The sequence below is a fragment of the Actinokineospora enzanensis DSM 44649 genome (genome assembly GCF_000374445.1).
GTDB lineage: Bacteria > Actinomycetota > Actinomycetes > Mycobacteriales > Pseudonocardiaceae > Actinokineospora > Actinokineospora enzanensis.
The window spans coordinates 114316-221851 of sequence record NZ_KB894411.1; the positions used below are offsets into that span (position 1 = coordinate 114316).

The window sequence follows — 107536 nt, forward strand, 5'->3', positions numbered from 1 at the left end:
TGGACCAACGCGACCGCCCCGAACCGCGCCGTCGCCACCCGCAACCGGACGACCCCTCCGACACGGGCGTGTTCTCGGCCAGCTGGATGCGCAACCAGTAGTGCCGCGACCCAGAACGGCCCGACCACCGGATGGTGATCGGGCCGTTCCGGCTCACTCCCACTCGATGGTGCCCGGGGGCTTGCTGGTCACGTCCAGCACCACCCGGTTGACCTCGGCGACCTCGTTGGTGATCCGCGTCGAGATGCGTTCCAGCACGTCATACGGCAGTCGGGTCCAGTCCGCCGTCATCGCGTCCTCACTGGACACCGGCCGGAGAACCACCGGGTGGCCATAGGTGCGGCCGTCGCCCTGGACACCGACGCTGCGGACGTCGCCGAGCAACACCACCGGGCACTGCCAGATGTCGCGGTCGAGACCGGCGGCGGTGAGCTCCTCGCGGGCGATGGCGTCGGCGGCGCGGAGGATCTCCAGGCGGGCCGGGGTGACCTCGCCGATGATGCGGATGCCCAGGCCGGGGCCGGGGAACGGCTGCCGGTAGACGATGGTCTCGGGCAGGCCCAGCTCAAGGCCGACCCGGCGGACCTCGTCCTTGAACAGCGCGCGCAGCGGCTCGACCAGCTCGAAGTCGAGATCGTCCGGCAGGCCGCCGACGTTGTGGTGGCTCTTGATGTTGGCCGCGCCGGTGCCGCCGCCGGACTCGACCACGTCCGGGTAGAGGGTGCCCTGGACCAGGAACCGGTACTTGTCGCCGCCCGCCTCGGTCTGGAGGTCCAGTTCGGCCTGTTCGAAGACGCGGATGAACTCGCGGCCGATGATCTTCCGCTTCTCCTCGGGGTCGGTCACCCCGGCCAACGCGGACATGAACCGCTCCCGTGCGTCCACAGTGACCAGTCGGACACCGGTCGCCCGCACGTAGTCGCGCTCCACCTGGGCGCGTTCGCCTGCGCGCAACAGGCCATGGTCGACGAACACGCAGGTCAGCCGGTCCCCGATGGCCCGCTGGACGAGCGCGGCGGCGACCGCGGAGTCGACCCCGCCGGACAGGCCGCAGATGGCCCGGCCGTCGCCGACCTGGGTGCGGATCCGCTCGACCTGTTCGTCCACGATGGACGCCGTGGTCCACTGTGGACGAACCCCGGCCACGTCGTGCAGGAACCGGCGCAGCACCTCCTGGCCGTGCGGCGAGTGGTGCACCTCCGGGTGGTACTGGACGCCCGCGAAGCGCCGTTCGGTGTCCTCGAACGCGGCCACCGGCGCGCCCGCGCTGGACGCGGTCACGGTGAAACCCTCCGGCGCCTTGGTCACGCAGTCGCCATGGCTCATCCACACCGGGTGCCGAACGGGCAGACCATCGTGCAGGACACCGTCGTCCGGAGCGAGGTCCGTGCGGCCGTACTCGCGGGTACCGGTGTGCTCGACGACGCCGCCGAGCGCGCGCGCCATGGCCTGGAAGCCGTAGCAGATGCCGAACACCGGGACACCCGCCGTGAACAGCGCGGGGTCGACGGCGGGCGCGCCCTCGGCGTAGACGCTGGCCGGGCCGCCGGACAGGATGATCGCCGCCGGGTCGCGGGCCAGCAGGTCGGCCACGGCCGCGGTGTGCGGGACCACCTCGGAGTAGACCTGGGCCTCGCGCACCCGGCGGGCGATGAGCTGGGCGTACTGGGCGCCGTAGTCCACGACCAGGACCGGACGCTTACTGTCGGTCATGCAGAAACCACCTTCGGTCGTCCGCGAACGCCCGGAGCACGAGAGGCAGGGGACACGTCTCGGCACCCGAGCGCGCGCGCTCGCGTGCCGACCGGTCCCACCCTGGGTTTCTCGCCCGGCGGTGCCTGCCCGCGCACCTGGCCGCGCGGGCTTTCCGTGACGCTCGAACCAGACCCGCGCCCACCTGCGGCGCGGCGGAACCCTAGTCACCATCGTCGGTCAGCCGCCGCCATCCTAACCCGGGGCCTTCTTGGCCAAGCCACGCGTCCGATCGCGGCCTACCGTTAGGCCATGACCGACGGACAAGACGCCATCGTGGCCAAGCCGCGCCCGTTCTGGGTGTCCGGCAGGCCGCAGGACAGCGAGGACACGCTCGACGTCCGGCACCCGTACGACGGGACCGACGTCGCCACCGTGTCGGTGCCCACGCGCGAGCAGGTGGAAGAGGCCATCGCGGCAGCGGCGGCCGCCGCCAAGCCGTTCCGATCCACCCCGGCGCACGTGCGGGCGGCGGCACTGGAGCACGTGTCGCACACCCTGGCCGAGCGCACCGAGGAGATCGCCGAGACGATCACCGCGGAGAACGGGAAGCCGCTCAAGTGGTCCACCATCGAGGTGGGTCGGGCGGTGTCGGTGTTCCGGTTCGCCGCCGAGGAGGCCCGCAGGCACGTCGGCGAGCTGCAACGCCTGGACACGGACGTGGCCGGTGAGCGCAGGCTGGGCGTCATCCGGCGGCGGCCGCGCGGGCCGGTGCTGGCCGTGGCGCCGTTCAACTTCCCGCTCAACCTGGTCGCGCACAAGGTCGCCCCGGCGTTGGCGGTCGGTGCCCCGGTGATCGTGAAGCCCGCGTCCGCGACCCCGCTGTCGTCGCTGCTGCTGGGCGAGATCCTGGCCGAGACCGACCTGCCGCCGGGCGCGTTCGCGGTCCTGCCGGTGCGCGGCTCGGCGATGAGCCAGCTGATCGAGGATCCGCGCCTGCCGGTCATCTCGTTCACCGGTTCCACGGGCGTCGGGCACGGCATCAGCGCGGCGGCCCCGCGCAAGCACGTGGTGATGGAGCTGGGCAGCAACAGCGCGGCGATCATCTGCGCGGACTGGACGGACCTGGACTTCGCGGCCAAGAGAGTGGCCACGTTCGGCATGTACCAGGCCGGCCAGTCGTGCATCTCGGTGCAGCGGGTCGTGGTCGACCGCTCCAAGGCGGACGAGTTCATCCCGAAGCTGGTGGCCCAGGTCGAGTCCCTGGTCACCGGCGACCCGCACGACCCGTCGGTGGACGTCGGCCCGCTGATCGACGAGCGCAACGCCGAGCGCGTGGCGGACTGGGTGGAGGAAGCGGTCGCGGCGGGCGCCAAGCTGCTCACCGGCGGTACCCGCAGCGGGGCGACGGTGGCGCCGACCGTGCTGACGGATGTCGCGCAGACGGCGAAGGTGTCATGCGAGGAGGTCTTCGGGCCGGTACTCGTGGTGACGGTGGTCGACAGCCTGGACGAGGCGTTCGAGATCGCCAACGGGACGGACTACGGCCTCCAGGCAGGCGTGTTCACGCATGACCTGCAGGTCGCGTTCAAGGCGTCGGCTGAGCTTGAGGTCGGCGGCGTGGTGATCGGTGACGTGCCGTCCTACCGGGCCGACCAGATGCCGTACGGCGGGGTGAAGGGATCCGGGACGGGGCGGGAGGGCCTCCGCTCGGCGATGAACGACTTCACCGAAGAGCAGATCATGGTGCTGTCGGGCATCGACCTGTGATCAAGACGGGGAGGCGCCATCCGGTTAGATGACCGGATGACGCCTCCCCTCGCACTACCGGATGGAACGTCGGTTCGAGCCCGGGGCCTGCGCGCGAGCGAGCCCGATAGTCCGGAATACGGCCTATACCTGGGCGGGAACAAGCTTCGCGGGCGCTTTGATGTGAGGCTGACCTGGCCACACGAGTGGATTGCGTGGCCGGACTTCTGGCTGCCGAAGGACTCTGTGGAAGCCACCCGCCTGATCCGGGACTTGCTGGAGCGGGCCCAGGCCGGGAGGCCGGTGGAGGTCGCCTGCGGCGGCGGGATCGGCCGGACGGGGACGGTGGTCGCGTGCCTGGCGATCCTGACGGGGATCGACCCGGCCCAGGCGGTCGCCTGGGCCCGCGAACACCACCACCCGCGCGCGGTCGAGACGCCTTGGCAGGCCCGCTGGGTCAGGCAGTTTCCTTACGGCTAAAGGCAAGGAGCCCCTGGAAGGCGGCCGAGCCGACGACCAGTGTCGGCCCAGACCGCTGCTTGCTGTCCCGGATGACACAACCATGGTCCAAGCAAGCCAGCTCGACGCACTGGGCACCGCCTGCGCCGCTCGTGAAGCTGCTCGTGCGCCAACGCATATCTGCCCCGATCGCTAGTGCTCCAGGTCAAGCCTCCCAGCGGCGGCAGTGGACAGGAAGGTCCGGAAGGCCCTCGCATCGACCGTCAGCATCGGACCAGACTGCTGCTTGGTGTCCCTGATCGCGCCGCCGTGGTCCAGGCAGGCCAACTCGACACACTGCGCCCCGTTGCCACCGTTCGTTCGGCTGCTCTTACGCCAACGCAGGCCGCTGTCATACACGGGTCATCACCCTTCAACTGAGATCGGCGATCCTCCTCTCCAGTCTGACACGCGTGTCTTCCTCGCTTTCCGCCTCTTCCCAGGCGAGCGTGAAGGCAGAGCCATACGGCTGGGTGGCCTTCACGTAGTCCGCCCCGGTGAGCGTCTCGACATAGGCAATCGTCCGGGTTGGCGCGGGGATGTGCAGCAGAGTGAAGGGGCAGGTCAATGCCGGGTTTCCACCTGCGGTGAACGGAAAGACGCGAATCGCCACAGTCTCCAGATCGGCGATCTCCCGTAGCCATTCAAGCTGGCGAAGAAGAACATCTCGACCGCCGACCTCGTAGTGCAAGGCCGCTTCCCCCAATACCGCGAACACGCGCGGGCCGGAGGGAGCCAACAGTCGGCTGGAACGTTCGACCCGAGCGCGGGCAAGCCTGGGGAAGTCCGCGGCGCTGAAGTAGGTGGACTTCGCCAGCCCTGCCAGGCCGTATTCCTCGGTCTGCAATAGACCCGGAACCTCGGGATAAATCATCCGAATCTCGGAGGCCGATCGCTCCAGACTGATGTAGCGCAACTCCTCGCCCCTGTTCGAGGGCGCGGTGGTCCGCTTGCGAGCAGCACTCGCCAGACGGCGAAAGTCGTCCTCGGCGGCGCCGCCGAGTTGGTACAGCTCGACGAGGATGTTGACCTCGTCGGGCTTGGGGGCCAGCATGCCCGTTTCGATCTTGCTCAGCTTGCCCCGGTACTTGCCCAGCGCGGCATCGGCGTCGACCAGTTCGACGCCGCGCTTCAGTCGCCACTCCCTGGCCTTCTCACCGCAGATCAGGCGCTGGACGACGGGGTCCGGATCTTCCTCAACCATGGCTCAGCATCCTGCCGAAGATCGGCTCGGGCTACCCGAAGTTGTCCACAGGGCACCCAATTGAGTCTCAGTTTCACCCGTTTGGTTGCCGCATCAGGCTGAGACTCAGTTCTAGCATGGCGACACGTTGATCGAGAGAACAGGGAGTCGTTTCATGACTATCGGTGGCGCTATGTCTACAGACGTCTGGGTCGAGCTCGGCTACACCTCCGACGTCCGGATCGAGGCGACCGGGCCCGGGGAGGTCCGCCTCCTCCTCAGCGACGACCGGACCAACACCATCACCGTGGCCGCCGACCGCGAAGGATTCGAGAAGCTCGCCACCACCGCCGCAGCGGCCGTGGCCAAGCTCGACCAGTTCGAGAACGAGGACTAGCGCGCCCCGGCGGCCGCGTCGCGGAGGGCCTCGATCAGGCTCATCAGGGCCGGTTGGCCGATCGAGGTCTCCCGGACCGCCACGTTGATCACCCGGATCGGCTCCGGGTGGCGGATCCGGCGCACGACCACCCCGGGGTGCTGGTTCACCAGGCCCATCACCGGGATCAGGCTGACCCCCAGGCCTGCCGCGACGAAACCCTGGGCGTTCGTGTAGTCCTCGCTCTCGACCACCACGTTCGGCGTGAACCCAGCCGCCCCGCACGCATCATAGATGATTTGTAGGCACGGGCCCGAGGGCCATTCGTTGCCCACCCACGGCTCGTCCGCCAAGTCCGCCAAGTCGATGACGCGCTTGCTCGCCAGCCGGTGGCCGCGCGGCAACACCGCCCGATACGGGTCGTCCAGCAGGTGCGTGAACTGGATGCCCGGCGGGATGATCTGCCTCGGGTGCACCACGATCGCCAGATCCGCACGGCCCTGGACCACCTCGGGCAGCGGGTCCTCCGGGTCGAACAGCTTGAGGTCGACCTGCACCCCCGGATGATCACGCCGCAACCGCGCCAGCGCGGGTGGCACCAACGCGGCCCCGGCCGTCGCGAAGTAGCGGATCGCCAGTCGGCCCGTACGGCCCGCGCGCAGGTCGGCCAACGCCGTCTCGGCCTCGGACACCTGCTTGCTGATGATCGCCGCGTGCTCGGTCAACAACAGCCCGGCCGCCGTCGGCTGGACGCCGCGCCCCACTCGCTCCATCAGCGCCACGCCCGCCTCCTTCTCCAGGGCGGCGATCTGCTGACTGATCGCCGACGGCGTGTAGCCGAGGTTCGTCGCGGCGGCGGTCACCGATCCGCTGGTGACCACGGCCCGCAACACCTGGAGTCTGCGCAGGTCGAGCATGTAGGACAGCTTAACGATCCATCCAGGACATTTCACTTGTCCTGTCCTAACCCAGGGTTCATCGTTGCCGATGGGATGACCCGACAGGAGGACAGGCACAGTGATCACCGGCGGCCGTGGCACCTTGCTCCGCATGGGCGTGCTCGCCCTGCTCTGGGGATCCAGCTATCTCTGGATCAAGCTGGCGCTCAACGGCCTGTCCCCGGTGCAGATCGCGATCGCGCGCAGCGTGCTGGGCGCCCTGGTCGTCGTCGCCCTCTGCTACTTCGCGCGACTGCGGCTGCCCAACCGACCCCGGATCTGGGGTCACCTGGTCGTGGCCGCCTTCTTCGGCAACACGCTGCCGTTCGTGCTGTTCGGCATCGGCGAACAGACCGTGGACTCCGGCGTGGCGGGCGTGCTGAACGCGACCACACCGCTCTGGGCGCTGCTCATCGGCGTCCTGATCGGCACCGAGCGCGGGATGCGGCCAGTCCGGCTCGTCGGCCTGCTGCTCGGCTTCGCGGGCACACTCCTGATCTTCGCGCCGTGGCAGCGGGCCGGGCTGGCGAGCTGGGGATCGGTTCTCATCCTGGCCGCCGCCGCCAGCTACGCCGTCGCCTACACCTACATCGGCCGCACGCTCGCGGGCCGGGGCACCCCGCCGCTCGCGCTGTGCGCCGCCCAGCTCCTCGTCGCCACCGGGCTGACCTCGCTGACCCTGCCCATGGGCGGCCTCGACCACATCCACCCGGACGGCTGGACGCTGGTCGCCGTCGCGGTCCTCGGCGTGCTCGGCACCGGCGCCGCCTACGCCATCAACTACCGGCTCATCGCGGACGAGGGCCCGACCAACGCCACCACCGTCGGCTACCTGCTCCCGGTCGTGTCCGTGCTGCTCGGCGCCGCCTTCCTGGGCGAGGACCTGAACCCCCGGGTGATCATCGGCATGCTCGTCGTGCTGGTCGGCGTCGGCATGACCCGCTGGCGCAGGAAGCTCCCGTCCCCGGTGCTCGCCGAGGACACCACCGGCGCGCTCGCCGAGTCCCGCTGACGCCGAACGGCCCGGTCGACTGGGGGCGACCGGGCCGTTCGAGGTGTGAGTGGGGTCGGCTATCGCCGCTTGTTCTTCCGCAGCGAGCCGCCGAGCAACAGCAACCCGACCAGGACCGCGACACCCGCGACCAGCCAGCGCAGGTCGAACGAGCTGGGCAGCCAGGCCGAGCCGTCGGTCAGCACATAGGCCGAGGCCAGCAGGGCCAGGATTCCCACGACCAGGGTGACGCCGTCGATCCGGCGAGCGGGCTTGGTCTCGTCAGCCACGGGACACCTCCACACTTCCGGCGCCGTCGGCGCGCGCCTCCAGGTCGATCTTCAGGCCGCCCGGCCCGTCGGTGCCGTAGTCCACCACGGTCATCGACCGGTTTGCCCCGCTCTGGTGCTCGTCCAGGCAGTTCACGTCACCCAGGTGGGCGGTGCAGCGCAAGGTCACGTCCGCGGTCGGCGGCACGATCACGTTCACGTCCCCCACGTTGACCAGTGCCTCCGTCCGCACCACCCCGGAGCTGGGCAGGTCCCGCAGGTCCACCACGACCGAGCCGATGTTGCGCTGGTAGCTCGGCGCGACCTGCTCCAGGCTGGTCGGCGCCGCGTTCAGGTCGCCGATGTTGGTCAGCGTGAACCCCTGCGGCCACACCACCGTCATCCCGACACCCGCGATCGACAGCATGATCGCCAGCCAGGACAGGCCGCGGCCGCCCCCGGCGAACGCGCCGTAGACCATGCCGAAGCCGAGCACCGCCAGCACCACACCGATGATGTGCTGCGGGGTGAACCAGCCCCAGCCCTGCGCGCCGCCCAACACGGCGACACCCACGAACAGGAACGACACCGCCAGCGCGAGCGGACCGACCTTGGACCGGCGGCGCGGGGCCGGTGGCTCCGGGTCCGGCGTCGACGGGTTCGGGTCGGGCAGGTCCCAGGCGAACGGGGCCGCACCGAGCGGGTCCCAGGCGGGCGGCTCGGTCGGGTAGCCGTACGGGTCGGTACCGGCCTGGGCCGTCGCCCGCGCGTCGGCCATCGGCGTGGTCTGCTGCCCGGCGGGCTGCCCGCAGTGACCCATGTTGGTCGCCAACGACTGCACGTGGCTCGCCAGCTTCCCCATCCCGAAGTGCCCGTGCATGGTCGTGGTCGGCCCGGCGGCCGGGTCGGCGGGCGGCGGGGTGGGCACCGTGCCCAGGTGACCACGGCCGCGGTGCAGCAGGAACAGCAGCCCGGCGAGCACCAGCACGCCCAGCCAGCCGCTCATGTCGTGGTCGATCATCACGCCGCCGGAGATCAGCACGCCGATGGCCAGCGCCAGCGTGAACGGGGTCGACGTGGCGCTGCGGCCCTTGCCGACCGCCGACTCGGCGGGCGACACCTCGTCGTCCACCTCGGCGAGGAACAGCCAGCCGAGCAGGTAGGCGATGATGCCCGCGCCGCCGTAGAAGGTGGCGACGGCGAACGCCACCCGGATGATGACGGGATCGATGCCGTAACGCGCACCGATGCCCGCGGCCACGCCCGCGATCTTGCGGCCCTGCCGGGGCCTGCGCGGGCGGGTCGCCCAGAAGTCTTTGAGCGTGTCCTCCACGCTCGCGGCGCCACGCGCCTGGTCGGATGTGCCACTCACAGGGACAAGCATCGCTGCCGACCTGCGGATCCGGCATCCGGGAACGACCCTGACTTCGCCTTCAGGGTCCAACCCCGATGTGGCGGGCGGGGGGCCGTGTGAGCATTCTGATGTGCAGACAGCGGTCCAGGAACACAGGGATCATGAGGTGGTGGACGCGGACCTCGAACGCTCCCGGACGAACGCGGTGGCGGAACCGGAACCGAACCGGATGTACCGCCGCCGGACCGGGCGTGCCGTGGCCGGGGTCGCTGGCGGGCTCGCCGACCACCTCGGCGTGCCCGTGCTCTGGGTGCGGATCGCATTCGCCCTGCTCTCCGCCCTTGGCGGGGCCGGGGTGATGGCCTACGGGCTGCTCTGGATCTTCGCGGCGCAGGCCCCCGCGGACGCGCCGCCGCCGACCGTGGGCAGCCGCGAGCGGCAGCAGGCGTTCGGCCTGATGGCGCTGGGCATCGGCCTGACCATCGGCGCTGGCACGCTGTCCGGCACGGTCAACGGCTGGGTGGCGGCGTCCGTCGGGGTGGCCCTGGTCGGCGCGGCCCTGGTCTGGCGGGAGGCCGACCAGTCCCGGCGGCGCCGGGTGCGCGGCGCGGTGTTCGGCTCGGGCGGCCGGTCGGCCACCTTCCGGGTGCTCGGCGGCGCGCTGCTCGTGGCCACCGGCATCGTCAGCTTCCTGGTCAGCAGCATCGGCCTGGGCCAGGTGCAGTTCGCGCTGCTGGCCGTGGTCGCCGCGCTGGTCGGCGTGGCCGTGCTGACCGTGCCGTGGTGGCTGCGCATGGTCCGCGACCTGGGCGACGAGCGGCGTGCGCGTATTCGCACGGAGGAACGCGCGGAGATCGCGGCCCACCTGCACGACTCGGTCCTCCAGACGCTGGCGTTGATCCAGAAGCAGGCGGACGCGCCGCGGGAGGTGCTGCGGCTGGCCCGGGGGCAGGAGCGCCAGCTGCGGAACTGGCTGTACGGGCCCGCGGGGTACGGACGCGGACAGGTCGACGCGCCTGCCGCGATGGGCGGATCGCTGGCCGAGGTGGTGGCGCGGGCGTCCGGCGAGGTCGAGGACACGTTCGCGATCAAGGTCCAGCAGGTCGTGGTGGGGGACTGCGAGCTGGACGAGAAGCTGACCGCCCTGGTGATGGCCGCCCGCGAGGCGATGGTCAACGCGGCCAAGCACGCCGGGGTCGCCGAGGTGTCGGTGTACGCGGAGGTCGAGGCGGAGAAGGTCACCGTGTTCGTGCGCGACCGCGGCAAGGGCTTCGACCCGGACGCGGTCCCCGAGGACCGGCACGGCCTCGCCGACTCCATCCGCGGCCGAATGGAACGCCACGGCGGCGAGATCAAGCTGCGCACCGCGCCCGGCGAAGGGACCGAGGTACAACTGCACATGCCGCGTGCGAGAGTGGCCACATGAGCGAGCAAGCCGAGACGCCGACCGAGAAGCGCCCGGTCCGGGTCTACCTGGTCGACGACCACAGCATGTTCCGCGCGGGCGTCCGCGCCGAGCTCGACACGCTCACCGACGACATCGAGGTCGTCGGCGAGGCGGGCACGGTCGGCGAGGCGGTCGCGGGGATCGCGCACCTGCGGCCGGACGTGGTGCTGCTGGACGTGCACATGCCGGACGGCGGCGGGGCGGAGGTGCTGCGCCAGTCGCGAAAGCCGCACCCGGAGGTGGTGTTCCTCGCGCTGTCGGTGTCGGACGCGGCCGAGGACGTGATCGCGGTGATCCGGGCAGGCGCGCGGGGTTATGTCACCAAGACGATCTCCAGCCAGGAGCTGGTGACGGCCGTGCTGCGGGTGTCGGAGGGGGACGCGGTGTTCTCGCCGCGGTTGGCCGGGTTCGTGCTGGACGCGTTCGCGGACCGGCCGGGGGCGGCACCGATCAGTGATCCGGAGCTGGACCTGCTGACGCCGCGTGAGCGGGATGTGCTGCGTTTACTGGCTCGGGGGTACGCGTACAAGGAGATCGCCTCGGAGCTGTTCATCTCGGTGAAGACGGTGGAGACGCATGTGTCGAGCGTGCTCCGCAAGACACAGCTGTCCAACCGGTACGAACTCTCCCGCTGGGCCTCCGACCGGCGCCTGGTCTGAGGCCGGGACCGGCTCAGCCGTTCTTGGCCTGGGCGAAGTTGTCGATCTTGAGTTGGCCGTCCTGGTCGACGAAGGCGTACGAGTACGGCTCCAGGCTGGACTTGCCTTCCTTGGTGGTGAACTTGATCTGGGCGTTCACCTTGTCCCCGGTGGCCTTCGCCGACACCAGCTGCACCTCGGACAGCCGGTCGTAGAACCGGGAGAACGACTCGTAGCCCTTGGACTTGGACTGGGCGCGGTCCGTGAGCAGCGTCCACGCCGCCTGTGGGTTGCCCGGGAGCAGGGCGTAGTAGTCCCGCAGGGCCGACTCGTAGTCGCCTGCCGAGTGGCCGGTGTCCGAGGTCGTCGTGGCGGACGTGGTCTTGGTCGGGCTCGTGGTCGTCGTGCGGGGTGTCGTGGTCGTCTTCGAGGTCATGGCGACCGTGGTGACCGATGTGGACACCCCGCCCTGGGAGCCCGCCTGGGACGAGTTCTTCGACGACGACATCAGGCTGGCCACCAGGATGCCGACCAGCGCGGCCGCCACGATCGCCAGGACGGTCAGCAGGATCGACCGGGCGTCGTGCTTCTTCTTGGGTTCCGGCGCGGGCGGCACCCGGCGCGCGCCGCCGGGGGGTGTGCGAGGTGGGGCGCTGATGCCGCCGGGCGGGGTCGGCGGGCGGTTGACGCCGCCGGGTGGGGTCGGGGGGCGGCGGGTCGGGTCGGTGAACGGGTTGACGTCCAGCCGGGTGCCCAGCGGGGGTGACTGCGGCGGGCGGGGCGGCATCGGGGCCGGGACCGTGCGCTGGTTGAGCAGGGACGGCAGCGGCTTGCCCGCGGCCACGGCGGCCAGCGCGTCCTTCGCGGCGGTCATCGACGGGCGTTCGAGCGGGTCGGCGCGCAGCAGCTGCATCAGCAGGGCGGTCAGCGGGCCTGCCTGGCGCGGCGGGCTGACCTTGCCCGCGGCCACCGCATAGAGCAGGGCCAGGGTGTTCTCGCTCAGCCCGAACGGCGAGTGACCCTCCACCGCCGTGTACAGCGTGGAGCCCAGCGAGAACACGTCCGCGGCGGGCGTCGGGGTCTCCCCCTTCGCCACCTCCGGCGCCAGGTAGGCGGGGGTGCCCGCGAGCATGCCCGTCGCGGTGACCGTGATGTCGCCCTGCGCCCGGGAGATGCCGAAGTCGGTGATCTTGACCGTGCCGTCCTCGCCGAGCAGCACGTTGGCGGGCTTCACGTCCCGGTGCACGATCCCGGCCGCGTGCGCGGCGACCAGGGCGGCGGCCACCTGGGTGCCGATCCGGGCCGCCTCCACCGGGGGCAGCACCTCGCGCTCGGTGAGCACCGCCGCCAGGCTCTTGGACGGCAGGTACTCCATGATCAGCCAGGGCTCGTTGTCGTGCTCGGCCACGTCGTAGACGGTGATCGCGTTCGGGTGCGCCAGCCGGGCGGCGATCCGGCCCTCGCGCATGGCCCGCAGCCGGGCCTCCTCGGCCAGGTCGGCGCTCAGGCCCGGCTGGGAGAGCAGCTGCTTGACCGCCACCGTCCGGTGCAGCCGCTCGTCGCGGGCCTGCCACACCACGCCCATGGCCCCGCTGCCGATGCGCCTGCCGAGCCGGTAGCGGCCCGCCACCAGGGTCTGCTCGCTGGTCATTGCCGCTCCTGGCTCACTGGGGGGGCGTCGTCACCGAGGCACTCGGACCGCCGGTCGTGGTGGTGGTCACCGGCGCGGTCGTGGTGGTCGTGGTCATCGTCGGCTTCGACGTCGTCGTGGTGGTCGTCGTCGTTTCGGCCGTGGTGGTCGTCGTCTGCGGCGCGGTCGCCTTGGCGGGCGTCGTGGTGGGCGCGACCGTCTTGGTCGTCTCCACCTCGCGGCGGCTCTCCGAGGTGGTCGGCTCGATCGGCGCCGAGGTCGGCACGTTGTTCACCGGGGTGTTCACCGGGTTCTGGGTGCCGTTGTGGTCCCGTCCGATGATCAGGAACGCGCCCACGGTCAGGATCGCGGCCAGGCCGACGCCCGCCACCACCAGCGGCACCCGCGAGCGCGGCGGCAGCGGCGGGGGCGGCACCGGCCGGACCCCCGTGCTCGACCGGCCGGGGTGCGTGCCCTGCCTGCCGACCAGCGCGGTCGTCAGGTCGGCGGCCGGGGCGGCCACCAGCCGGGTGTGCGCCTCGGCGATCGCCGGGGTGACCGCAGGCACGTCCGGGTCCTCGCCGCGGGCGACCGCGCCGAGCATGTCCCTGGCCTTGGCCGCGGACGGCCGCTCGGTGACATCCGCGGCCAGCAGCGCCACCAGCACGTCGGTCAGCGGGCCGGAGCGCGCCGGAGGGTTGATCTTGCCGGAGGCGACCGCGTGCAGCAGGCCCAGGGTGTTCTCGCTGAGCCCGAACGGCGGCTCGCCCTCGGTGGCCGCGTACAGCGTCGACCCAAGCGAGAACACGTCCGAGGCGGCCGACGGGTCGCGACCGACCGCGACCTCCGGCGCCAGGTACGCGGGGGTGCCCGCGATCAGGCCGGTCTTGGTCACGGTCACGTCGTCGGTGGCCCGGGAGATGCCGAAGTCGGTGATCTTCACCGAGCCGTCGTCGCCGAGCAGGATGTTGCCCGGCTTGATGTCCCGGTGCACCACGCCCACCGCGTGCGCGGCGGCCAGGGCCGCGGCCACCTGGGAGCCGATCCTGGCCACCTCGCCCGCACCCAGCGGGCCGCGCTCGGCCAGCGCGATCGCCAGGCTGACCGAGGGCAGGTACTCCATGATCAGACAGGGCACGCCGTCCTCGTCCACCACGTCGAACACCGCGATGGCGTTCGGGTGGTGCAGCCGGGCGGCGATCCGGCCCTCGCGCTTGCAGCGGGCCACCGCCTCCTCGGCCTCGTCCTCCGGCAGGCCGGGCGGCAGCAGCAGCTTCTTGACCGCGACCGGGCGGCCGAGGCGTTCGTCGACGCCCTGCCACACCACGCCCATGGCACCGCTGCCGATGCGTCGCTCCAGCCGGTAGCGCCCGGCGACCAGCCGGTCCTCGTCGCTCATCCCGACCGGAACCTCCCTTGCCCGCGAAGCGCCTCGCGAGCCCTTTCGTCATCGGCGCGGGTGCGCCACCGGTGCCCTCCCCAGGACCGGCGTCGGGACGCCGGGCTCCATCCCCCGGGGTTGGCCGACCGCTCCAGGCTAGGCGTTCACTCAGCGCGCACGAACGCACGTCCCGCTAGCTCGGGGATGGAACGGCAGCCGCTACATACTGTCACAGCCATCCCCCTATCGGGGGCGAACCGGACCAGGGTCGGGTCTCAGTCCAGCTGCGCGGAGACCAACTGGGCGCCAACGATGCGTTGCGGCACGGTATTGCTCACCTTGAGCAACTGTTGCGCCCGTAGGTGTGATCCGTCCCGCAGGTGCAGCCGGATCACCGCGAGCACCCCGTCGGAGCGCTCCGTCACCGAGAGCACCTCCACGCCGGTCACCACGCGCCACGAGCCGACGAACTCGCCCAGGCTGGTGCCCAGCAGGTCGCCTGCCACCAGGTCGAAGGCGGACCGCGGCTCGGTCCCGGCCAGCCGGTAGTAGTCCAGCACCAGGTCCCGGCTTGAGGTGAGGCCGCGCTCGCTGACGTGCCCGGAGTGCGCCGGGCTGGTGTCGCTGTCGGCCCGGTCGCGGCCGTCGCGGCGGGTGCCGGAGGTGGCCCTGGCCTGCTGGTCGGGGACCAGCGTGCCGGAGGCGGCGCCGGTCGACTGGACCAGGATGTCGGCGGAGGCCGGGCCGTCCAGGGCGGCGGTGGTGACCGCGCGGTCCAGCTCGTGCGGCAGCAGCGCGCGGCCGCCGGTGATCTCCACGCTCGGCCGGTCGGCCGCCTGGCCGCCGCTCCGGTCCCGGGCGATGATGCCTGCCGCGGCGACGGCGGCACAGAGCGTGACGGCGGCCACGCCCAGACCGGTGAGCTTGGCCAGCTGAGCCGTGCGCGAGGGCGGCTCGTGGTCGTGCGCGAACCCGACCGGCTCGGCCGCGGACCCGGCCTCGGCCTGCTCGGCGTCCAGGTCGGGGTCGGCAATCGGCGCGGAGAGCACGACCGGCAGCGTCCGGGTGACCTCGGTCGGCGGGTGCGCGAGTCTGCGGATCGGCTCGGTGCGGTGGTACATGGTGTCCGCGCGCGGCGCGGGCCCGATCCGCGGAATCGATTCCGTCGGATGGCCGTCGGCGCCGTCGGGATGGGCGGGCGTGACCGGGAGCGTGGGCTGCCGTCTGATCAGCTCGGTGACACGAACCGAGCCGGAACGCACCCGCCGCCTGCCGGTCGAGGGACGATCCACTGCCGCTTTCCTCCGCCTGAGTCGCTCGTCGGGGCAACTCGCATCGTGCTGCCGCGTGCTCACACCACTCTTTCTCGGCTTATCACCCGATCGAGGCGATAGCCGGGTTCGAGATTCACTCGAAAAGAGCAATGTCTCACCCACGGTTCCGACCGAAACCCGCCGGGTCGGGTGCGATCGGTCCAACCACGGGAGCCACGTGGCCTATCACCCGGGCCCCACCTCGCCCATCATTCCGCACCGACGCGACGGAGGGAATCCCGGAATTCAGCTTGCGGTTTTCTCCGCGCTGATCCGCGGGTCGTCGCCGTAGGAGAAGGTCAGCTCACGCACCTCGGAGCTCACCGAACCATCCCGGTGCACCAGCCGGACCATCGACCGGGTGCGCGCCCGGCTCGGGTCGATCACGATCTTCTGCACGTCGATCCGGGTCACGTCGGCGAACCGGCGGCAGAACTGGTCCTGCCCGGCGTACCGCAGCGGGCCGGTGGTCATGTCGAACGCGGCCCCCGGGTCGATCACCACGGCCCGGAAGAACGCCTCGGTGCGGTCGCCCATGGTGGTGGCGTCGTTCGGCGGGACGACCAGCATCGGCGTGACCACGGTGCTGCGCGCGGCGGGGGTCTGCGCGGACGGCCCGGCCACCGCCGGGCGGTCCGGCCTGCTCGCGCCCGAGGTGACGGCGACGGCGTCCCCCTGGCCAGCGGGCGTGTCGCCGGTGTCGGCCGGGTCGGCGTCGGCGGGGGCGGTGCCCGAGTCGCCCGGGGCCGGGACCGCCGCCGTCGGGCTGGCGGTCGGGTCGTCCGGGCTCCCCGGCGCGGGGTCGGTCGGCCGCGGCTCGCCCGGCTTCGGCGCCAGGGACGGCGCGTCGGCCGCGGGCAGGTCGGTCATCGGCAGCGGCTGGATGTTCGACAGGCCGGGCAGTGCCTCGATCATGTCCGGCCTGCGCGGCCCGGACATCAGCGTGACGGCCGCGTAGGCGAGCCCGACCACCACCAGGATCGCCGCGGTGACCGCGAACCAGGCCGCGTGCCGCCAGGACCGCGGCGGGGTCACCGAGGCCGGGATGGTGCCGAGGTCGAACTTGGCCAGGCCGGTCGCCGGACCGTCCACGTGCACCATCGCCCCGATCACCGGCAGCACGTCCGTGTCCTCGTCGGTGAGCGGCCGGGCGTGCGCGCGGGCGCCCCGGCGGCGCACCCGCGGCGGCCGCGGCAGACCGGCCCGGTGCCTGCCCTGTCCCGGGTCGTCCGGTTCGGTGTCGGTGCTGAAGACCATCTTGGTGGGGCTCCTGTCCTGCCCGTGCGTGCTGCTCGTCCGGCCTGGTGCGGCAGGCCGGTCAGCGGGTGTCGACGATCTGGAACTCCTCGGCCAGCCGCCCGCGCGGCAGGCCGTAGCGGGCGGCGGTGTCGGCGAAGTGGCCACGCATCCGCTCGGCCAGGTCGGGGTTCTCCCCCACCTGGGAGACGTGTGCGCCGAGCGCGGCCATCCGCCGGTCGAACTGGTCGGTGATGTCCACCGCGTGCTCGCGCAGATGCTTCGGCGCGTCGGCGATCCACAGCTCGGGCACCGACCACGGCTCCAGGCCCTCGTCACGCAGCAGCTCGGGGTGCGCGTGCGGGTTGCGGGCGTCCGGGTAGACCGCGGCGAAGGTGGCCGCGCCGGTCGCCCGGTGGTCCGGGTGCGCGGTCGGCACATGCGACCAGTTGATCTCCGGGGACCAGGTGAGCACCCGGTCCGGCCGCACCTTCCGGATCACCCGGGTGATGTCCCGGCGTAGCGCCAGGGTGGGCTCGACGGCGCCGTCCGGATAGCCGAGGAAGTAGAGGTCCGCGACCCCGACCGCGGCCGCCGCCGACCACTGCTCGGCCTGCCGGATCGCGGCCACCTCGTCGGCGGTGTGCGACCCGTCGCCACTGGCCTCCCCGGAGGTGACCAGGCAGTAGCTGACCGCTATCCCGGCGGCGGTCCAGGTGGCCACCGTCCCGGCCGCGCCGAAGTCGACATCGTCGGGATGCGCGCAGACCACCAGAGCCGTGCGCACGTCGTCGCTGAGGGTCACTCCGATCACGCGCAGAAGCGTAAGCGAACCGGCCGGGTTCGTACTGCTGAGCGGGTTTGCGCGCGCTAAACCACACCTTCGCGTGAACAGGGCGAGGCCAGATTCCCCACTCGGTTCACGCGTCGCCGTCCGTATGTCGGATTCGCCCGATCAGCGGGGTCGAACTTGGTGATCTTGCCAACGGGCTTGATCACGGCCGGTCAACCTTGCCACGGCTGCTGCGGCGGCCCGGCAGGCGGGTACTGCCCCGGCGGCTGAGTCGGCGGCTGGACGGGCGGTGGGTAGGACTGCGCCCCGGGCTGGGGGTAGGGCCTCGGCCCGGTCGGCGCCTGCGGGTACTGCTGGGGTGGGTACAGCGGCGGGTACTGCTGCTGCGGCCACTGCCCTGGACCGGGTGGGAACGGCGGCTGCTTCGGGTTCTTGCGCCGCCGCACGACCACCACCGTCACCACTGCGGCGATGATCAGCAGCAGGACCAGCAACTCGATCAGTCCGAATTTCATCCGCACGCCCCCTCACTCGGTGTGCCGGTCGCGAGGACCGGCGCGGTCCGGTCACTGCGCGGTGGCGACCACCGCGGCCAGTCGATCCGCCGCCGTCTGCGCGGCCTCCTGGCTCAGTGCCTCCACCATCACGCGAACCAGCTGCTCGGTCCCCGACGGGCGCAGCAGCACCCGCCCGGTCTCGCCCAGTTCCGCCTCCACCGCCGACACAGCCGCGCTGACCAGCGTCGACGCCGCGACCGTCGCCTTGTCCGCGACCCGCACGTTCACCAGCACCTGCGGCATCTTGGTCATCACACCCGCCAGCTCGGCCAACGACCGACCGGTAGCCGCGACCCTGGCCATCAGGCGCATCGCCACCAGCAGGCCGTCCCCGGTGGTCGCGTGGCCCGGCAGCACCACGTGCCCCGACTGCTCGCCGCCCAGGGCCAGCCTGCTCGCGCGGAGCTCGTCCAGGACGTAGCGGTCGCCGACAGCCGTGGTGCGCAGCTTCACACCCGCGTCGCGCATGGCCACGTGCAGGCCCAGGTTGCTCATCACGGTGACCACGAGGCTGTCGTCGGTCAGCTCGCCCGCGTCACGCATGGCCAGCGCCAGCACGGCCATGATCTGGTCGCCGTCGACGACCTCGCCCGCGGCGTCCACGGCCAGGCAGCGGTCGGCGTCGCCGTCGTGCGCGATGCCCAGGTCCGCGCCCTCGGCCAGCACCGCGGCGCGCAGGGCGTCCAGGTGGGTGGAGCCGCAGCCGTCGTTGATGTTCTCGCCGTCCGGCAGCGCGTGGATGGCGATCACCTCGGCGCCCGCCTCGCGGTAGGCGCGCGGCGCGGTCGCCCAGGCGGCGCCGTTCGCGCAGTCCACCACGACCTTCAGGCCGTCCAGCCGGTTCGGGGTGGCGGTCAGCAGGTGCGCCACGTAGCGGTCGGTGGCGTCCGAGACCTCGTAGATCCGGCCCACCCCGGCGCCGGTGGGGCGCTCGGCGGTGCTGTCCAGATCCGCCTCGATCTCGTCCTCGATCTCGTCCGACAGCTTGTGCCCGCCCGCGGCGAACAGCTTCACGCCGTTGTCCGGCATCGGGTTGTGCGAGGCGGAGATCACCACGCCCATGTCCGCACCCAGGTCGCCCACCAGGAACGCGATCCCCGGCGTGGGCAGCACCCCGACCTTGAGCACGTCCGCGCCCGCCGAGGCCAGGCCAGCGCACACGGCGGCCTCCAGCATCTCGCCGCTGGCCCGCGGGTCACGACCGACCACCGCGACCGGGCGGTGCGAGCGGTCGTGCGCGGCCAGCACCCGCGCCGCGGCGGCGGCGATCCGCAGGGCCAGCTCCGGGGTCAGCTCGGAGTTGGCGAGACCGCGCACTCCATCCGTGCCGAACAGACGTGCCATGGGCGAGACCTCCGGTGAGGAGTCGAGCTTGGGGACGGGGTAGGCGCAGGGAGGCAGGGCTGGGTGGGTGGGAGGGAGGGAGGGAGAAATGTAACCGGGATGGGTGGGGCAGGTGGGACAAGACCCGGAAAAAGGACCAGCGAGAGCAGCCTGTTCGTCGTGAACGTGCTGCTCCCGCTGGGGTGGTGCGCTGGCGCTGCCGAGCAGGTCAGCGCTTGCTGTACTGCGGCGCCTTGCGGGCCTTCTTCAGGCCGTACTTCTTGCGTTCCTTCGCCCGCGGGTCGCGGGTCAGGAAGCCTGCCTTCTTCAGGACCGGGCGGTCCTCGCTGTCCAGCTCGATCAGCGCGCGGGCGATCGCCAGGCGCAGCGCACCGGCCTGGCCGGTGATGCCGCCGCCGTGCAGGTTCGCGCGGATGTCGAAGGACTCGGGCTTCTCGACGACCACGAGCGGCTCACGGATGAGCTGCTGGTGGACCTTGTTCGGGAAGTACTCCTCCAGGGAGCGGCCGTTCAGCACGAACTTGCCGCTGCCCGGGGTGATCCGGACGCGCACCACGGCCTCCTTGCGGCGGCCGACGGTCTGCGCGGTCTCTGCGGTCAGGTGCGGCAGCGCGGGCGCGGCGGGCTCCGCCTCGTCCTCGTGCACGGCCTCCGGGTCGGCCGCGGCGTCGAACGCCTCGACGGCCTCGGTCTCCCCGGCCTCGGTCTCGACAGCCGCCTGGTCGGCAGCCTCGGTCTCGACGGCCTCGGTCTCCACCGCGTCAGTCTCCACCGCGTCGACCTCGGCGGTGTCGGGGTTCACAGCGTCCGCACTGTCCTGACTCACTTGGCGACCTTCGCAATCTCGAACGGCTTGGGCTGCTGGGCGGCGTGCGGGTGCTCGGGGCCCGCGTAGACCTTGAGCTTCTTGCCCTGGGCGCGGCCGAGCTTGTTCTTCGGCAGCATGCCCTTGACGACCTTCTCCAGCAGCCGGTCGGGGCGGGTGTCGAGCAGCTCGCCGAACGACTGCTTGCGCAGACCGCCCGGGTAGCCACTGTGCCGGTAGGCGAACGCCTGGTCCCGCTTCTTGCCGGTCAGGACGACCTTCTCGGCGTTGACGATGATGACGAAGTCACCGGTGTCCACGTGGGGGGCGTAGGTGGGCTTGTGCTTGCCGCGCAGCAGTGTGGCGACATGCGTGGCGAGACGGCCGAGCACCACGTCCTCGGCATCGATCACGTGCCAGGCGCGGTCGACCTCGCCGGGCTTAGGGCTGTACGTGGGCACGGGTCTACCTCATCGTCAACTTGCGTCATGGGTGCCTGTGCGGGCCTCACCCCTGACCGACCGGGTCGTCCAGGGGCGCGCAACGCGGCTCGACTCGCGTTCGACCAGCCGAGCTATACGCCCCGCGCCGCACAACAACGTAAGAAGATACCGGGTGGGTGATGGAGGGTCAAAATGGCCCCCGGCCACGACTCACCGACGGTGCTCCCGAGCAGGCGAAGCGTACCCCCAGCGGGCCGCCAACCGGCCCGCGACGACGGTGTGGCCCGCGTGCCCGTCGGCGTCCGGGCGGGCGTCGGCGAGCGCGAGGTGCGCGGCGTACTCCACGTATTTGTGCCGTAGATCACTTGCCAGCCGCAGCGCCTGGGTGGCGTGGACAGCGCCGCGCGGGTCGCCGTGGGCGGTGAGCGCGCGGGCGAGGCCGACGTGGGCGCGGGCGAGCAGGCCCGGCCCGGCCGACGCGCGGGCCACCGCCAGCGCCTCGGCGAGGCAGGCGAGCGCGTCGGCGCCCTGTCGGAGCCGGACCTCCCCCAGCGCGAGCAGGGCGACCACCAGGTCCCGGGGGTGGGTCCGGCGAGCCAGGGCGACGGCCCGCTCGGCATGGTCGGCGGCCTGGACAACCGCTACGGCGCCGGGGTGGACGGCGCTGAGCGCGCGGGCGTGCTCGGCCTCGGCGCCTGGGTGGTCCGGGCGGAGGGCGAGGGCGGCGGCGCTGTCGGCGAGGGCGGCGCGGTGGCTGCCGACGATCCGGTGCGCGGCGGCCCGGACGCTCAGGGCGTCGGCACGGCTGCCTGCCGGGGCGTCCGGTGGTTCGAGGCTGCGGGTGGCGTGTCCGGTGGCCGCGGCGGGTTCGCCCAGGTCGAGCAGGAGCGCGGCGAGGTCGGCTCGCGCGCGGGCGGCGGCGTCGGGGCTCACGTGCGGGGCCAGGCGGACGGCGCGGGTGAGGTAACCGCGGGACCGGCGGGCGTTGCCTTGGTCACTGTGCACGGCGGCGAGCGCGAGCAGGGCCCGGACCTCCTCCGTGTGCTCGGGTTCGGCGCGGGCGGCGCCGGGGACACCGAGGTCGCGGAAGCGTTTGACGGCGCGGGTCCCGTAGCGCAGCGCGGCCGCGGTGTCCCCGGTGCGGGCGTGCGCGGCGCTGAGGCTCAGCAGCATCCGGCCTTCGGCGTGCTGGTCGCCCGCGCGGAACGCGGCTTGCAGACCTGCGGTGCCGAGCGCGATCCACTCGGGGACCCGGGCGCGCGCCTCGACGTGGCCGCGCAGGGCCTCGGCCAGCCGCCAGGCGATGTCGGGGGCGGTGGACTCGACCGCGGCGGTGGCCACCGCGACGGCTCCCGGCAGTTCGGCGTCCACTCGGCCGACCCGGTCGCCGCACAGTTCGAGGTACCAGTCGCGGAGTGCGTGCCAGGTGCCCCCGTCCGGGCCATCCGGTTCGCCGCCGAGATCGTGGGCATACCGGCGGATCTCGTCGGGGCAGCCGTAGCGGTCGCGGGCCGGGCGGGTGAGCAGGCGGGCGCAGACCAGACGGTCGAGCGCGCGGCGGGTCGGGACGAGGCCGATGCCGGCGAGCGCGGCGGCGAGCGGGACACCGAAGTCGGGGCCGGGGATCCGGCCGACCAGGCGGAAGACGCGGGCGGACTCGGCTTCCAGGGCGTGGTAGGCGGCGGACAGGCCGGGCTCTTCGTCCATAAAGGACGAATCGGTGGCGGCGGCAAGGCGCAGGGCGAGCGGGAGGTGGCCGCACCGCGCGGCCACCTTGTCGGCGTCGGGCATGTCCCCGAGCAGGGCGAGCGCGTCGTCCGGCAGCAGCGGGCCGAGTTCCAGGCGGTACGCGGAATCCTTGGTCACCAGGCTGGTCAGCCGGTCCCGGCTGGTGACCACCACGAGGCTGCCGCCGCCCTCCGGCAGCAGCGGCCGGACCCAGGTGGGATCCGCCACACCGTCCACCAGGATCAACACCCGGCGGCCCGCGAGCAGGCCGCGATAGAGCGCGGCGGCCTCGTCGAAGTCCGGGGGCACCCGGTCGCCGGGAACGCCCAGGACGCGCAGGAAACCGGCGAGCGCGGCCGCCGGGGTGACCGGGGGAAACGGGCCGTAGCCGCGGAAGTCGAGGTGGAGCGCGCCATCCGGGTACTGGCCGCGGATCCGGTGCGCCCAGCGCAGGGCGAGCGCGGACTTGCCCGTGCCCGCGGGCCCGGTGATCACCACGACCGGGGCGGGGCCGCGCCGGTCCCCCACCCGTGCGCGGTCCAGTTCGACGAACTCGTCGAGCCGACCGCGGAAATTCCCGTTATTACCGGGTAATAGACGCGGCGCGGCTGGTGGCGTGTCCGGATCGGAGATCAACACGCGGTGGAAGACGGCCCGCAACGCGGAACCCGACTCGACCCCGAGATCGCGGCCGATGCGCGTGAACTGATCTATCGCCTCGTCCCGACGGCCCGATGACCACAGCGCCGTCATCACCTGACCGATGATCCGCTCATGCGCGGGATAACGCACCGCGCGGGCGAACAGGTCCGGCAACAATTCGCGGTGTTCGCCCAACCGCAATCGGACGTCGACCCGATCCGACTCGACCGCGAGCCGTTCCTGGCGGAGTTGTTCGCGCATCCCGTCGAACCACGGCGTGGTCAGGTCACCGAACGCGCGACCGCGCCACAACTCGAATGCCTCCGCGTACAAAACCGCGGCTTCCCGGTCTTCCGATCCGCGTGCCCGCGCCACCAACAGCCGGAATCGGTGCAGGTCGACCTGGCCGGGGTCGACTATCGCGGCATAGCCGTCCTGATCGCGGACTATTCGCGCACCCGCCGCGGCGAAAACGGCGCGCAGTTCCGCGAAGTGGTCGGCGAGCGCGCCGCGCACCCGTTCCGGCGGCCGATCCCCCCAGGCGCGTTCGACCAGCACCGCCACCGATACCGGGCGGTTCGCCTCGGTCAGCAGCACGGCCGCGAGCGCGACCTGTCGAGGATCGCGGGCCCCCGCCGCGGAAACCGCGCCGAGCACCCGGAAAACGACATTCCCACGCATACTCTCCATCGACGTCCCCCACGTCGGTACGAAGTACGCCCAAGATACACGGAAACGAAAAACCGCGGCCCCGGGGGGATTCCCCCGGGGCCGCGGTGGCAGTGCGGGCTCAGGCCCAGCGGCTCGCGTTCGCGTGCTCGGTCTGCTCGTAGTTCTCGCCGGACTGACGCACGGCGGTACCGATCGAGTTGAGGACCTGCTTCAGGTCGTCGTAGGCGGAGTCCCACTCGCGCTGCTTGGCGTCCCACGCCTCGGCGGCCGCACCGGAGTAACCGGCGCGCAGCGGGGCCAGCCGCGACTTGAGGTCGCCGAGCAGGCCGTCGAGCTGCGAGGAGGTGGAGGTGATCGACTGGGCCGCGTTGGCGACCTCGGCGAAATTGACCTTGATGATGTCGCCGTTAGGCATTGCTTACTCCCTGTTCAAGTCTTTGGGGTTGGCGCGAAGACCAGTTGTCCGGAAAGGACTCAGCCGAGGACGTTGGTGATGTTGCTCAGCGAGGAGGAGGCCTCCTCTTCCTGGCGCACGTACGCCTGGTTGCTGGCCTTCAGCTGCTCGGAGATGCCCTGCAGCGCGTCGTGCAGCTTGCGGGCGTCCTCGTCGAAGCGGTTCATCAGGGTCGCGAACGCGGCGGACGCCTGGCCCCTCCAGTTGTCGTGCAGCGGCGCGAGGTTGCCACGCAGCGTGCTCAGCGCGTTCCGGCTCTCCTCGTTGACGTTGTCGACGTCAACCGCGGCCTTCGCCATCTCTTCGGGCGTGATTCCGTAACCGGACATTGGGAGAAACCCCCTGGCTTGTGGGTGGGTCGTACGCCTTCTTCGTTCGTACGCCGCTTACGACGAAGACCCTGCCAGGTTCGGTTCCACTTCGGTGCCGGTTGTCCGCAGGTAGTTGCTCCCGTTAACGGTCTGCCGAGGAACCCGCAGGTCAGCGCACTGTGAACCGGGCGGTCCCGGCGGCTGAGCGGTTCCCGTTGGTGAATGATCGCCGCAGGTCAGCCGCCGTGGAACAGGATCTGGTGCTGCGAGAAGTCCTCATCATCGGGATCCGCCGGGGACGGTCCGGCTGACTCCCGCTCCGCCGCCTGGACCGGCCTGCGCGCCAGCCGCTGCGTCTCCCGGCGGAATGCCGCGCTCGTCTCCCGCCCCTCTGCCGACGCGCGCTGCGCGCGGGTGACGGCCGCCGACAGGTCCGCGCGGAACCGCGCGACCGCGTCGCTGAAGCCCTGGTTCGGTCCGGACACCGTCCACCTCCGCAGATCAACCCGAGACGACCATAGAGCGCACGACCGCGGCACAAGCCTGCCGCACCCGGTCCAGGCCGTCGGGGGTGTACTGGCAACCGATGCTGACCTGGTACCTGCCGCTCAACAGGACGTACCAGTCGACGGTCGCGTTGCTCGCCCGTTCGCGGTAGTGGATGACGTCGCGGCCGGCGAAGCTGGCCTTGTCGTCGAACTCGGAGAAGACGTCGCCGCCCTGGGTGTAGTCGTCGCGAAGGCGGTCGACGGCGCGGGCGCGGTCGGCGGTGCTGTCGAAGCTCAGTTCGCGTTCCTGGACGAGGATCTGGTCGTCGCCGCGTTCCGCGCCGGTCGGCTTGAGGTCGGTACGCATGAGGCCGGGGTTGCCGCCGGTCTGGGTCCAGTCGGCGGGGAGGGTGAAGCGGTACTCGTAGCGGGCGATGGTCTGGGCGGGGTCGTCCCGGCCCAGCACGATGATCAGGACGGCGGCGATGGCCGCGACCAGCGTCACGCCCGCGATACCGAGCCAGCGGCGGCGCCTGTTCGGCTTGGGTGGGATGACCGGGACCGGGACGGCCGGGGTGACGGTGGGGAACGCGGTGCCGACCGGGGGTGGGCCCGATGGTCGAGTGGCCGGGCGGGAGCCGGTGAGCAGGCCGGTGTGGTCGACGCCGGTGGTGGGGCTGACGGCGCGGAGGGCGCCCCTGGCGACGACGGTCTCCGGCTGGTCGAGGGTGACCGGGACGATGCCGGTCCGGTCGGCGACGACCTGGGCGACCAGGGGAATGCGGCTGGAGCCGCCGACCAGGAAGACGCCCGCGAGCTGCCGGGGTGCCAGGCCCGCCGCGGAGATCGCGGCGAGGGTGAGGTCGGCGGCGGTGGCGATCGGGCCGGTGATGATCCGTTCCAGGTCCGGGCGGGTGACGTGGGCGTCCGGGAACGGGGACGGCAGCGGGATGTCGGCGTAGTTGTGGCGGGAGAGGGTTTCCTTGGCGCTGCGGACATCCTGGTGCAGGACACGCCTGCGGCGGCGGTCGGTGATGTCGCGGCCTTCGAGGAGTGCGCGCCAGGCCTCCGGGTCTTTCCCGCCCACCGTGGCGCCCAGGTGGTCCAACAGCAGCTGGTCGACGTCCGCGCCGCCGAAGGACGGGTTTCCCTTGGTGGACAGGATGGTGAACATGCCGGTGGCCTCGGTGCGGACGACGCTGACGTCGGTCGTCCCGCCGCCAAGGTCGAGGATGGCGAGGGTTCTTCCCGGCGGGCCGGGGAAAGTGGCCGCGTGATGGACGGCGGCGGCCACCGGTTCCGGGATCAGGATGACGCGGGGGCTCAGACCGGTTGCCGCCTGGCGCAGGGTTTGGGTGCGGAAGCCGCCCCAGTCGGCGGGGTGGGTGAGGACCAGTTGGTCTATCTGGGAATTGCCGGTTACCCGTCTTGCTTCGTCAGTTGCTCGTTGTAGGACTGCTCGGAAGATCGCGCTCACCGGGATGACGGTGTTGCCGAGCAGCAGTTCGGACTCGTCGATGCGGCGTTTGGGGTGGGGTTCGTAGCGGGAGGGGTCCAGGGCCGCTTGTCGGTCTGCCTCCTGGCCTACGAAGAGGGTGCCGTCCAGGGCGGCGTAGATGGCGGACGAGAGGAGGGGGTTGCCGTCCACCACTACGACCTGGGGGTCGTGCAGGTCACGCGAGATGGCTATGCAGGTGCTGGAGGTGCCGAAGTCGATGGCTGCTCGTAGGGACATGGCACCTCCTGGTGGGGTTGGCCTGGTCAGGGTAGTTGGTGCGCAAGGGAAGAGCCCCGCTCGATGGGGTTCGGGCGGGGCTCTTCCGGGTTGCGTTCCCGGTCAGTCCGGCTGGATCCAGGCGATGTGCATGAGGGACTGGCCGACCTTGCGGCTGACCAGGGTGCCGCGGCCGGGGGGCAGGGCGGAGGGTTTGACGGTGCCCAGCAGGGCGCCCTCGTCCTTGCTGCCGCTGCCGACCAGGCCGGGGCTGGCGATCTCGCGGAGCTTGCCGAGGATGGGGTCGAACAGGGCCCGGCTCGCGCCGCCGGTGCGGCGGACGGTGATGACGTGCAGGCCGACGTCCTTGGCCTGGGGGAGGAACTCGGCGATCGGCTGGAGGGGGTTGTTGCCCTGGGTGGCGACCAGGTCGTAGTCGTCGACGATGACGAAGAGCTCCGGGCCCTTCCACCAGGAGCGGTTCCGCAGCTCCTCCTGGGTGACGTCGGGGCCGGGGAGCCGCTTGAGCATGGAGCCGCGGACGTCCTTGATCATGTCGCCGAGCTGGTTGGACGAGACCGCGTAGCCGAGCAGGTGTTCGGTGTCGATGAAACCGAGCAGGGTGCGGCGGTAGTCGACCAGGATGATGACCGCTTCCTTGGGGGTGTAGCGGTCCATGATGCCGCGGATGATGACGCGCAGCAGGTTCGTCTTGCCGGACTCGCCGTCGGCGAAGGCGACGAAGTGCGGCTCGGCCTCCAGGTCCAGGTACATCGGGGCCAGGTCGTTCTCGTCGACGCCGATCGGGACCAGTTTGGTGTCCCGGCGGGTGTCCTGGGCCAGCAGCTCCTCATAGGGCAGGACCTCGGGCAGCAGCCGGACCTTGGGGGCGCCGCGGCCGCGCCAGGAGGACTTGATCTTGGCGACCGCGTCCTGGACGCCGCCCGCGACGTCCTCGGGATTGCTTGAGCCGTCGACACGGGGCAGGCCGGTGAGGAAGTGCAGCTTGTCGCGGGAGAGGCCGCGGCCGGGGCGGCCTGCGGGCACGTTGACCGCGACTCGACGGTCCACATCGGACTCGCTCGGGTCGCCGAGGCGGAGCTCGAAGCGGGTGCCGAGCAGGTCCTTGAGCGCCGGGCGGATCTCCGCCCAGCGGTTCGCGGCGACGATCACGTGGATGCCGAAGGACAGGCCCTGCGCGGCGAGGTTGACGACCTGCATCTCCAGCGCCTCGAACTCCTGGCGGAAGTTCAGCCAGCCGTCCACGATCAGGAAGACGTCGCCGAACGGGTCCTCCCGGAGCTCACCGCGCCGCTTGCGGTTGCGGAAGTCGGTCATCGAGTCGATGCCCCAGTCGCGGAAGCGCTGTTCGCGCTCGGTGACCAGGCCGGAGACCTCGGCCACCATGCGGCGGGCCTTGTCCGGGTCGATACGGCCCGCGACGCCGCCCACGTGCGGGAGGCCGTCGAGTGTGCCGAGCGTGCCGCCGCCCAGGTCGAGGCAGTAGAACTGGACTTCCTCCGCGGTGTGCGTCAGCGCCATCGACATGACCAGGGTGCGCAGCATCATCGACTTGCCCGACTGCGGGCCGCCCGCGATGGCCGCGTGGCCCGCGGCGCCGGAGAAGTCGGCCCACAGCAGGTCGCGGCGCTGTTCGTAGGGCTTGTCGATGATGCCGAGCGGGACCTGGAGCCTGCCGTTGCCGTAGAAGCCGACCGGCGACAGGCCGCGGTCCTCGGTGGGCTGCAACGGCGGGAACAGCGTGTCCAACGAGTTGGGCTCGTTCAGCGGCGGCAGCCAGACCTCGTGCGCGGGCGGGCCCTGGCCGACCAACCGGCTGACGACCACGTCCAGCTCGCTGGTCTCCTGGCCGCCCTCCGGCTTGGCCTCCTCCTTGGGCTTCTCCTTCGGCGTCTCCGGTTCCTTCGGGATCTCCACGTAGTCCGGCACGAAGAGCCTGGCCCGCCGGTCACCCGAGACCGCCGCGACCGGGCCCGCCGCCTGCAGGCCCGCCGGGCGGTACGGACCGGAGACGTAGGACGCCTTGAAGCGCACCATGGTGCTGGTGTCGTACTTGAGGTAGCCCGAACCCGGGATCGACGGCAGCTCGAACGCGTCCGACACACCGATGGCCGCGCGGGACTCCGCGGCGGAGAAGGTCTTCAGGCCGATCCGGTAGGACAGGTGCGAGTCGAGACCGCGCAGCTTGCCCTCCTCCAGGCGCTGCGAGGCGAGCAGCATGTGCATCTGCAGCGACCGGCCCAGTCGGCCGATGGCGACGAACAGGTCGATGAAGTCCGGCTTGGCGGACAACAGCTCCGAGAACTCGTCGACCACGATGAACAACGCGGGCAACGGGTCCAGGTCGGCGCCGTTCTCCCTGGCCTTCTCGTACTCCCAGACGTTCTTGAAGTTGCCGCCGTTCTTCAGCGCCTCCTGGCGCCGGTTCATCTCACCGGCGAGCGCGTCCTTCATCCGGTCGACCAACGTCAGGTCGCCCTGCAGGTTGGTGATGACCGCGGCGACGTGCGGCGCGCCGTCCAGACCGAGGAAGGTCGCGCCACCCTTGAAGTCGACCAGCACGAAGTTCAGCGTGGACGACGAGTGCGTGGCCAGCATGCCCAGCACCAGCGTGCGCAGGAACTCGGACTTGCCGGAACCGGTGGCGCCGATGCACAGGCCGTGCGGGCCCATGCCCTCCATGGCCGCTTCCTTGATGTCCAGCTCGACGGCCTGGCCGAACTCGCCGACGCCGAACGGCACCCGGTAGCGGTCGCGCACCGGCCGCGGCCGCCACGCCTGCTGCACGTCGAAGGTCATCGGGTCGCCGGGGATGCCCAGCAGCTCCAGCAGCGTCGGGTTGGACAGCAGCGGCTCCTCGTCGCCGGTGTCCGCGGCCGCGCCGCCCACCCGGTACGGGGCCAGCTTGCGGGCCAACGCCTCCGCCTCGGCCACGCTCAGCGTGTCCGGCTGGGCGAACCACTCCACCCCGCTGGCGCTGCGCGCGCCCAGCCGGTCCGCCTCCACCACCAGCCGCAGGCCGCGGCGGGCGGTCAGGTTGCCGAGGCAGTCGGACAGGTCCAGCAGTGTGCAGCCGACCAGGCCCTCCTCCAGGATGATCTGTTCCTCGCGGGTGACCTCGCCGTCGTCGATGACGATCACCACGTGCGGCTGGTCGGGCTGCGGCGGGGCGTTGCGGGTGAACCGCTGCCGGTCGCGCAGCTCCTCGTCCAGCCACTGCTCCACCTGGGACAGCGAGCCGCTCATCATGCGCAGCTGGCCGATGCCGTCGACCATCGTCGGGTGCTGGGTGTGCGGCAGCCATTTCGCCCACTCCCACTCGGCCTTCGCCTTGCCGGAGGTGACCACGGCGACCAGCACGTCGTCGTGCGAGTGGAAGGTGACCAGCTGGGCCAGCAGGGCGCGGGCCAGGCCACGGGCCAGGTCCTTGTCGCCCGCCACGCCGACCGCGGCGAACCCGCGGATGGCCACCTGGATGGGCAGGTCCGGCACGATCGAGTGGGCGCGCACGAACCGGCGCAGCGCCAGCGTGGCGATCGGCTCCAGCTCGTCCACCGGGCCGGTCTGCGGCGGCACCAGCCGGGTGGCCAGCCGCTGCGAGCCGCGGCCCACCCGCAGGTGGCAGAAGTCCGAGTCGGCCTGGCGGCGCTCCCACATGCGCCTGCTGGTGGCGATCGACCACAGTGCCTGCGGGTCCGGGTGGGTCCACTCCAGCGACCCGCGCTGGTCCAGCGCCGCCTCCCGGGCGCGGTCGCGCATCTGGCCGAGGTAGCGCAGGTAGTCCTTGCGGTCCTCGTTCATCTCGGCCTTCTTCTGGCCGCCGCCCCGACCGCCCATGCCGCCCGCCATCATGCCGACGGTCGACATCAGGAACATGCCGCCGAAGAGCAGGGACGTGGGGTTCTTGCCGCCCACGACGAACATGAAGGCCATCATCCCGACCGAGGCCACGATCATGACCGCGGGCAGGATCTTCATGACGATGTTGCCCGGGATGACCCGCGGCACCTCGGGCGGCGGTTCGAGGTGGACCTCGCCGCCGGGCTGCCGCGGCGCGGCGAGCCGGGGCGAACGCTTGAACTGCAGCGTGCTCACCGGGTGGACACCTCTTCGACTCGGGTGGTGCGGGTTAGTCCGTGGGGGAAACTACCGAACTACTGACAGCGACCTGACGCGTTTGGCGGGAACCGATGACCACCCGCGTGCCGATCGCCGCCAGCCAGGCGAGGTGGGCCAAGCCCAGCCCACAGGCGATCAGACCGGTCGGCACGAGCAGGACGGTCAGCAGCAGCCACAGTTGCGCGCACACCGCGGCGCCGAGGACCGCGAGATAGAGGGTAAACCTGGCCACGCGCGTCGAGTGCTGCCCGGCCAGGGCAGCGACCGTGGCCGCCAGCGCCAGCCCGCTGGGGAAGATCCACCAGCGGTGGGTGATCCCCCAGGACAGCGCGGTGATCGCGACGGCCAGCGCGGCGGCGATCACGAACGGGTCGGAGATCACCGGCGCGGTGCGGGCCGGGGCCGGGCAGACGACCAGCAGCCCGGCCAGTCCCGCGGCCATCAGCACCGGGATCCACGGGCCCTGGTGCACGCGGTCCAGTTGGGCCTCGGCGGCCAGCACGGCCGTCAACGCGATCGTGCCGAACACGATCCGCCCCGCCAGTTCCCGGCTCGCGCGCGAGTACGCCAGGGACGCCGTCGCGCCCGCGTAGACCAGGCCGGACAGCACCGATGGATAGAAGTGCTCGTACAGGTAGTACATCCGTGCGCCGACCGCGAGGCCCGCGAGCACGGTGAACGACGCGAGGACGGCGCGCGCCGCCGTCCGCGATCCCCCAGAAATGACCACTGCTTACCGCCCCCAGTCGCGCGGATGCCACCGAAACCGCCCAAACCCGCGTGTTCGGTGCGGACATCCTAAATCGACATCCGCGCTGGTGGGGAGAGGGCCGCGCGGCCCTGTGGACAACTCGGGACCGGGACTACTCCGCGCGGTCCGGCGCGTTCGCGAGGACCGGGCGACCGCCCAGCACGAGCGCGCCAAGCAGCCCGGCCACGAAGACCGCGCCAAGCAGGATCGGCACCGCGCCCGCGCTGGAGATGGCCAGGAAGTACAGCACGCCCGCGGACACCGCGACGACCAGCGCGCACAGCGCGAACCGGCCGGGCCCCTGGATCCGTTGGCCGATCATGAAAACGGCCGCGGCGACCAGGAACAGGGAGCCGTGCACCAGCGAGCCCGGGTCGTCGGTGTCCGTGAAGAAGCGCACGACGAGCACGCCCACCGCGGCGGCGACCGCGACCAGCGTGGCGTATTCGGCGCGGCCTGCGGGAACGAGGTCGTCGATATACCCGGCTACCCGGCCGAGGGTGCCGACCACCAGCAGGAACGTCAACAACAGCGCCTGCGGGTTGTGGCCGCCCAGGTAGTACAGCTGCAACGCCATGCCCGCGATCCCGGCCAGGCTCACCACGCCAAGACCGATCAGGCCCGCCAGGTCGCGGCCCGCGGGCGTGTACGCCTGGGCCAGCGTGGCGACGACGTAGACCACGCCCGGCAGCACCGACGCCGGGTGCCTGCCGGTCACGTAATAGATCAACACGCTCAGGCCGATACCCGCCACCACGGTGACGATCGGGAGCACTTTCCGGATCCGCTTCATGTCCGGCCCCGCGCCCGCCCCGGATGTCGCCCGCATTCCATTTCCCCCCACCGCGACGGCGCTTTCTGCCGAACCGCCTCATCCCGAGATATCGGTGCGGCCATACTAGGACCGGCTCCGGCCCGGCGACGTCCGGACCGGGCAGACCTGTGGACAACTCCGAGGGGGCGCGCGGTGGCAACCGGTACGACCGTGTTCAGCAGGGTGACAGTGGTCGCACCGAGGACACGCATCGACGTGGCCCTGCCGGTGGACGTCTCGGTGGCGGACCTGCTGCCGATGCTGTTGACGATGGCCGACGAGGCCACCCCGGACGGCGGCGCCCGGCACGGCGGCTGGTGCCTGGCCAAGCTGGGCGACAACCCGCTGGACCCGAGCCGCACGCTCGGCTCGCTCGGCGTGGTCGACGGCGACATGCTGCAGTTGCGCAAGCGCGCGGAGAACCCGCCGCCGCCGCTGTTCGACGACGTGGTGGACGCCATCGCCGAGTCCACCCCGGACAGCTACCGGCCGTGGACCAAGGAGACCGCCAACCGGATCGGGCACATCGCAGGCGCGCTGGCGCTGCTGCTCGGCGCGTTCGCGGTGCTGATGGCCGGACCGCTGTGGGGCGGCGGCAACATCGGCCCGGCGGTCGCCGCTGGGACCGGCGCGGTGGTGGCGGTGGCGCTCGGCGCGGTCATCGCGCGCGGCTACCAGGCCCGCACCACCGGCGTGTTGATCGCCGCGGCGGGCGGGCTGCCACTGGCGTTCGTGGCCGGGCTGTCCATCGTGCCCGGCGAGCCGGGCCGGGCGAGCCTGCTGCTGGCCTCGGCGCTGGTGCTGATCGTGGCCTCGGCGTCGATCATGCTGATCGGCGCGGGGATCACCACGTTCGTCGCCGCGGGCACCGCCGCCACGCTCGGCGTGCTCGCGTTCGCGGTGGCCACGCTGGTCGCGCACCCGGCCGCCGGGATCGCGGCGGGCACCGTCGCGGTGGCGCTCGGCGCGCTGTCCGTGCTGCCCCGGGTGACCATCCAGCTGGCCCGGCTGCCGCTGCCGAACGTGCCGGGCAGCGCGGAGGACCTCAAGGAAGACAGCGGTTTCCCGGACTACCGGTCGATCGAGCGGCGCGCGGGCCTGGCGCACGAGTACATGACCGGCATGATCATCGGCTGTGGTTCGGCCACGGCCATCGGCGCCGTGGTGGCCGCCGCCGCGCCCGGCCTGTGGGGCGTGCTGCTCGGCGTGGTGGCCACGCTGGTGCTGCTGCTGCGCGCCCGCACCTACGCCAACGGCAGCCAGGCGATCGCGCTGCTGGCCACCGGCATGCTGGCCGCGGCGGGCATCGTGCTCGGCTGGCTGGTCACCGCCGACACCTTCGACCGGCTGCTCTGGGTGTTCGGCGCGCTGGTGCTGATCGGCGCGGCCGCGCTGGTGCTCGGCGTGGTGTTCCCGGAGCAACGGTTCTCCCCGCCGCTGCGGCGCACGGTGGAGATCGTCGAGGCGCTGTGCGTGGCGATCGTGCTGCCGCTGGCGCTCGCGGTGATGGACCTCTATGCCACGCTGCGGCACGTGACGTTCAAGTGACCCGGACCGCCACCCGCGTGGCCGCGGCCCTCGCCGTCGCCACCTTCGCGATCGCCCTGCCATTACCCGCGTCCGCGCAGAAGCAGCCCGTGACGACCACCACCGCGCAGGCCCCGGACTCGATGGCCACCCCGCCGCCGCTCGCGCCGGACTTCCCGGTGCCCAGCGGCACCGACCCGGACACCGCCTACGCGCTCAGCACCAACTGCATCGGCTCGCTCAACCAGGGCGTCGACCTGAAGAACAAGCCCTGGGGCCAGCTCCAGCTGCGCTTCGACGAGCTGCACCACTTCGCCACCGGCAAGGGCCAGCTGGTCGCGGTGATCGACACCGGGGTGAAGGACCACCCGTACTTCGGCGGCCGGGTCACCCCGGGCGGCGACTTCGTCGTCCCGGACAAGCGCGGCCTGGAGGACTGCGACGGCCACGGCACCGAGGTGGCGGGCATCATCGCGGCCAACCCGCCCGCGGGCAGCGACATCGGGTTCAAGGGCATCGCGCCGGACGCGAAGATCCTGTCCATCCGGCAGTCCAGCGCCAACTACAAGGGCAAGCGGCCCACCGCCGCCAAGCCCGAGGGCGAGGACGTCACCGCGGGCACCCTGGAGACGCTGGCGAAGGCCGTCGTGTCGGCGGCGAACCAAGGCGCGCGGGTCATCAACATGTCGGTGGACAACTGCCGCCCGGTCTCGGCCGGGCCGATCACGCCTGCGGAACAGCAGCTGCAGGCGGCGCTGCGGTACGCGTTCGAGCAGAAGAACGTGGTGCTGGTGGCCTCGGCGGGCAACACCGGCGAGCACGGGTGCCCCGACCAGCGCAACGGCTCCGACCCGAACCGCCCGACCTACATCGTCACGCCGCCGTGGTTCTCCGAGTACGTGATCTCGGTGGCCGCGATGTCGCGGAACGGGGACCCGGCGGACTTCTCGGTGCAGGGACCGTGGGTGACCGTGGCCGCGCCGGGCACCGACATCATCTCGCTCGACCCGGCCACCAACGGCCTGGCCAACCTCCAGGTCCTGCCGGACGGCAAGCAGGTCCCGATCCAGGGCACCAGCTTCGCGGCCCCGTACGTCTCCGGGCTGGCCGCGCTGATCCGGGAACGGTTCCCCAGCCTGACCGCCCGGCAGGTGACCGAGCGGATCAAGCTGTCCGCTTCGCACCCGGCCGCGCCCGGCGGGCGGGACAACTCGGTCGGCTTCGGCATGGTGAACCCGATCGGCGCGCTGACCACGCTGATCCCCAGCGAGCAGGGCGTGGAACCGGACCAGCCGCTGGAGCTGAGGGCCGTGCTGCCCGCGACGGAGGTCCGGGACTGGACGCCGATGCGGGTGGCGTTGATCGGGACCGGTGGCGCGGTTCTCCTGCTGCTGTTGACGTTGTTCATCGTGCACACGGTTCGGCGGAACCGGGGCGGATCGCGGGAGAGCCGGGGATCCGCCTAGTCGCTCGTCTCGTTGTCGGCTCGGTGATGTGCGGTTTCGACAAGGCGTTGCCCGCGAAAGCATGGGGCCCCGGTGGATTTCTCCACCGGGGCCCCGCTTGTCGCACTGGGTGTTCAGTTGTCGCCGGGCCGGATCAGACGTCCAGGGTCCAGCCGTTGATGTAGCCGATGTCGGCCTTGTAGCCGTCCCGGACCTGGAGCTTCCACACACCGGCGGCGTTCTTGGCGGACAGGTTGACGGTGAAGGTCTGCTTCACGTTGTCGGCCGAGTCCGTGGTGGAGGAGTTCTTCAGGCGGTAGGCGGTGCCGTCGGGGGCGATCAGGTCGACGGTCAGGTCGCCACGGTAGGTGTGGATGATGTCCACGGCCACGGTCGAGGCCGTCGCGGCCTTGCCGGTGCAGTTGATGGTGATGGGGCTGAAGACCGCGTCACCCATGTCCGGGATGTTGACCTTGGTGGTGCTGCTGACCGCGGCGCAGCCGACCGGGGTCGGGGTGGGCGTCGGGGTCGGCGTCGGCGTGGGGGTCGGCGTCGGGGTCGGGGTGGCCACCGGGACCAGCTGCAACAGCTTGTTCGGCGAGCCGGTGCCCTCGTTGGTGACCTTGCCGGAGACCGAGGCGTTCACCACGGCGGTGGCGACCTGGGCCGGGGTGGCCGTCGGGTTGGCCGACAGGTACAGCGCCATGACGCCCGCGACGTGCGGGGAGGCCATGGAGGTACCGCTGATGGTGTTCTTCGCGGTGGTGTTGCCGATCCACGCCGAGGTGATGCCGTCGCCGGGGGCGAAGACGTCCACGCAGGTGCCGTAGTTCGAGTAGCTGGCGCGCGCGTCGGTCTTGGTGGTGGCGCCGACGGTCACGGCCTCCGGCACGCGGGCCGGGGAGGCGTTGCAGGCGACCGCGTTCGAGTTGCCCGCGGCGACCGCGTAGCTGACGCCCGCGGCGATGGAGCGCTGCACGGCCTGGTCCAGCGCGGTGGAGGTGGCGCCGCCGAGGCTCATGTTGGCGACGGCGGGCTTCACGCGGTTCGCGGTCACCCAGTCCACACCGGCGATGACGCCGGAGGTGGTGCCGGAGCCGTTGCAGTCCAGCACCCGGACGCCGACCAGCTTGACGCCCTTGGCGACACCGTAGGTGCTGCCGCCGATGGTGCCCGCCACGTGCGTGCCGTGGCCGTTGCAGTCGGTGGCGTCGTTGTCGTTGTCGACCTTGTCGGTGCCGCTGACCGCACGGCCACCGAACTCGGAGTGCGTCAGGTTGATGCCGGTGTCGATGACGTACACGTTCACGTTCGACGCGGTGGTCGGGTAGGTGTACTTGGTGTTCAGCGGCAGCGCCGCCTGGTCGATCCGGTCCAGGCCCCACGACGGCGGGTTCGCCTGGTCGATCTTGGCGGTGACCTTCTGGTCCGCCTCGACGAAGGCCACCGACGGGTCGGCGGCGGTCCACTTGGCCTCCTGCAGCGTCATCGACGCCGAGTAGCCCTTGACGGTGGTGGCGTAGCGCTGCTTGACCTGGCCACCGTGCTTCTTCGCGATGGCGTCGGCGGTGCTGGACTGCGTCGAGACGCCGTCCTTGTACACCACGATGAAGCTGCCCGGGATCGCGGTCGGCGCGTCGGCACCGAGCACCGGACCTTCGGCCGCGCTGGCCGAGTTGGACAGGGCCAGGCCCAGTCCGGCGGCGGCGACGGCCGCCACGGCGACACTGACGCCGCCTACTCGCCGCATCCGTGCGGCGCGAGACATACCCATTCCATGGTCTCCTTCGCACCAGGCACCCGGCCTCGCCACGGGTGGCGGTCGCGATCGCTGGAGACCCGGGAGGAAACCTCCCGCCTGACCAACTGCCGCGGCTGCCCTCAGGGGTCCGACCGGTTTGTGTGCCTGACTGGTGAACTGTCGCGGTGCTCTGCGTGACGCCTAGAACCGCTTGGGTCCGCCAATTCGGCCGATCGGGCGAAGTCCTGAGGGCTTGTGGTGACTGTGTGGTGTGGAGAACTCCGGCCGGGCGAGTCCGCCCCGGGCCAGGCGCGCAAATGGCCGGGACGCGGACCGCGCGTCCCGGCCATCTACTTCTTTCCTGACCCAGTTAACGGCCGCCACCAGTGAGAATCGGTGGCCGAACCAGTGCGAACCGGTAGCGAACGGCTCAGTCGCCGCGGCGCACCGGACCGAGGATCTGCTGTTCCTTCTGCGTGGTCACCAGCCGCAGCGGCCGCCACAGGTTCCGGCCAAGGGCCACCACCTGGTCATCCGCCAGGGTGGTCAGCTGCTGCACCATCGGGGGTGGCAGCCGCCACACCCGGGCGGCGAGCTGGGCTTGGCCGACCGGCAGCCGCTGCAACAACACCAGGTCGGCCGCGTTGGCCGTGGCCCCGGCCTGCGGATGCATGTACGGCAGCACGTACACCGTGGTCTGCCAGGGCGAACGCGGCGGGAACAGCTCCTGCGGCGTCGGGCCGCCGTCGTGCACGACCAGCAGCGGGCCGTCCTCCGACGGGCGCGGCAGCTCCACCGGGCTCAGCCTGCGGATCTGCACCAGCGGCGCGGGCCGACCGTCCGGGCCGGTGCCCGCGGCCTTCTGCAGCACCTGCCACGCGGCAGGCCTGCCGGTGGCCACGACCACCCACGCGCCCACCGCCATCGCCCGCAGCGCCACCTGCCTGGCCAGGTAGAGACCACCCACCAGCACGATCCGGGTCGGCGCCGGGCGCAGCGCGGAGATCGTCAGCGGCTCGCCCTGCAAACCGGAGCCCAGCACCATCCCGCCGCGGTCGCCGGACGGGCTGACCGCGTCCAGCATCTCCGGGCTGACCAGGAACTCCGGCGCGATGCCCGCCGACCCGCCCTGGGTGTCCAGCAGCCTGCTCGACCCGCTCACGCCCGGCCCCCCAACGGCAGCGTCGCGGCCAGCCCGGCCACCTGCAGCCCGCGCAGCGGGGTCAGCGTGACGCCGATCCGGTCGGAGATCGAGTTCAGCCGGTCGTCGGCGTGCGCCAGCTCGTCCGGGGTGCGCGCGCTCACCCGGACCAGCCCGCGCAGCCCCACCTGGCCCTCGTCACTGCCCGGGGACAGCGACATGGCGACCGTGGCGGACAGCGCGCGCACGCCGGTGAGCGCGTTGAGGCTGGCCGCCGCCTTGCCCTGGGGCCAGCCGGTGATCGCGTAGCTGGCGTGGCCGACGCCCGCCGCGGTGACGCCGGTCCAGCGCTCGCGCAGGCTCGCCCGCTCCGGCGTGCCCGCCACCCCGGTCAGCTCCGCCGCGGCGATACCCGCCTTGAGCAGCTCGTCCGGGTCCAGCGGCCGGGTCGGCACGCCGCGCGACTCCAGCGCGTTGCGCACCCGGGACAGCGCGCCGATCAGCGCCCGGTGCGCGCCCATGACGCCGCCGCCGCGCTCGCGTACCGCGGCCGGGCAGCGGCGCGGGTCCAGCCGCACGGCTACCCAGGTGGTGCGCCGGGCGGCCGCCGACAGCGGGCCGAGCACCTCCAGGTAGGAGGCCAGTGCCGGGGAGTTCGCGGGCAGCGCGGCACTGCCCGGGTAGCAGTGCCAGATCACCTGGATCGCGTCCAGCACCACGCCGCGGTCCTCCAGGCACGGCGCCAGCGCGCCGAGCGGCAGGCCCGCCGTCGCACCGACCTGGCTGACCAGCGCGGGCGCCGGGTCCACCAGCAGCACCGCGGTCCAGGTGCCCTCGTGCCAGGCCAGGCCGAGCGGCCTGCGCTCGTGGTCGGTGCCGTGCGCGACCACCAGGTCCGGCACGGCCAGCCGGAGCAGGCTGACCCGCGGGTCGTCCGGTCCGGTGACCGCGGCGCCCTCGGCGGCGGCCAGGTTGTCGACGCTCACCGGGTCCGCAGGCTTGCTCACCCGCGCGTGTGAACGGAACGTGTAGCGGATTGTCAGCCCGACCCACTGGGTGAACCAGCGGCCCCGCCAGCGCAGGAACGCCACCACCAGCGCCACCGCGGCGATGCCGATGGCCACGTACTTGAGGCCGAGGTCGATCGCCAGCAGCACCAGGCCGATCGCGACGCCGACCTCCAGCACCACCAGGTTCGCCACCGGCAGCGCGCCCAGGCTCGCGCCCCGGTTGCGCCTGCGCGCGGAGACCCGGGTGGGCGGCGGGGACGGCGGCTGCGCGTCCGCGGGCGGGCGCCCGCGCGACGGTCCCGAGGGCGGCCCACCCGGCCTGCCGGGGCCACCGGGTCCGCCCGGTCCGCCGGGTCCACCCGGGCCACCGGGACCCCCCGGTCCGCCGGGTCGGGGCGGCTGGCCGGGAGGAGGCGTGCGGCCCTGTCGTGGAGGTGTGGTCACCGACATCCGCTCGTTCTCTTCCCCTCAAGATCCTGACGCGTGGCGTTCGTGCACGGGATTGGTGGAGAACCCACATCCGGCCGTCACGGTACGGCTATCCTGCGGAACCGTACCGCGACGGGGAGAGCTGCAGGCCGAGAATGCCATCAACACCGACTACCAAGTCACAGGTCCAGGCGTATCGCTTCGTGCTGCGCAGGATGCAGTCCGCGCTCGTCCGCAAGGACGCGGTCATGCTGCACGACCCGATGCGCACCCACTCCAGGGCCACCGTGGTCGGCGTCTGCGTCGCCGCCGTCGGCATGATCGGGTTCCTGGTGTACGGGCTGCTCAGCCCGGCGCCGACGCTGCCGGACAAGTCGGGGATCATCATCGCCGAGCCGTCCGGCTCGGTGTACGTGCTGCTGACCGACACCGAGCGGGGCAAGGTGCTGGTCCCCACCTTCAACCTGGCCTCGGCGCGGCTGCTGATGGTGGCCCGCAGCAACCCGCAGGGCCAGCAGGCGGGCAGCCAGACCAACGGCGGCGGCGGCACCGCCGCGCCTGCCGAGGCGCAGATCATCCCGGACTCGAAGCTGGTGGACATCCCGCGCGACCGGCTCACCGGCATCCAGGACGGTCCGCAGCTGCTGCCCGACGGCAGCCAGCGGATCAGCAACGACTGGGCGGTGTGCGACGAGTACCAGCTGGACACCAGCCTGATCAACTCGGCCAGCCAGAACAAGATCGAGACCACCGTGCTCGGCGGCGTCAAGGACCTCGGCCCCGAGCTGGCCGACACCGAGGCACTGCTGGTGCAGGCGCCGACCAAGAAGACGTACCTGGTCTACCGCACGCCCGCCACCGCCAACATCAAGAACGCCAACACGGTGCGCGCCGAGGTCAAGATGTCCAACAGCAACATGCGCTCCGCGCTGAACCTGAAGGACGACGCGATCCGGCAGATCACCGTCGGCCTGCTCAACGCCATCCCGGAGGCACCGGAGCTGGCCCCGCCCGCCATCGACGGGCAGGGCGGCCCCAGCCAGGTGGACATCAACGGGCTGCCGGTCGGCTCGGTCATGCGGGTCGAGCGCGCGGGCGGCGTCGACTACTACGTGCTGCTGCGCGACGGTGTGCAGCAGATCAAGAAGACCACCGCGGACCTGATCCGGTTCACCGCGACCGCGGGCGGCGCGGACATCACCAAGGTGTCGCCGGACAAGATCCCGGCGGCGCTGGTGCGCGGGCGGATCGACGACAGCAGCTTCCCCGAGGTGGTGCCGGAGGCGCTGAGCCCGGTCAACTACCCGGTCGCCTGCCTCGGCTGGAGCGTGGTCGGCGAGGGCCGCGACGCCGACCAGCACACCGAGGTGCACGTCGGCAAGCAGCTGCGGGTGCCGCTCACCAGCTCGGGCAGGCCCGCCTCCATCCCGATCAGCAGCCCGAGCGCGGACGGCGAGCGGCTGGACCACTTCTACCTGCCGCCCGGCCGCGCGGCCGTGGTCCGCGGCGCCACCTCCAAACAGGACTTCGCCACCGGCCCGATCTACCTGATCTCCGACCGGGGCGTGAAGTTCGGCGTCCCCGACCAGCGCACCGCGCAGGCCCTCGGGCTGGCCCAGCAGGTCCCGGCCCCGGACGCGATCGTGCGGCTGCTGCCCAACGGCGCCTCGCTGAACACTCGGGACGTGCTGCAGACCTACGACGTGGTGCCGGTCGCGCCGGGCGCGTTCTCGACCACCACGGCGCAGCCAGGCGGCTGATCCCCGACACCCGATACCGCCGAGCGGGTGGTCGCGGGAACCACCCGGCACGGCCTAACGTCAAACGGGCACGTTCCGCGTCCCGCTGGGAGGTCACCATGGCGATCGAGGTCGATCCGAGGTGGGTGTCCGACTACGCGAAGAAGGTCGCCTCCGCCGCCGACGAGCTGGGCAAGGGCGTGGACATCCTGCGCACCGCCCCGCTCACCCCGGAGGCGTTCGGCTCGCTCGGCCGCACGGCCAAGGTCACCGACTCCTACACCCGCGCCGCCGACCTGCTGCGCACCCAGCTGACCCGGGGTGTGGCGGCGCTGGAGTCGGCCGCGCACGCGCTTGGCGAGGTCGCGGACAAGTATCGGGGCTCCGACGACGACGGCGCCCACACCATCACGCGCAGCGGCCAGGCCTGAGGGGAGACCCCACATGCGCACCCGACGCGACGACTGGCAGACCGGGGACGGCTCGACGACCTGGTCCCCGGACACCGGCCTGTCCGCCCCCGAGGTGTGGGACACCTCCGGCTGGGACACCCCCGCGCCCGCCCCGCACGGCGAGCCCGCGCTCGCCAGGGTCGATGCGCCGGAGAGCGACGCCGACTCCGGTGAGCCTGCGCTGGCCACCGCCGACGAGCCGCCGGTGGTGAGCGCGCAGGGTGGCCTGGACGGGTCGGACATCGAGGCCAACATCGGCTCCTACCTGGACTTCCTCAGCAGGCTCTGCCGCGAGCTGGGCATCCCCGACCCGGTCGAGGAGTACTTCGCCCCGGTCGTCGGCCGGTGGAGCGACCTGCACGGCGAGGCCGAGCGCTGGCGTGCCGTCGGCGCGAAGGCCGAACACGTGATGGGCGAGCTGACCACCCCGCTCGGCGGTCTGGACGCGGCCTGGCAGGGCGCGGACGCGGACTCGTTCATCGACTACATGAACCGGGTCGGCCTGGCTGGCAACGACATGTCCGACGCCATGACCGGCATGGGCGAGGTCCTGGACGCCACCGCAGACGGCCTGCGCGAGATCGTGACCGAGATGGCGGGCCTGCTCGCGGAGGTCGCGCAGAACGGCAAGCAGGCCATGTCCGGGGCGGGGCGCAACGAGGACCGCACGCGGCAGTACCTGGACGCGATGAACCGGCCGACGCGGGAGCTGTTCGAGGCCGTGCGGCAGATGCTGGAAGCGTTGGTGCGCCTGTGCGACGGCATCGACGGCGCCAAGGTCTTCGACACGATCACGATGGCGCACACGTTCCCGGAACAGGACTTCGCGTTCGCCGTGCCGACCGTGCCCGGGGTGACGGTGCCGCCGCCCTCGTCGGAGTCCGTGCCCGCGGCGGCTGCCGCGGGGATCCCGGCCGACGCAAGCGCTTTCGACGGCGGCGGCGCCGGTGGGGGCGGTTTCGGCGGTGGCGGTGGTGGGGGCACGAGTGGCGGCGGTGGCGCGTCGACCGGTCAGCCGCCGCAGGCCGGTGGTTACGTGTCCGCCGGGGAGGCGGCGCCGAGCAAGCCTGGCGGTCTCGCCCCGGCCGCGGCGGCGGCCGCTGATGCCGGTGGCCGACCGGCGGGCGGCGGCATGATGGGCGGCGGCATGCCGATGGGGATGATGGGTGGCATGGGCGGCCAGGGCGGGGGGAACGGCGAGCACAAGCCGCGCACCCGGGTCGCGGGCAACCCACAGGACATCTTCGGCAAGCCGGCCAAGTCCTCTCCCCCAGTGATCGGCGACAACTGAGCCGGACGACGGCTCAGAGCGTGCGGACCCGGCGGGTCTGGGCGGCGCGGGTGGCCAGTTCGTCGTCCGGTGGGTAGTCGACGGCGATGAGAGACAGGCCATGGGCCGGGGCCACCGTGATGGCGCTGGGACGTTCGGTGGCGGTGAGCATGGACGCGGGCCACTGCGGGGGCTTGCGGCCCTCGCCGACCGCCAGCAGGGCGCCGACGAGGCTGCGGACCATGGAGTGGCAGAAGGCGTCCGCGGAAACCCAAGCGGTCAGGACGTCCTTGTCGCGGGTCCACTCCAGGCGCTGAAGCTCGCGGATCGTGGTGGCGCCCACGCGGCGCTTGCAGAAGGCCACGAAGTCGTGTTCACCCAACAGGAAAGCCGATGCGGCGTTGAGGGCGGACAGGTCCAACGGGCGCGGCCAGACCACGGTGTGGTTGCGCCGCAACGGATCCGCGCGCCACTGGGCGTCACACACACGGTAGGCATAGTGCCTGCGCAGGGCCGCGAAACGCGCATCGAACTCCGCGGGCACGTGACGCAGGTCAGTGATCCGCACGTCGGCGGGAAGAGCGCGGGCGACGCGCGGAAGCAGGGCGACGAGGTCTTCGTCGGCGGGCAGGTCCATGTGCGCGACCTGCCCCGTGGCGTGCACACCGGCGTCCGTACGCCCGGCCACGGTCAGCCTTACCTTGCGCCGCAACACCTGCGTGAGCGTCTCCTCCAACACCCCGCACACCGTGCGACGGGCGGGCTGCACCGCCCAGCCGGAGAAGTCCGTGCCGTCGTAGGAGATATCCAACCGAACGCGGACGAGCCCGCCGTCCCCAAGGGGTTCGGCGGGCTCGTCCGGGTGCTGCGCGGGCGTCAGGACTTGTCCTCAGCCTTGTCGTCGGCCTTGTCCTCGGCCGGAGCCTCGGAAACCTCAGCGGCCTCAGCGGCCGGGGCGTCCTCGACCGCGGTCTCGTCGGCCACGGTCTCGTCGGCCACGGGCGCCTCGTCCTTCTTGGCGTCCTTGGCGAACTTGGTCTTGCGCGCGGCCTCGGCCTCGGCGGTGACCGTCTTCTCCTGGATCAGCTCGATGATCGCCATCGGGGCGTTGTCGCCCTTGCGCGGCATCGTCTTGATGATCCGGGTGTAGCCACCGTTGCGGTCGCTGAAGAACGGGCCGATCTCGGTGCACAGCCGCTGCACGACGTCCTTGTCGCGGATCACCTTCATGATCTCGCGACGGTTGTGCAGGTCGCCGACCTTGGCCTTGGTGATCAGCCGCTCGGCGTACGGGCGCAGCCGCTTCGCCTTGGCCTCAGTGGTGGTGATGCGACCGTGCTCGAACAGCGCGGTGGCCAGGTTGGCCAGCAGCAGCCGCTCGTGGGCCGGACCGCCGCCGAGACGGGCGCCCTTGGTTGGCGTGGGCATTCTTGCTCCTTGAGGAATTCAGCACAGGTCAGGCCGGCCCAGAGACCAGCACAGCACTAGAGCTGCTCGGTCTCTGCGTAGTCCTGGCCGTCGTCGGTACCGGCGTCCGGGCTGTCGGTCCAGCTGTCCGTGGCGTAGTCGGTCGCCGCGGCGGTCGGGTCGAACCCGGGCGGGCTGTCCTTGAGGGCCAGGCCGAGCCCGACGAGCTTCATCTTGACCTCGTCGATGGACTTCGCGCCGAAGTTGCGGATGTCCAGCAGGTCCGCCTCGCTGCGCGAGACCAGTTCGCCCACGGTGTGGATGCCCTCGCGCTTGAGGCAGTTGTACGAGCGCACGGTGAGGTCCAGGTCCTCGATCGGCATCGCGTAGGCGGCGATGGTGTCCGCCTCCTGCGGCGAGGGGCCGATCTCGATGCCCTCGGCGTCCACGTTGAGCTCGCGCGCCAGCCCGAACAGCTCGACCAGCGTCTTGCCTGCGGACGCCACCGCGTCCCGGGGCGTGATCGACGGCTTGGTCTCCACGTCCAGGATGAGCTTGTCGAAGTCGGTGCGCTGCTCGACGCGGGTGGCCTCGACCTTGTAGGTCACCTTCAGCACCGGCGAGTAGATCGAGTCGACCGGGATACGGCCGATCTCGGCACCCGCCTGCTTGTTCTGCACCGCCGGGACGTAGCCGCGACCGCGCTCGACCACGAGCTCGATCTCCAGCTTGCCCTTGCCGTTCAGCGTGGCGATGTGCAGGTCCGGGTTGTGCACCGTGACGCCCGCGGGCGGCACGATGTCACCCGCGGTGACCTCGCCGGGACCCTGCTTGCGCAGGTACATCGTCACCGGCTCGTCCTCCTCCGAGGAGACCACGAGCTCCTTGAGGTTGAGGATGATGTCGGTGACGTCTTCCTTGACGCCCGGCACGGTGGTGAACTCGTGCAGCACGCCGTCGATGCGGATGCTGGTCACCGAGGCGCCGGGGATCGACGACAGCAGGGTCCGCCGCAGCGAGTTGCCCAGCGTGTAGCCGAAGCCGGGCTCCAGCGGCTCGATGACGAAGCGGGAGCGGGTCTCGTTGACCGGCTCCTCGGCAAGTCCAGGACGCTGTGAGATGAGCACTTCTTGGTTCTTCCTTCCCGTTGGCGCCCGCTATTTGACGCCGGTCGTGACTGGGAAGCGGGCGGCGGTGGCCGCCGCCCGCCGACGTCGTTTACTTCGAGTAGAACTCGACGATGAGCTGCTCCTGCACCGGCACGTCGATCTGGGCGCGCTCGGGCAGCTGGTGCACCAGCACGCGCAGGTTCGACGGGACGACCTGGAGCCAGCCGGGGATCGGCCGGTCGCCGAAGGACTCCTTGGCGGCCACGAACGGCAGCGTCGGCAGCGACTTGGGTCGCACGTCGATGATGTCGAACTTGGACACCTGGAAGCTCGGGATGTTGACCTTCCGGCCGTTCACGATGAAGTGACCGTGGCTGACCAGCTGGCGGGCCTGGCGGCGCGTGCGGGCGAGCCCGGCGCGGTAGACCACGTTGTCCAGCCGGGACTCCAGCAGCTGCAGCAGGACCTCGCCGGTCTTGCCGGTGCGGCGCGCGGCCTCCTCGTAGTAGCGGCGGAACTGCCGCTCCAGGACGCCGTAGGTGTAGCGGGCCTTCTGCTTCTCCTGAAGCTGGTTCAGGTACTCGCTCTCCTTGACCCGACCGCGGCCGTGCTGGCCGGGCGGGTAGGGACGGCGCTCGAAGGCCTGGTCGCCGCCGACCAGGTCGACCTTGAGGCGACGCGAGATACGGGTCGCGGGCCCGGTGTAACGTGCCATGACTTAGCTGTCCTCCCCGTTCCTCAGACCCGGCGCCGCTTGGGCGGGCGGCAACCGTTGTGCGGCTGCGGGGTCACGTCCTGGATGGAACCGACCTCAAGACCCGCCGCCTGCAGCGAGCGGATCGCGGTCTCCCGACCGGAACCCGGGCCCTTGACGAACACGTCGACCTTCTTCATGCCGTGTTCGGCGGCCTTGCGGGCGGCGTTCTCGGCCGCCATCTGCGCGGCGAACGGGGTGGACTTGCGCGACCCCTTGAAGCCGACGTGGCCGGAGGAGGCCCACGCGATCACGGCGCCGGTCGGGTCGGTGATCGAGACGATGGTGTTGTTGAACGTGCTCTTGATGTGAGCATGTCCGTGCGAGATGTTCTTCTTTTCCTTGCGCCGGACCTTCTTGACTCCGGCGCCGGTACGGGACTTCGGTGGCATGTCTGCGGGTTTCTCCTAGCTGGAGCGCGAGGTGGTGATCTCAGGAGCTGCGTTGCGGATGACTGATCCGGCGTCCGTGTAGAGCTCGCGCAGTGCGGCCGGGCGGGCGCACTTGGGCGCGACGGTGAGGGCCATGAAGGCCCGGTTCCGACGCCGTTGGGGAACGACGGCGACCACGGTCTCGCAGCTCTTGGTCACTTCTTTCCGGCCTTCTTCTTGCCTGCGACCGTCTTCTTCGGGCCCTTGCGGGTACGGGCGTTGGTCTTGGTCCGCTGACCGCGGACGGGCAGACCGCGGCGCCACCGCAGGCCCTCGTAGCAGCCGATCTCGATCTTCCGGCGAATGTCGGCCTGCACCTCGCGGCGGAGGTCACCCTCGACCTTGAAGTTGTTCTCGATGTAGTCCCGGAGCCGGACCACGTCGTCATCGGACAGGTCCTTGGCCCGCAGGTCCGGGCTGATCCCGGTGGCGGCCAGCAGCTCCTTGGAGCGGGTCCGGCCGATACCGAAGATGTACGTCAGCGCGATCTCCATCCGCTTCTCGCGGGGGAGGTCTACGCCTGCGACACGTGCCATTGCGGCGGTATCTCCTCTTGGTTTCGCCCAGGTCTGCTCCCGCGCCACCCCGGGCGGATACCCGGGCCCCGGCCTGGTCCGGGGGTGTGGTCGGGCCCAGATGGCCCGACAGGCTGCGGGAGGTCCTCTTGCCTTGCTGTCGCGTAGCTCGGCGAACGGCTAGGTGGTGCGGCTGCTCAGCCCTGGCGCTGCTTGTGGCGCAGGTTCTCGCAGATCACCATGACCCGCCCGTGACGGCGGATCACCTTGCACTTGTCGCAGATCTTCTTGACGCTCGGGTTGACCTTCACGTCTGTCTTCTCCTGCTATTCGGCCGCGTGCCGCCACCGGGGGGCGGCGACACCAGTAGTGGCGCCCGGCGGGTGAACCCGCCGGGTGGGTCACTTGTAGCGGTAGACGATGCGGCCGCGGGACAGGTCGTAGGGCGACAGCTCTACGACGACCCGGTCCTCGGGCAGGATGCGGATGTAGTGCTGCCGCATCTTGCCGCTGATGTGTGCCAGGACCTTGTGGCCGTTCTCCAACTCGACGCTGAACATCGCGTTGGGAAGTGGCTCGACCACGCGGCCTTCGACCTCGATGGCCCCGTCCTTCTTGCCCATGTCCTCCGCGTTTCGTGACGTATGTGGGTGTGGCTTCGGCTTGTCCTGCACGCCCGCCGGGCACGCGGCACGGCGACAGGTTCGCTTACCGAGCGACACACCCAGACTTGATCAGGCGGAAATTGGCGCTGCTGACAGCACCAGCCATCGAGTGTACGCTCCCGCGCGAGGTGCACCCAAATCGGGGTCGCCCTGGGCGCAAGTCCCTCGGTCGGGTGAGATTCTCGACCGCGCCGGTTCACCCGGACAGCGGACCTACCGGATCATTCCGGGGCGGTGAGCACCCACGGACCGTCATCGGTGACCGCGACGGTGTGTTCCCAGTGCGCGGCGCGCGAGCCGTCGGCGGTGACGACCGTCCAGCCGTCCTCCAGCTCCACGGTCTCCTCGGTGCCCAGCGTCAGCATGGGCTCGATGGCGATGGCCATCCCGGTGCGCAGCCGCGGGCCCTTGCCCGGCTTGCCGTAGTTCGGCAGGAACGGGTCCATGTGCATCGAGCTGCCGATGCCGTGGCCGCCGTACTCGCGGACGATGCCGTAGGCGCGCCCGTGCGCGCGCTCGGAGGTGTGCACCGAGGTCTCGATGGCGTGCGAGATGTCGGTGAGCCGGGCCCCCGGCGCGACCGCCTTGATACCCGCCTCCATGGCCGCCCTGGTGGCGTCGGACAGCGCCTGCTCGGCGTCGGTCACCGAGCCGACGTACAGCGTGACCGCGGAGTCGCCGTGCCAGTCGTCCAGGATGGCGCCGCAGTCGACCGAGATCAGGTCGCCGTCGGCCAGCACCTGGGTGCGCGCCGGGATGCCGTGCACGATCTGCTCGTTCACCGAGGCGCAGATGCTGGCCGGGAAGCCGTGGTAGCCCTTGAACGAGGGCACCGCGCCCGCGTCCCGGATGGTCTGCTCGGCGATCTCGTCCAGCTCCGCCGTGCTGATGCCCGCGCGGGCCGCCGCGGCGACGTTGCCGAGCGCGCGGGCCACCACCAGGCCTGCGGCACGCATGGCCGCCAGCTGGGCGGGCGTCTTGATCTCGATCATGCGCGCGCGCCAAGAGGCCAGGGCGAGCCGGAGTCCGCCGAGCAGACCACCGCTCACGACCGGTCGCGCAGCGCGGCGAGCACCCGTGCGGTGATGTCGTCGACCCCGCCGACCGCGTCCACGGTGATCAGCAGGTCGGCGTAGTAGTCCAGCAGCGGGGCGGTCTCCGTGCGGTAGACCTCCTGGCGGTGCCGGATGACCGACTCGTTGTCGTCGTCCCGGCCGCGGGCCAGCAGCCGCTCGACCACCACGTCCTCGTCGATCTTGAACTCGACCACCGCGTCCAGCTTGGTCTCGGCGGTGCTGAGCAGCTTGCCCAGCACCTCCGCCTGGCCCACGTTGCGCGGGAAGCCGTCGAGCAGGAAGCCGCCGCGGGCGTCCGCCTCCTCCAGCCGGGTGCGCACCATCTCGTTGGTGACCTCGTCCGGCACCAGCTTGCCCTCGTCGAGGTAGCGCTTGACGTCCTGACCGAGCTCCGTGCTGTTCGCGATGTGCGCCCGGAAAAGGTCACCGGTGGAGATGTGCGGGACGCCGAGCTCCCGGCTCAGCGCCGTCGCCTGGGTGCCCTTACCCGCTCCGGGCGGTCCGACGAGAACAACACGCGTCACTTCAGGAACCCTTCGTAGTTGCGCTGCATCAACTGGCTCTCGATCTGCTTCACGGTGTCGAGGCCCACGCCGACCATGATGAGGACGGCGGTGCCGCCGAACGGGAAGTTCTGGTTCTGTCCCTGGCCGGTGAGCTCCAGGAAGAAGTTCGGCAGGACCGCGATGATGCCCAGGTAGAGCGAGCCGGGCAGGGTGATGCGGCCCAGGACGAAGCTCAGGTACTCCGAGGTCGGCCGCCCCGGGCGGATACCCGGGATGAAGCCGCCGAACTTCCGCATCTCGTCAGCACGCTCGTTCACGTTGAACGTGATGGTGATGTAGAAGTACGTGAAGAAGATGATCAGAGCGAAGTAGATCGCGATGTGGATCGGGCTCGACTGGTTGACGATGTGGTCGGAGATGAAGCGCTGCCACCCGGAGGTGCCGGTGCCGACCAGCCGGGAGATCAGGTCCGGCAGGTAGAGCAGCGACGAGGCGAAGATGACCGGGATGACGCCCGCCTGGTTGACCTTCAGCGGCAGGTAGGTCGAGGTGCCGCCGTACATCCGGCGGCCGATCATGCGCTTGGCGTACTGCACCGGGATGCGGCGCTGGCCCTGCTCGATGAACACCACGCTGGCGATGATCAGCAGGCCGAACACGCAGACCACGGTGAAGACCATCGCGCCGTTGCCGGAGAAGATGGCCGCGCCCTCGCCCGGGATGCGGGCGGCGATGTTGACGAACATCAGCAGCGACATGCCGTTGCCGATCCCGCGCTCGGTGATCAGCTCACCGAACCACATGATCAGCGCGGTGCCCGCGGTCATCGTGATCACCACGACGGCCAGCTTGAACACGTTGCTGTCCGGGATGATGTCGTCCTGGCAGCCGCCGAAGAGCTGGCCGCGGTCGGCCATCGCCACGATGCCGGTGGCCTGCAGGACGGCCAGCGCGATCGTCAGGTAGCGCGTGTACTGGGTGAGCTTGCCCTGACCCGCCTGGCCTTCCTTCTTCAGCTGCTCGAACCGCGGGATGACCACCGTCAGCAGCTGGATGATGATGCTCGCGGTGATGTAGGGCATGATCCCCAGCGCGAACACCGACAGCTGCAGCAACGCACCGCCGCTGAACAGGTTGAGCAGGCCGTAGACGCCACCTTCGTCGACGTCGGCCAGGCATTTCTGCACGTTCGGGTAGGACACACCGGGCGAGGGCAGCAACGCGCCGACCCGGTAGACCACGATGATCCCGAGGGTGAACAGGATCTTGCGGCGCAAGTCCGGCGTCGCGAGAGCCGAGCGGAAGGCGCTGAGCACGCAAGAACCTCCTCGGCGTCACCGGCAGCTCGTTACCGGTGAACGGCTTGACCCGGCTTGTCGCCGGCGGGTACAGGGCCCGACCCGCCGAGTACCGGCAGGCCAGGAGCGCTCCGGGGCCCAACCCCGCAGCGTGCGACCGACTCTAACAGCACGCGGGACCGGTTCAGCACCCCGAGGGGCGCACAAGAGCCGAGGCCACCCCGTGGTTGGCCGTGATGTCGCTTACAAAACGTGTATTCCGGGAAATCACCAGATCTACCAGGCGGTAAGTTCACCGGTTTCTCACACGCTCGACCGGTTCGGACCCGACTCGCACCAACAGACGATCGCCACTTACGAGTTGGGAAACCGGCAAAGCACCATCGGTCGGTTCGTCGCCATCCGCGAAAGCAGCGGGGCCGGGCACGCAATGCGTGTCCGGCCCCGTCGCGCACAACGACTCAGACGGTGGAGGCAGTGCCCCCGGCCGCGGTGAGCTTCTCCGTCGCGGAGGCGGAGAACTTGTCCGCGGTGACGTCCAGCTTGACGCCGTTCAGGTCGCCGTCGCCGAGGACCTTGACCAGCGAGCCCTTGCGGACCAGCCCGGCCGCGACCAGGTCGGCGATGCCGACCTTGCCGCCGTCCGGGAACGCGGTGGCCACGTCGCCGACGTTGACGACCTGGTACTCGACCCGGAAGCGGTTCTTGAAGCCCTTGAGCTTCGGCAGCCGCATCTGGATGGGCATCTGGCCACCCTCGAAGCGCGCGGGGACGTTCTTGCGCGCCTTGGTGCCCTTGGTGCCCCGGCCTGCGGTCTTGCCCTTGGAGCCCTCACCGCGACCCACACGGGTCTTCTCGGTCTTGGCACCCGGGGCTGGCCGCAGGTGGTGGATCTTGATAGCCATCAGTCCTCGACCTCCTCGACGGTCACGAGGTGGCGAACGGTGTGGATCAGGCCGCGCACCTCGGGCGTGTCGTCGCGCACCGTGGTCTGGCGGATCTTGCGCAGGCCGAGGGTGCGCAGCGACTCGCGGTGGTTGCGCTTGGTGCCGATCTCACTGCGGACCTGGGTGACCTTGAGCTTGGCCATGGTCACACCCCCGTCCCGGCGGTGGCCGCGGCGGCACGGGCCCGCAGCATGCCCGCGGGAGCCACGTCCTCCAGCGGCAGGCCGCGGCGGGCCGCGACCTCCTCCGGACGCTGCAGGCCACGCAGGGCCGCCATGGTCGCGTGCACGATGTTGATGGCGTTGTCGCTACCCAGCGACTTCGACAGCACGTCGTGCACGCCCGCGCACTCCAGCACGGCGCGGACCGGGCCACCGGCGATGACGCCGGTACCGGCGCTGGCCGGGCGCAGGAGCACCACACCGGCCGCCTTCTCGCCCTGGATCGGGTGCGGGATGGTGCCGCCGATGCGCGGGACGCGGAAGAAGTTCTTCTTCGCCTCCTCGACGCCCTTCGCGATCGCGGCGGGCACCTCCTTGGCCTTGCCGTAGCCGACGCCGACCATGCCGTCGCCGTCGCCGACCACGACCAGGGCGGTGAAGCTGAAGCGACGACCGCCCTTCACGACCTTGGCGACGCGGTTGATCGCCACGACCTTCTCGATGTGCGGCGTCTTCTCAGCCGCAGCGCCGCCACGACCGCCGCCATCGCGCCGGTCCCGACGGTCGCGGCGCTCGCCGCGCTCGTTCCCGCCCTGACCGCCTCCGGGGCCGCCCTGGCCGCCGAACTGCCGCGTACGTCCCGGCATCAGGCGTTCCTTCCCTTGGTGTAGCTCGACATCAGAACTCCAGCCCGGCTTCGCGGGCCGAGTCGGCCAGCGACGCGATCCGGCCGGTGTACTTGTTGCCGCCGCGGTCGAACACGACCTTGGCGATCCCGGCGTCCTTGGCGCGGGCGGCGAGCAGCGCGCCCACCTTGGCCGCGCGGGCCTTCTTGTCGCCCTCGACCGCGCGGACGTCGGCCTCCAGGCTCGACGCGCTGGTCAGGGTGTGACCGGCGAGGTCGTCGACGATCTGCGCGGTGATGTGCCGCGCGGACCGGTGCACGACCAGACGGGGCCGCTCGACGGTCCCGGCGACCTTCTTGCGGAGCCGGAAGTGCCTGCGGGCCTTGGCGACGCGGCGGCGGGTGGAGATGTCCTCGCCCACCGGCTTGCGCTTGGTGACAGTGCTCTCGCTCATGATCACTTACCCGTCTTTCCGACCTTGCGGCGGATCTTCTCGCCCGCGTACCGCACACCCTTGCCCTTGTACGGGTCGGGCTTGCGCAGCTTGCGGATGTTGGCCGCGACCTCGCCGACCCGCTGCTTGTCGATGCCCGCGACGGAGAACTTGGTCGGGCTCTCCACCGCGAAGGTGATGCCCTCCGGGGCGGCCACCTTCACCGGGTGGCTGTAGCCGAGCGCGAACTCCAGGTCCGAGCCCTTGGCCACGACGCGGTAACCGACGCCGTGGATCTCCATCTTCTTCTCGTAGCCAGCGGTGACGCCGACCACGATGTTGTTGACCAGCGACCGGGTGAGCCCGTGCAGGGCCCGGTTCTGGCGCTCGTCGTTCGGCCGGGTCACCTGCAGCGTGCCGTCCTCGGCCCGCTCGACGGTGATCGGCTCGGACACCTTCAGCGCCAGCGTGCCCTTGGGCCCCTTGACGCTGATGTCCTGGCCTTCGATGGTGACGTCCACCCCGGACGGAACGGGGATCGGAAGCCTTCCGATGCGCGACATGCTCGTTCCCCCTTACCAGACGTACGCGAGGACTTCGCCGCCCACGCCCTGCTTGCCCGCCTGGCGGTCGGTCAGCAGGCCGCCGGACGTGGAGATGATGGCCACGCCCAGGCCGCCGAGAACCTTCGGCAGGTTGGTCGACTTCGCGTACACCCGCAGACCGGGCTTGGACACCCGGCGCAGACCGGCGATGCTGCGCTCGCGGTTGGGGCCGTACTTGAGCTCGACGACGAGGTTCTTGCCCTTCTCGCCGTCCTCATCGCGGTAGCCCGCGATGTAGCCCTCACGCTTGAGGATCTCGGCGATGCTCGCCTTGAGCTTGCTGTGCGGCAGCACAACGGCGTCGTGGTACGCCGAGTTGGCGTTGCGCAGACGAGTCAGGAAGTCTGCGATCGGGTCGGTCATCGTCATGGTGACCTGTCAACCTTTCTCACCGCGGTTCCCGTACCGGGCCTTCGGTGAACTGGGGGATACAAGCGGGTGGGCGGCCGATGGGCCACTCCCGATCAGGAGTGGCCCGGTCAACCACCTACCAGCTGGACTTGCTCACGCCGGGCAGCTCGCCCCGGTGCGCCATCTGCCGCAGGCAGATCCGGCACAGGCCGAACTTGCGGAACACCGAGTGCGGGCGACCGCACCGGCTGCACCGGGTGTAGGCGCGCACCGCGAACTTGGGCTTGCGGGCGGCCTTGGAGACCAGAGCCTTCTTAGCCATGGATCACAGCTCCTTGTTTCGATCCTCAGCGGCGGCCACGCCGATCACTGCTCCTTGAAGGGGAAGCCCAGGTGCTTGAGCAGCGCCCGGCCCTCCTCGTCGTTGGTCGCGGTGGTCACGATGGTGATGTCCATGCCGCGCTGCCGGTCGATGGAGTCGGGGTCGATCTCGTGGAACATCGACTGCTCGTTGAGACCGAAGGTGTAGTTGCCGTTGCCGTCGAACTGCTTGCCAGACAGGCCACGGAAGTCGCGGATACGGGGCAGCGCGATGGTCAGCAGGCGGTCGAGGAACTCCCACATGCGGTCGCCGCGCAGCGTGACGCGCGCGCCGATCGGCATGCCCTCGCGCAGCTTGAACTGCGCGATGGACTTGCGGGCCTTGCGCACCTCGGGCTTCTGGCCGGTGATGGTGGCCAGGTCGCGGATGGCGCCCTCGATCATCTTGCCGTCGCGGGCCGCCTCGCCGACGCCCATGTTGACGACGACCTTGACGACACCCGGGATCTGCATGACGTTCGCGTAGGAGAACTCGCCCTGCAGGGCGGTGGTGATCTCCTCGCGGTAGCGGGTCTTGAGCCGCGGGATGATCTTTTCAGCGGTGGTCATGATCAGATCTCCTTCCCGTTGCCCTTGCCGCGGGCCACGCGGACCTTGCGGCCGTCCTCGTCAACCTTGTAGCCCACCCGGACCGCCTTGCCGTCCACCACCAGCATGACGTTGCTGACGTGGATCGGGGCCTCCTGGGTCACGATGCCGCCGGACTGGGCACCGCGCTGGGTCTGCGTGACCCGGGTGTGCTTCTTGATCCGGTTGACGCCCTCGACCAGGACCTTGTTCGTCTCCGGGTAGGCCTGGATGACCTTGCCCTTGGCGCCCTTGTCCTTGCCCGAGATGACGACGACCGTGTCGCCCTTCTTGACCTTCATGTCAGAGCACCTCCGGCGCCAGCGAGATGATCTTCATGAACTTCTTGTCGCGCAGCTCGCGGCCGACCGGGCCGAAGATGCGGGTGCCCCGCGGCTCGCCCTCGTTCTTGATGAGGACGGCGGCGTTCTCGTCGAAGCGGATGTACGAGCCGTCCGGACGGCGGCGCTCCTTGACGGTGCGGACGATGACGGCCTTGACCACATCGCCCTTCTTCACACCGGCACCGGGGATCGCGTCCTTCACGGTGGCGACGATGATGTCGCCGATGCCCGCGTAGCGGCGGCCGGAGCCACCGAGAACACGGATGCAAAGGATCTCCTTCGCACCGGTGTTGTCGGCGACACGCAGCCGCGACTCCTGCTGGATCACTGGGTTACTCCCTGACCATTCTTGGCCCGCCAGATTGCCGACCTGTCGGGCTCGGTCCTGCTAGGTGGAACTGCTTACTTGGCCTTCTCAAGGATCTCCACGAGCCGCCAGCGCTTGGTCGCGGACAGCGGGCGGGTCTCCATCAGCAGCACGCGGTCGCCGACGCCAGCGGAGTTCTCCTCGTCGTGCGCCTTCACCTTGGTGGTGGAGCGCAGGACCTTGGCGTAGCGCGGGTGCTTCTTGCGGTCTTCCAGCGCCACCACGATGGTCTTGTCCATCTTGTCGGACACGACCAGGCCCTCGCGGACCTTGCGGGCGTTGCGCGCCGTCACCTCGGCGGTGTTCTCGGTGGTCACGTTCTCGCTCATGCGGCACCTTCATTGCTCGTCGCGTCCGGCGAGGCCGACAGGCCAAGCTCGCGCTCGCGCATCACGGTGTAGACCCGGGCGATCTCGTGCCGGACCGTGCGCAGCCGCCGGTTGTTGTCCAGCTGTCCGGTGGCCATCTGGAAGCGGAGGTTGAACAGCTCCTCCTTCGCCTCCCGCAGGCGCAGCACCAGCTCCTCGTCGGTCAGCTCGCGCAGGTCCGACGCGGTGGTCCCAGCCGCCATCAGAAGTCACCACCCTCACGCGTGACGATCCGGCACTTCATCGGGAGCTTGTGGATCGCGCGGCGCAGCGCCTCGCGGGCCACCTGCTCGTTCGGGAACGACATCTCGAACATCACGCGTCCCGGCTTGACGTTGGCCACCCAGTACTCCGGCGAGCCCTTACCGGAACCCATCCGGGTCTCGGCGGGCTTCTTGGTCAGCGGGCGGTCCGGGAAGATGTTGATCCACACCTTGCCACCGCGGCGGATGTGCCGGTTGATGGCGATACGGGCGGACTCGATCTGCCGGTTGGTCACGTAGGCGGGCTCCAGCGCCTGGATGCCGAACTCGCCGAAGGTGACCTTCGTGCCGCCCTTGGCCGCACCGGCCCGCTTCGGGTGGTGCTGCTTGCGGTGCTTGACCCTGCGCGGGATGAGCACTACTCAGCCCTCCCCATTGCCGGAGGTGTTCTCGGCACCGGCACCGGCCGGGGCGGAGTCACCCTTCGTCTGAGCCTCGGCGGCCGCGCGGCCCGCCTCGGTGCTGGTGGCGGTGGTGCCGGAGGCACCGGAGCGACGGGCGCGGTTCGGGCGCTCGCGCCGCGGCTCGCGCCGGGCGTCCGGCGCGGCCGAGCGGGCTTCCTGCTCGCGGCGACCGCCGACGACCTCACCCTTGTAGATCCACACCTTCACGCCGATCCGGCCGAAGGTGGTGCGGGCCTCGAAGAAGCCGTAGTCGATGTCCGCGCGCAGCGTGTGCAGCGGGACCCGGCCCTCGCGGTAGTGCTCGGAGCGGGACATCTCGGCGCCGCCGAGACGGCCACCGCACTGCACCCGGATGCCCTTGACCTGCGGGGAGCGCATGGCCGACTGGATGGCCTTGCGCATCGCGCGGCGGAAGGACACGCGGTTGGACAGCTGCTCGGCGGTCACCTGGGCGACCAGCTGGGCGTCCGCCTCGGGGTTCTTGACCTCAAGGATGTTCAGCTGGACCTGCTTCTTGGTGAGCTTCTCCAGCTCACCGCGGATGCGGTCGGCCTCGGCACCGCGGCGGCCGATGACGATGCCAGGACGCGCGGTGTGGATGTCCACCCGCACGCGGTCCCGGGTCCGCTCGATCTCCACGCGGGAGATACCGGCGCGCTCCATGCCCTTGGACAGCAGGCGACGGATCTTCACGTCCTCGGCGACGTACTCCGCGTACTGCTTGTCGGCGTACCAGCGGGACCGCCAGTCGGTGGTGATCCCGAGCCGGAAGCCGTGGGGGTTGATCTTCTGCCCCATTTAGCGGGCACCACCCTTCGTGCTGGTGCGGCGCTTGGGCGCCGCCTTGGCCACCGGACGGGACTCGACCTCGATGGTGATGTGGCTGGTCCGCTTGCGGATCCGGTAGGCGCGGCCCTGGGCGCGCGGGCGGAACCGCTTCAACGTCGGGCCCTCGTCCACGTAGGCCACCGCGACCCAGAGGGTCTCGGGGTCCAGCTGGAGGTTGTTCTCGGCGTTGGCGACGGCACTGGCGAGCACCTTCGCGACCGGCTCACTGGCTGCCTGCGGCGCGAACCGGAGCACGGCCAGGGCCTCGCCTGCGCTACGTCCCCGGATGAGCTCGACGACGCGGCGCACCTTCATCGGCGTGGCGCGAACGTAGCGAGCCCGAGCCACGGCGCGCGGGTACTCCGCCACCTCGGCTTCGTTGCGGGCGTTCATACGCTGCTTCCCCTTGCTCTTTCTGCTTGCTCTGGAATCGAGCCGCGACTAGCGGCGGCGGGCCTTGCGGTCGTCCTTGATGTGGCCCTTGAACGTGCGGGTCGGGGCGAACTCGCCCAGCTTGTGACCCACCATGGCCTCGGAGACGAACACCGGGACGTGCTTGCGGCCGTCGTGCACCGCGATGGTGTGGCCCAGCATGTCCGGGATGATCGTGGACCGGCGGGACCAGGTCTTGATGACGGTCTTCTTGCCCGACTCGTTCAGCGCGTCCACCTTCTTGAGCAGGTGGTCGTCCACGAACGGGCCCTTCTTCAGGCTGCGTGGCATTGTCTTCTACCTCCCTGCTCAGCGCTTCTTGCCGGTACGGCGGCGGCGGACGATCATGCGGTCGGAGGCCTTGCGGCGGCGGGTGCGGCCCTCCGGCTTACCGGCCGGGTTCACCGGGTGGCGACCACCGGAGGTCTTGCCCTCACCACCACCGTGCGGGTGGTCGACCGGGTTCATCGCGACACCGCGGACGGTCGGGCGCTTGCCCTTCCAGCGCATCCGGCCCGCCTTGCCCCAGTTGATGTTGGCGTGCTCGGAGTTGCCGACCGCGCCGACCGTGGCGCGGCAGCGCACGTCCACGTTGCGGATCTCGCCCGAGGGCATCCGCAGCTGGGCGTACGGGCCGTCCTTGGCCACCAGCTGCACGCTGGTGCCCGCCGAGCGGGCGATCTTGGCGCCACCGCCGGGGCGCAGCTCGATGGCGTGCACCACGGTGCCGACCGGGATGTTGCGCAGCGGCAGGTTGTTGCCCGGCTTGATGTCGGCCCGGGGGCCGTTCTCGATCGGGTCACCCTGCTGCAGCTTGTCCGGGGCGATGATGTAGCGCTTCTCGCCGTCGGCGTAGTGCAGCAGCGCGATGCGCGCGGTGCGGTTCGGGTCGTACTCGATGTGCGCGACCTTGGCGGGCACGCCGTCCTTGTCGTTGCGCCGGAAGTCGATCAGCCGGTAGGCGCGCTTGTGACCGCCGCCCTTGTGCCGGGTGGTGATCTTGCCGTGCGCGTTCCGGCCGCCGCGCCCGTGCAACGGGCGGACCAGCGACTTCTCCGGCGTGGACCGCGTGATCTCCTTGAAGTCGGAGACGCTGGCGCCGCGACGACCCGGGGTCGTCGGCTTGTACTTGCGGATACCCATGTGTCTCAGTCCCTTACGCGGCCGGGCCGCCGAAGATCTCGATCGGCTTGCTCTCGGCGGACAGCGTCACGATCGCTCGCTTGGTGTCCTTGCGCTTGCCGTACCCGGTGCGGGTGCGCTTGCGCTTGCCGTTGCGGTTCAACGTGTTGACGCTGACGACCTTCACGCCGAAGACCTTCTCCACCGCGATCTTGATGGCGGTCTTGTTGGCGTCCGGGTGCACGACGAAGGTGTACTTGTTCTCTTCGAGCAGCCCGTAGGACTTCTCGGAGATCACCGGCGCGAGCAGGATGTCGCGGGGGTCGGGGATCACTTGCCCTCCTCCTCGGAAGCCCCAGCGGCCTCGGCCGAGGTGGCCCTGGCCTTGGCGGTCCGGACCGGGCGGGACAGGAAGTCGTCCAGCGCGGCCTTGCTGAACACCACGTCGTCGTTGACCAGCACGTCGTAGGTGTTGAGCTGGTCGGGCGTGATCACGTGCACGTGCGGCAGGTTGCGCACCGACACCCAGGCGACGTCCTCGTCCCTGGTCAGCACGACCAGCAGCCGCTTCGCCTCGGACACCGACTCCAGCAGCTGCCGGGCGGTCTTGGTGGACGGCTTGTCACCCTCGATGAGGGCGGTCACCACGTGCACCTGACCCGCGCGGGCGCGGTCGGAGAGCGCGCCGCGCAGCGCGGCGGCCTTCATCTTCTTGGGCGTCCGCTGCGTGTAGTCGCGCGGCTGCGGGCCGTGCACGACGCCACCACCGACGAACTGCGGCGCGCGGGTCGAGCCCTGGCGCGCGCGGCCGGTGCCCTTCTGCCGATAGGGCTTCCTGCCACCACCGGAGACCTCGCCGCGGGTCTTGGTCGAGTGCGTGCCCTGGCGGGCGGCCGCGAGCTGGGCCACCACCACCTGGTGCATCAGCGGCACGTTGGCCTGCACGTCGAAGACCTCGGCGGGGAGGTCGACCGAACCCTCGGTCTTGCCACCGGGGGCCTTGATGTCAACGCTGGTCAACTCAGGCACCGCCCTTCGCAGCGGTCTTGAGGAACACCAGGCCGCCCTTGGGGCCGGGGACCGCGCCCTTGATCAGGATCAGGCCGGACTCGGCGTCGACCTGGTGCACCTTGAGGTTCTGGGTGGTAACCCGGACGTTACCCATGCGGCCCGCCATGCGCAGACCCTTGAAAACCCGGCCCGGGGTGGCGCAGCCGCCGATCGAACCCGGGGAGCGGTGCTTGCGCTGGGTGCCGTGCGAGGCGCTCAGACCCTTGAAGCCGTGCCGCTTCATGACACCGGCGGTGCCCTTGCCCTTGGTGGTGCCGGTCGCGTCGACGACCTGCCCGGCCTCGAACACCTCGGCGGTGATCTCCTGGCCCACCTCGTAGGCGGCGGCGTCGTTCGTGCGCAGCTCGGCGAGGAAGCGACGCGGGGACACCCCCGCCTTGCCGAAGTGCCCGGCCTCGGGCTTGTTGACCTTGCGCGGGTCGATCGCGCCGAAGGCGAGCTGGACCGCGACGTAGCCGTCGGTCTCCTGGCTGCGTACCTGCGTGACGACGTTCGGGCCCGCCTTGACGACGGTGACCGGGACGATCCGGTTGTTCTCGTCGAAGACCTGGGTCATCCCGAGCTTGGTGCCCAGGATTCCCTTCATCTGCCTGTCAGACATGACTGTGTTTCTCTCCGCCGCTCAGCGCCGCACGCTTACTGGATGTTGACGTCGACGCTCGCCGGCAGGTCGATGCGCATGAGCGCGTCCACCGTCTTCGGCGTCGGGTCGAGGATGTCGATCAACCGCTTGTGCGTGCGCATCTCGAAGTGCTCGCGCGAGTCCTTGTACTTGTGCGGCGAGCGGATGACGCAGTAGACGTTCTTCTCCGTGGGCAGCGGCACCGGCCCCACGACCCGCGCACCAGTGCGCGTCACGGTCTCCACGATCTTGCGCGCGGACGCGTCGATCGCCTCGTGGTCGTAGGCCTTGAGCCGGATGCGGATCTTCTGTCCCGCCATGGTGGCTTGCCGTTCCTCTGTCTCGTTGCGATGTCGGCAGACCTGTCAGGCCGAACCGCGCCGCTTCCCTGTTCACATGCTGCGATCCCGCGGCTCCCGGTCCACGCGGTCGGGCGTGTCGCGCCCGCTTCGCATGGCGGTCCCTTGGATGAATCCCAGGACAAGCCGAGCATCTGTGGTCTGTACGGGTCAGAACTGCTGACCCCGGGCCCGCACGCGAGGGCGGCCGGGAAACGTATTTCACCGGCCGCCCGCGACGAGCAACCCATAAAGGATGCCACACACGTGTGCGGCGATCCAAACCGGGGGGTCGGACCACTGGTCCGACCCCCCGGGAGGCACTACTTCAGGATCTTGACGACCCGACCGGCGCCGACGGTGCGGCCACCCTCGCGGATCGCGAACCGCAGACCCTCGTCCATCGCGATGGGCTGGATGAGCGACACGGTCATGCCCGTGCTGTCACCCGGCATGACCATCTCGGTGCCCTCGGGGAGGGTCACCACGCCGGTCACGTCCGTCGTGCGGAAGTAGAACTGCGGGCGGTAGTTGTTGAAGAACGGGGTGTGCCGACCGCCCTCGTCCTTGCTCAGGATGACGACCTGGGCCTCGAACTCGGTGTGCGGGGTGGTGGTGCCCGGCTTCACGATGACCTGGCCGCGCTCGATGTCCTCACGCTTGATGCCGCGCAGCAGCAGGCCGACGTTGTCGCCTGCCTGGCCCTGGTCGAGCAGCTTGCGGAACATCTCGACACCGGTGACGGTGGTCTTCTGCGCCTTCTCGCGGATGCCGACGATCTCGACTTCCTCGTTGACGTTGATGATGCCGCGCTCGATGCGACCGGTCGCGACGGTGCCGCGGCCGGTGATCGTGAAGACGTCCTCGACGGGCATGAGGAAGGGCTTCACCACGTCGCGCTCGGGCTCCGGGATCGACTCGTCGACCGCGTCCATCAGCTCGATCAGGCGGGCGCCCCACTCGGCGTCGCCCTCCAGCGCCTTGAGCGCGGAGACACGCACGACCGGCAGGTCGTCGCCGGGGAAGTCCTGCGCGGACAGCAGCTCGCGGACCTCAAGCTCGACGAGCTCCAGGATCTCCTCGTCGTCCACCATGTCGGCCTTGTTCAGGGCCACCACGATGTAGGGCACGCCGACCTGGCGGGCGAGCAGCACGTGCTCACGCGTCTGCGGCATCGGGCCGTCGGTCGCGGCGACCACCAGGATGGCGCCGTCCATCTGCGCCGCACCGGTGATCATGTTCTTGACGTAGTCCGCGTGACCCGGGCAGTCGACGTGCGCGTAGTGGCGCTTCTCCGTCTGGTACTCGATGTGCGCGATGGAGATGGTGATACCGCGCTGCTTCTCCTCCGGCGCCTTGTCGATCTCGTCGAACGGCGTGAAGGGGTTCAGGTCGGGGTACTTGTCGTGCAGGACCTTCGAGATCGCCGCGGTCAGCGTGGTCTTTCCGTGGTCGATGTGACCGATGGTCCCGATGTTGACGTGCGGCTTGGTCCGCTCGAACTTCGCCTTCGCCACTTGATGTCCTCCTGGACTCGTACTTTCCGCCTGACCGAAGGTGTTTTCGGATGGCGGGCTTCAGGGTCAAATGTGCGGACCCCGGGGAGTTGACTCCCCCGGAGAGCCCGCACGTAATGTGCGGCGCTTCCGGTTAGGGGTTTACTCCCCCGTAGCCTTTGCGATGATCTCCTTCGAGACGTTCGCGGGAACCTCTGCGTAGGAGTCGAACACCATCGAGTAGTTGGCCCGACCCTGGGTCTTGGACCGCAGGTCGCCCACGTACCCGAACATCTCCGACAACGGGACCAACGCCTTGACGACGCGGGCACCGCTGCGCTCCTCCATGGCCTGGATCTGGCCGCGGCGGGAGTTCAGGTCGCCGATGACGTCGCCCATGTAGTCCTCGGGCGTGGTCACCTCGACCGCCATCAGCGGCTCCAGGATCACGGGGCCCGCCTTGCGGGCGGCCTCCTTGAGTGCCATGGAACCGGCGACCTTGAACGCCATCTCAGAGGAGTCGACCTCGTGGTAGGCGCCGTCGAGCAGGGTGAGCTTGAGGCCCACCAGCGGGTATCCGGCGATCACACCGTACTGCATGGCGTCCTGCGCACCCGCGTCGACCGACGGGATGTACTCCCGCGGGACGCGACCGCCGGTGACCGCGTTCTCGAACTCGTAGAGCGCGCCGTCCGTGTTGGCCAGCGGCTCCAGCTTGATGACGACCTTCGCGAACTGGCCGGAGCCACCCGTCTGCTTCTTGTGGGTGTAGTCCAGCTTCTCGACCGTCTTCTTGATGGTCTCGCGGTAGGCCACCTGCGGCTTGCCGATGTTGGCCTCGACCTTGAACTCGCGGCGCATGCGGTCCACCAGGATGTCCAGGTGCAGCTCGCCCATGCCTGCGATGATGGTCTGGCCGGTCTCCTGGTCCAGGTTGACCTTGAAGGTGGGGTCCTCCTCGGCCAGCTTCTGGATCGCGGTGCCCAGCTTCTCCTGGTCGGCCTTCGTCTTGGGCTCGATGGCGACCTGGATGACCGGGTCCGGGAAGGACATCGACTCAAGCACGATCGGGTTCGCCGGGTCGCACAGGGTCTCGCCGGTCGTGGTGTCCTTCAGCCCGATCACCGCGTAGATGTGACCGGCGATGGCCTCGTCGACCGGGTTCTCCTTGTTGGCGTGCATCTGGAAGAGCTTCCCGATGCGCTCCTTGCGGTCCTTGGTCGAGTTGATGACCTGGGCACCGGAGGCGACCCGTCCGGAGTAGACCCGGACGTAGGTCAGCTTGCCGAAGAACGGGTGCACCGCGATCTTGAACGCCAGGCCGGAGAACGGCTCCTGGGTGCTCGGCGCGCGGGTCACCTTGGTCTCGCCGTCCTGCAGGGTGCCCTCGACCGGCGGCACGTCCAACGGGGCGGGCAGGTAGTCGATCACGGCGTCGAGCATGGGCTGCACGCCCTTGTTCTTGAACGCCGAGCCGCACAGGACCGGGTAGGCCGAGCGGTCGTTCACGATCTTGCGGATGCCCGTCTTGATCTGCTCGACGGACAGCTCCTCGCCACCGAGGTAGAGCTCCATGAGCTCGTCGTCGGTCTCGGCGACGGCCTCGATGAGCGCCTCGCGGTACTCCTGGGCCTTGTCGGCCAGGTCGGCGGGGATCTCCTCGACGGCGTAGTCCTCGCCCTTCTTGACCTCGCCGCGCCAGGTCAGCGCCCGCATCTCCACCAGGTCGACGACACCGATGAAGTCGGACTCGCTGCCGATGGGCAGCTGCAGCGGCAGCGGCTTGGCCCCGAGGCGCTCGGAGATGGTGCGCACGGTGAAGTAGAAGTCGGCGCCCAGCTTGTCCATCTTGTTGACGAAGCAGATGCGCGGCACGTCGTACTTGGTGGCCTGCCGCCACACCTGCTCGGACTGGGGCTCGACACCCTCCTTGCCGTCGAAGACGGCGACGGCGCCATCGAGCACGCGCAGCGAGCGCTCGACCTCGACGGTGAAGTCGACGTGGCCGGGGGTGTCGATGATGTTGATCTGGTGGTCTTTCCAGAAGCAGGTGGTGGCGGCGGAGGTGATGGTGATCCCCCGCTCCTGCTCCTGCTCCATCCAGTCCATGACCGCGGCGCCGTCGTGCACCTCGCCGATCTTGTAGCTGATCCCCGTGTAGAAGAGGATCCGCTCGGTCGTCGTGGTCTTGCCCGCGTCGATGTGGGCCATGATCCCGATGTTGCGGACCTTGGCCAGGTCGGTCAGCACGTCGAGTGCCACGGGTTCTTCCCCTGTCCTTGAGCTGCGGCGCCGCTGGGGATCCGGCCGGTCGGCCGGATCCCGTCAATCACCAGCGGTAGTGGGCGAAGGCCTTGTTGGACTCGGCCATCTTGTGGGTGTCCTCGCGGCGCTTGACGCTGGCGCCGAGGCCGTTGGAGGCGTCGAGGAGTTCGTTCATCAGCCGCTCGATCATGGTCTTCTCGCGGCGGGCCTGAGAGAAGGACACCAGCCAGCGCAGCGCCAGCGTGGTGGAGCGGCCCGGCTTGACCTCGATCGGCACCTGGTAGGTGGCGCCACCGACGCGGCGGCTCTTCACCTCGATGGTGGGCTTCACGTTGTCGAGCGCGCGCTTGAGCGTCACGACCGGGTCGGTGCCGGTCTTGTCGCGGGCACCCTCCAGGGCGCCGTACACGATGCGCTCGGCGACGGACCGCTTGCCGTCCTTGAGCACCTTGTTGATCAGCTGGGTGACCAGCGGCGAGCTGTACACCGGGTCGGAGATCAGCGGCCGCTTCGGGGCCGGTCCCTTGCGGGGCATATCAGCTCTTCTCCTTCTTCGCGCCGTAGTGGCTGCGGGCCTGCTTGCGGTTCTTCACGCCCTGGGTGTCCAGCGAGCCGCGGATGATCTTGTAGCGAACACCCGGAAGGTCCTTCACACGGCCACCGCGCACCAGCACCATGGAGTGCTCCTGCAGGTTGTGGCCCTCGCCAGGGATGTACGCCGTGACCTCGATGCCGCTGGTCAGCTTGACGCGAGCGACCTTGCGGAGCGCGGAGTTCGGCTTCTTCGGGGTGGTGGTGTACACCCGGGTGCACACGCCACGCCGCTGCGGGCTCCCCTTGAGAGCCGCAGTCTTCTGCTTGGCGACCTTGTCCTGGCGGCCCTTGCGGACCAGCTGCTGGATCGTGGGCATAGACCGGCTTTCTCTTTGTCTCTCGACGCCCGCGCGGGGCGCCGAAGGCACTGTGTACTTGCGTTCCTGCTCTTCCGCCCGCCCCCCGAGGTCGGGCGTGTCGCCCGCACTCGCGGCACCCGTGCGGGAAGAGAATCATCCCAACGGGGTTCGGGAGGAACTCCGGCGTGACTGGCAGGAGTCCACTTCGCGACGAACGACTGAACGAACGCCGATAAGCGGACCGCGCGGCACAGGCACACGGACCGACCCGACATGGGTCGGGCACGAGTAGCAAAGATACCGTGGCCGTGCGGGCAGGGTCAAAACGGGGGTATCGGTCCGGCCGTCGGAAGACCACCCGAAGGGGGCCGGGTAGCTCACCTGTTCGAGTGAGCACCCGACCGCCTCGTCCGGATTCACCGACGATCTACCCCGGCCGCTCCGCCGATCCGGCGAGCGTGGCCAGCCGCGCCCTGATCGCGTCGGCGGATTCCGCCGCCGACATGGCTACCGCGCGTAGCTGCTCGGTGTCCCTGGCGTACTGGGCCACCTGGCGCTCGTTGTGGATGTACACGCCGTCGTCGGCGATCTCGATGTAGACCACCGGCCGCGCCAGCACCCCGCCACCGGGATCGGCGAACCGCAGCATCGTGAACTGCCCCTCCAGGCTGTCGTGCCTGCCGAGCGCGGTCGGCAGCACCAGGATCTCGACCCCGTCCCGCGCGCCGAGGTCGAGCAGCAGCGCCAGCTGGCCGCGCATGACCTCCTCGGCGTCCTCCCCGCCGATCGGCCGGTCGAGCACCGACTCCTCGACGAGCATGGTCAGCCGCAGCGGCTCCGGGCCGAGCAACCGCCGTTGCCGCTCCATCCGCAGCCGCACCAACCGCCCGGCCTGGTCGGGCCGCACCCGCGCGCTGTTCGCGATCACCCCGGCCGCGTAGGCCTCGGTCTGCGCCAGCCCGTGCACCACCAGCGGCGCGTAAGCGACCACATGCGACGCCAGCCCCTCCAGCCCGAGATAGGTGCGTTGCCAGTCCGGGATCACATCGACCCACCTGGCCAGCCACCCGGACCGGTCGGCCCGCCGCGCCAGCGCCGCCAGCCGCTCGGTCTCCTCTTCGGACGCTCCATAGCAACGCAGCAGGCTCGCGATCTGTTCCGGGGAGGGGAAATACCGCCCCACCTCGAAGTGGGCCACCATCGCCGCGGACAGCCGGACCGCGCGCCCCGCCTCCGCCTGCGAGATCCCCACCCGCTTCCGCTGATTGGCCAGCTCGACCCCGATGAGCCACCGCAATGCCTGCGGATCAACTCGTTCCATGGCGCCTGAGTGTGCACTATTCGCATACGGATAACCATCTGCTGATCGCGCTATCGGTTTATGGTCAATTAAAGCGAGCATCCCACTGCGACACTCGCCGGAAATGACGCGCGCAACGGGTTTCCGGCTCGCCGTGCGCAGGTACGACACGGCCCGAACCGCCCCCCGTTGGGAGGATGGCAGCACGGTCAGCTCGACCGTCCACTATGGAACAATCCGGTCCAGGGAAAGCGCGGAGCCGGATTCCCACGACAACGCAGGAACATCCGGACGCGCCTCTGTCGAATCCACGGACCGTCAGCAGGAACCAGGATGACAATCCCCACATCGCTGATGTGCAGCATTCTTCCCGCGCCGATCCCGGGCAGCTCGGGCTTTTCCCGCCCGGCTCCCGCACCCGGTTCAGCCGCGAAGGCTCCACACCGGACCGCGTGGGGCGCCCGGTCGATCCATGCCTGCCAGGCGGCCCACGGCGCAAAGCCGGCAATTCACCAATGGGACCAACGACCGCAGCATGACCCGGCAGGGTCCCGATACGTTGGCGTGCAACGGTTTCCCGCTCACAAACCCGGAGGTCCCGTGCTGCGAAGACTCCTGCCCCTGGTCGCCGCGTTGCTGCTGCTCCCGCTGATGCCGGGAAGTGCGAGCGCGTCTCGTTGGCCGTATCTCATCATCGACAGCCAGTGGTATCAACGCGTGTTGACGGTCGGCGAGCCCATCACCCTCACCGGCAGCTCCTACATCGGCGAGTCCGGCGACACCACCCAGTCGATGATCTCCGTGGACGACGGCCGGACCTGGACCCACTTCGACCACGGCGGCCGCTGGTCGCTGGAGTTCACGCCGGACGCCGTCGGCGCCTTCAAGGTCCTCACCCAGGCGGCCATGCGGTCCGACTGGGCCGATGTCCGAACCGACTACCTACGTGTCGGCCCGGCGACCCCACCCGGCCCGGTCGACTGCCCATGCACCTTCACATCCCCGCCCAAGGCGGGCAGTCCGGTGATCACCTCGTCGGACCAGCAGCTGACGGAGCTCGGCCTGCGCTTCTACGTCGACCGCGAGGGCACCCTCCCGTACTACACGGCAGGCAACCTGTCCGAGACATCACGGGGCGCTCTCTACGACTGGAACGGCGAGATAGTCGCGCGCTCCGTATACAACCGGGCCACCGCACGCTTCGAGTTCGCCACGCCGGTACATCTGGAGTCGTACCACGCGTACACCCTGGCCTACCAGGCCGACTTCGATGAGTACCTGGTCGCCGAGAACTACTTCACCGAGACCGTCACCCAGGGCCCCATCACCGCTATGCACGACGCCACCGGCGGCGCGGGCGTCTACGCCTACCGGAACATGGGCGAGACGGTCATGCCCGCGAACGTCTATCTCGACAGCGACTACCTGATCTCGCCCACGTTCATCCCGGCCTGATCCCAGCCTGGTTCCCGGCCGAGCAGGGCGGGCCCCCTCCCGCCCTGCTCGCGCGCTCAGCCTGTTGTGAAAACCGGTGACACCCAATAGTTGGTGCCGTTGTAGGTGTCGGTGGGGAAGCGGCCGCCGTCGCCGAAGACACCCGGGGCGCCGTAAGGGAAACCATCCCAGGTGTGGTAGTCCGCTGTGAACGGTGGGATTGTCATGCGGGCCTGGAACATTCCCGGTGTTGCCAGATAAGGCGTCTGCACCGGCGACGTGTACGAGACCACGTAAGGCGTGTACGCCCGCACCGCGACCGGACTGGCGAAGGTGAAGGTGGGGAACGTGCCCTGGTCCTCGCTGGTGGCCAGGAGCTTGCCGTCCGCGTTCCACAGGTGCGCCACCACGCCGGGGGCGGGCTTCAGACTGTCGGACAGGCGCAGGCCGGTGACGCTGCCCGGCCGGTCCACGAAGAACCGCAGCCCGAGCTCCCGGCTCACGTGCTCGCTGTACAGCCCCGTGGACCCCGTCGGCTGCGGCTCGAAGCGACACGGGCAGGTGACCGCGGGCGTGTCCGGGTTCGACACCTGGAGCTTCACCACGGTCGACGGCGACATCGTGCCGTCGTCCAGGTACACCCGGGTGGCGACCGAGACCGTACCCGCCAGCCAGTCGGCCAAGTCGAGCCGATAGGTCCAGTCCACCTGGCCCGCACTCGCGACCACGATGTAGTGGTTGTAATCCAGGAAAGACAGCTGCGTGTACTTCACCCCGGACGCCGCCGAACCACGCGAATGGCCGTGCAGGATCACGGACTTGCCGACCACCAGCTCCGCCGCCGCGGGCGTGTCCACCCAGGCCCCGGCCGGATCATCCGCGGCCCACGCCGTGGCAGGCACCAACAGCGGCAGGAAAATCACTGCCAGCACAAGCGAAACCCGTCTTCGCATGCGAGACCCCTCACTCCCGGAAACGATCGGGCGCCCAAGCTAGCGGTTACCCCACCGGGCCCGAACCTTCCAGACGGGTGACAGCAAACCGGACAGAAACCCCCAGACGTAGAACTTCCCGACCCCGGCCCCCACCCCCCACCCGTCAAGACGGTTCTTCCCCCTTCGCCCACCAGTCCCCCCACGCGAGATCGCGCCGCCTCGGCGAAGCCGGGCCACAACAAGAAGAGCCCCCCAGCCGGAGGCCGAGGGGCTCTTCTTGTTGTGCAACTACCTGTAATCGCGACCGAAGTCGTAGTCGTCCAGCGGAACCGCGGCACCGGTGCCGGTCCCGAACACATCCGGCGTGTAGTACCCGTCGTCGTAGGACGGGATCGCGTACGCCGCCACCCGTGCCTCCTCGGTCGGCTGCACCTGGATGTTCCGGTACTTGTTGATCCCGGTACCGGCCGGGATCAACTTACCGATGATCACGTTCTCCTTGAGCCCCACGAGCTTGTCGGACCGCCCGTTGATGGCCGCGTCCGTCAACACTCGGGTGGTCTCCTGGAAGGAGGCCGCGGACAGCCACGAGTCCGTGGCCAGCGACGCCTTCGTGATACCCATCAGCACCGGACGGCCGGAGGCTGGCTCGCCGCCCGCGGCCACCACGCGCCGGTTCTCCGCCTCGAACTCGGCCCGCTCGATGAGCGCGCCGGGCAGGAACTCCGCCGCGCCGCTGTCCAGGATCGTCACCCGGCGCAGCATCTGCCGGACGATGACCTCGATGTGCTTGTCGTGGATCGACACACCCTGCGCCCGGTAGACCTTCTGGACCTCGTCCACCAGGTGCAGCTGGGCCTCGCGGGGGCCCATCACGCGCAGCACCTCGTGCGGGTCCCGGGTGCCTTCCAGCAGCTGCTGGCCGACCGCCACGTGGTCACCGTCGGACAGCGGGCCGTCCGGGGTGGCCGCGAGCCGCTGACGCTTGGACAGCTTCTCGAAGATGATCTCCTCGCTGCCGTCGTCCGGGATCAGCGTGATCTTCCAGAAGCGGTCGCCGTCCTCGATCCGGACCCGGCCGTCGACGTCCGCGATGGGCGCCTTGCCCTTCGGGACCCGGGCCTCGAACAGCTCCTGCACACGCGGCAGACCGGTGGTGATGTCGTCGTTGACGACGCCGCCCTGCTGGAACGTACGCATGGTCAGCTGGGTGCCCGGCTCACCGATGGACTGCGCGGCCACGATGCCGACCGCCTCGCCGATGTCGACCAGCTGGCCGGTCGCCATCGAGCGGCCGTAGCAGGTCGCGCACACGCCGACCTGGGCCTCGCAGGTGAGCACCGAGCGCACCTTGACCTTGGTGACGCCGTAGGACAGCAGCTTCTCGATCGCCGGGTCGCCCAGGTCGTCGGCCCGGTTCAGCAGGACCTCGCCGTTGGGCGCCTTGACCTCCTCGGAGACGCAACGCGCGTACACGCCGGTCTCCACGTACTGGGCGCGCTCGACCTTCTCGCCGATCGGCTCGCCGAGCTTCATCACGATGCCGCGGGTGGTGCCGCAGTCGACCTCGCGCACGATGACGTCCTGCGAGACGTCCACCAGACGCCGGGTCAGGTAGCCGGAGTCGGCGGTGCGCAGCGCGGTGTCGGCCAGACCCTTGCGGGCACCGTGCGTGGCGATGAAGTACTCCAGCACCGACAGGCCCTCGCGGAAGTTGGCCTTGATCGGCCGCGGGATGAACTCGCCGCGAGGGTTGGTCACCAGACCGTTCATGCCCGCCAGCTGGCGGATCTGGGTCATGTTGCCCGCCGCGCCCGACTTCACGATGGTCGGGATCGGGTTCTCGTCGGGGAAGTTCTCCTCCATCGCCCGCGCGACGTCCTCAGTCGCGTTGGACCACACCTTGACCAGCTCGTTGTTCCGCTCGGATGCGGAGAGCTGACCGCGCTGGTAGCGCTTCTCGACGGTGTCGGCCTTCTTCTCGTACTCGTCGAGGATGCCCTTCTTGGCGGGCGGCACGATGACGTCCGAGATCGCGATGGTGACACCCGAGCGGGTGGCCCAGTAGAAGCCCGCGTCCTTCAGCTTGTCCAGCGTCCGCGCCACGGTGACCATCGGGTACCGCTCGGCGAGGTCGTTGACGATGGCCGCCTGCCGCTTCTTCGGCGCGGGCTCGTTGATGAACGGGTAGTCCGGCGGCAGCAGCTCGTTGAACAGCACCCGGCCCAGGGTGGTCTCGGCCAGCCACGGCTGGCCGGGGGTCCAGCCCTCCGGCTGCATGCCAGGACCCGGGTAGCGGTCCGAGATGCGGATCTTGACCGCGGACTGCAGGCCGATCACCTTGCGGTCGAAGGCCATGATGGCCTCGGCGGGCGAGGAGAACGCCAGGCCCTCGCCGACGCCGCCCGGCTTCGGCCGGGTCAGGTGGTAGATGCCGGTGACCATGTCCAGTCGCGGCATCGCCAGCGGGCGACCGGAGGCCGGGGACAGGATGTTGTTCGAGGACAGCATCAGGATGCGGGCCTCGGCCTGCGCCTCGGCCGACAGCGGCAGGTGCACCGCCATCTGGTCGCCGTCGAAGTCCGCGTTGAACGCCTCGCAGACCAGCGGGTGCAGCTGGATCGCCTTGCCCTCGACCAGCTGCGGCTCGAACGCCTGGATGCCGAGCCGGTGCAGGGTGGGCGCGCGGTTGAGCATCACCGGGTGCTCGGTGATGACCTCTTCCAGCACGTCCCACACGGCGGGCCGGGCGCGCTCCACCATCCGCTTGGCGGACTTGATGTTCTGCGCGTGGTTGAGGTCCACCAGTCGCTTCATCACGAACGGCTTGAACAGCTCAAGCGCCATCGCCTTGGGCAGGCCGCACTGGTGCAGCTTCAGCTGCGGGCCGACCACGATGACCGAACGGCCGGAGTAGTCGACGCGCTTGCCGAGCAGGTTCTGCCGGAACCGGCCCTGCTTGCCCTTGAGCAGGTCGGACAGCGACTTCAGCGGCCGGTTGCCCGGACCGGTGACCGGACGGCCGCGGCGGCCGTTGTCGAACAGCGCGTCGACGGCCTCCTGCAGCATCCGCTTCTCGTTGTTGACGATGATCTCGGGCGCGCCGAGGTCGATCAGCCGCTTCAACCGGTTGTTGCGGTTGATGACGCGGCGGTACAGGTCGTTCAGGTCGGAGGTCGCGAAGCGGCCGCCGTCGAGCTGGACCATCGGGCGCAGGTCCGGCGGGATCACCGGGACGCAGTCGAGCACCATGCCCATCGGCGAGTTGCGGGTCGCCTGGAAGGCGGCCACCACCTTGAGCCGCTTGAGCGCGCGCAGCTTCTTCTGGCCCTTGCCGCTGCGGATGGTCTCGCGCAGGTTGTCCGCCTCGGCGTCGACGTCGAAGTCGCGCGCCAGGGTCTGGATCGCCTCGGCGCCCATCGAGCCGGTGAAGTAGTCGCCGTAGCGGTCGATCAGCTCGCGGTAGAGCAGCTCGTCCGCGATCAGCTGCTTGGAGTCCAGCTTGGTGAAGGTGGACCAGATCTCGTCGAGGCGGTCCAGCTCGCGCTGCGCGCGGTCGCGCAGCTGGCGCATCTCGCGCTCGCCGCCCTCCTTGACCTTGCGGCGCACGTCGCTCTTGGCGCCCTCGGCCTCCAGCTGGGCGAGGTCGGCCTCCAGCTTCTGCGCGCGACCCTCGATGTCGGCGTCGCGCTTGTTCTCGACCTGCTTGCGCTCGACGCCCATCTCGGACTCCAGCGTGGGCAGGTCGTTGTGCCGCAGCTCGGTGTTCACCGAGGTGATCACGTACGCGGCGAAGTAGATGATCTTTTCCAGATCCTTCGGCGCCAGGTCGAGCAGGTAGCCGAGGCGGCTCGGGACGCCCTTGAAGTACCAGATGTGGGTGACCGGGGCGGCCAGCTCGATGTGGCCCATCCGCTCGCGGCGCACCTTGGCGCGGGTCACCTCGACGCCGCAGCGCTCACAGATGATGCCCTTGAACCGGACCCGCTTGTACTTGCCGCAGTAGCACTCCCAGTCCCGGGTGGGACCGAAGATCTTCTCGCAGAACAGACCATCCTTCTCCGGCTTCAGCGTCCGGTAGTTGATGGTTTCTGGCTTCTTGACCTCGCCGAACGACCACTGACGGATGTCATCGGCAGTAGCAAGACCGATGCGGAGCTCATCAAAGAAGTTAACGTCCAACACGTGGAGTTCCTTCTCCCCTTTTTGTTACAGCCATGGTGATTGGGGGATAGGGCCCGCGTGGCGACCGGGAACGGTCGCGCACGCGGGCTGCGAGATCAATTGACGACGTCGTCCACCGAAGGCGACTCGTTGCGCGAGAGGTTGATGCCCAGGTTGGCGGCGGCGCGTTCCAGGTCCTCGTCGTCGCCGTCGCGCATCTCGATGGCGGCGCCGTCGCTGGAGAGCACCTCCACGTTCAGGCACAGCGACTGGAGCTCCTTGAGCAGCACCTTGAACGACTCCGGGATGCCCGGCTCCGGGATGTTCTCGCCCTTGACGATCGCCTCGTAGACCTTCACCCGGCCCACCACGTCGTCGGACTTGATGGTGAGCAGCTCCTGCAGCGTGTAGGCCGCGCCGTAGGCCTGCATGGCCCAGCACTCCATCTCACCGAAGCGCTGGCCACCGAACTGCGCCTTACCGCCGAGCGGCTGCTGGGTGATCATCGAGTACGGGCCGGTCGACCGGGCGTGGATCTTGTCGTCGACCAGGTGCAGCAGCTTCAGGATGTACATGTAGCCGACCGAGACCGGGTACGGGTACGGCTCGCCGCTACGGCCGTCGAACAGCTGCGCCTTGCCGTCCTCCTTGACCATCCGCTCGCCGTCGCGGTTCGGGCGGGTGGAGGCCAGCAGGCCCTGCAGCTCGTTCTCCTTGACGCCGTCGAACACCGGGGTCGCGGTGTTCGTGCCCGGCTCAACGTCGTAGAGCTCCTCGGGGAGCTTGGCCGCCCACTCCGGGGTCCCGTCGATCTGCCAGCCCTGTTTGGCGACCCACCCGAGGTGGGACTCCAGGATCTGGCCGATGTTCATTCGACGGGGCACACCGTGGGTGTTCAGCACGACGTCGACCGGGGTGCCGTCGGCCAGGAACGGCATGTCCTCCACCGGGAGGATCTTGCCGATGACGCCCTTGTTGCCGTGCCGACCGGCCAGCTTGTCGCCGTCCTGGATCTTGCGCTTCTGCGCCACGTACACCCGGACCAGCTCGTTCACACCGGGGGGCAGCTCGTCCTCGTCCTCCCGGGAGAACACCCGGATGCCGATGACCTTGCCGGTCTCGCCGTGCGGCACCTTCAGCGAGGTGTCGCGCACCTCGCGGGCCTTCTCGCCGAAGATCGCGCGCAGCAGCCGCTCCTCCGGGGTCAGCTCGGTCTCGCCCTTCGGGGTGACCTTGCCGACCAGGATGTCGCCTGCGCCGACCTCGGCGCCGATCCGGATGATGCCGCGCTCGTCCAGGTCGGCCAGCACCTCCTCGGAGACGTTCGGGATGTCCCGGGTGATCTCCTCGGCGCCGAGCTTGGTGTCCCGGGCGTCGATCTCGTGCTCGTCGATGTGGATCGAGGTGAGCACGTCGTCCTGCACCAGGCGCTGGGACAGGATGATCGCGTCCTCGTAGTTGTGGCCCTCCCACGGCATGATCGCCACGAGCAGGTTCTTGCCCAGCGCCATCTCGCCGTTCTGGATGCACGGCCCGTCCGCGATGACCTGGCCAGCCTCCACCCGGTCGCCCTCGGAGACGATCGGCTTCTGGTTGATGCAGGTGCCCTGGTTGGAGCGGCGGAACTTGTGCAGGCCGTAGGTCTGCCGGGTGCCGTCGTCGGCCATCACCGTGATGAAGTCCGCGGACAGCTCCTCGATCACGCCCGGCTTGGCCGCGACCACCAGGTCGCCGCCGTCGACCGCGGCGCGCAGCTCCATGCCGGTGCCCACCAGCGGGGACTCGCTGCGCAGCAGCGGCACCGCCTGGCGCTGCATGTTGGCGCCCATCAGCGCGCGGTTGGCCGCGTCGTGCTCAAGGAACGGGATCATCGCGGTGGCCACCGAGACCATCTGCCGCGGCGAGACGTCCATGTAGTCCACGTCGAACGGCTCGATCAGCTCGACCTCGCCGCCCTTCTTGCGGACCAGGACGCGCTCCTCGGCGAAGTGGCCCTCGTCGTCGAGCGGGGCGTTGGCCTGCGCGATGACGTGCCGGTCCTCCTCGTCCGCGGTCAGGTAGTCGATCTGGTCGGTGACCTGGCCCTCGATGACCTTGCGGTACGGGGTCTCGATGAAGCCGAACGGGTTGACCCGCGCGTAGCTCGACAGCGACCCGATCAGGCCGATGTTCGGGCCTTCCGGGGTCTCGATCGGGCACATCCGGCCGTAGTGGCTGTGGTGGACGTCGCGGACCTCCATGCCTGCGCGCTCGCGGGACAGACCACCCGGGCCCAGCGCGGACAGGCGGCGCTTGTGCGTGAGCCCGTCGACCGGGTTGGTCTGCTGCATGAACTGCGAGAGCTGGGAAGTACCGAAGAACTCCTTGATCGCGGCCACCACCGGGCGGATGTTGATCAGGGTCTGCGGAGTGATCGCCTCGACGTCCTGGGTGGTCATCCGCTCGCGCACGACGCGCTCCATGCGGGACAGGCCGACCCGGATCTGGTTCTGGATCAGCTCGCCGACGGTGCGCAGCCTGCGGTTGCCGAAGTGGTCGATGTCGTCGATCTCGACCGGGATGTCCCGCCCGTTCTTGGCGGGCATCGTGGTCTCACCGGCGTGCAGGCGGACCAGGTACTCGATCGTGGTGACGATGTCGTCCTCGGTCAGCACGCCGACGTGCGGCTGCGCCGTCAGGCCGAGCTTCTTGTTGACCTTGTACCGGCCGACCTTGGCCAGGTCGTAGCGCTTGTCCTTGAAGAACAGGTTCTCCAGCAGCGTCTGCGCCGACTCCTTGGTCGGCGGCTCGCCCGGACGCAGCTTGCGGTAGATGTCCAGCAGCGCCTCGTCGGTGCCCGCGGTGTGGTCCTTCTCCAGCGTGGCCAGCAGCGTCTCGGAGAAGGAGAACCGCTCGCGGATCTGCTCGGTGGTCCAGCCCAGCGCCTTGAGCAGCACGGTGACCGGCTGGCGGCGCTTGCGGTCGATGCGCACGCCGACGGTGTCGCGCTTGTCGACGTCGAACTCCAGCCACGCGCCCCGGCTCGGGATGACCTTGACGCTGAAGACGTCCTTGTCGGTCGTCTTGTCGATGTTGGTGTCGAAGTAGACGCCGGGCGAGCGGACCAGCTGGGAGACCACGACGCGCTCGGTGCCGTTGATGATGAACGTGCCCAGGTTCGTCATCACCGGGAAGTCGCCCATGAACACCGTCTGGCTCTTGATCTCGCCGGTGGTGTTGTTGGTGAACTCGGCGGTGACGAACAGCGGGGCCGCGTACGTCATGTCCTTGTCCTTGCACTCCTCGACGGAGGCCTTGACCTCGTCGAAGCGCGGGTCGGAGAAGGACAGGGACATGGACCCGGAGAAGTCCTCGATCGGCGAGATCTCGTTCAGGACCTCCTCAAGGCCCCCGACGGGGTTTTCCTCCCCGGCGTCGACGCGGCGCTGGAACCACGCCTCGTTGCCGGTGAACCACTCGAACGACTGGATCTGCAGATCCAGCAGGTTGGGCGTGCCCAGCGGCTCGCGGATCTTCGCGAAGGAGACCCGGCGGGGGGCGCCCGGGATGCCGGAGTTCGACGGAGTGGAGTTGGTCGCAGCAGTGGCCTTGGTCGCGCGGGAGACTGCCAAGATGCGTCCTTCCAGGACTATGAGCGGTTGACAGCCGCGTGGTACTGCGAGAACGCGCCTGTCAAGGGTGCCGTGGTGCCCAACATCCTAGCTCTTGGCAAAGGGCGTGCGGAAAGTGGGCAGCGCAAAGGGGCAGTCTAGCCACTAAAAGGGCGACTGTCGAGGCCCGCCGCTCAACTCGGTCCTCCCGCTGCCGTGCGTGCTGGGTAACAGACTGACCCCGCCACCGTCCCGAGTCAAGACGCAACGCCAACCAGGCCACTTTTGCAGCAGTGCGAACGACCTCGGCGATCAAGGCTTGACCTGGGCAAACAACCCTGCTAGCAGACCGGTTGGGCAACCCCGCCGGGCAGTGCCTGGCCCAGGAAGTCGATGTTGGTGAGCTTCCAGACACCGCCCTGGCGCTCGCCCCGGACGGCGAAAAGCGAGGCGCTCGCGGTGGTCTTGTTCTCGTCCGCGTAGGTGGCCGACTGGTCGGTGAACACCAGCGCGTCGACCTTGTCGCCGTCGAGCCGCTGGATGCCCAGGTCCCGCACCTTGGCGGTCACCACGACCTTGCGCTGCTGGGCGATCTTCTTCAGCTCGCCGAGGATGTGCTCGTACTGGCAGGTCGCCTGCCCGGTGAGGTTCTCCCGCACGGCCGTGGCGTTGGCGTCGAGGTCGGCGTAGTCGTAGGAGAGGGTGCGCTCCACGGCCACGGTCAGCTTGCCCGCGGCCTCGCTGGTCGCGGCGACGTCGGTGATCGCGCGGTTGGCGCTGTCGGCGCCCGCGGTGAGCGAGTCGGCCTCGCCCTTGAACCACAGCGCCGCCCCGGCCAGCATCAGCGCCGCCACCACCATCAGGATCGCCCGGTTGATCGCGCGCGAACCCGCCGCACGCGCCCTGACCTGCGCGGACACGGCCCGCTTCGGCGCCGGTCGGGAGCCGTCAGCCTGCCGCGTCCCGGTCGAGTCCGGGCGGGGTTCGCCGGTTGTCCGGCCCTTGCCGCTGGGACGCGGTCTCGGCTTCCGCGCCTGCCGCGGCTCGGTCTCGGCCGGATCCGACTCCTCGTCCGACTCGTCACCTTGGGTGACTGCGGGCGCGCCGATTAACCTGGTCCCGGCCAACCCGGCCGGTGCGACCGCGTCCTCGCCCGATTCGACCGCCTCGTCCTGACTCGCACGCTCGACGCGGCTGGGCTGTCCGGCAGGCTCGGGCTCGTCGACCGGTCGCTCCGGGGCCTGGTCGACAAGGTCGGCGGGGGCGACAGGACTGTCCTGATCGACGGCGTCGACCGGTGCGGGCTCGGTGGTCGGGCGGTTGTGGCCCGCGACGCGGGGGCGGCGGATGCCCTGGCTCGCCGGGCGGCGGCGGGGCGGCTTCTGGGACGGCATGGGGACCTCGTGGTTCGTCTCGGGTACCGGGCCGTCAGCCCGCGGGGATGGGCAGGACGGACTCGATGGAGTCGATCTTCCAGCCGTCCGGGGCGCGCCGCAGCGAGGCGCGCATCCGGGACTCGGCTGGCGCGGACGGCTTGCCGTCGACCGAGTCGGTCACCGCGAGCGCGACCATGATCTGGGCGGTGCCCGCGTGGTCGTCGAGCTGGGTGACCGCGACCTTGAGCAGCCGGGTGGCCCGGGTCGTCTTGGCCTTCTCGAACAGCGCCTTGGTATCCGCGCGCTTGGCGGTCAGGTCGTCGTGGAAGGCGCCGGTGGTGGCGCCCAGCCAGCGGTCCAGGACCTGGTCCACCTGGCGGTAGTCGAAGCTGCTGACGGTCACCACCTCGGCGCCGCCGACCCTGGCCACCTCGTCCCGGGTCCGGGCCAGGGCAAGGTCGTCGTCGTTCGCGGCGCGCAACCAGGCGATCCCGAACCAGGCGGCGAGCGCGGTGGCGACCACCAGCAGCGCGGTGGCGGCGGCCAGGAACGGGTTGCGCCACCAGTGCGCGGGGGCGGTCGGGGGCGCGTCGGCGGCCGGGTCGAGGTCGCCGTCGGGGACCGGTGTCGGTTCCTCGGTGTCGGTGGCGGTCATGGCGCTCCAAACGTCGAGAACCGGGCGGGGGCTGGAACTTACCCGAAGGTAGGTCAGGTCCCCAGACCCAGCAGCTGGGCGAGGCTGGTGACCGGCGGCAGCCCCGGCCTGCCCAGCCCGCCGGGCAGGCGGGCGAGGTCGGCGAGCTCCTGGGCCGGGCGGTCCTGGTTGGCGGCGACCTGCCCTGGGGTGGGCTGGACCGGCCTGCCGCCGAACGGGGCGTTCTGCGAGCCGCGCACGTTGATCGGGCTGCCGACGGGTTCGGCGCAGTACGCCTGGCTGTTCTCCGCGACCGGCGTGAGGTCGTCACCGTCGCGGTGCCTGGTGCCCTCGTAGCCGCGGGTGCAGCTGGGCGGGTCGAACAGGTTGAGCGCGAGCCCGAGGTGCGCGGTGCCGTCGCCGGGCACGACGGTTTTCGGGCCGACCGCGACCACCGGGTAGGCCACCAGCGCCATCTCCAGGCCGTCCACCCGGGTGACCAGGATGTCGGAGGTGGTGAGCAGGTTGGCGGTGAGCGTGGTCAGGCCCTGGCCGGACTCGCGCAGGGCATTGCTGATCGCCATGGCCGCGCTCGGGGTCGTGGCGATCAGGGTGCGGATATTCGGGTCGGACGACTTCAGCTGGGCGGTCAGGTCGCGCAGGTCGCCTGCGAACGAGCGGATGTTGCCCGCCTGCACGGCCTGGGTGTCCAGCACGACGCCGCCGTCCTGGATGAGCGCGATCGTCTGCGGCAGGTTGTCCTTGGCGGCCGCGGTGAACTCGGCGGAGGTGTCGAGCAGCAGCTGGAGATCCCCGCCGGTGCCCGCGAACGCCTTGTCCAGCTCGTCCACCACGGTCCGCAGCGAGTCGGTGGGCACCGAGGCGGCCAGGCCGTTCAGGTCGGTGAGCACGGTGTCCGTGCCGGTGGGCAGCCTCGTCCGGTCGACCGGGATGACCGAGCCCTCGGCCAGCGCGGTGCCGCCGTCGGCGCGCGGGCGCAGGTCGACGAACTGCTCGCCGACGGCCGAGCGGTTGGCCACCACGGCGTCCAGGTCGGCCGGGATGGCCGGGGCGTCCGGCTCGATGTCGAGGTCGATGTCGATGCCCGCGCCGGTCAGCCGCATCTGCCCGACCCGGCCGACATTGACGCCGCGGTAGGTGACCTCGGCGTTGGTGAAGATCCCGCCGGACTCGGCCAGCTGGAGCGTGACCCGGTAGCCGTCGGCGCCGAAGACCCGGCCGAGGCCGGTGAAGCGGAACCCGGCGTAGGTGACGGTGACGACGGCGATCACGAAGAAGGCGAGCAGCTTGAGCCGCACGGACCTGGTGAGCATCAGACCCCGCCTCCCAGCAGTGGACCCAGCAGACCGCCCAGCCCCGAGCTGTCCCCGGCGGCCCCGCCGGTGATCAACGGCGGCGGGGTCGTGATCACCGGCAGCCGCAGCGGCGGGGGCGCGTTGGCAGGCACGCCCGAGGTGCCGTTGGTGGCCTGGCCGATGATCGGGACGTCCTGCACCGGGTTCTGCCTGGTGCGGCTGAGGTTGTCCAGCACGCTCTGCAGGTTCAGGTCGATCTTGGCGTAGAGGTTGAAGTAGTCGCCGCGCACACCGCGCACCGCCGCGTCGGTGAACGGGAAGGTGAGCAGCAGCTCCAGCGACTTCGGCAGGTTCTCCCCCGCCTCGCCCAGTTTCCGCAGGGTCGGGGTCAACGCCTGGAGATCGGCGACGAGGTCGGCCTGGCTCTTGTGCACGGTGTCGACGGCGACGCCGGACAGCGAGTCGAGGCTCTGCAGCATGGTCACCAGCTGCCCGCGCTGCTCGGCGAGCACGCGCAGGCCCGGCTCGATGCCGTCGATGGCGCCGACAAGCCGGTCCTTCTGCCCGTCGAGCGTGGTCGCGAGCCGGTTCACGCCGTCCAGGGCGCGGGTGATGTCGGCCTTGCCCGCGTCCAGCGTGGTCACCATGGTGTTCACGTTGTCCAGCAGGGACCGGATGTCGGTCTCCCGGCCCTCGGTGGCCGCGTTCAGCTCGTGCGTGATGCTCCGCAGCTGCTCGACACCCCCGCCGTTGAGCAGCATCGACAGCGCGCCGAGCACCTCTTCCACCTCGGTGTTCCGGTTGGTGCGATCCAGCGGGATCACCGCGCCGTCGGCGAGCCTGCCACTCGCCTGCCCGCCGGGCGGCGGGCTCAGCTCCACGTACTTCTCGCCGAGCAGGCTGGACTGCCGCAGCTTGGCGAAGGCGTTCGCAGGCAGCTCGACCCCGCCGTTGACCAGCAGCGTCACCTCGGCGTTCCAGCCGTCCGGGGTCAGGTCGATCCGGTCGACGCGGCCGACGGTGACCTCGTTGACCTTCACCCCGGACTGCGGCACGAGGTCGAGCACGTCGTGGAACTGGGCCTTGACCCGGTACGGGTGGTCGCCGAGATCGGCGCCGCCGGGCAGCGGGAGGTCGTAGATGCCGGTGAACCCGCAGCCGGACACCGCGAGCGCGGCGGCCACCAGCACGGCGAGGAGGCGTTTCATCAGCGACCACCCCCGGAGCTGTAGACGTCGCCGACGATCGGGAGCGGCAGCGCGGGCAGCTTGCCGCTGCGCATGTCCTCGATGACCTGGGCCGGTGACTCCAGCGGCACCGCGCCCTGGACCACCGGGGCGAGCTGGTCGCACAGGTCGGCGAGGGTGGTGGGCAGCGGTTTCGCGGTGCCCTGGCGGACCAGCTTGCAGACGGTCACGATCGGCGGCTGGGCCAGCTCGTTGAGGTTGGCCCGCGCGTCCAGGGTGCCCGAGGAGGCGTTGTAGGAGTTGACCACGTTGCTCAGCGCGAGCGGCGCGATGTCCAGCGTCTCGGCCAGTGCCGCACGCTGCTCCACCAGCACCTGGGTCACCGAGGCCAGTTTGTCCACATTGGACTTCAGGCGGCCGCGGTTGTCGTTGATGAACTGCTGGACGGTGCCCAGTGCGACGCCCAGCTGGTCCACCGCGGCGGCCAGGTTGCCGCGCTCGTCGGCCAGGAACCGGGACGCCTCGGTCAGCTGGTCGCCGAACTCGCGCACCTGCTTGTCGTTCGCGGCCAAGGTGCCGGTGAACTTCTGGAGCTCGGTGATGGTGGCGAACAGGTCGTCGGAGTTGCCCGACAGCGTGCCGCTGAGCTTGCCCAGCTGGGTGACGGTGTCGTGCACGGCCTGGCCGTTGCCGTCGAGGTTCTTCGCCAAGGTGTCGAGCAGGTCCGACAGCGCGCCATCCTTGTTGGCGCCGTTCGGACCGAGCGCCTCGCTGACCCGGACCAGGCTGGCGTAGAGGTCGTCGACCTCCAGCGGGGTGGCGGTGCGGTCGAGCGGGATGACGGCGCCGGTCGCCAGCACCTGGCCAGCGGTGTAGGCGGGGGCGAGCTGCACGTACCGGTCGGACACCAGCGACGGAGCCACGATCACCGCGTGCGCGTCGGCCGGGAGCCGGATGGTCCGATCGACCAGGAGCTGCACCTCGACGTGGTCGCCGCGCGGGATCACCTTGTCCACCGCGCCGACGCGCACGCCGAGCACGCGCACGTCGTTGTCCTCGTAGAGCCCGACCACGCCGGTGAACATCGCCGTGTAGCGCTTCTCGTTCGGCTCCCGCAACGTCCACCACAGGCCCGCGGCGACCACCAGCCCGAGCACGCAGGCGATGGCCAGCATCCGCGCGCCGACCTGGCCGGACTTGGTGTCGAACCGGCTCATGACCCGTCCCCCAGACAGCCCGGCTGGTTGACCGGGCCCAGCGACGGCGGCAGCAGGCCGCAGATGTAGTTGTCGAACCAGCGGCCGGTGCCGATCGCGTTGTTGAACTGCCGCACGAACGGCGCCAGCTTCTGGATGCCCTGGGCGAGCGAGGCCTGGTTGCGCTGCAGCATCGAGGTGAACTGGTCGAGGCTCTGCAGGACCGGCCCCAGCTGGGCGTTGTTGTCGGCGACCAGCCCCTGGAGCTCCCTGGCCAGGTCCTGCGTGCCGGTGAGCAGTGTGGAGATGGCCTGCTGCCGGTTGTTCAGCTCCTGCAACAGCAGCCCGCCGTCGGCGAGCAGCTTGCCGACCTCGGCGTCCCGGTCGGCCAGGGTCGTGCTGATCTGCCGGGTGTTGGCCAGCAGCCTCGCCAGTTCCTCATCGCGGGAGGAGATGGTGCGCGACAGCGACTGCAGGCCGGTGAGGGCGCCGCGTACGTCGTCCGGGGTGTTCGCGAAGGTCTGCGAGATCACCTCGAAGCTCTTGGCCAGCTGGGTGGTGTCCACCTGGTTGACGGTGTCGGCCAGGCCGCGGAAGGCCTCCAGCACGTCATAGGGGGCCATCGTGCGCTCGCGCGGGATGCGCGTGCCGGGATCCAGCACGGTCTCACCCTGCGGGTCCAGCGCCAGGAACTTCTGCCCGAGCAGGGTCTTGATCTTGATCTCGGCCCGAGTGCGGTCGCCGAGCCAGGCATCCCGGACCTTGAACCGGACTACCACCCGGTCGCCGTCGAGGTCCACATCGGACACCCTGCCCACCTTGACGCCCGCGATCCGCACCTCGTCGTCCGGGCCGAGACCGGCCGCCTCGCTGAACTCGGCGCTGTAGCTGGTGCCGCCGCCGATGATCGGCAGGTCGTCGGAGTAGACCGCGGCCAACAGCACCAGGCCGATGGTCAACAGGCCGACCAGGCCGATCGGGACCGGGTTGCGGGAGCGGAACGACCTCATGCCGTGCACCTCGCCTGGGTGGCGGGCAACACCGGGATCTGCAGCGGCGTGCTGGCCACGCCGGGCACGCTCACCTCGCCGGTGGCCGAGCACAGGTAGAAGTTGAACCAGGAGCCGTAGCTGACCGTGCGGGTCAGCGTCGAGGTCTTGGTCGGCAGGAACTGGATGAAGTGCTCGACGATCTGCTCGTTGTCGTTGAGGTTGTCCACGAGTCCGCCCAGCGCGGCGATGTCCTGCTTGAGCGGCTCGCGGGCCTCGGTCAGCAGACCGGACGTCGTGGTGGCCAGGCCGCCGAGCGCGTCCACGGCGTCGCCGATCGGCTTGCGGTCCGCGGCCAGCCCGCTGACCAGCTGCTGCATCTGCGTGATCAGCGTGGACAGCTGCTCGTCGTGCGCGTTCACGGTGGTGAGCACGCTGTTGAGATTGTCGATGACCTGGCCGATCACCTGGTCCTTGTCGGCCAGCGTGCTGGTCAGCGAGGCCGTGTGGCTCAGCAGCGCCTCCACCGTGCCGCCCTCGCCCTGCAGGACCTGGATGATCTCGTAGGAGAGCTTGTTCACCTCGTCCGGCGCGAGCGCCTGGAACAACGGCTTGAACCCGTTGAACAGCGCGGTGAGGTCCAGCGCGGGCCGGGTGTGCTCGACCGGGATGGTGTCGCCGGGTTTCAGCACCGCGTTCGGGTCGTCGCCGGGTGCCTGGGCCAGCGAGACGTAGCGCTGGCCGACGAGGTTGCGGAACTTGATCTGCGCGGTCACCGCGGCGGGCAGCCTGCGGTCGGCCGCGACGGAGAAGGTGACCTCCGCCTGCCTGCGGTCGGCGACCGCCACGTCCTCCACCTGCCCGACCCGCACCCCGGCGATGCGCACGTCGTCACCGGGCAGCAGCAGGGTCGCGTCGGTGAACCTCGCCCGATAGGTGGTGGTGTCGCTGAGGTCGGTGTTGGCGATGCTCAACGCCAGCACGCCGGTGGCGGCGACGGTGATCACCATGAACAGCGCCAACTTGACCAGCGGCGCGGTCAGTCCTCTCACTTGCGCACCACCTCCGAGCCGCGCAGCGCGGGGCCGAGCAGCAACGTGCTCCAACCCGGGACCTGCTCCGGTTCCAGGTCCATGTCCGGCGCGACCAGCTGCGCCACGAACGCCGCCTCCTGCGAGGTGTTCACCAGACCGGACCCACTGTCCGCCGGGACAGCCGCGCTCGGCGAGGTCTGGCCGAGGTCCGCCAGGTTCGCGGGCGGCAGGAGACCGTCCTGCACCGACCGGGCGGGCGGCGGGTTGGACGAGCCGTCACGCAGCGGGCCGTCCGGCGGGGACTGCGGGAACGGCGATGGGAACTTGGTGAAGTCGTAGCAGCGCGGACCGCGGTCGTCCGCGTAACGGGGCTCGTCCTTGCCCGGCCGGTAGGGACCGCGGTTGACCGTGATCTCGATCGTGGCGTGCAGGCCCGGCTGGTCGGTGCCCTTGCCGAACGCCTTGTCCAACGCGGTCACGTTCTCGGACATCAGCTTCAGCAGGCACGGGTACTCGGGCGAGTACCGCGCGAGTGCTTCCAGCGTCGGCCGGGAGGTGTCCGCGAGACGGATCAGGTTGTCCTTGTTGAGCCGTACAAACGACTCCAGGTCGCGCGCGCCGGTCGTGACCGTCGCGTACAGCGTGTCCAGGTTTGCGCGCTGGTCGGCGATGGTCTTGGACGTGACAGTGAGATCGTCCAGCGCCTGCACGAGATCCGGGGTCACATCGCTGTAGGCGTCGCTGACGGTCGCGAGCGTGCGCAGGTCCTTCTGCAACTGCGGCAGATGCGGGTTCAGATCCCCGACCAGCTCGTTGAGCTGCGCCAACGTCTCGCCCAGCTTCTCACCGCGACCCTGCAACGCCGTCGAGATCGAGCTGAGCGTGCTCGACAGCTTCTGCGGCTGCACCGCCTGCAACACCGGCAGCAGACTCTCGAACGCCTGCTCCAGCTCCACTGCCTGCACCGAGGTGTCCTGGTGGATGCGATCACCCCCGGCCAGCATCGTCGCCGACGCGTCCTTCGGGATCTGCAACGCGACATAGCGCTCGCCGAACAGGGTCTTCGGCAGGAACCTGGCCGAGACGTTGCCGGGGATGACGTCGATCTTCGCCGGGTCCAGCGCCAGCTCCAGCTCGGCACCGTCCGCGGTCGGGGTGATCCGCCGGACCTCGCCGACCAACAGGCCGCGCACCTTCACATCCGAGTGCACGGTGAGCTGGTTGCCGACCGTGCCGGTGGTCAGCGTGACCGTGGCGACCGGGGTGAACACCTTGTTGTAGGCGGCGATGCTCAACCCGATCAGACCCGCGATCACCGCGAGAAAGGCCAGGCCGTAGAGCCTGCGCCGGATCGTGCGCGCCAGCCGCCCGGTCATCCCGCGATCCTCACCGTCGTCGTGGTGCCCCAGACGGCGAAGCCGATGAAGAAGTTGACCAGCGCCACGGTGACGATCGTGGTCCGCACCGCCCGGCCCACCGCGATGCCGACGCCCGCCGGGCCGCCACTGGCGGTGTAGCCGTAGTAGCAGTGCGACAGGATGATGATCACCGCGAAGACCAGCACCTTGCCGAAGGACCAGAACACGTCCTCCGGGGGCAGGAACAGGTCGAAATAATGGTCATAGGTGCCCGCGGACTGGCCGTAGAAGTAGACGGTGATCGTGCGCGAGGCCAGGTACGAGGTCAGCAGCCCGATGATGTAGAGCGGGATGACCGCGATGAACCCGGCGATGATCCGGGTCGTCACCAGGTAGGGCAGGCTCGGCACGGCCATCACCTCCAGCGCGTCGATCTCCTCGGAGATCCGCATCGCGCCCAGCTGCGCGGTGAACCCGGACCCGACCGTCGCCGACAGCGCCAGCCCGGCGACCAGCGGGGCGATCTCGCGGGTGTTGATGTAGGCGGAGGCGAACCCGGAGAACGCGGCCGTGCCGATCTGGTCGAGCGCGGCATAACCCTGGAGGCCGACGACCACACCGGTGAACACGGTCAGCCCGACCATCACACCGACCGTGCCGCCGATGACGGCGAGCGCGCCGCTGCCGAAACTGACCTCCGCCAACAGCCGCAGCGTCTCGCGCAAGTACCGGCGCAACGCGCGCGGGATCCACGCGAGCGCGCGCACGTAGAACGACAACTGGTCGCCCAGCTGGTCCAGCATCCCCAGCGGACGCCGCACCACTCCGCGCGCGAGGCGGCGGGCGGTGTCGGCGGCGGTTACCCGATCGACCACGTCAGCTCCCCTTCGCCGGGACGACCTGCAGGTACACCGCGGTGAGCACGAAGTTCACGAAGAACAGCAGCAGGAACGTGATCACCACGGACTGGTTCACCGCGTCGCCGACGCCCTTCGGCCCGCCCTTCGGGTTGAGGCCCCGGTAGGCGGCCACCACGCCCGCGATGAACCCGAAGATCAAGGCCTTGATCTCGCTGATCCACAGGTCCGGCAGCTGCGCCAGGGCCGAGAAGCTGGCCAGGTAGGCGCCCGGGGTGCCGCCTTGGAGCACCACGTTGAAGAAGTAGCCGCCCATCACGCCGACCACGCTGACCAGCCCGTTCAGCAGCACCGCGACCAACATCGCGGCCAGCACCCTGGGCACGACCAGCCGCTGCACCGGCGAGACGCCCAGCACCTCCATGGCGTCGATCTCCTCGCGGATCGTCCGCGACCCGATGTCCGCGCAGATCGCCGACCCGCCCGCGCCAGCCACCAGCAGCGCGGTGACCAGCGGCGCGGCCTGCTGGATGATCGCCAGCACACTCGCCGCGCCGGTGAACGACTGCGCGCCCAGCTGCACGATCAGCGTGCCCAGCTGCAACGCCACGATCGCGCCGAACGGGATGGCGACCAGCGCGGTGGGCAGGATCGTGACGCTGGCGATAAACCAGCACTGCTGCACGAACTCCCGGGTCTGGAACGGCCGCCGGAAGATGTTGACCAGCACGTCCAGGCCGAGCGCGAACAGCCGCCCGGTCTCGCGTAACGCGCCTGCCCCGGGAAAGCTCGCGGTGCGCGCGGTCATGGCCGAACACCTGGCCAGGCCGGATCCCCAAGGTCACCGCTGATGCTCTCCACCCGCGGGTAGGGCGTCGGCTGGGCCGTGACCTGGTAGCGCGCCTGCTCGTCCGGGGTCAGCGAGGCGATGATCCCCTCCTGAGCGGCGCTGGGCAGTGACCGCAGGACGCTCATCACCCGGTCCTTGCGCCTGCGCACCGCCTGCCGCTCCGGCAGACCCGGCGTCGGCTCAAGCTGCGGCACCACGCCGCGCACGTCCTCGGCCGACGACCCGTCCGAGTGGCCCGCCGCCGCGTGCGCCTCCTCCTCGGCCATCTGCGCGGCGTCCTTCTCCTCGGACATGCCGATCGGCCCGCGCCTGCGACCGTTGAGGAACTGCTCCACCACCGGTTCGTCGCTGGTCAGCAGCACCTCGCGGGGGCCGAACATGACCAGCTCGCGGCGGAACAGCATGCCAAGGTTGTCCGGGACGGTCCTGGCCAGATTGATGTTGTGGGTGACGATCAGGATGGTGGCGTCGATCTGGGCGTTCAGGTCGATCAGCAGCTGGCTGAGATAGGCGGTGCGCACGGGGTCCAGGCCGGAGTCCGGCTCATCGCACAGGATGATCTCCGGGTTCAGGACCAGCGCGCGGGCCAGGCCTGCTCGCTTGCGCATACCGCCGGAGATCTCGCCGGGGAGCTTCTTCTCGGCTCCCTGGAGGCCGGTGAGGTCCAGCTTCTCCAGGACGATGCGGCGGATCTCGGCCTCGGACTTGCGGGTGTGCTCACGCAGGGGGAAGGCGACGTTGTCGAACAGGTTCATGGAGCCGAAGAGGGCGCCGTCCTGGAAGAGAACGCCGAAGAGCTTGCGGGTCTCGTAGAGCTGGCGCTCGGAGCAGGTGACTATGTCGACACCATTGACCAGGCAGCGGCCGCGGTCGGGCTTGAGGAGACCGATCATGGACTTGAGGAAGACGGACTTGCCGGTGCCGGAGGGGCCCAGCATGACCGAGACCTCGCCAGGGGGGAGAGTGAGCGTGACGTCCCGCCAGATGGCCTGGTTCCCGAAGGACTTCGTCAGGCCCTCGACAACGACCTCGGCGCCCATCGCACCTCCCGACCCGTCGACCCGCGCGTCACCTCGCGCGAACCTCGTTCACCTCCGTGCAACGAGGCAGACTCGAACGGGTTACTCGCGAAGTTACTGTGTTGTTGGCCTCGGCTTCGCCTCGGCGGCGGGATCGCCTTCAGCCGGTCTCTTCCCGCCCGATCCCACTCGGCCCTGGGGGCCTCCTGGGATCGGGCGGGAAGAGACCGGCGCGATCCCGCGTGGTGGTCGAGTTAGGGGTGGCTGAGTTGGGGGGTGGTCGGGTTCTAGAGATGAAAAGACCCGGTACCCCCGTTGCGGGGGTACCGGGTCTTTTGGCTGGTGGGGCTAGATCACTTGACGGTGATCTTGGCGCCAGCGGCTTCGAGCTTGTCCTTGGCTGCGTCCGCAGCCTCCTTGGCGACCTTCTCCAGGACGGCCTTGGGGGCGGCTTCGACGAGCTCCTTGGCTTCCTTGAGGCCAAGGCCGGAGACGACCTCGCGGACGACCTTGATGACCTGGATCTTCTTGTCGCCTGCGGACTCCAGGATGACGTCGAACTCGTCCTGCTCCTCAGCGGCCTCGGCGGGGGCGGCGCCGGGGGCGGCGACGGCGGCGACGGCGACCGGGGCGGCTGCGGTGACCTCGAAGGTCTCCTCGAACTGCTTCACGAACGCGGACAGCTCCAGGAGGGTCATCTCCTTGAAGACGTCGAGCAGCTCGTCGTTGCTGAGCTTCGCCATGGCGGCGGTCCTTTCACTAGCACACCCGGGCTAACGGGCGCGATCTTCTTCCGGGTGGTTTCGATCAGCTCTCGGCGGCGGCGTCCGCGGCGGGAGCGCCTGCCTCGGCGGCCTTCTTCTCCTGCAGCGCGGCGACCAGGCGGGCCACCTGCGAGGCCGGGGCGTTGAACAGCCCGGCGGCCTTGCTCAGGTTGCCCTTCATCGCGCCAGCCATCTTGGACAGCAGGACCTCGCGGCTGTCGAGGTCGGCGATCTGGCCGACCTCCTCGACGCTGAGGGAGCGGCCATCCATGTAGCCGCCCTTGATGACCAGGCCCTTGTTGTCCTTGGCGAAGTCGCGCAGCGCCTTCGCGGCGTCCACCGGCTCGCCCTCGACGAAGGCGATCGCGGTGGGGCCGATGAACAGCTGCTCAAGGCCCTCGACGCCCGCGGCCTCGGCCGCGCGCTTGACCAGGGTGTTCTTCGCGACGCGGTAGGTCGTGCCGGAGCCGAGAGCGCGACGCAGCGTGGTCAGCTGGGCCACGGTGAGACCGGTGTACTCGGTGACGACGGTGGCCGAGCTGGAGCGGAACTTGTCCGCGATCTCGGCGACCGCGTTCACCTTGTCGGGCTTCGCCATGGTGTCGCCTCCTCTCGTGTGCGGTCGCTGGCGACCCCGGAGACGACGAACGCCCCGGCGCGTAGGCGGCACGGGGCGCGGTGGGCCACGGGTGACCCGGATGCGAGACCATGTCCTCCTGCGCGGGCCGCCCACGTCGTGGGTCCTTCGCCTTCCGCCGCACGGGGCGCCGGAGGGAACCAGCGGTCTTCGGTGAACCGACAACCAGCGTACGCGCCAGTGGACACGGTCTCCAAATCGGCCCCCCGGACACGGCATGATGGTCCCCGTGGCCGACCGCGACCCCCACCCCGGCGATCCCTCCGACCCGAACGCGCACCAGCGCGGCGACCACCCCGCGCCACCACCCGCCGTACCTCCCGGCAACCTTCCCGCCCTGCCCCCGGCCGGACAGCCCCCACTGGGCCCGGAAGACACCGAACAATGGCGCAAGTTCCAGGAATTCCAACGCTTCCAGCAGTTCCAGGAGTTCCAGCGCACCCAGGGTGACGAGCTTCCGGGAGAAACATCCCGACCGAAGCGGCGGGGCAAACCGCTGTGGGTCCGGGTGCTGCGTTCGAGGTGGTTCCGCCGCCTGGTCTACGTGATCGTCTTCGTGCTCCTGCTGAACTGGGCCTACGACCACTTCTTCGGCAACCCGGACGAGGACCTCCCCGCCTCGGTCACCGGCGGCAGCAAGGCGAGGCGCACCGTCCTGTTCGCCACCTCGCCCAAGGTCGCCGTGCGCATGGTCTACGACAACATCGCGCAGGAGGTGCTCCCGGACGCGTGCACCCGCTTCGAGTCCGAGGAGGTCGAGATGCAGTTCGCGCGCCACTTCAACGCCCCGGACTGCGCGACCGCGGTGCACCGCCTGCACGCCGACGTCACCGACGTCACCCGATACTCGCTACCGCGCTTCCCACCCCGGATGGACCTCACGCCGGGCCCCGATGGCTCAGTCGTGATCAGCTCGTGCGAGATGGAGGTCCACGATGGCCCCCGCCTCGGCCGGTTCACCGTCAAGGTGATCCCGGGCTCCCGCGCGGACCAGTGGACGATAACCCGGCACGACGCGGAACCGGACCCCTGTCCGGTTCCCAGTCCGCCCACCCGGTAGCCGAGTTCACCGACTTCGCCACTACCTGCAACTTCCGGGGTCGGCCAAAAGACCGACCCCTGTTCAGCCTCGGGACTGATCCCCGCGCGGCCACCCGCGCCCTACCTTGGCCTGCATGGATCAACGAGGCTACGACGGACTGCAGTCGGCGGTGTTCCTCGTCGGCATCTGGGAAGGGCTGGTCCCCTTCGCGTCGAAGGTCTTCGGCTGGGAGCCGAGCCTGGCCCTGCCATTACGCCTGCCCAGCCCGCTGTGGTGGATCGTGTCCGCCGCCGTGGTCGTGCTCAGCATGGCCATGCTGGAAATCCTGGACCGGGCGAAGCGACGCACCGCAACGCCGACCAACACCAAGGTCAACACCAAGGCCAGGGCCGCCGAGTCCCGGGTCTGACCGATGCGAAAGGGCCCCACCGGAGACCGGTGAGGCCCTTCGCACGCGTGCGGCACCGTCAGGCGGTGGCGGCGTCCTCCTCAAGGAGGTTGCGGGTCTTGGCCGGGTCGACCGGGATACCCGGGCCCATGGTGGTGGTGAAGGTGACCTTCTTCAGGTACCGGCCCTTGGCCGCGGACGGCTTGGCGCGGAGCACCTCGTCCAGCGCGGCGGCGTAGTTCTCCACCAGCTTGGCGTGGTCGAAGGAGACCTTGCCGATCACCAGGTGCAGGTTGGACTGCTTGTCCACCCGGAAGTTGATCTTCCCGCCCTTGATCTCGTTGACCGCCTTGGTGACATCCGGGGTCACCGTGCCGGTCTTCGGGTTCGGCATCAGGCCGCGCGGGCCCAGGATGCGGGCGATCCGGCCGACCTTGGCCATCTGGTCCGGGGTCGCGATCGCGGCGTCGAAGTCCAGCCAACCACCCTGGATGCGCTCGATCAGGTCGTCCGAGCCAACCGCGTCGGCACCCGCGGCCTCGGCCTCGGTGGCCTTGTCGCCGGTCGCGAACACGATGACGCGGGCGGTCTTGCCGGTGCCGTGCGGCAGGTTGACCGTGCCGCGGACCATCTGGTCGGCCTTGCGGGGGTCGACACCCAGCCGGATCGCCACCTCGACGGTCGCGTCCAGCTTCACCTTGGAAGTCTCGCGGGCCAGCTGCACGGCCTCAAGCGGCGTGTACAGCCGCTCGCGGTCGATCAGCTCGGCGGCCTGGCGGTAGGCCTTGCTGCGCTTTGCCATTGCTGTTCCTTCTGGCTATCTGTGCGCGGTCCGGGAAGCGAACCGGATGCGCGACGCGGATCAGATGTGGTGCGGGCCAGCGCGTGGCCCTCCCACTGTGTCGTTTGCCTCGGCTTCGCCGAGGCGGCTCGATCGCTTTCAGCCGATCTCTTCCCTATGACTTCCGCTCGGCCCGGGGGGCCAATCGGAAGTCATAGGGAAGAGATCGGCGCGATCTCGCGGGGGGGACTGCCAGGGATAGCTGGAGGCTATCTGGTCTGGGGTTCCCCGGGTAAAGCGCTTACTCGACGGTGATGCCCATGGAGCGGGCGGTGCCTGCGATGATCTTCGCGGCCTGGTCGAGGTCGGTGGCGTTGAGGTCGGTCTTCTTGGTCTCGGCGATCTCGCGGACCTGGTCCCAGGTGACCTTGGCGACCTTGGTCTTGTGCGGCTCGGCGGAGCCCTTCTCGATGCCCGCGGCCTTGAGCAGCAGCTTGGCGGCTGGCGGGGTCTTGAGCTTGAAGTCGAACGAGCGGTCCTCGAACACGGAGATCTCGACCGGCACCACGGTGCCGCGCTGCGACTCGGTCGCGGCGTTGTAGGCCTTGCAGAACTCCATGATGTTGACGCCGTGCTGACCGAGCGCGGGGCCGACCGGCGGGGCCGGGTTGGCCAGGCCCGCCTTGATCTGCAGCTTGATGATCGCTGCGAGCTTCTTCTTCTTGGGTGGCATCTCAGTGCTTCCTTAGTGCTTCGGCAGGGCGGCGCGGAGCACCGCCGTGGACACACCTGGGGCGAATGGCGACGCCCCGGTGCGCCTGTCCGGTCCGATCCCTCGGACCGGTCAGATCTTGGAGACCTGGTTGAACGACAGCTCGACCGGGGTCTCCCGGCCGAAGATCGACACCAGCACCTTCAGCTTCTGCCCGTCGGCGTTGACCTCGCTGATCGTGGCGGGCAGCGTGGCGAACGGGCCGTCCATGACGGTAACCGACTCGCCCACCTCGAAGTCGACCTCGACCGCGGGGCCGCGCGTCGCGGTGGCGGTCGACGCCTTCCCTGCCGCGGGCTTGGCCTCCTCCACCTGCGGAAGGAGGAACTTGAGCACCTCGTCGATGGTCAGCGGGGATGGTTTCGAGGTGGCGCCGACGAACCCGGTGACCCCCGGGGTGTTGCGCACCGCGGACCAGGAGCCGTCGTTGAGCTCCATCCGGACCAGGATGTAGCCGGGCAGCACCTTGCGCTGCACCTGCTTGCGCTGGCCGTTCTTGATCTCGGTGACCTCTTCGGTCGGGACCTCGATCTGGAAGATGTAGTCCTCCATGTCGAGGGTCTGGATGCGCGTCTCCAGGTTGGTCTTGACCTTGTTCTCATACCCGGCGTACGAGTGCACCACGTACCAGTCGCCGGGGGCGGTGCGCAGTGCCTCGCGCATCTCGGCGACCGGGTCGGCGGGGGCGGCGTCGATGCTCGCCGCGGCGCCGTTGGTGGGCAGCTCGGGCTCGTCGACCGCGTCGGCGGGCTCCTCGTCCGCCTTGGCCTCGGTGCCGAAGACCTCGTCGTCGTCGGACAGGCCCGTCAGGTCACTCCCGGCGGCCGCGCCGTTCTCGGAGGTCACAGTTGGTCTCGCTTCCTTTCGTACAGCGTGCGCGGGCGATCCGGCCCGGCCGAGCGTCGGCTCAGCCGAACAGCCAGAACATGCCCTTGCCGAGGCCGAGGTCCAGGCCCGCGACCAGCGCCACCATGAACGCGACGAACACCAGCACGACGGCCGTGTAGCCGATCATCTGCTTGCGCGTCGGCCAGATGACCTTGCGCAGCTCGGAAACCACCTCGCGGAGGAACCGGGCGATCCTGGCGAGGATCGAGCCGCGGTCTTCCTTGCGGTCCCGGGTGGGGGTGGGCCTGCCCTTGCGGTCGACAGCCGCGGAGTCGGCCTTGGCCTTGGCGGCCGGGCGGGCCTTCTCCGGCTTGGCATCCGCGTCGCGGCGCGCGGCCGGACGGGCCGTGCCGCGGCGCTCCCGCCGGGCGGCGGCGGTGGACGGACGGGCCGGGCGCTCCGGCTGTCCCTCTTCCCGCTCCTGGTCCTCGGCCACGCCATCCTCCACTCGGTGGTGCCGGTCCGGGCGGGATCAGCCGGACCGGACGTCAAACGCAGGGGCGACAGGAATCGAACCTGCAACCTGCGGTTTTGGAGACCGCTGCTCTGCCAATTGAGCTACACCCCTTCGCACTTCGCCGGATCACTCTACCGGCGAACCGCGTTCGGACGCACTCGACCATCCCCACTGTAGTGCGGCGGGGACGGTCGGGGCGTTCCAAGCACGAGAGCATACGGTACCGGTGCCGGGGCACCGAAATCGAGTCCCGCGTAACACTGTGACCAGCGGGTTCGCCCCTGCGATGAAGATCACAGGGGCGTTCCCGGCGATCTTGGTCAGGCCAGCGAGCGGACCGCGGCGGCCAGTCGGGAGATGCCCTCCTCGATCTGGTCCACGCGCACGCCCGAGTAGGCCAGTCGCATGGTGGACGCGCCGCCTTCGAGCAGGAAGTCGGTGCCCTTCACGAAGGTCACCCCACGCTCCTCGGCTGCGGGCAGCAGCCGCGCCACGTCCACGGTCTCGGGCAGTTCCACCCACATGAAGTACCCACCCTCGGGGGCAGTGAACTTCGCCTCCGGCAGGTGCTTGGCCAGCGACTCGCACAGCACCCGGACGCGCTCGGCGAGTGCGGCGTTGACCGTGGCCACCGCGTCCTCGAACCGGCCGCTGATGCTGAACTGGTGCACGATGGCCTGGGCCAGCATGTTCGGCGAGATGTAGGTGTTGGTCGCGGCCACCCGCACCTTGTCGATCAGGTCGGCCGGACCGACCAGGTAGCCGACCCGGGTGCCGGGGGCCACGGTCTTGGAGTACGAGCTGGCGTAGACGACCCGGCCGCGGCCCTGGTCCAGGGACAGCATGGTGGGCAGCGGCTCGCCGGCGAACCGGATCTTGACGTACGGGTCGTCCTCGAAGATGACGAAGTCGTACTGCTCGGCCAGCGCCAGCAGGCGCTCGCGCTTGGCCAGGCTGAGCGTGTACCCGGCCGGGTTCTGGAAGTTCGGGATGATGTGCGCGAAGGTCGGCCGCAGCCCGCCTTCGAGCAGGCCAGCGAGCTCCTCGACGTCGATGCCGTCGACCTGCAGCGACACCGGGCGCACGTCGGCCTGGCGGCTGCGCAGGCCGAGCAGGGTGCGGTCGTAGGTGGGCCGCTCCACGACCACCGGCTGCCCGGCGACCACGAGCTGGTCGAACAGGAAGGCGTCGGCCTGCATCGAGCCGTTGGTGACCAGTACCTGGTTCTCGGGGACGCCGTGCTGCTCGGCGAGCAGCCTGCGCAGCGGGAGGTAGCCGACGGCGGTGCCGTAGCCGAGGGCGGCTTCGGGGTCCTTGGACAGTGCGGCGTCCGCGGCGACCTTGAGCCCCTCGACGTCGATGATGTCGACCGAGGGGGCACCGCGGGCGAAAGAGATGAGGTCAGTAGCTGCCACACCTGGAATCTAGATGAACGGGGTGTGGCAGCCGCTACTGGGTTACCAGCTCAGACAGACCCTACGGGCGCACGATCGCGATGGCCTTGCCCAGCACGGAACGACCGTCGAACCGGGCGTCCAGGTTGACCCGGACGGTGCCATCGTCGTTGATCGCGCCCACCTTGCCGGACAGCTCCACCAGCGCACCCTGGTCGTCGTTGGGCACGACCACGGGCCTGGTGAACCGGGCCGAGTAGTCCACCAGCGCGCCCATGCCCCAGTCGGTCACGACCCGGCCCGCCAGCGCCATGGTCAGCATCCCGTGCGCGATCACGTCCGGCAGCCCGACCCCGCGCGCGAAACCCTCGTTCCAGTGGATCGGGTTGAAGTCCATCGCGGCCCCGGCGTACCGCACCAGGGCGGCCCGGCTGATGCGGACCTGCAGCGGCGGCAGGACGTCGCCCACCTGGATCCCGCTCACGCCGCCCCCTCGTCCGCGTCCCGCACGACCAGCTGAGCGCGGGTGGTGATCCGCCGCTCGCCCTCGACCGTGGTGATCTCCGCCCGGAACGAGATGAAGTCGTTGCCCGCGCGGCTCATGATGTTGTCGACCACGGTGTGCACGGACAGCCGGTCACCCGCCACCACCGGGTGGTAGTAGGTGAACCCCTGGTCCCCGTGCACCATCCGGGAGTAGTCCAGGCCGAGGTCCGGGTCATTGACGATCTTGTTGATAGCGTCCAGGTTCACGATCATCGTGAAGGTCGGCGGCGCGATCACGTCCCGGTAGCCCAACGCACGGGCGGCTTCCTGGTCAAGGTACTCCGGTCGGAGGTCGCCGATCGCCTCCGCGAACTCCCGGATCTTCTCCCGTCCGACCTCGTAGATCCGGTCCGCCGGGTACTCCCGCCCCGAGAACGACTCATCCAACGCCACGCCAGAACCCTACCCAACTCACACCAGACGCCTGGGCGCCCGACCGACTCCGTAGACACCACAAAGGGCCGCACCCAGGCATTCCCGGGCAACGGCCCCCGCAGCACACCCAACGCAGGCCCCACCGGCGAACCCGGCGGGCCGATGCGTCAGCGAGTCTCCTTGTGCAGCTTGTGCGACCCGCAGTTCGGGCAGAACTTCTTCATCTCCAGCCGATCCGGGTCATTGCGCCGGTTCTTCTTGGTGATGTAGTTCCGGTGCTTGCAGACCTCACACGCCAGCGTGATCTTCGGCCGCACGTCAGTAGAGGCCACAACAACCACCCTTCCCAAAGTCAAAGTCCCAGCGAACCCCACCCACCCACAGACCCGACCGAGGCCCAAGGGAACCGGCACCTGGCAAGCGAAGCGAGCCAGACCCCGGGGGTCCGGGGGCTTGCCCCCGGCTGGGGGTCTGGGGGGCTCGGCCCCCCAGAACAATGGCGAAGCGACCAGGCCAACACCACCAGGTGTTGGCACAGTTCACCCATCGCGTAGCGGTGGCCGGACTTGAACCGGCGACACAGCGATTATGAGCCGCTTGCTCTACCGACTGAGCTACACCGCTTCGACATGGTTCAAGCCGCGTCACACCGCCGATGTTCCCGGTGTACCGCGGCAGAACCGTCGAGCCCCTTTACGGAATCGAACCGTAGACCTTCTCCTTACCATGGAGACGCTCTGCCGACTGAGCTAAAGGGGCGTCGTCCCTGGGGACGGGCGTAACTTTACACATCCTCCCGGCAGGCTCAAAACCGGGGGTGGGTTCAGGCGATCAAGGTGAGCACCGTCTCGTCGCGCAGGCCCCTGGCCTGCGTCGTCCTTGCCTGCAGCCAGGCTTCAAGGCGGCTCTCGGACAGCGGCCGGGAGATCAGGTAGCCCTGCGCGACATCGCAGCCCATGCCCGCGAGCTGGTCCCGGGCGGCGTCGTCCTCGACACCCTCGGCGACCACGGTCAGCCCGAGCGAGTGACCGAGTTCCACGATGGAGCGAACCACCGCGAGGTCGCCCAGATCGGTGCCCATGCCGAGCACAAAACTCTTGTCGATCTTCACCTCGTCCACCGGCAGCTGCCGCAGGTAGGCCAGCGAGGAGTAGCCGGTGCCGAAGTCGTCCACGGCGAGCACGACGCCGAGGGCGTGCAGCCTGCGCAGCACGGGCAGGGCCCGCTGCGGGTCGGCCATCACACCGGACTCGGTCAGCTCCAGGGTGAGCAGCTCGGGCGGCACGTCGTGGCGTTTGAGGGCGTCGGCGACCCGGTCCGGGAAGGCGGGGTCGTCGAGGCTGCGCACGGACAGGTTGACCGCGGCGGCGATGCGCAGGCCCCGGTCCATCCACTTGCGGACCCGGATCAGCGCCTGGTCCATGACGAACCCGGTGAGCGCGTCGACCAGGCCCGCGGCCTCCACGGCAGGCACGAACTCGTCCGGGTCGAGCCTGCCGAACTCGGGGTGCCGCCAGCGGACCAGCGCCTCCACCCCGAGCACCTGTCTGCTGGGCAGCGCCACCTTGGGCTGGTAGTGCACCTTGACCTGCCCGGTCTCCAGCGCCTGCCGGAACTGGGTGACCAGTTGGAAACGGCGCAGGAAGATCTGCCCCATGGACGGCAGGTACGCGCGCACGGTGTCGCCTGCGGCGCGGGCCGCGCGGAGGGCGACGTCGGCGCGTTGCAGCAACGCGTCCACGTCGAGTTCGAGCGCGGTGCCGTCGCCGCTCTCCAGCGAGCGCGGCGAGGAGTAGCCGACCACGGAGTTGGCCTCCACGGTCAGCCGGTCGACCGGGTACGGCGCGGCGAGGCCGGAACGCAGCCGTTCGGCGACCGCGTGCGCCTCCTCCCGGTCGGTCTCGACCAGCAGCGCGGCGAACTGGCCGCCCTCCAGCCGGGCCAGCGCGACGTCCGGGCCGAGCGCGTCGCGCAGCCTGCGGCCCGCGGCGACGACCATGCGGTCGCTCCAGGCGTAGCCGAGCGCGTCGCTGACCGTGGAGAGCACGTCGAGGTCGATCCGCAGCACGACCGAGTCGTGGTGCCTGCGCAGCGGTTCCCCGGCGGCGCGGCGGAACCCGGGCCGGTTGAGCAGGCCGGTCAGCGGGTCGTGGTAGGCGTCGTGCCGCAGGGTGGCGAGCAGCCTGCGGTTGTCCATGGCGGTGGCCAGGTGGCTGGCCATGGTGCCGATGAGCCGGGTGTCGGCCTGGCCGAACCCGCGCCAGCGGGAAAGCTTGTCGTGCGCCTCGACCACGCCGAGCAGGTGGCTGGCGCTGCGCAGCGGGATCACCAGTGCCTCGTCGGCACCGCGGCGGAGCAGGGCCTGGCGGATCTCCGGGGTGGCGTCGCCGCGGCGGAAGTGCCGCACGGTGGAGCCGGGCAGCCGCAGCAGCGCGTCCGCGCGGGAGCCGGTGGCCTCCACGTCGCGCACCTCGATCGGCAGCTCGTCGCCGGAGACCACGGTGTGTAGCGGCAGCTGCGGGTCGAAGCGCAGCCGGAGCACGACCCGGGCGGCACCCAGCTGGTCCTTGATCCGGTCGGCGATGACCTGCCACTCGTCGGTGTCGGTCACCTCGGCCACGTCGGCCGGGTCGCTGATGCCCAGCGACGGCTTGGCCGCGGCCTGGTGCCCGGAGCGGGCGACGATCAGGCTGACCTCGGAGAGCGCCTCCAGGTCGCGCTGTTCGCGCAGCAGCCCGGAGTACGCGATGTACAGCGCGGAGAGTCCGGCCAGGGCGAGCGCGAGCAGCGGCCAGCCTGCCTCGGCGTGCGCGACGACCTGGTAGCCGATGACGCCCATGGACGCGTTGACCAGGCCGAGGACCAGGGTGCGCAGCACCAGCCGGACGGCGGCGCCGAGCCGCATCCGGCGACCGAGCACCCGGACGCAGACCAGCGCGAGCAGGGTGCTGGACATGGGCGCGGCCAGCGCGCCCGCGAGCGCGCCTGCCCAGGCTGGACCGACGCCGACCAGGGCGTCGTTGACCCAGGTGGAGACGGCGAACGCGGCGGTGATCTCGATGACCATCGCGCCCGCGTTGTAGAGGATGCGGTCCTGGACCTTGCGGACCAGCAAGGTGCCGACGCCCGCCAGCAGGTGCGCGGCGAGGACGACCTCGAACGGGGCCACGAACAGGCCGATGACCAGCGGGATCTCGCAGAAGGTGATCGACCAGGACACGCCGCTGCGCACGTCGATGTTGATCGCCAGCTGCTCGGCCAGCAGGAAGCCGAGGGCCAGCAGCAGCCCGACCCACACCACCTGGGGCGTGACCCGCGGCGGTAACCACCAGGAGACGGCCGCGGCCGAGGTGATCGCCGAGACGAGCACGAAGACGGAGAAGAACAGGAACCGGCGATTCGGGGCGGGTTCCTCCGGCGGCCACTGCTGCCCCTCCGCGGCGGGCGCCTCCGGCGGCAGCGTGCCCTGTCCGGCCGCGCCAGGGTGGTCCGGCATTGCAACCTCCTCGAACGGCCGCGTGGTGGCCCTGCTGGCCTGCCCCGCACCTGGGCGGGCACCCCGACGGCCCGCTGACTGTACCCCGATCAGGCGAAAGAGGCACGTGTGCTAGTTACTCGCGGACACCACCCGGCCGAGCGGGTTCAGCAGCCGAGACGGCCGGACAAGACGGTCACGGCCCGCCCGGTGAGCAGTGCCCTGGCCCCGGACACGGCCACCTCCACGGTCCCGCCCCGAGCCGAGAGTTGCTTGCCGACCAGCAACGACTTGCCAAGCACTGGCGCCCAGTAGGCACCGAGGGCGCAGTGCGCGGAGCCGGTCACCGGGTCCTCATCGATCCCGTAGGCGGGGTAGAAGCACCGGCTGGCGAAGTCGGCCCCCTGGTCACCGGGTGCGGTGACAATCACTCCTCTGGAGGAACCCCGAACAAACGCAGCGAAATCAGGCCGCACCCCCCGTACTTCATCGGCGGAGGCCACCCGCACCAGGAAATCGTCCCGCCCGCGCGCCGCGTCCATGATCGTCACCCCCGGCAGCGCGCCCGCCAGGAACCCGGGCGGCTCGATCGGTTCAAGACTGTCCAACGGGAAGTCGAGCTCGATCCCCCGCGCCGTCCCCTTGGCCGTCAACACGCCACTGCGAGTCGCGAACCGCCGCTCACCCCCGAGGATGTGCGCCGCCGCGAGCGTCGCGTGCCCACAGAGATCGACCTCGGCGACCGGCGTGAACCACCGCAGCGGAATCGGGTCGTCTCCCCGCACATCCACGAAGGCCGTCTCCGACAGGTTCATCTCGGCCGCGACCGACTGCCGCCACCCGTCGGACCGCTCCTCGTCCAGCAGCACCACGGCCGCCGGGTTCCCCCGGAACACCTCATCGGCGAACGCATCGACCACGAAGACCTCGACCATCCCCCGACGGTACCGACGCCCCGCCTCCCCCAAACCCTCCGATCAGCCCATCCCCTCCCACCTCAGCAGATCCTCGATCTCCGCCCGCACATCCACCGCGGGCTCGGTCTCCACCTCCCCTTTCACCCGCCGCCAGGTCGCCACCACCCGCCCATCGACCACCACGACCGGCATCACGAACCCGCCCCCGGTCCACACCCGCCCGCGCATCTCCGCAGGCACGACCTCCCGAGACCGATACCCCAACAGGTACGGATCGAAATGCCCCAACAACCGCACGACCCCTGAACCGGCTACAGGCACGGGCTCCACCTCGCGGAACCCTTTCCGTGCGACCCCCAATGGCAACCCCGACCACGCCGCGAAGTCCTCGGCAGCAGCAGGCGCGTGCCCGGCCACATACCGCTCCGCCAACCGCTCCACCGCGGCATCCGCATCCACCGCGGGCCCCGGATCGAACCGCACATAGGTCGGTTCCGTATCCGACCGATCCGGCCCGCGCCGGATCCGACCGGTCATCGCCGCGTACGCCAACACATGCGCGGGCGCCTGGCTCTTCACGTCGATCTCGATCCCCGCCGAGGCCAGCCGAGCCATCAGCTCGGCCCGGTTCGCGGGTTCGTCCGTCGCGACGATCTCCGCCGCCTCCTCCACCACGTCGTCGGCCAGCCCGAGCCGATGCCGCCGCCCGCGCAGCCCATGCGCGAACCGAGGCCCGAGCAGCGACACGACCCACCCGGCGTCCTCCGCCGCGAGCATGTGCAACGTGCCGCGCATGGCCCAGGTGCGCACCACCTCACCGGAAGCAACCGCACTGTCCACATCGGACCGAGTCAAGCCCTGGGTACGCACCCGGATAGCCAACCGCGCCATCCGGACGTCCTGCGACTGAACGGCGACCACGCGCCGAACCGCATCGACCACGGTCGTCACCCGCGGATCCGCCAACCCCTGGGACACCATGCGCGCGGACACCATGCGCGTGATCACCACGCGAACAGCCGGTCCGGATCGGCCAATGCCTTGAACTCCAGCGCGTTGCCCGCCGGGTCGCGCAGGAACATCGTCCACTGCTCGCCCGGCTCCCCGGCGAACCGCACCCGCGGCTCGGTCTCGAACGCCACGTCCGCCGCGCGCAGCCGGTCCACGAACCGGTGAAACTCGGTGATGTCCAGCACCAGACCGAAGTGCGGCACCGGGACGCCGTGCCCGTCGACCGCGCCCGCGACCGCCTCCCGCCGCTCGGCGAGATGGGTCACGACCTGGTGTCCGGCGAGGTCCCAGTCGATCCAGGTGTCGGCCGCGCGCCCCTGCGGGCAGCCAAGCACCTCCCCGTAGAAGCGCCGCGCGGCGGTGAGATCGTCGACCGGGATGGCGAGGTGGAACGCGGGTCGGCCCATCCCATGACGGTACCGGCGAAAATTCTTCGTCGGCCGCGGCAACCTTTCCCGGTGCCGCCCCGGTCTAGGGGGTGAACTGGGTCGATACAGCCCGGGAGGAGGCGGTGTGCGCGGCGGCGAGGCCCGCTTCGACGACTTCGTGCGGCAGCGGTACGACCAGCTGCTGCGCTACGCCGTCATGCTGACCGGCCGCCGGTGGGACGCCGAGGAGATCGTGCAGGAGGCGCTGCTGCGCTGCCTGCGCCGATGGCGCCGGGTACCCGCCGAGAACGAGGTCGCCTACGCCCGCAAGGCGATCTACCACGAGTTCCTGCGCCAGGCGAAGCGCAGGCCGCAGGTGGCGCTGGACGAGCTCGTCGAGCAGGCCGACCTGGCCGAGCTCGCGGACCTCGCGGGCGAGGTGGTCGGGCGCGACCACGTGCTGGTCCTGCTGCAGCAGCTGCCGCCCCGACAGCGCGCGGCGGTGCTGGCGCGGGTCGTGTGGGACCTGTCCGAGGCGCAGACGGCCATCGAGCTGGACTGCTCGGTCGGCACGGTCAAATCGCTCACCAGTCGCGGGATGGCGCGGGCGCGGCAGGTGTTGGCGGAACAGCAGGCGACGGCACCGGGAGGAGGGGAACATGATGGCCGACGAGCGGGACGACGCGGTGTACCGGATGCGCGGGCAGCTCACCAGCCTGGACGTGCGCACAGCACCTGAGCACGTCGAGCGGGTACTGCGCGAGCTGCACGGGCGCAGGCGGGACCAACGTCAGCAGCGGATGCAGATGCTGGCCGCGGTGGCGGTCGTCGTGGTCGCGGTGGCCGGGGCGTTCGCGGTAGCCGCGCGCACCGAGGGGGTGCCGGGGAAGATGGACACCGCGGTCGGGCCGACCCCGGTGACGGAATGGCCGGTGCGTGGGGAACTGGCCGGGGACAAGACGTTGCTCCGGCACGCCGAGGACATCTGGCAGGCGTCGGCGACACCGCCCGAGGGGCCGGTGCACGCGCTGTTCGCGGGGATGTCGCCGAACCACACCTCCAGCGTGATCGCGGTGGCGTTGGCGGCGGACGTGCCGGACGGACCCGACCAGGTCGCGTTCGTGACCACGCCGGTCGACACCGACGGCAAGCCGGACAAGGACAAACTGCTGCTGCGCGCGTTGACCACGGTCGCGCCGGGACAGCAGGGCGTCGGCTTCCTGGCCGCGCATCCCGCGGGCGTCGACGACCCGATCCCGGACAACGGCAGCTTCGGGCTGGCGCTGGCCGCGCCGCGGACCGCCGACGCCGCGGTGCGCACCAGCATGGTCGACCGCGAGGACGCGATGAGCCCGAGCATCGAGCCCGGCGTGCTGTGGCCGGTGTTCGAGTACGGCGTCGGCGCCTGGAACGCCACCCTGGACGTGCTGGCCGCGGCCGAGGTGCGGCCCAAGTCGTACCCGCTGGCCGCGGGCGTGGACGACCCGGACGTCGGACCGGTCGAGCTGCGCGGGCCGGAGAACGCGCTGCGCGCGGTCGGGCCGGGGATCCGGGTCGGCGACCTGATCGCCATCCCGGACGGGCTGGTCGGGGTGGTGCGCGACGCCGACGGCACCGTCGACACCCGGCTGACCTCGGTCGGCGGCGTCGGCGAGGTCCAGGTCGCGATCACCCGCATCCCGGGCAGCCTGGTGGACGACGAGAGCGGCGGCACCCGGTTCGTGCCGTCCGCGCTGGCGCCCGCGGAGATCAACCCGGGGAACCGGCTGGTGGTGAGCGCCGCCGAGCACCCGGAGGTGTCGTTGAACGTCGCCGTGCTGGACGGCACGGCGGGGAACTGGCTCGCCCGGCGCGCCGCCGACCCCGGTTCCGGGCAGGCCGCGCTGCGGATCAGGGTGCGGTGAGCCGGTGTCGAGGAGGCCCGCGGGCAGGACGGGGACGGGGTGGCCGGTGCCGCCCCGTCCCCGGGCGCCCCGGTCAGGTCGGCGAGACCCAGCCGGAGCCCCACACCGTGATGCCCGGACCCCAGTCCTTGAGCAGGCGGAAGTAGTGCTCGTGGTACGGGTAGGTGCCCGACCAGCAGTAGCCGTAGGCGTTGCCGTTCAACGAGTAGCGCACGGTCGGCCCGATCTTGGTGTCGGTGCCGTACGCGTCCCACATCTCGATCCGGACTTCTTTGCCGAAATAGGTCGGATCGCTGCCACCGGTGCCGCGCAGGCTGACGCATGCCTTGCTGTCACTGCTCGGCCAGAACGAGCGAGAGGCGAGAGAACTTTGGAACGTGAAGTTGTAGTTGAAGGGAATCTTGTCGGTGGGCAGGAACACGCCGCCTGCGGGGCGGTCCTGCCCGGTGTCGACCACCATCGGGAGCGTGGGCGCCCCGGGAACCGGTCCACTCGTCAACAGCCGAGCGGACACCGTCCATTCCTTCTCGGGCGCCGCGCCTGCGTCGGTCGCCAACGCGCCAACCGCGAGTACTGAGAGAACCGCGGCGGCGAATCTCCGTAACGGTGCCATGGGTTCGACCCCCCGTTTGTAGGACCCGGAAGACAGGAAAGGAAAGCTAGCCAGTGCACACCTGGGCCGACGTCCCGCAATCGGGTGACACCGACTCAGCATATAGCGCTGACCAGCCGGAACGTAGCGTATGAGGCAACCGGGACCGGCCACCGGGACCAACCGGGTCCCCCGTTCGGCGCAACGCGGCTATTCTGTGAATTACCGGGCCGCGCCGCCGGACGGACCACGCCTGTCCAACCGCCACCAACCGGACCCGATAAATCGGGCGACTCCCCCAGAATTTCCGCCGGGCTGGCTCCCCCGCGGAAATCGCGTCCGGATCGCGCCGCCCTCGCGCGCGATGCGGACGCCGGGACCGGCCACACTGTGCAGGGGTGTGGCCGGTCCCACCAACCCTCGACTCGCGACTTCCTGACTCGACCGGGCGACATCCCTGGAACCGCCCGCCACCTGGTGGTTAGGTATCCCGACAACCACCGGACCGAGATCCCCGAGGGCCCCATGACAGCCACCAGGACCTGCCCCCTGTGCACATTCCCCACGGCCCGCGTGGTGGCCGAAACGGACCATTTCTACGCCCGCCCGCACGATTTCCCGGCCACCGCGGGCCACGTGGAGATCATCCCCAAACACCACGTCGAGTCGTTCTTCGACCTCACCCCGGCCGACCTGGAGGAGCTGCACAGCCTCATGCACCGGGTCCGCGCCAAGATCGAGGAAGACCACCGCCCCCTCGCCTACACCATCGGCGTCAACGACGGCGCGGCCGCGGGCCGCACCATCGACCACCTCCACATCCACCTGATCCCCCGCTACCTGGGCGACGTCCCCAACCCGCGCGGCGGCATCCGCCAGATCTTCCCGGACCAGACCACATTCCTGGGCTAAGGAAATCGTCATTACCGATTGCCATTGGCACTCTCGCTGGTCCACGCCCACACCCGCCCAGCGCCCGCCGACCAAGCTCGCACCGTGGAGTCCGGGGCTCGGCCCCGGAAACGAGGACGACCGACCAGTCCCACGCTTTTCGTGGGGCATAGGTCGGTCATCGGTCGTGGCGGGTAGAGGATTCGAACCTCTGAAGCTTTCGCGACGGACTTACAGGCAATCCCGCTACCATACCTGACCTGCGAAAACCGTCTTCCACAGCGTAACTTCGGTACGCATTCGGCACAACCTCGGCCGTCCGTCGTCGCCGGACACCCGGTTACGTGCCTCCCGCACGCTTGGGTACCGGGGGTCTGCGGGGAACCACGGGCGTCCACTACTCGGGCCACTGGTCCCGCACGCGGGATGTTCCGTGGACGTGATGTGCGCGGTGAAAGTCGCGGTCGTCGTCCCCGCGCACGCGGGGATGTTCCCGACCGGTGACATAGCCGGCATCTCGTAGGTCGACTGCACGTCGTGACGAGCCCTTTCAACTTGCGCTCAAGCTCCGCTGAACTCGTCATGCTTGGCGGGGTGTTCGCCTTTTCTTGATCAGCGCGCGCAACTCGGCAGGTGTCAACCATTGTGAACCGCGGTGGATCATTCTGTGGCAGTTGGAGCACAGGACGACTAGGTCCGATGTGCGGGTCTTGACCGGGCCCGTGACGTGTAGGGGGACTGCGTGGTGGATCTCGGCGAAGCCTTCCCCGCGCTCGCCGTAGGTGAACGCGAAGTCGAACGTGCAGACCTCGCATTCAAGTCGCCCATGGCGAGCGAGGACTTCCTGGATCTTCCGGCGTCGGAGGGGGCGGTTGCGCTCACGCGCAAGGTGACGACGTTGGAGCAAGCTCCCTTCCGCGGCTCCCTCGTCAACGCCATCGACCACCGGTGGCACGTCGCCCAGCCTCCCAGCCAGCAGCTCCGTTCGGATGGCTGCCGCGACTAGATGGGTAAGTCCAAGGGGTAGACGTCTGGAGACAGGGGGCGAGGGTGTCGATGATCGGGTTGTGACGACCGACATTGACACCCTCGCGACCGCACTCTACGTCAGAACCGACGACCTGCTGAAGGACGCGCCGCATCTGGCGCCGTGGCGGCCGCGGGTCGGTCTCAAGCCGCGGTTGACCGACGCGGAGCTGGTCACCCTGGCGATGGTGCAGGCCCTGCTCGGGTTCACCAGTGAGGCGCGGTTCCTGCGCCACGCCCACGCCCGCCTGCACCATCTGTTCCGCTACCTGCCCGGCCAATCCGGCTACAACAAGCGGCTTCGTAACGCCGCCGGTCT

114 protein-coding genes, 3 tRNA genes and 1 pseudogene (1 of these 118 cut by a window edge) are annotated in these 107536 nt (G+C 70.1%); 20 read left to right on the forward strand and 98 right to left on the reverse strand.

All coding sequences use genetic code 11. The features are described 5' to 3' along the window. Nucleotides 1–101: the end of a hypothetical protein gene (locus C503_RS0113600; protein ID WP_018682766.1), read on the forward strand. Its footprint begins 121 nt before the window's first position; the window shows 101 of its 222 coding nt (coding positions 122–222); its start codon lies beyond the left edge, outside the window; it ends in the stop codon at nt 99–101. Between the two features lie 52 nt (nt 102–153). Here C503_RS0113600 and guaA read toward each other — a convergent pair whose 3' ends face one another. Next, the gene (guaA, locus tag C503_RS0113605) at nt 154–1713 is read right to left on the reverse strand and encodes a glutamine-hydrolyzing GMP synthase (RefSeq protein WP_018682767.1); all 1560 of its coding nucleotides are present in this window, start codon (nt 1711–1713) and stop codon (nt 154–156) included. Nucleotides 1714–2004: 291 nt separating this feature from the next. Here guaA and C503_RS0113610 point away from each other — a divergent pair, with 291 nt between their 5' ends. After that, nucleotides 2005–3462 (forward strand): aldehyde dehydrogenase family protein, encoded by a 1458-nt coding sequence (locus C503_RS0113610; RefSeq protein ID WP_018682768.1) that lies wholly within the window; start codon nt 2005–2007, stop codon nt 3460–3462. Nucleotides 3463–3498: 36 nt separating this feature from the next. After that, nucleotides 3499–3921 carry a protein-tyrosine phosphatase family protein gene (locus tag C503_RS0113615; RefSeq protein ID WP_026316272.1) on the forward strand — a complete coding sequence of 141 codons (423 nt, stop codon included), beginning with the start codon at nt 3499–3501 and terminating at the stop codon, nt 3919–3921. Here the strand turns inward: C503_RS0113615 and C503_RS44525 are convergent. Genes C503_RS44525 through C503_RS43290 form a run of 3 tightly spaced genes read right to left on the reverse strand, consistent with a single transcriptional unit; the run spans nt 3899 to nt 5143 of the window. Next, complete coding sequence (locus tag C503_RS44525) at nt 3899–4078, reverse strand: DUF397 domain-containing protein (RefSeq protein ID WP_084477082.1); 180 nt, start codon at nt 4076–4078, stop codon at nt 3899–3901. The two genes, C503_RS0113615 and C503_RS44525, sit on opposite strands and share 23 nt — an antisense overlap. Before the next feature lie 14 nt (nt 4079–4092). Further along, nucleotides 4093–4299: a DUF397 domain-containing protein gene (locus C503_RS0113620; RefSeq protein ID WP_018682770.1), complete on the reverse strand. Its 207-nt coding sequence runs from the start codon at nt 4297–4299 to the stop codon at nt 4093–4095. A 13-nt stretch (nt 4300–4312) separates the two neighbouring features. Next, a complete protein-coding gene (locus C503_RS43290) occupies nt 4313–5143 on the reverse strand; it encodes a DUF5753 domain-containing protein (protein ID WP_018682771.1) in 831 nt (276 codons plus the stop codon). A 172-nt stretch (nt 5144–5315) separates the two neighbouring features. On the opposite strand from C503_RS43290, the gene C503_RS0113630 reads away from it, so the two are divergent. After that, entirely contained in the window at nt 5316–5519 is a 204-nt protein-coding gene (locus C503_RS0113630) for a hypothetical protein (protein WP_018682772.1), read from the forward strand. Here the strand turns inward: C503_RS0113630 and C503_RS0113635 are convergent. Beyond that, nucleotides 5516–6415, reverse strand: a complete 900-nt coding sequence (locus C503_RS0113635) for a LysR family transcriptional regulator (protein ID WP_018682773.1) — start codon at nt 6413–6415, stop codon at nt 5516–5518. The genes C503_RS0113630 and C503_RS0113635 overlap by 4 nt on opposite strands. Before the next feature lie 133 nt (nt 6416–6548). On the opposite strand from C503_RS0113635, the gene C503_RS0113640 reads away from it, so the two are divergent. After that, nucleotides 6549–7448: a DMT family transporter gene (locus C503_RS0113640; RefSeq protein WP_051114817.1), complete on the forward strand. Its 900-nt coding sequence runs from the start codon at nt 6549–6551 to the stop codon at nt 7446–7448. A gap of 59 nt (nt 7449–7507) precedes the next feature. Here C503_RS0113640 and C503_RS0113645 read toward each other — a convergent pair whose 3' ends face one another. Together C503_RS0113645 and C503_RS0113650 are read right to left on the reverse strand one after the other, a co-directional pair. Next, nucleotides 7508–7717 carry a hypothetical protein gene (locus C503_RS0113645; RefSeq protein WP_018682775.1) on the reverse strand — a complete coding sequence of 70 codons (210 nt, stop codon included), beginning with the start codon at nt 7715–7717 and terminating at the stop codon, nt 7508–7510. Continuing rightward, nucleotides 7710–9068 carry a PspC domain-containing protein gene (locus C503_RS0113650; RefSeq protein WP_018682776.1) on the reverse strand — a complete coding sequence of 453 codons (1359 nt, stop codon included), beginning with the start codon at nt 9066–9068 and terminating at the stop codon, nt 7710–7712. The genes C503_RS0113645 and C503_RS0113650 overlap by 8 nt, the downstream gene beginning before the upstream one ends. Before the next feature lie 148 nt (nt 9069–9216). Here C503_RS0113650 and C503_RS0113655 point away from each other — a divergent pair, with 148 nt between their 5' ends. Further along, nucleotides 9217–10476: a PspC domain-containing protein gene (locus C503_RS0113655; protein WP_018682777.1), complete on the forward strand. Its 1260-nt coding sequence runs from the start codon at nt 9217–9219 to the stop codon at nt 10474–10476. Beyond that, complete coding sequence (locus C503_RS0113660) at nt 10473–11156, forward strand: response regulator (protein ID WP_018682778.1); 684 nt, start codon at nt 10473–10475, stop codon at nt 11154–11156. The genes C503_RS0113655 and C503_RS0113660 overlap by 4 nt, the downstream gene beginning before the upstream one ends. A 13-nt stretch (nt 11157–11169) precedes the next feature. Here C503_RS0113660 and C503_RS0113665 read toward each other — a convergent pair whose 3' ends face one another. From C503_RS0113665 to C503_RS0113745, 17 genes are all read right to left on the reverse strand, one after another. After that, the gene (locus C503_RS0113665; protein WP_018682779.1) at nt 11170–12786 is read right to left on the reverse strand and encodes a serine/threonine-protein kinase; all 1617 of its coding nucleotides are present in this window, start codon (nt 12784–12786) and stop codon (nt 11170–11172) included. Nucleotides 12787–12799: 13 nt separating this feature from the next. After that, nucleotides 12800–14164, reverse strand: a complete 1365-nt coding sequence (locus tag C503_RS0113670) for a serine/threonine-protein kinase (protein WP_026316275.1) — start codon at nt 14162–14164, stop codon at nt 12800–12802. A 257-nt stretch (nt 14165–14421) separates the two neighbouring features. Beyond that, nucleotides 14422–15438 (reverse strand): hypothetical protein, encoded by a 1017-nt coding sequence (locus tag C503_RS0113675; RefSeq protein WP_018682780.1) that lies wholly within the window; start codon nt 15436–15438, stop codon nt 14422–14424. 267 nt (nt 15439–15705) lie between these two features. After that, on the reverse strand, nt 15706–16716 hold the full coding sequence (locus tag C503_RS0113680) for a hypothetical protein (protein ID WP_018682781.1): 1011 nt from the start codon (nt 16714–16716) through the stop codon (nt 15706–15708). Between the two features lie 61 nt (nt 16717–16777). Then, nucleotides 16778–17509 carry a PIG-L deacetylase family protein gene (locus C503_RS0113685; RefSeq protein ID WP_018682782.1) on the reverse strand — a complete coding sequence of 244 codons (732 nt, stop codon included), beginning with the start codon at nt 17507–17509 and terminating at the stop codon, nt 16778–16780. Between the two features lie 191 nt (nt 17510–17700). Further along, a complete protein-coding gene (locus C503_RS0113690) occupies nt 17701–18003 on the reverse strand; it encodes a hypothetical protein (RefSeq protein ID WP_018682783.1) in 303 nt (100 codons plus the stop codon). A 51-nt stretch (nt 18004–18054) separates the two neighbouring features. Continuing rightward, the gene (glmM, locus tag C503_RS0113695) at nt 18055–19389 is read right to left on the reverse strand and encodes a phosphoglucosamine mutase (RefSeq protein WP_018682784.1); all 1335 of its coding nucleotides are present in this window, start codon (nt 19387–19389) and stop codon (nt 18055–18057) included. Between the two features lie 208 nt (nt 19390–19597). Beyond that, nucleotides 19598–20035 carry a 30S ribosomal protein S9 gene (gene rpsI, locus C503_RS0113700; protein ID WP_051114818.1) on the reverse strand — a complete coding sequence of 146 codons (438 nt, stop codon included), beginning with the start codon at nt 20033–20035 and terminating at the stop codon, nt 19598–19600. A 176-nt stretch (nt 20036–20211) separates the two neighbouring features. Beyond that, complete coding sequence (gene rplM / locus C503_RS0113705; RefSeq protein ID WP_018682786.1) at nt 20212–20655, reverse strand: 50S ribosomal protein L13; 444 nt, start codon at nt 20653–20655, stop codon at nt 20212–20214. Nucleotides 20656–20847: 192 nt separating this feature from the next. Next, nucleotides 20848–23697, reverse strand: a complete 2850-nt coding sequence (locus tag C503_RS43295; RefSeq protein ID WP_084477084.1) for an AfsR/SARP family transcriptional regulator — start codon at nt 23695–23697, stop codon at nt 20848–20850. 100 nt (nt 23698–23797) lie between these two features. Continuing rightward, on the reverse strand, nt 23798–24094 hold the full coding sequence (locus tag C503_RS0113715) for a WXG100 family type VII secretion target (protein ID WP_018682788.1): 297 nt from the start codon (nt 24092–24094) through the stop codon (nt 23798–23800). Between the two features lie 59 nt (nt 24095–24153). Then, entirely contained in the window at nt 24154–24462 is a 309-nt protein-coding gene (locus C503_RS0113720) for a WXG100 family type VII secretion target (protein ID WP_018682789.1), read from the reverse strand. Between the two features lie 218 nt (nt 24463–24680). Next, entirely contained in the window at nt 24681–24929 is a 249-nt protein-coding gene (locus C503_RS0113725; protein ID WP_018682790.1) for a hypothetical protein, read from the reverse strand. A 16-nt stretch (nt 24930–24945) separates the two neighbouring features. Next, a complete protein-coding gene (locus C503_RS0113730) occupies nt 24946–26667 on the reverse strand; it encodes a type VII secretion-associated protein (protein ID WP_018682791.1) in 1722 nt (573 codons plus the stop codon). A 102-nt stretch (nt 26668–26769) separates the two neighbouring features. Further along, entirely contained in the window at nt 26770–30762 is a 3993-nt protein-coding gene (locus tag C503_RS0113735; RefSeq protein ID WP_018682792.1) for a type VII secretion protein EccC, read from the reverse strand. A gap of 34 nt (nt 30763–30796) precedes the next feature. Continuing rightward, nucleotides 30797–31516 (reverse strand): hypothetical protein, encoded by a 720-nt coding sequence (locus tag C503_RS0113740; RefSeq protein WP_026316278.1) that lies wholly within the window; start codon nt 31514–31516, stop codon nt 30797–30799. 133 nt (nt 31517–31649) lie between these two features. Beyond that, complete coding sequence (locus C503_RS0113745) at nt 31650–32366, reverse strand: hypothetical protein (protein WP_033400581.1); 717 nt, start codon at nt 32364–32366, stop codon at nt 31650–31652. Between the two features lie 138 nt (nt 32367–32504). On the opposite strand from C503_RS0113745, the gene eccD reads away from it, so the two are divergent. Beyond that, the gene (gene eccD / locus C503_RS0113750; RefSeq protein ID WP_084477086.1) at nt 32505–33899 is read left to right on the forward strand and encodes a type VII secretion integral membrane protein EccD; all 1395 of its coding nucleotides are present in this window, start codon (nt 32505–32507) and stop codon (nt 33897–33899) included. Continuing rightward, the gene (gene mycP / locus C503_RS0113755) at nt 33896–35344 is read left to right on the forward strand and encodes a type VII secretion-associated serine protease mycosin (protein ID WP_018682796.1); all 1449 of its coding nucleotides are present in this window, start codon (nt 33896–33898) and stop codon (nt 35342–35344) included. Before eccD ends, mycP begins: the two co-directional genes overlap by 4 nt. Nucleotides 35345–35477: 133 nt before the next feature. Here the strand turns inward: mycP and C503_RS0113760 are convergent, their stop codons facing one another. From C503_RS0113760 to eccE, 3 genes are all read right to left on the reverse strand, one after another. Further along, on the reverse strand, nt 35478–37097 hold the full coding sequence (locus C503_RS0113760; RefSeq protein WP_026316281.1) for a S8 family serine peptidase: 1620 nt from the start codon (nt 37095–37097) through the stop codon (nt 35478–35480). A 397-nt stretch (nt 37098–37494) separates the two neighbouring features. Then, on the reverse strand, nt 37495–38148 hold the full coding sequence (locus tag C503_RS0113765; RefSeq protein WP_245572477.1) for a hypothetical protein: 654 nt from the start codon (nt 38146–38148) through the stop codon (nt 37495–37497). 74 nt (nt 38149–38222) lie between these two features. Beyond that, the gene (gene eccE, locus C503_RS0113770; protein WP_018682799.1) at nt 38223–39407 is read right to left on the reverse strand and encodes a type VII secretion protein EccE; all 1185 of its coding nucleotides are present in this window, start codon (nt 39405–39407) and stop codon (nt 38223–38225) included. A 392-nt stretch (nt 39408–39799) separates the two neighbouring features. Between eccE and eccB the strand changes: the two genes are divergently transcribed. The 3 genes from eccB to C503_RS0113785 all read left to right on the forward strand — a co-directional run bounded on the left by eccB (nt 39800) and on the right by C503_RS0113785 (nt 43126). Then, nucleotides 39800–41404 (forward strand): type VII secretion protein EccB, encoded by a 1605-nt coding sequence (gene eccB / locus C503_RS0113775; protein WP_026316282.1) that lies wholly within the window; start codon nt 39800–39802, stop codon nt 41402–41404. 98 nt (nt 41405–41502) lie between these two features. Then, nucleotides 41503–41814: a type VII secretion target gene (locus C503_RS0113780; protein ID WP_018682801.1), complete on the forward strand. Its 312-nt coding sequence runs from the start codon at nt 41503–41505 to the stop codon at nt 41812–41814. Nucleotides 41815–41827: 13 nt separating this feature from the next. Beyond that, nucleotides 41828–43126, forward strand: coding sequence for a WXG100 family type VII secretion target (locus C503_RS0113785; RefSeq protein WP_051114813.1), 1299 nt, complete (start codon nt 41828–41830; stop codon nt 43124–43126). Nucleotides 43127–43139: 13 nt separating this feature from the next. On the opposite strand, the gene truA is transcribed toward C503_RS0113785, so the two are convergent. The 38 genes from truA to C503_RS0113975 form a co-directional block, all read right to left on the reverse strand. Further along, nucleotides 43140–43916 carry a tRNA pseudouridine(38-40) synthase TruA gene (gene truA / locus C503_RS0113790; RefSeq protein ID WP_018682802.1) on the reverse strand — a complete coding sequence of 259 codons (777 nt, stop codon included), beginning with the start codon at nt 43914–43916 and terminating at the stop codon, nt 43140–43142. 65 nt (nt 43917–43981) lie between these two features. After that, the gene (rplQ, locus tag C503_RS0113795) at nt 43982–44533 is read right to left on the reverse strand and encodes a 50S ribosomal protein L17 (RefSeq protein ID WP_018682803.1); all 552 of its coding nucleotides are present in this window, start codon (nt 44531–44533) and stop codon (nt 43982–43984) included. Nucleotides 44534–44589: 56 nt separating this feature from the next. Further along, entirely contained in the window at nt 44590–45639 is a 1050-nt protein-coding gene (locus tag C503_RS0113800) for a DNA-directed RNA polymerase subunit alpha (protein ID WP_018682804.1), read from the reverse strand. A gap of 91 nt (nt 45640–45730) precedes the next feature. Next, entirely contained in the window at nt 45731–46336 is a 606-nt protein-coding gene (rpsD, locus tag C503_RS0113805; RefSeq protein WP_018682805.1) for a 30S ribosomal protein S4, read from the reverse strand. Nucleotides 46337–46359: 23 nt separating this feature from the next. Further along, nucleotides 46360–46767 (reverse strand): 30S ribosomal protein S11, encoded by a 408-nt coding sequence (gene rpsK / locus C503_RS0113810; protein WP_018682806.1) that lies wholly within the window; start codon nt 46765–46767, stop codon nt 46360–46362. A 15-nt stretch (nt 46768–46782) separates the two neighbouring features. After that, nucleotides 46783–46965: a hypothetical protein gene (locus tag C503_RS0113815; protein ID WP_018682807.1), complete on the reverse strand. Its 183-nt coding sequence runs from the start codon at nt 46963–46965 to the stop codon at nt 46783–46785. Then, on the reverse strand, nt 46962–47342 hold the full coding sequence (gene rpsM / locus C503_RS0113820) for a 30S ribosomal protein S13 (protein ID WP_026316285.1): 381 nt from the start codon (nt 47340–47342) through the stop codon (nt 46962–46964). Before rpsM ends, C503_RS0113815 begins: the two co-directional genes overlap by 4 nt. A gap of 176 nt (nt 47343–47518) precedes the next feature. Further along, a complete protein-coding gene (gene rpmJ / locus C503_RS0113825) occupies nt 47519–47632 on the reverse strand; it encodes a 50S ribosomal protein L36 (protein WP_018682809.1) in 114 nt (37 codons plus the stop codon). Between the two features lie 90 nt (nt 47633–47722). Continuing rightward, nucleotides 47723–47944 (reverse strand): translation initiation factor IF-1, encoded by a 222-nt coding sequence (infA, locus tag C503_RS0113830; protein WP_018682810.1) that lies wholly within the window; start codon nt 47942–47944, stop codon nt 47723–47725. 263 nt (nt 47945–48207) lie between these two features. Next, complete coding sequence (gene map / locus C503_RS0113835) at nt 48208–48978, reverse strand: type I methionyl aminopeptidase (protein ID WP_018682811.1); 771 nt, start codon at nt 48976–48978, stop codon at nt 48208–48210. 53 nt (nt 48979–49031) lie between these two features. Then, complete coding sequence (locus C503_RS0113840; RefSeq protein WP_018682812.1) at nt 49032–49586, reverse strand: adenylate kinase; 555 nt, start codon at nt 49584–49586, stop codon at nt 49032–49034. After that, a complete protein-coding gene (gene secY / locus C503_RS0113845; RefSeq protein ID WP_018682813.1) occupies nt 49583–50884 on the reverse strand; it encodes a preprotein translocase subunit SecY in 1302 nt (433 codons plus the stop codon). The genes C503_RS0113840 and secY overlap by 4 nt, the downstream gene beginning before the upstream one ends. A gap of 443 nt (nt 50885–51327) precedes the next feature. Then, nucleotides 51328–51774 (reverse strand): 50S ribosomal protein L15, encoded by a 447-nt coding sequence (gene rplO / locus C503_RS0113850; RefSeq protein WP_026316286.1) that lies wholly within the window; start codon nt 51772–51774, stop codon nt 51328–51330. Further along, nucleotides 51771–51956, reverse strand: coding sequence for a 50S ribosomal protein L30 (rpmD, locus tag C503_RS0113855; protein ID WP_026316287.1), 186 nt, complete (start codon nt 51954–51956; stop codon nt 51771–51773). The genes rplO and rpmD overlap by 4 nt, the downstream gene beginning before the upstream one ends. 2 nt (nt 51957–51958) lie before the next feature. Further along, a complete protein-coding gene (gene rpsE / locus C503_RS0113860; protein WP_018682816.1) occupies nt 51959–52621 on the reverse strand; it encodes a 30S ribosomal protein S5 in 663 nt (220 codons plus the stop codon). Between the two features lie 31 nt (nt 52622–52652). Beyond that, a complete protein-coding gene (gene rplR / locus C503_RS0113865; RefSeq protein ID WP_033400605.1) occupies nt 52653–53054 on the reverse strand; it encodes a 50S ribosomal protein L18 in 402 nt (133 codons plus the stop codon). A gap of 2 nt (nt 53055–53056) precedes the next feature. Then, entirely contained in the window at nt 53057–53596 is a 540-nt protein-coding gene (gene rplF, locus C503_RS0113870) for a 50S ribosomal protein L6 (protein ID WP_018682818.1), read from the reverse strand. 12 nt (nt 53597–53608) lie between these two features. Next, complete coding sequence (gene rpsH, locus C503_RS0113875; RefSeq protein ID WP_018682819.1) at nt 53609–54007, reverse strand: 30S ribosomal protein S8; 399 nt, start codon at nt 54005–54007, stop codon at nt 53609–53611. Nucleotides 54008–54125: 118 nt separating this feature from the next. Next, nucleotides 54126–54311, reverse strand: a complete 186-nt coding sequence (locus C503_RS0113880) for a type Z 30S ribosomal protein S14 (protein WP_018682820.1) — start codon at nt 54309–54311, stop codon at nt 54126–54128. A gap of 44 nt (nt 54312–54355) precedes the next feature. After that, nucleotides 54356–54919 (reverse strand): 50S ribosomal protein L5, encoded by a 564-nt coding sequence (rplE, locus tag C503_RS0113885; RefSeq protein WP_018682821.1) that lies wholly within the window; start codon nt 54917–54919, stop codon nt 54356–54358. A gap of 2 nt (nt 54920–54921) precedes the next feature. Next, nucleotides 54922–55239, reverse strand: a complete 318-nt coding sequence (gene rplX / locus C503_RS0113890; protein WP_018682822.1) for a 50S ribosomal protein L24 — start codon at nt 55237–55239, stop codon at nt 54922–54924. 1 nt (nt 55240) lies between these two features. Then, entirely contained in the window at nt 55241–55609 is a 369-nt protein-coding gene (gene rplN / locus C503_RS0113895) for a 50S ribosomal protein L14 (protein WP_018682823.1), read from the reverse strand. Nucleotides 55610–55683: 74 nt separating this feature from the next. Continuing rightward, on the reverse strand, nt 55684–55977 hold the full coding sequence (rpsQ, locus tag C503_RS0113900; RefSeq protein WP_018682824.1) for a 30S ribosomal protein S17: 294 nt from the start codon (nt 55975–55977) through the stop codon (nt 55684–55686). Continuing rightward, entirely contained in the window at nt 55974–56219 is a 246-nt protein-coding gene (gene rpmC / locus C503_RS0113905) for a 50S ribosomal protein L29 (protein WP_018682825.1), read from the reverse strand. The genes rpsQ and rpmC overlap by 4 nt, the downstream gene beginning before the upstream one ends. Continuing rightward, entirely contained in the window at nt 56219–56638 is a 420-nt protein-coding gene (rplP, locus tag C503_RS0113910; RefSeq protein WP_018682826.1) for a 50S ribosomal protein L16, read from the reverse strand. The genes rpmC and rplP overlap by 1 nt, the downstream gene beginning before the upstream one ends. A gap of 3 nt (nt 56639–56641) precedes the next feature. Beyond that, nucleotides 56642–57481, reverse strand: a complete 840-nt coding sequence (gene rpsC / locus C503_RS0113915; protein WP_018682827.1) for a 30S ribosomal protein S3 — start codon at nt 57479–57481, stop codon at nt 56642–56644. Beyond that, nucleotides 57482–57904 (reverse strand): 50S ribosomal protein L22, encoded by a 423-nt coding sequence (rplV, locus tag C503_RS0113920; protein WP_018682828.1) that lies wholly within the window; start codon nt 57902–57904, stop codon nt 57482–57484. A gap of 48 nt (nt 57905–57952) precedes the next feature. Continuing rightward, entirely contained in the window at nt 57953–58234 is a 282-nt protein-coding gene (gene rpsS / locus C503_RS0113925; protein WP_018682829.1) for a 30S ribosomal protein S19, read from the reverse strand. Nucleotides 58235–58252: 18 nt separating this feature from the next. After that, nucleotides 58253–59086: a 50S ribosomal protein L2 gene (gene rplB / locus C503_RS0113930; protein WP_018682830.1), complete on the reverse strand. Its 834-nt coding sequence runs from the start codon at nt 59084–59086 to the stop codon at nt 58253–58255. Between the two features lie 13 nt (nt 59087–59099). Further along, entirely contained in the window at nt 59100–59399 is a 300-nt protein-coding gene (gene rplW, locus C503_RS0113935; protein ID WP_018682831.1) for a 50S ribosomal protein L23, read from the reverse strand. Continuing rightward, nucleotides 59396–60085, reverse strand: a complete 690-nt coding sequence (gene rplD / locus C503_RS0113940; protein ID WP_026316288.1) for a 50S ribosomal protein L4 — start codon at nt 60083–60085, stop codon at nt 59396–59398. The genes rplW and rplD overlap by 4 nt, the downstream gene beginning before the upstream one ends. A gap of 1 nt (nt 60086) precedes the next feature. Beyond that, nucleotides 60087–60737 (reverse strand): 50S ribosomal protein L3, encoded by a 651-nt coding sequence (gene rplC / locus C503_RS0113945; RefSeq protein WP_026316289.1) that lies wholly within the window; start codon nt 60735–60737, stop codon nt 60087–60089. A gap of 35 nt (nt 60738–60772) precedes the next feature. Beyond that, on the reverse strand, nt 60773–61078 hold the full coding sequence (gene rpsJ, locus C503_RS0113950; RefSeq protein WP_003938093.1) for a 30S ribosomal protein S10: 306 nt from the start codon (nt 61076–61078) through the stop codon (nt 60773–60775). A 341-nt stretch (nt 61079–61419) separates the two neighbouring features. After that, nucleotides 61420–62613, reverse strand: a complete 1194-nt coding sequence (gene tuf, locus C503_RS0113955; protein WP_018682834.1) for an elongation factor Tu — start codon at nt 62611–62613, stop codon at nt 61420–61422. A gap of 141 nt (nt 62614–62754) precedes the next feature. After that, nucleotides 62755–64854, reverse strand: a complete 2100-nt coding sequence (gene fusA, locus C503_RS0113960; RefSeq protein ID WP_018682835.1) for an elongation factor G — start codon at nt 64852–64854, stop codon at nt 62755–62757. Nucleotides 64855–64921: 67 nt separating this feature from the next. Next, nucleotides 64922–65392: a 30S ribosomal protein S7 gene (gene rpsG, locus C503_RS0113965; RefSeq protein WP_018682836.1), complete on the reverse strand. Its 471-nt coding sequence runs from the start codon at nt 65390–65392 to the stop codon at nt 64922–64924. Nucleotide 65393: 1 nt separating this feature from the next. After that, nucleotides 65394–65768: a 30S ribosomal protein S12 gene (gene rpsL / locus C503_RS0113970; protein WP_018682837.1), complete on the reverse strand. Its 375-nt coding sequence runs from the start codon at nt 65766–65768 to the stop codon at nt 65394–65396. A 409-nt stretch (nt 65769–66177) separates the two neighbouring features. After that, nucleotides 66178–67071 (reverse strand): helix-turn-helix domain-containing protein, encoded by an 894-nt coding sequence (locus C503_RS0113975; RefSeq protein WP_026316290.1) that lies wholly within the window; start codon nt 67069–67071, stop codon nt 66178–66180. A gap of 579 nt (nt 67072–67650) precedes the next feature. Between C503_RS0113975 and C503_RS0113980 the strand changes: the two genes are divergently transcribed. Continuing rightward, nucleotides 67651–68505 carry a DUF4082 domain-containing protein gene (locus C503_RS0113980; RefSeq protein ID WP_018682839.1) on the forward strand — a complete coding sequence of 285 codons (855 nt, stop codon included), beginning with the start codon at nt 67651–67653 and terminating at the stop codon, nt 68503–68505. A gap of 56 nt (nt 68506–68561) precedes the next feature. On the opposite strand, the gene C503_RS0113985 is transcribed toward C503_RS0113980, so the two are convergent. The 16 genes from C503_RS0113985 to rplJ all read right to left on the reverse strand — a co-directional run bounded on the left by C503_RS0113985 (nt 68562) and on the right by rplJ (nt 90351). Continuing rightward, entirely contained in the window at nt 68562–69437 is an 876-nt protein-coding gene (locus tag C503_RS0113985) for a DUF4082 domain-containing protein (protein ID WP_084477092.1), read from the reverse strand. A gap of 270 nt (nt 69438–69707) precedes the next feature. After that, nucleotides 69708–73604, reverse strand: coding sequence for a DNA-directed RNA polymerase subunit beta' (locus C503_RS0113990; RefSeq protein ID WP_018682841.1), 3897 nt, complete (start codon nt 73602–73604; stop codon nt 69708–69710). A 95-nt stretch (nt 73605–73699) separates the two neighbouring features. Further along, nucleotides 73700–77194, reverse strand: coding sequence for a DNA-directed RNA polymerase subunit beta (gene rpoB, locus C503_RS0113995; protein WP_018682842.1), 3495 nt, complete (start codon nt 77192–77194; stop codon nt 73700–73702). A gap of 320 nt (nt 77195–77514) precedes the next feature. After that, nucleotides 77515–78567, reverse strand: coding sequence for a hypothetical protein (locus C503_RS0114000; protein WP_018682843.1), 1053 nt, complete (start codon nt 78565–78567; stop codon nt 77515–77517). A 34-nt stretch (nt 78568–78601) separates the two neighbouring features. Continuing rightward, nucleotides 78602–79204, reverse strand: coding sequence for a hypothetical protein (locus C503_RS0114005; RefSeq protein WP_018682844.1), 603 nt, complete (start codon nt 79202–79204; stop codon nt 78602–78604). Between the two features lie 53 nt (nt 79205–79257). Then, complete coding sequence (locus C503_RS0114010) at nt 79258–80517, reverse strand: MCE family protein (RefSeq protein WP_018682845.1); 1260 nt, start codon at nt 80515–80517, stop codon at nt 79258–79260. Then, nucleotides 80517–81707: an MCE family protein gene (locus C503_RS0114015; protein ID WP_018682846.1), complete on the reverse strand. Its 1191-nt coding sequence runs from the start codon at nt 81705–81707 to the stop codon at nt 80517–80519. The genes C503_RS0114010 and C503_RS0114015 overlap by 1 nt, the downstream gene beginning before the upstream one ends. After that, complete coding sequence (locus tag C503_RS0114020; RefSeq protein ID WP_018682847.1) at nt 81707–82903, reverse strand: MCE family protein; 1197 nt, start codon at nt 82901–82903, stop codon at nt 81707–81709. The genes C503_RS0114015 and C503_RS0114020 overlap by 1 nt, the downstream gene beginning before the upstream one ends. Next, a complete protein-coding gene (locus tag C503_RS0114025) occupies nt 82900–83892 on the reverse strand; it encodes an MCE family protein (protein ID WP_018682848.1) in 993 nt (330 codons plus the stop codon). Before C503_RS0114025 ends, C503_RS0114020 begins: the two co-directional genes overlap by 4 nt. After that, nucleotides 83889–84923, reverse strand: coding sequence for an MCE family protein (locus C503_RS0114030; RefSeq protein WP_018682849.1), 1035 nt, complete (start codon nt 84921–84923; stop codon nt 83889–83891). Before C503_RS0114030 ends, C503_RS0114025 begins: the two co-directional genes overlap by 4 nt. Further along, nucleotides 84920–86281 carry an MCE family protein gene (locus C503_RS0114035; protein ID WP_018682850.1) on the reverse strand — a complete coding sequence of 454 codons (1362 nt, stop codon included), beginning with the start codon at nt 86279–86281 and terminating at the stop codon, nt 84920–84922. The genes C503_RS0114030 and C503_RS0114035 overlap by 4 nt, the downstream gene beginning before the upstream one ends. Then, a complete protein-coding gene (locus C503_RS0114040; RefSeq protein ID WP_051114819.1) occupies nt 86278–87066 on the reverse strand; it encodes an MlaE family ABC transporter permease in 789 nt (262 codons plus the stop codon). The genes C503_RS0114035 and C503_RS0114040 overlap by 4 nt, the downstream gene beginning before the upstream one ends. 73 nt (nt 87067–87139) lie before the next feature. Continuing rightward, nucleotides 87140–87928, reverse strand: a complete 789-nt coding sequence (locus C503_RS0114045; RefSeq protein ID WP_018682852.1) for an MlaE family ABC transporter permease — start codon at nt 87926–87928, stop codon at nt 87140–87142. Continuing rightward, nucleotides 87925–89010 carry an ABC transporter ATP-binding protein gene (locus tag C503_RS0114050; protein ID WP_018682853.1) on the reverse strand — a complete coding sequence of 362 codons (1086 nt, stop codon included), beginning with the start codon at nt 89008–89010 and terminating at the stop codon, nt 87925–87927. Before C503_RS0114050 ends, C503_RS0114045 begins: the two co-directional genes overlap by 4 nt. 332 nt (nt 89011–89342) lie before the next feature. After that, a complete protein-coding gene (rplL, locus tag C503_RS0114055) occupies nt 89343–89732 on the reverse strand; it encodes a 50S ribosomal protein L7/L12 (protein WP_018682854.1) in 390 nt (129 codons plus the stop codon). Between the two features lie 64 nt (nt 89733–89796). After that, nucleotides 89797–90351 carry a 50S ribosomal protein L10 gene (rplJ, locus tag C503_RS0114060; protein WP_018682855.1) on the reverse strand — a complete coding sequence of 185 codons (555 nt, stop codon included), beginning with the start codon at nt 90349–90351 and terminating at the stop codon, nt 89797–89799. Nucleotides 90352–90619: 268 nt separating this feature from the next. On the opposite strand from rplJ, the gene C503_RS0114065 reads away from it, so the two are divergent. Next, the gene (locus C503_RS0114065; protein WP_156893192.1) at nt 90620–91450 is read left to right on the forward strand and encodes a hypothetical protein; all 831 of its coding nucleotides are present in this window, start codon (nt 90620–90622) and stop codon (nt 91448–91450) included. A 115-nt stretch (nt 91451–91565) separates the two neighbouring features. After that, nucleotides 91566–91841, forward strand: a complete 276-nt coding sequence (locus C503_RS39295; protein WP_051114820.1) for a hypothetical protein — start codon at nt 91566–91568, stop codon at nt 91839–91841. 58 nt (nt 91842–91899) lie between these two features. On the opposite strand, the gene rplA is transcribed toward C503_RS39295, so the two are convergent. The 15 genes from rplA to C503_RS0114145 form a co-directional block, all read right to left on the reverse strand. Continuing rightward, nucleotides 91900–92622 (reverse strand): 50S ribosomal protein L1, encoded by a 723-nt coding sequence (rplA, locus tag C503_RS0114075; protein ID WP_018682858.1) that lies wholly within the window; start codon nt 92620–92622, stop codon nt 91900–91902. 280 nt (nt 92623–92902) lie between these two features. Further along, a complete protein-coding gene (rplK, locus tag C503_RS0114080) occupies nt 92903–93334 on the reverse strand; it encodes a 50S ribosomal protein L11 (protein ID WP_018682859.1) in 432 nt (143 codons plus the stop codon). A gap of 111 nt (nt 93335–93445) precedes the next feature. Beyond that, nucleotides 93446–94219, reverse strand: a complete 774-nt coding sequence (gene nusG, locus C503_RS0114085) for a transcription termination/antitermination protein NusG (protein WP_018682860.1) — start codon at nt 94217–94219, stop codon at nt 93446–93448. Nucleotides 94220–94280: 61 nt separating this feature from the next. Continuing rightward, nucleotides 94281–94697: a preprotein translocase subunit SecE gene (gene secE / locus C503_RS0114090; protein WP_018682861.1), complete on the reverse strand. Its 417-nt coding sequence runs from the start codon at nt 94695–94697 to the stop codon at nt 94281–94283. Between the two features lie 59 nt (nt 94698–94756). Then, a tRNA-Trp gene (locus C503_RS0114095) sits at nt 94757–94829 on the reverse strand. Nucleotides 94830–95038: 209 nt separating this feature from the next. After that, the gene (locus C503_RS0114100) at nt 95039–96133 is read right to left on the reverse strand and encodes an aminotransferase-like domain-containing protein (protein WP_018682862.1); all 1095 of its coding nucleotides are present in this window, start codon (nt 96131–96133) and stop codon (nt 95039–95041) included. A gap of 61 nt (nt 96134–96194) precedes the next feature. Further along, nucleotides 96195–96596, reverse strand: a complete 402-nt coding sequence (locus C503_RS0114105; protein WP_018682863.1) for a MaoC/PaaZ C-terminal domain-containing protein — start codon at nt 96594–96596, stop codon at nt 96195–96197. Beyond that, nucleotides 96593–97051, reverse strand: coding sequence for a MaoC family dehydratase N-terminal domain-containing protein (locus tag C503_RS0114110; protein ID WP_018682864.1), 459 nt, complete (start codon nt 97049–97051; stop codon nt 96593–96595). The genes C503_RS0114105 and C503_RS0114110 overlap by 4 nt, the downstream gene beginning before the upstream one ends. Nucleotides 97052–97200: 149 nt before the next feature. Then, nucleotides 97201–97365, reverse strand: coding sequence for a 50S ribosomal protein L33 (gene rpmG, locus C503_RS0114115; RefSeq protein ID WP_026316293.1), 165 nt, complete (start codon nt 97363–97365; stop codon nt 97201–97203). A 219-nt stretch (nt 97366–97584) separates the two neighbouring features. Next, nucleotides 97585–97657 (reverse strand) — tRNA-Met (locus C503_RS0114120). A 62-nt stretch (nt 97658–97719) separates the two neighbouring features. Further along, nucleotides 97720–97792, reverse strand: a tRNA-Thr gene (locus C503_RS0114125). 64 nt (nt 97793–97856) lie between these two features. Beyond that, the gene (locus tag C503_RS0114130) at nt 97857–100529 is read right to left on the reverse strand and encodes a putative bifunctional diguanylate cyclase/phosphodiesterase (RefSeq protein WP_018682866.1); all 2673 of its coding nucleotides are present in this window, start codon (nt 100527–100529) and stop codon (nt 97857–97859) included. Nucleotides 100530–100675: 146 nt separating this feature from the next. Continuing rightward, complete coding sequence (locus tag C503_RS0114135) at nt 100676–101443, reverse strand: PhzF family phenazine biosynthesis protein (RefSeq protein WP_018682867.1); 768 nt, start codon at nt 101441–101443, stop codon at nt 100676–100678. Between the two features lie 42 nt (nt 101444–101485). Next, on the reverse strand, nt 101486–102436 hold the full coding sequence (locus C503_RS39300) for a DNA glycosylase AlkZ-like family protein (protein WP_018682868.1): 951 nt from the start codon (nt 102434–102436) through the stop codon (nt 101486–101488). After that, on the reverse strand, nt 102430–102843 hold the full coding sequence (locus C503_RS0114145; protein ID WP_018682869.1) for a VOC family protein: 414 nt from the start codon (nt 102841–102843) through the stop codon (nt 102430–102432). The genes C503_RS39300 and C503_RS0114145 overlap by 7 nt, the downstream gene beginning before the upstream one ends. A gap of 106 nt (nt 102844–102949) precedes the next feature. On the opposite strand from C503_RS0114145, the gene C503_RS39305 reads away from it, so the two are divergent. Next, on the forward strand, nt 102950–103543 hold the full coding sequence (locus tag C503_RS39305; RefSeq protein ID WP_018682870.1) for a sigma-70 family RNA polymerase sigma factor: 594 nt from the start codon (nt 102950–102952) through the stop codon (nt 103541–103543). Next, the gene (locus C503_RS0114155) at nt 103464–104708 is read left to right on the forward strand and encodes a hypothetical protein (RefSeq protein ID WP_156893193.1); all 1245 of its coding nucleotides are present in this window, start codon (nt 103464–103466) and stop codon (nt 104706–104708) included. The genes C503_RS39305 and C503_RS0114155 overlap by 80 nt, the downstream gene beginning before the upstream one ends. Nucleotides 104709–104781: 73 nt before the next feature. On the opposite strand, the gene C503_RS0114160 is transcribed toward C503_RS0114155, so the two are convergent. Further along, a complete protein-coding gene (locus C503_RS0114160) occupies nt 104782–105264 on the reverse strand; it encodes a hypothetical protein (protein ID WP_156893194.1) in 483 nt (160 codons plus the stop codon). A gap of 612 nt (nt 105265–105876) precedes the next feature. Here C503_RS0114160 and C503_RS0114165 point away from each other — a divergent pair. Continuing rightward, nucleotides 105877–106212 (forward strand): HIT family protein, encoded by a 336-nt coding sequence (locus C503_RS0114165; RefSeq protein ID WP_169514539.1) that lies wholly within the window; start codon nt 105877–105879, stop codon nt 106210–106212. Between the two features lie 559 nt (nt 106213–106771). Here C503_RS0114165 and C503_RS48865 read toward each other — a convergent pair. Then, entirely contained in the window at nt 106772–107041 is a 270-nt protein-coding gene (locus tag C503_RS48865; protein ID WP_245572479.1) for an HNH endonuclease, read from the reverse strand. On the opposite strand from C503_RS48865, the gene C503_RS47855 reads away from it, so the two are divergent. Both C503_RS47855 and C503_RS0114180 read left to right on the forward strand, forming a co-directional pair. Next, on the forward strand, nt 106937–107197 hold the full coding sequence (locus tag C503_RS47855) for a hypothetical protein (protein ID WP_018682875.1): 261 nt from the start codon (nt 106937–106939) through the stop codon (nt 107195–107197). The two genes, C503_RS48865 and C503_RS47855, sit on opposite strands and share 105 nt — an antisense overlap. A gap of 61 nt (nt 107198–107258) precedes the next feature. Further along, a pseudogene (locus C503_RS0114180) lies at nt 107259–107536 on the forward strand (IS982 family transposase); the annotation flags it as partial.

Coding starts and splice junctions, on each gene's coding strand:
- guaA (WP_018682767.1), bottom strand. CDS start 1,713: ATGACCGACAGTAAGCGTCCGGTCCTGGTCGTGGACTACGGCGCCCAG.
- C503_RS0113610 (WP_018682768.1), top strand. CDS start 2,005: ATGACCGACGGACAAGACGCCATCGTGGCCAAGCCGCGCCCGTTCTGG.
- C503_RS0113615 (WP_026316272.1), top strand. CDS start 3,499: ATGACGCCTCCCCTCGCACTACCGGATGGAACGTCGGTTCGAGCCCGG.
- C503_RS44525 (WP_084477082.1), bottom strand. CDS start 4,078: ATGCGTTGGCGCACGAGCAGCTTCACGAGCGGCGCAGGCGGTGCCCAG.
- C503_RS43290 (WP_018682771.1), bottom strand. CDS start 5,143: ATGGTTGAGGAAGATCCGGACCCCGTCGTCCAGCGCCTGATCTGCGGT.
- C503_RS0113630 (WP_018682772.1), top strand. CDS start 5,316: ATGTCTACAGACGTCTGGGTCGAGCTCGGCTACACCTCCGACGTCCGG.
- C503_RS0113635 (WP_018682773.1), bottom strand. CDS start 6,415: ATGCTCGACCTGCGCAGACTCCAGGTGTTGCGGGCCGTGGTCACCAGC.
- C503_RS0113640 (WP_051114817.1), top strand. CDS start 6,549: ATGGGCGTGCTCGCCCTGCTCTGGGGATCCAGCTATCTCTGGATCAAG.
- C503_RS0113660 (WP_018682778.1), top strand. CDS start 10,473: ATGAGCGAGCAAGCCGAGACGCCGACCGAGAAGCGCCCGGTCCGGGTC.
- C503_RS0113665 (WP_018682779.1), bottom strand. CDS start 12,786: ATGACCAGCGAGCAGACCCTGGTGGCGGGCCGCTACCGGCTCGGCAGG.
- C503_RS0113670 (WP_026316275.1), bottom strand. CDS start 14,164: ATGAGCGACGAGGACCGGCTGGTCGCCGGGCGCTACCGGCTGGAGCGA.
- C503_RS0113680 (WP_018682781.1), bottom strand. CDS start 16,716: ATGGTCTTCAGCACCGACACCGAACCGGACGACCCGGGACAGGGCAGG.
- C503_RS0113690 (WP_018682783.1), bottom strand. CDS start 18,003: ATGAAATTCGGACTGATCGAGTTGCTGGTCCTGCTGCTGATCATCGCC.
- glmM (WP_018682784.1), bottom strand. CDS start 19,389: ATGGCACGTCTGTTCGGCACGGATGGAGTGCGCGGTCTCGCCAACTCC.
- C503_RS43295 (WP_084477084.1), bottom strand. CDS start 23,697: ATGGAGAGTATGCGTGGGAATGTCGTTTTCCGGGTGCTCGGCGCGGTT.
- C503_RS0113715 (WP_018682788.1), bottom strand. CDS start 24,094: ATGCCTAACGGCGACATCATCAAGGTCAATTTCGCCGAGGTCGCCAAC.
- C503_RS0113720 (WP_018682789.1), bottom strand. CDS start 24,462: ATGTCCGGTTACGGAATCACGCCCGAAGAGATGGCGAAGGCCGCGGTT.
- C503_RS0113730 (WP_018682791.1), bottom strand. CDS start 26,667: ATGTCCCTACGAGCAGCCATCGACTTCGGCACCTCCAGCACCTGCATA.
- C503_RS0113745 (WP_033400581.1), bottom strand. CDS start 32,366: ATGCGGGCGACATCCGGGGCGGGCGCGGGGCCGGACATGAAGCGGATC.
- C503_RS0113760 (WP_026316281.1), bottom strand. CDS start 37,097: ATGGGTATGTCTCGCGCCGCACGGATGCGGCGAGTAGGCGGCGTCAGT.
- C503_RS0113765 (WP_245572477.1), bottom strand. CDS start 38,148: ATGCTGGACGCGGTCAGCCCGTCCGGCGACCGCGGCGGGATGGTGCTG.
- eccB (WP_026316282.1), top strand. CDS start 39,800: ATGCCATCAACACCGACTACCAAGTCACAGGTCCAGGCGTATCGCTTC.
- C503_RS0113780 (WP_018682801.1), top strand. CDS start 41,503: ATGGCGATCGAGGTCGATCCGAGGTGGGTGTCCGACTACGCGAAGAAG.
- C503_RS0113785 (WP_051114813.1), top strand. CDS start 41,828: ATGCGCACCCGACGCGACGACTGGCAGACCGGGGACGGCTCGACGACC.
- rplQ (WP_018682803.1), bottom strand. CDS start 44,533: ATGCCCACGCCAACCAAGGGCGCCCGTCTCGGCGGCGGTCCGGCCCAC.
- rpsD (WP_018682805.1), bottom strand. CDS start 46,336: ATGGCACGTTACACCGGGCCCGCGACCCGTATCTCGCGTCGCCTCAAG.
- rpsK (WP_018682806.1), bottom strand. CDS start 46,767: ATGCCACCGAAGTCCCGTACCGGCGCCGGAGTCAAGAAGGTCCGGCGC.
- rpsM (WP_026316285.1), bottom strand. CDS start 47,342: ATGGCACGTGTCGCAGGCGTAGACCTCCCCCGCGAGAAGCGGATGGAG.
- infA (WP_018682810.1), bottom strand. CDS start 47,944: ATGGGCAAGAAGGACGGGGCCATCGAGGTCGAAGGCCGCGTGGTCGAG.
- map (WP_018682811.1), bottom strand. CDS start 48,978: ATGATCGAGATCAAGACGCCCGCCCAGCTGGCGGCCATGCGTGCCGCA.
- rpmD (WP_026316287.1), bottom strand. CDS start 51,956: ATGGCCAAGCTCAAGGTCACCCAGGTCCGCAGTGAGATCGGCACCAAG.
- rpsE (WP_018682816.1), bottom strand. CDS start 52,621: ATGCCGGGACGTACGCGGCAGTTCGGCGGCCAGGGCGGCCCCGGAGGC.
- rplR (WP_033400605.1), bottom strand. CDS start 53,054: ATGAGCGAGAGCACTGTCACCAAGCGCAAGCCGGTGGGCGAGGACATC.
- rplF (WP_018682818.1), bottom strand. CDS start 53,596: ATGTCGCGCATCGGAAGGCTTCCGATCCCCGTTCCGTCCGGGGTGGAC.
- rpsH (WP_018682819.1), bottom strand. CDS start 54,007: ATGACGATGACCGACCCGATCGCAGACTTCCTGACTCGTCTGCGCAAC.
- C503_RS0113880 (WP_018682820.1), bottom strand. CDS start 54,311: ATGGCTAAGAAGGCTCTGGTCTCCAAGGCCGCCCGCAAGCCCAAGTTC.
- rplE (WP_018682821.1), bottom strand. CDS start 54,919: ATGACCACCGCTGAAAAGATCATCCCGCGGCTCAAGACCCGCTACCGC.
- rplX (WP_018682822.1), bottom strand. CDS start 55,239: ATGAAGGTCAAGAAGGGCGACACGGTCGTCGTCATCTCGGGCAAGGAC.
- rpsQ (WP_018682824.1), bottom strand. CDS start 55,977: ATGAGCGAGAACGTGACCACCGAGAACACCGCCGAGGTGACGGCGCGC.
- rpmC (WP_018682825.1), bottom strand. CDS start 56,219: ATGGCGGCTGGGACCACCGCGTCGGACCTGCGCGAGCTGACCGACGAG.
- rpsC (WP_018682827.1), bottom strand. CDS start 57,481: ATGGGGCAGAAGATCAACCCCCACGGCTTCCGGCTCGGGATCACCACC.
- rplV (WP_018682828.1), bottom strand. CDS start 57,904: ATGAACGCCCGCAACGAAGCCGAGGTGGCGGAGTACCCGCGCGCCGTG.
- rpsS (WP_018682829.1), bottom strand. CDS start 58,234: ATGCCACGCAGCCTGAAGAAGGGCCCGTTCGTGGACGACCACCTGCTC.
- rplB (WP_018682830.1), bottom strand. CDS start 59,086: ATGGGTATCCGCAAGTACAAGCCGACGACCCCGGGTCGTCGCGGCGCC.
- rplC (WP_026316289.1), bottom strand. CDS start 60,737: ATGTCTGACAGGCAGATGAAGGGAATCCTGGGCACCAAGCTCGGGATG.
- rpsJ (WP_003938093.1), bottom strand. CDS start 61,078: ATGGCGGGACAGAAGATCCGCATCCGGCTCAAGGCCTACGACCACGAG.
- rpsG (WP_018682836.1), bottom strand. CDS start 65,392: ATGCCCCGCAAGGGACCGGCCCCGAAGCGGCCGCTGATCTCCGACCCG.
- rpsL (WP_018682837.1), bottom strand. CDS start 65,768: ATGCCCACGATCCAGCAGCTGGTCCGCAAGGGCCGCCAGGACAAGGTC.
- C503_RS0113975 (WP_026316290.1), bottom strand. CDS start 67,071: ATGGAACGAGTTGATCCGCAGGCATTGCGGTGGCTCATCGGGGTCGAG.
- C503_RS0113985 (WP_084477092.1), bottom strand. CDS start 69,437: ATGCGAAGACGGGTTTCGCTTGTGCTGGCAGTGATTTTCCTGCCGCTG.
- C503_RS0114000 (WP_018682843.1), bottom strand. CDS start 78,567: ATGCCGTCCCAGAAGCCGCCCCGCCGCCGCCCGGCGAGCCAGGGCATC.
- C503_RS0114005 (WP_018682844.1), bottom strand. CDS start 79,204: ATGACCGCCACCGACACCGAGGAACCGACACCGGTCCCCGACGGCGAC.
- C503_RS0114010 (WP_018682845.1), bottom strand. CDS start 80,517: ATGCTCACCAGGTCCGTGCGGCTCAAGCTGCTCGCCTTCTTCGTGATC.
- C503_RS0114015 (WP_018682846.1), bottom strand. CDS start 81,707: ATGAAACGCCTCCTCGCCGTGCTGGTGGCCGCCGCGCTCGCGGTGTCC.
- C503_RS0114020 (WP_018682847.1), bottom strand. CDS start 82,903: ATGAGCCGGTTCGACACCAAGTCCGGCCAGGTCGGCGCGCGGATGCTG.
- C503_RS0114025 (WP_018682848.1), bottom strand. CDS start 83,892: ATGAGGTCGTTCCGCTCCCGCAACCCGGTCCCGATCGGCCTGGTCGGC.
- C503_RS0114035 (WP_018682850.1), bottom strand. CDS start 86,281: ATGACCGGGCGGCTGGCGCGCACGATCCGGCGCAGGCTCTACGGCCTG.
- C503_RS0114040 (WP_051114819.1), bottom strand. CDS start 87,066: ATGCTGGACCAGCTGGGCGACCAGTTGTCGTTCTACGTGCGCGCGCTC.
- C503_RS0114045 (WP_018682852.1), bottom strand. CDS start 87,928: ATGACCGCGCGCACCGCGAGCTTTCCCGGGGCAGGCGCGTTACGCGAG.
- C503_RS0114050 (WP_018682853.1), bottom strand. CDS start 89,010: ATGGGCGCCGAGGTCGTTGTCGAGGGCCTGACGAAGTCCTTCGGGAAC.
- rplL (WP_018682854.1), bottom strand. CDS start 89,732: ATGGCGAAGCTCAGCAACGACGAGCTGCTCGACGTCTTCAAGGAGATG.
- rplJ (WP_018682855.1), bottom strand. CDS start 90,351: ATGGCGAAGCCCGACAAGGTGAACGCGGTCGCCGAGATCGCGGACAAG.
- C503_RS39295 (WP_051114820.1), top strand. CDS start 91,566: ATGGATCAACGAGGCTACGACGGACTGCAGTCGGCGGTGTTCCTCGTC.
- rplA (WP_018682858.1), bottom strand. CDS start 92,622: ATGGCAAAGCGCAGCAAGGCCTACCGCCAGGCCGCCGAGCTGATCGAC.
- rplK (WP_018682859.1), bottom strand. CDS start 93,334: ATGCCACCCAAGAAGAAGAAGCTCGCAGCGATCATCAAGCTGCAGATC.
- C503_RS0114130 (WP_018682866.1), bottom strand. CDS start 100,529: ATGCCGGACCACCCTGGCGCGGCCGGACAGGGCACGCTGCCGCCGGAG.
- C503_RS0114135 (WP_018682867.1), bottom strand. CDS start 101,443: ATGGTCGAGGTCTTCGTGGTCGATGCGTTCGCCGATGAGGTGTTCCGG.
- C503_RS0114145 (WP_018682869.1), bottom strand. CDS start 102,843: ATGGGCCGACCCGCGTTCCACCTCGCCATCCCGGTCGACGATCTCACC.
- C503_RS0114155 (WP_156893193.1), top strand. CDS start 103,464: ATGATGGCCGACGAGCGGGACGACGCGGTGTACCGGATGCGCGGGCAG.